Raw genomic sequence first — 113,336 nt, forward strand, 5'->3', positions numbered from 1 at the left:
TCGAGCGCGCCCTGCACCGACGGCAGCGTGTCCTGCACCTGCCAGCCGAAGAACGGCGCGCCGTCATATTCGATGGTGAGCTTGTAGCGGGGCATCAAGAAAACCGCATCGGCGGCTTGACCGGCACGCCGCGCAGGAAGTCCGCGGCCTGCATGCGGGCCTTGCCCTCGCGCTGCAGCTCGATGATGCGGATGGCGCCGTCGCCGCAGGCGACGGTGAGGAGATCGTCGAGCACCTCGCCAGGGGCGCCGGCGCCTTTCGCCAATTCGCAGCGCAGGATTTTTACGCGCGCATCGTCAAGGTCGGCCCAGGCGCCGGGGAACGGCGACAAACCGTGGATGTGGCGCAGCACCGCGCGCGCGGGCTTGCTCCAGTCGATCCGCGCCTCGGCCTTCTCGATCTTGGCGGCGTAAGTGACACCGTCCTCGCTCTGTGCCTTGAGCTGGAGGCCACCGCGTTCGAGCGCGGCCATGGCGCGCACCATCAGGTCGGCACCGAGGCGCGAGAGGCGATCGTGCAGATCGCGCGCGGTCATGCTGTCGGTGATTGCGATGCGCTCGGCCATGGCGACGTCGCCGGTATCGAGGCCGACATCCATCTTCATCACCATCACGCCGCTCTCGGCATCGCCGGCCATGATGGCGCGGTTGATCGGCGCGGCGCCGCGCCAGCGCGGCAGCAGCGAAGCGTGCAGATTGTAGCAGCCGAGTCTTGGTGCATCGAGGATCGCCTGCGGCAGGATCATGCCGTAGGCGACGACGACGGCGGCATCGGCCTCGAAGGCACGGAACTCCGCCAGCGCCTCCTCGGTCTTCAGCGTCTTCGGCGTCAGCACGGGAATGCCGAGCTTTCGCGCGGCTTCCTCGACCGGCGTCGGTTGCAATTGCAGGCCGCGCCGGCCGCCGGGCTTCGGCGCGCGGGTGTAGACCGCCGCGATGTCGTGGCCATGCGCGACCAGCTCGAGCAGCGTCGGCACGGAGAAATCGGGCGTGCCCATGAAGATGAGGCGGAGGGGCATCGACGGATACCCCTACTCCGCCGCGCGCTTGGCGGCTTTCTCGAATTTCTTCATGACGCGGTCGCGCTTGAGCTTCGACAGATAGTCGACGAACAAGACGCCGTTGAGATGGTCGATCTCGTGCTGGATACAGGTGGCGTAGAGGCCTTCGGCATCCTCCTCATGCACCTTGCCGTCGAGATCGGTGAAGCGCACGCGCACCTTCGCGGGCCGCTCGACCTCCTCGTAATATTCGGGGATCGAGAGGCAGCCTTCCTCGTACACCGACAGCTCCTCGGACGAGGCGATGATCTCGGGGTTGATGAAGACCCGCGGCAGCGGCTTGGTCTCGCCGTTCTCGTCGCGCTTGGCGAGGTCCATGGTGATGAGACGCAAGGGCTGCGCGACCTGGATCGCCGCCAGGCCAATGCCGGGCGCGTCGTACATGGTCTCGAACATGTCGTCGGCAAGCTTGCGGATCTCGGCCGTGACCTTCTCGATCGGCTTGGAGACCAGACGCAGCTGCTTGTCGGGCAGGATGATGATTTCTCTGAGGGCCATGGCCGCGATTTAAGCCGCGCGCCGGATGCGGTCAATGCGGCCAGGAACCCGTTAACCCCTCGCTAACCATAAAACTTCGCCTTTCGTTAACCATAAAAATTAGGGGGTGGTTAACCCCGATTGTTCCCTCTTCGTTCGCGAATATCGGCGAATCGCGTTAGAAGGGCCCATGAACGAGATCATTTTCATGCTGGGCGACTGGCCGGTGCGCACGATCGATGCGCTGATCGGCTTCGGTGCGCTCGTCCTCATCCTGCTGGTTGTGATTGCGGTCGTGATCGCGCGCTCGGGGCGGCGCGGCGCGGAACTCGCCATGGCGCACGCGATCCGGGCCGACGAGCTCGAGGAGCGCCTCGCCCAAGTGCTGCACGCCCAGAGTGAGGCTTCGGGCCGGGTCGATGCCATGACCCAGGCGCTGGCGGGACGTCAGGCCGAGATGGCGCGGGCGGTCAACGAGCGGCTGGATTCGGTGACGCATCGCGTCGGCCAGTCCATGGAACATTCGACCCGCAACACCATGGAGAGCCTGCGCGCGCTGCACGAGCGTCTCGGCATCATCGACAACGCGCACAAGAACCTCACCGACCTCACCACGCAGGTGACCACCTTGCGCGACGTGCTCGCCAACAAGCAGTCGCGCGGCGCGTTCGGCCAGGCGCGGATGGAGGCGATTGTCCAGGACGGTCTTCCCAAGGGATCCTACGAGTTCCAGTTCACGCTCTCGACCGGCAAGCGGCCGGACTGCGTCGTGTTCCTGCCGGACCAGCGCCCGCTCTGCATCGATGCGAAATTTCCGCTGGAGGCGATGACGGCGCTGCACGACGCCCGGACCGAGGAGGAGCGGCGCGTTGCCACGCAGCGCCTGCGCAGCGACGTCATGAAGCATGTCAGCGACATCGCCGAAAAATATCTCGTCACCGGCGAGACCCAGGAGATGGCGCTGATGTTCGTGCCGTCGGAATCGGTCTACGCCGAGATCCACGACGGCTTCGACGACGTGATCCAGAAGGCCTATCGCGCCCGCGTCGTTCTGGTGTCGCCGTCGCTCCTGATGCTCGCGATCCAGGTGATGCAGCAGATCATGAAGGACGCGCGCATGCGCGATGCCGCCGACCAGATCCGCACCGAGGTGATCAAGCTCGGCGACGATCTCGGCCGCCTGCGCGACCGCGTCCTCAAGCTGCAGAAGCATTTTTCCGACGTCAACGAGGACGTGCGCCAGGTGCTGATCTCCGCCGACAAGATCGAGAAGCGCGCAGGGCGCATTGAGGAGCTCGATTTCAGCAAGAGCGATGCGGTGGAGGGACCGCGGCTGGTGGCGACGGGGGCGGGCGAGCTGTTTCCGCGGAAGCTCCAGGCGGGGGAGTGAGATTGGCGCACACTGTCATGCCCCGCGAAGGCGGGGCATCCAGTACGCCGCGGCGTTGTGATTGAACCGAGACGCTGGTGGTTACTGGATCGTCCGCCCCAGTGCGCAATTGCGCACAAGGCGGACGATGACGGTGGTGAGATGATCACATGGGTTACTACGTCTACATTCTCGCCAGCCGAATTGGCGGCACGCTCTATATAGGCGTGACGAACGATCTCGTCCGCCGAGTGGCGCAGCACAAGTTGAAGGCCATCGAAAGCTTCACGGAGAAGTACGACGTCGCCCGACTTCTCTACTTCGAGCAATTCGATGATCCCGAGAATGCGATCAAGCGGGAGAAGCGGCTGAAGAAGTGGAACAGGGCGTGGAAGGTTCGGTTGATCGAGCAGCATAACCCAAACTGGGATGATCTCTATCCTGGTATAGCCGGACCACCATAGCGCCGTCATACCCCGCGAAGACGGGGTATCCAGTCCGCCGCAGCAGTTGTGATTGAACGAGCCGCTGGTGATTACTGGATCGTCCGCCTTCGCGGACGATGACACCGAGCGTGTTGAAAGCTCTCCCGTCTGACCAGCTACCGCGAGAGTCTTTTCCCCCAGAATCTGCTAACACCTCCCCATGACCGCACCCGACGCGACCTCCTCCGCCGTGACCGCCGCCCCTGCGCCCTCCTGGCGCGAGAGCCTTGCCGTTTACCTGCAGCCGCGGGTGCTGATCGTGCTGTTTCTCGGCTTCTCCTCCGGCCTGCCGCTGGCGCTGTCGGGATCGACGCTGCTGGTGTGGATGGCCGAGGCCGGTGTCGATCTTGGTACGATCGGGCTGTTTGCGCTGGTTGGAACGCCATACACGCTGAAGTTCCTGTGGGCTCCGCTGGTGGATGCGCTGCACGTGCCGTTCTTCACGCAGGCCTTCGGACGCCGCCGCGGCTGGCTGGTGTTTTCGCAATTGCTGCTGATCGGCGCGATTCTGCTGCTCGCGCTGACCGATCCGGCACGTTCGCCGCTGCTGGTCGCGCTTGGCGCGCTGCTGGTCGCGACGATGTCCTCGACGCAGGACATCGTGGTCGACGCGTTCCGCGTCGAGAGCCTGCCCGAAAGCGAGCAGGCCGCGGGCATGGCCGCCTATGTCGCGGCCTATCGCATCGGCATGCTGGTATCGACCGCGGGCGCCTTATTCATCGTCACCGGCTTCGAGGCAATCGTCCCTCGTGGCGCCGCCTGGATGTGGGGCTATGTGGTGATGGCGGCTCTGGTGCTGATCGGCACGGTGACGGCGCTGGCCGCCACCGAGCCCGCGCAATCGAAGCGCGCCGAGGCCGTCACGCGCGACGAGGACGCGATCACGCGGGTATTCCACGCCGCGCTGGGGGCGTTCTCAGAGTTTTTGCAGCGAAAGGAGGCATGGGCTGCGCTTGCCTTCGTCGTGCTGTTCAAATTCACCGACGCGTTTTCCGGCAACATGACCGTGCCGTTCGTGATCGACATCGGCTTCACGCGCAACGACTATGCCGTGATCGTCAAGGGCGTCGGCATCGTCGCGACCTTGGCCGGCGGCTTTGCCGGCGGCTTCGTGGCCCGGCGCTATTCGCTCGCAACCAGCCTGTGGATCGGCGGCATCGTCCAGGCGATGTCCAACCTGTCGTTCTCATGGCTGGCGCTGGTCGGCGTCAACGAATGGGCCCTGACCCTCGCGATCACCTCCGACAATTTCTGCAACGCCATCGGCACCGTGATCTTCGTCGCCTATCTCTCGGCGCTGTGCCAGAACCCGCTGCACACCGCCACCCAATATGCGCTGCTGACGGCGCTCGCCGCCGTGGGACGGACCTATTTGTCGTCGGGCGCGGGCTATCTGGCGAAGGCAACGGGCTGGCCGATGTTCTTCGCGATCTCCGTCCTCGTCGCCATCCCGAGCCTGATCCTGCTGGCGTATTTGCAGAAGCGCGGGCATTTCGAGGCGCTGGGGCCGGTGAGGGTGTGACGCTGCCGTAGGTCTCGTAGGGTGGGCAAAGGCGCAACGCGCCGTGCCCACCATCACGCTATGAATAGAAACAGGTGGTGGGCACGCTTCGCTTTGCCCACCCTACGGCACCTCACTTGCCCCCCTACTGCTTCTTGATCAGGCTCCACTTGGTGATCACGGCTTCGCTCATCTGGCCGGGATCGCTGGCGCAGGCGACCTCGTCCACCTTCACGGAGATCTCCTTGCCGACGAAGGATTTCAGCTGCGCGGCCTGCGCGTCGCTGGAGGTGACGAGCTGGAACGTCTCGGGGCCGGTTTCGAGGTTGCACAGCCCGTTCGGCGGCGGCAGGCGGCGCGGTTCCGACGTGATCTGGTAGGTCGCGACGCGCTTGCCGTTCTTGGCGTCGCGCACCTTCATCGCGTTGAGCTCGCCCGAGAGCACGTCGCCATTGTTGATCGGCTTGCCGGGCTTGGACGGCGGCGGCGCCTCGTCGCGTTGCTGCGCGGAGATGGCCGGGGTCACCAGCATCAGCATCGTCGCGACCAAAGCGAAGCGTGTGGCGAAAAGTTTCGTCATGTCGTCCGTTCCGTGGAAAGTCTGGATGGCTAGAACAGGGTGCGCTGCCGCATCGCAGCCGATAGCGTACCTTCGTCGAGATAATCAAGCTCGCCGCCGACGGGAACTCCATGGGCGAGCCGCGTCACCTTCACATTGGCGTCCTGAAGCAGGTCGGTGATGTAATGCGCCGTGGTCTGGCCGTCCACCGTCGCATTCAGCGCCAGGATGATTTCATGCACCTCCGCTGCGTGGGCACGCGCGACCAGTGCGTCGATGGTGAGGTCCTGCGGGCCGACGCCGTCGAGCGGCGACAATGTCGCGCCGAGCACATGATAGCGACCCTGGGTCGCATTGGCCCGCTCCAGCGCCCAGAGGTCGGCGACGTCGGCGACGACGACGATGATGGAGGGGTCGCGCTTCGGATCGGTACAGACCGTGCAGGGGTTTTGCGTGTCGATGTTGCCGCAGGTCTTGCAGACCTGGACCTTGTCCAGCGCCACCTGCAAGGCGCTCGACAGCGGCATCATCAGCGCTTCGCGCTTCTTGATCAGATGCAGCGCCGCGCGCCGCGCCGAGCGCGGACCGAGGCCCGGCAGCCGCGCGAGCAGCTGGACCAGCCGCTCGATCTCAGGACCTGCAACAGCGCCCATCTTATTGGCCGAACAGCCCCGGCGGCAGGCCGAGCCCGCCGGTGAGGGCCTGCATCTTCTCCTGCATGGCGGTCTCGGCCTTGCGGCGCGCATCACTGAGGGCGGTGACGAGCAGGTCTTCCAGAACCTCGCGCTCTTCGGCCTTCATCAGCGAAGGATCGATCCTGACGCCCTTGACGTCCATCTTCGCCGTCATGCGCACGGCGACGAGGCCGCCGCCGGAGATGCCCTCGACCTCGACGTTGGCGAGTTCGTCCTGCATCGCCTGCATCTTGGATTGCAGCTGCGCCGCCTGCTTCATCATGCCGAGAAAATCAGCCATGGGTGCGTGTCCTTGAAAACAAAGAATTGGCGCTAGAGATCGTCGTCGCCGTCGGAACCGTCAGGCGGATCGTCGCTGCCATAGTCGGCGTTAATATTGGCCTCCGGCGCCTCGGGGGCAAGCCTGCGGACCTCGACGACCTTGGCGCCGGGGAAACGCGACAGCACCTCCTGCACGCGCGGATCCGCTTCCGCGGTACGGGCATGCTCCTGCTTGGCCGCCTGGTTCACCGAGCGCAGCGTCGGCTGTCCCTGTTCGTTCGAGACGATCACGGTCCAGCGGCGGCCGGTCCACAGCTCGAACTTCTTCGCAAGCTCCGAGATCATGGTCTTGGAGGCGTTGGGCTCGAGCGCGACTTCGAGCCGGCCCTCCTCGAAACGCACGAGACGCATATCGCCTTCGAGTGCGCCCTTGGTCATGAGGTCGCGCTTCTGCCCGGCGAGCGCAACCAGCTGGGTGAAGCTCGTGATCCGCAGCTGGGGTGCCGCCCCTTGCGGATCCGGCGCGGGCGCCGCCATCTGCGGCCGGGCGCCACCGCCAAACGCAGTCGGAGACGGTGTCGGCAGCCGCACAGGCGCTGGCGAAATCGGCGAAGCCGAGGCAACCGGCGCGGCGGGGGCGCCGCTGCGCGCGCTACTTCCACCGCTCACGACCGGCGAGCCGCCGCCGTTCTGCTCGAGCATCTTGATCGCTTCGTCGGGCGTCGGCAGGTCGGCGACATAGGCGATGCGCACCAGAACCATTTCCGCCGCGGCCGCGGGGCGCGTTGCGGCCTGCACCTCGGTGATGCCCTTGAGCAGCATCTGCCACATCCGCGACAGCACGCGCATCGAGATCTTCGAGGCGAACTCCTTGGCGCGCACGCGCTCGGTCTCGCCATAGGCGACGTTGTCGGCAGTCGCCGGAATGACCTTCACACGGGTGACGAAATTGACGAACTCGGCGAGGTCCGAGAGCACGACGATCGGGTCGGCGCCGACATCGTACTGGTCACGGAACTCCTTGAAGGCGGCCGCGATGTCGCCGCGTGCCAGCGACTCGAAGAGGTCGATGACGCGGGTGCGGTCGGCGAGGCCCAGCATCTGCCTGACGGCATCGGCCTTCACCTGCCCCGCTGCATGCGCGATCGCCTGGTCGAGCAGCGACAGCGAGTCGCGCACGGAGCCCTCCGCGGCCCTCGCGATGATGCCGAGCGCCTCCGGCTCTATCTCGACGTTCTCCTTGGCCGCAATACTGGCGAGGTGCTTCATCAGCACGTCGGCCTCGACGCGGCGCAGGTCGAAGCGCTGGCAGCGCGACAGCACGGTGACCGGAACCTTGCGGATCTCGGTGGTCGCGAACACGAACTTGGCGTGCTCCGGCGGCTCCTCCAGCGTCTTCAGGAAGGCGTTGAACGCCGCCGTCGACAGCATGTGGACTTCGTCGATGATGTAGACCTTGTAGCGGGCGCTGGCGGGGGCATAGCGGACGCTGTCATTGATCTGGCGGACATCGTCGACGCCGGTGTGCGAGGCCGCGTCCATCTCCAGCACGTCCATGTGCCGGCTTTCCATAATCGCCTGGCAATGCACGCCCAGCGCCGGCATGTGGATGGTCGGCCCCTTCACCGATCCGTCCGGCATCTCATAGTTGAGGGCACGGGCGAGGATTCGCGCAGTGGTGGTCTTGCCGACGCCGCGGACGCCGGTGAGGATCCAGGCCTGCGGGATGCGCCCGGTCTCGAACGCGTTGGAGACGGTGCGGACCACGGCCTCCTGGCCGATCAGGTCATCGAACGAGGATGGGCGGTATTTGCGCGCCAGCACCCGGTAGGGCGCGTTGCCGGCCTGACCGGCGCTGTCGGGATTGGGAGGGGCGCCAGCGTCGGTCATCGGTCGATCCGCAATGAAATGTCTCTTGGCCGGCTTTTGCGGAAAGGAGCGCGCTGGCGGCTGGTGCCGCCGGCGCTGGTTCGCTCGGAAAAACAGGTAGGAGACTGACGAGCGACCCGATCCGGACCTCGTTAGGGCTGCTTCCTTCCGGACCTGACCCGGTTGGCGAGTGGCTCGTCCACCGCCAATCTCCCGGCCCCTATTTGGGGCCAAAGGGAGCGGAAAGCAAGCGGGTATCGGCTCTTGCCGCTTGATCCTGCCCAGCATCCGGGCAATTTCGGACCTGCCCAGCCGAGAGGCTGTGCTTTCTCTGCCGGCACCAGCTTGCTAAGAACCTTCGCGGAACTCCATCCAACCAGAAAAGCGATTGATCCCAATGGTTACACGTCGTGATGTTGCATCGATTGTCGGATTTGGCGCGGTCGCCGCAGCCACGTTGGCGGCGCCGGCCGTGGCCCAGACCGCCGATCCGAACGAATCGACCTTCGCCCGCATCCGCCGGACCAAGAAGATGCGGATCGGCGCCGTCGGCGGCGGCGCGCCCTATTACATGAAGGATCTGTCCAGCGGCCAGTGGAAGGGCTTCTACATCGACATCGCCAAGGGGCTGGCCGACGACATGGAGGCCGAGCTCGAGATCACCGAGACCACCTGGGGCAATTCGGTGCTCGACCTGCAGGCCAACAAGATCGACATCTTCTTCGGCCTCAACCCGACCCCGAAGCGCGCGCTGGTGATCGACTTCTCGGTGCCGGTCTTCAACAACGCCTTCGCGATCCTCTGCAAGAAGGATTTCAAGCCGAAGAGCTGGGCCGAATTGAACTCGCCCGACATCAAGATCGCGGTCGATCAGGGCTCCTCGCATGACCAGGTCGTCAGCCGCCTGACGCCGAAGGCGCAGATCACGCGGCTGAAGACCGCCGACGATGCCACCGCCGCGCTGCAGACCGGCCGCGTCGACGCGCAGTGCCTGATCACCATGCTGTCGCTGACCGTGCTGAAGAAGAACCCCGCGCTCGGCCAGCTCGTGCTGCCGACGCCGATCTTCGCCACCACCTCGAATGCCGGCTTCCGCCGCGAGGCGGACAAGACGTGGCGCGATTACGTCAACACCTGGATCGACTTCAACAAGGGCCTCGGCTTCATCCGCAACGCCATCATCACCAACATGGAGCTGGTCGGCGTGACGGAAGCGGACATTCCGCCGGGCGTGTCGCTGTAAGAGTAATGTTCGAGGCCGGCTCGCTCCTCACATTCCACTCCGCCCCCTCCCCCGCTTGCGGGGGAGGGTTGGGGAGAGGGTGCCTCCGCGGAGAGACTCCCCCAGAGGAAAGAGCCCTCACCCGCATCGCATCTTCGATGCGATGCGACCTCTCCCGCAAGCGGGAGAGGTGAAGAAGAGAGCACGCATGTATCAGTGGGACTTCGGCATCCTCTGGAGCTATCGCTGGCTCTTTCTCAACGGGCTCGGCGTCACTGTCGGCTTCACGATCGTCATCGTCGTGTGCGGACTGCTGTTCGGCCTGCTCGGGGCGTTCGGCAGCCTGTCGCGGATCAAGGCATTGCGGCTGACCGCGCTCGCCTTCATCGAGGCGTTCCGCTGCACGCCGATCCTGGTGCAGCTGATCTGGTTCTATTACGCGCTGCCGATCCTCGCCGGTGTCGCGATGACCCCGATCACGGCTTCGGCGCTGGCGCTCTCGCTCTATGGTGGCTCGTTCTATTCGGAGATCATCCGCGGCGGCATCGTCTCGATCGACCGCGGCCAGTCCGAGGCCGGCGCCGCGCTCGGCATGACGCCGAGCCAGACCATGCGCCGCATCGTGCTGCCGCAGGCAATCAAGCGCATGATTCCGGCGCTGATGAACCAGTCGATCATCCAGTTCAAGAACACCTCACTGGTCTCGGTGCTGGCCGTGCCTGATCTGGTCTATCAGAGCCAGGTCGCCGCCCATGACAGCTACCGGCCGCTGGAGACCTACACCGCGGTCGCGCTCGCCTATGCGGCAATCCTGATTCCGCTCACCATCCTCGTCCGCCGCGGCGAGAAGCAACTGGCGGTGAGCGAATGAGCGAGACGCCGAAAATCGAGATCCGCAGCCTTCGCAAGAGTTTTGGCAGCAACGAGGTCCTCAAGAACATCAATCTCGACGTCACTAAGGGCGGCGTGGTCGCGCTGATCGGGCCGTCGGGCTCCGGCAAATCGACCCTGCTTCGCTGCATCAATCTCCTGGTCGTGCCCGACGGCGGCAGCGTCCGCGTCGGCGACACCCGCTTTGCATTCGGCGACGGCGCCAAGCTGCCTGATGTCAAAACGCTGGCGAGATTCCGCGCCACCACCGGCATGGTGTTCCAGCACTTCAACCTGTTCCCGCACATGACGACGCTGCAGAACGTGATGGAGGGGCCTGTCACGGTGCGGCGCATGGCCAAGGCGGAGGCCGAGACGCTTGCGCGGGCCCAGCTCGCCAAGGTGGGACTTGCGGAGAAAGCGGACCAATATCCGGCGACGCTCTCCGGCGGCCAGAAGCAGCGCGTCGCGATCGCGCGGGCGCTCGCGATGGAGCCCGATGTCATGCTGTTCGACGAGGCCACCTCCGCGCTCGATCCCGAATTGGTCGGTGAGGTGCTGAACGTGATCCAGCAGCTGGCGTCCGAGGGCATGACGATGGTGATCGTGACCCACGAGATTGCGTTCGCCCGCGAGGTTGCCGGGCGTGTCGTGTTCATGCGCGACGGAATCGTGGTCGAGGAGGGTTCGGCGCGGCAGGTGATCGACAGCCCGCGGGAGGCCGCGACGCGCGCCTTCCTCAGCCATTTCCACCGCACCGGCGCGCTGCCGCCTGCCAACGCGACACCGTGATGTCAAACATCGAACGCGTCTATCTCGTCACTGGCGCCGCCAGCGGCATCGGCCGCGCCACCGCAAAGCTCCTTGCGGCGCCGGGCACTGCGCTGCTGCTCCACACGCGCGCGAACACAGAAGGCCTCGACGCGAGCGCGGCTGAGGCCGAAGCGAAAGGTGCTATCGTCGCAAAGTGTCTCGGCGATCTTGCCGAGAAAGCCGCCATTACTGATGCCGTCACCGCCGCGAATGCCGCCTTCGGCCGGCTCGATGGACTGGTTCTCGTCGGCGGCCACGCCCGTCGCGGCAGCGCCATTGGCACGCCGGCGGATGAATTCCGCAAGGCGATGGACGAATCGGCGCTGGCGTTCACGCGGCTGGTCGATGCCGCGCTGCCGGCGCTGCGCGCCGGACGCGATGCGCGCATCGTCGCGATGTCGTCCTTCGTCGCGCACGCGATCCGGCCCGAATTCGCGCCCTTTGCTGCGACCGCCGCGAGCCGTTCCGCGCTGGAAGCGCTGGTGCGGCTAGCCGCGATCGAGCTTGCGAGCGACGGCATCACTGTCAACGCGGTGTCGCCGGGCCTCATCGTCAAGGACAGACCGAGCGAGAGCCGGCTGTCGCCCGAACAGATCGCCGCAACCGAAGCGCTGATCCCGATGCGCCGCCGCGGGCGGCCGGAGGAAGTCGCCGAGATCATCGCCTTCCTGGCGTCACCGAAGGCGTCCTACGTCACCGGCCAGGTCTGGCACGTCAATGGAGGCCTGACATGACCGAAGCAACCATCGAGCGCATCAGGCTGTTCCTGATCGAAAGCCCGATCAAGATGGCGCGCCTGCAGGGCGTCGGCAACGTCAAGGGCACGGTGAAGCGCGTGCTGATCGAGCTGACGTCGAGCGATGGCGTGATCGGCTGGGGCGAGGCGGCGCCGTGGGAGGTCTTTACGGGAACGCCTGAAGCGGCGTTCTCGGCGCTCGACATTTACTTGCGCCCCATCGTGCTCGGCAAACCCGTGCGCCGCATCCGCGCGCTGATGGCCGAGCTCGACCGTACGCTGGTCGGACATGCCGAGGCCAAGGTCGCAATCGAGATGGCGTTGCTCGACATCGTCGGCAAATCTTCGGGACTGTCGGTCGCCGACCTGCTCGGCGGCCGCGTGCGTGACACCATCCCCCTCTCCTTCTCGATCGCCGATCCCGATTTCGCCGCCGATCTCGAGCGCATGCGGAAAATGGTTCCGGACGGCAATGTCATCTACAAGGTCAAGACCGGCGTGAAGCCGCATCGCGAGGACCTCGATCATCTCGAAGCGATCCGCAAGGAATTCGGCGACAAGGTCGACCTGCGCGTCGACTACAACCAGGCGCTGGCGCCGTTCGGCGCCATCAAGATCCTGCGCGACGTCGAGGAATTCGCGCCGACCTTCATCGAGCAGCCGGTGCCGCGGAAATATCTCGACGTGATGGCGCAGCTCACCGCGGCATTGGAAACGCCGGTGTTGGCCGACGAGAGCTGCTTCGACCGCCGCGACATGATGGAGGTGGTGCGGCGTGAAGCGGCCGATGCCGTCTCGATCAAGCTGATGAAGGCCGGCGGCCTGTTCGAGGCCCAGGCGATCATGGCGATCGCCGACATCGCCGGCCTGCCCGGCTATGGCGGCACGCTTTGGGAGGGCGGCATCGGGCTTGCCGCCGGCACGCAGCTGATCGCGGCTACGCCAGGCATCTCGCTCGGCTGCGAATTCTACATGCCGCATCACGTGCTGACCGAGGACGTGCTGGAGGAGCGCGTTGCGAACCGCGCCGGCCATGTCGTGGTGCCCGACGGCCCGGGCCTCGGCATTCGCGTCAGCGAAGCCTCGGTTCGCGCCAATGCACGGGTGCTGGCGGAGGCGTAGTTTCTGTCATTCCGGGGCGCGCGCAGCGCGAGCCCGGAATCCATAACCACAGGCGGGGGCTGCCGCACGAGCTGGCAACCAAGAGTCTTCGCCACGCTACTCCCTGTGGCTATGGGTCCCGGATCTGCGCTTCGCTTGTCCGGGACGACGAGCGCGTATGCGGTGACAGCGGGGCGCCATCCTTCCCCTCCGGGAATCCCTATCGTATGGTCGCACCCAACAAGCCCGTTCCCCATCGGGCCATCCGGAAACGCATATGCCCGAACCCGCCTGGTCGCTGCACTCCCGCCTGAAAGAGGACACCATCGATATCGGCGATCTGCCGCTGTCGAAGGTGCTGGTCATCAAGGACGCGCATTATCCCTGGCTGCTGCTGGTGCCGCGGCGGGTGGATGCGATCGAGATCATCGATCTCGACGAGGTGCAGCAGGCGCAGCTGATGACGGAGATCTCCCGCGTCTCGCGCGCGCTGAAGGAGATCACCAAATGCGACAAGCTCAACATCGCCGCGCTCGGCAACCTCGTGCCGCAGCTGCACGTCCACATCATCGCGCGCCGGACCAGTGACGCGGCCTGGCCGCGGCCGGTGTGGGGCGTGATGCCGCCATTGGCGCATGACGCCGCGGAGGTTCAGAATTTCATCAGCGCGCTTCGCCGCAAGATCTGGTTGGGTTGAAAGAACAATAATGTCAGCATTCGACGCATTTCCGCTTGGGCAGCCGGCCTTCGTCACCAACGTCCTCGACCGCGCCGCGCATCTGCGCCGCGACGACGAGAAGCTGTTTGTGCTGGAGCAGAAGCCGTCTTCGCGCGCCTATGTGGTGTATCGCGACTCGCTGCTGGTGAAGCGCGAGGGCGACAAGGTGCGTGCGCTGCTCGGAATCGACGAAGCGCTGAAATGCGGTGCCAATCCCGGCACGGTGTTCCTCGGGCTTCGCGACGGTGCGGCCGTGTTCGGCATGGGCCTGTCGCAGGCGGCCGCGGAGAAGCTGGTCGGCGGCGGCGACTACGCCGTCACCGAGCTGCGCGGCATGGCAATGCAGGGCGCGATCCCGCCCGAGGAGCTCTCGGCCGTGGCGATGGCGAAGTCGATGGTGGGCTGGCACCAGCGCCACGGCTATTGCGCCAATTGCGGCACGCGTACCGCGATGAAGGAAGGCGGCTGGAAGCGCGACTGTCCGAGTTGCAAGGCCGAGCATTTTCCGCGCACCGACCCGGTCGTGATCATGCTGGTCGCCTCCGGCGACAAGTGCCTGCTCGGCCGGCAGAAGCAGTTTCCACCGGGGATGTATTCGTGCCTCGCCGGCTTCGTCGAGGCCGCCGAGACCATCGAGGACGCGGTGCGCCGCGAGATCCTGGAAGAGTCCGGCATTCGCTGCACCGACGTGCAATATTACATGACCCAGCCCTGGCCCTATCCGTCGTCGCTGATGATCGGCTGCAGCGCGCGGGCCGTGAGCGAGGACATCGTGGTCGATCACGCCGAGCTCGAGGACGCGCGCTGGTTCACACGCGAGGAGGCGGCCCTGATGCTGACACGAACGCATCCCGACGGGCTGGCCGGTCCGCATCCCTTCGCGATCGCCCATCATCTGCTCGGCCGTTGGGTGCACGACAAGACCAGCGCCTGAGCCGAGGCCGACGATGGCCGGGATCGCGCCGCGCATCCTCTGCATCGGCATGCCGGTGCGCGACCTCATCCTGCGCGTCGAGGCCCTGCCCGAACGTGGCAGCAAGGCGAACGCCAGCCATCTCGCCGAGATCTGCGGCGGCAACGCGCTCAATGCCGCGATCGCGATTGCGCGGCTCGGAGGCCGCGTTGCCTTCGCGGGGCCGATGGGCGATGCGCGGGAGACCTCCAGCTATTTCATTCTCGCGCAGATGGCGCAGGAGGGCATCGATAGCACGCATATCGTCCGCATGCCGGCCCTGAGCACGCCGGTCTCGGCGATCATGATCGAGCCCTCGGGCGAGCGGACGCTCACGATCTATCGCGATCCCGCCTTGTGGACCGTGAAGCTGCCCGAGGCCGACGCGTTGCTCGCTGATTGTCAGGCGGTGCTCGTCGAAAGCCGCTGCGCGGCATTCGCGACCTCACTTGGCGCCGAGGCACGCCGGCGCGGCATTCCCGTCATCGTCGGCGTCGACCGCGCGATGGCGTTGCAGGACGATCTGCTCACGGCCTCCTCGCATCTGCTGTTCGCCAGCGCCGAGCTGCAGGAGACGGCTGGCATCGCTGACGACGGCGCGGCCTTGAAGCGCCTGGCGGAGCTGACGCCCGCCTTCCTGGCGGCCACAAGGGGCCCGCGCGGCACGATCTGGCTGAATGAGGCAGGCGCGCTGGAGGAGACACCGGCCTTCCCGGTCCAGGCGGTCGATACGCTGGGCGCCGGCGACGTCTTCCATGGCGCGTTCGCGCTCGGCCTCGCCGAGGGTAAGGACGTAAGGGGGGCGATGCGATTCGCCGCGGCCGCCGCGGCGCTGAAATGCACACGCCATGGCGGCGGTCCGGCCGCCCCGCAACGCGTTGAAGTTGAAGAGCTTTTGCGCGATCGCCGGTAGAGCGATTCCACTGTAACGCCGAGATTATAGGCTTGCCGTGGAATGATTTTCTCTATATCAGGGAAATCTGCCCCTGAAATGGAACAAAGTTCTTCAAATGACTGATGTCGCCGTCCAGATCCCTGAGACCAGCCGCCGCCTCGACGCCATCGACCGCAAGATCCTGATGGTCCTCCAGGAAGACGCCTCCCTCTCCGTCGCCGAGATCGGCGACCGGGTCGGCCTGTCCTCGACCCCCTGCTGGAAGCGCATCCAGCGCCTGGAGGCCGACGGCGTGATCATCAAGCGCGTCGCCCTCGTCGACCAGAACAAGATCGGGCTCGGCATCTCCGTGTTCGTGTCGGTCGAGAGCTCCGACCATTCGGATGCCTGGCTGAAGCGGTTCGCCGAAGCCGTCAGCGCCATGCCGGAGGTGATGGAGTTCTATCGCATGGCCGGCGACGTCGACTACATGCTGCGCGTGGTGGTCGCGGACATGCAGGCCTATGACGTGTTCTACAAGAAGCTGATCAGCGCCGTGCCGCTGAAGAACGTCACCTCGCGCTTCGCGATGGAGAAGATCAAGTCGGTCACCGCGCTGCCGATCCCGGCGGTGGTGGCGGCTTAGGTTTCACCACACGAAAGGTGTCATCGCCCGGTTTGACCGGGCGATCCAGTATTCCAGAGACGCCGGTGATAGAGCCGAGAAGCCGCGGCGTACTGGATGCCCCGGTCAAGCCAGGTCAAGCCGGGGCATGACAACGAGATTGTGGCGCGGGCTGTGTCTCCCTGACGCCCCTCAAATCTTCTGGTTGTACTCGCCGACTTCGGGATGGGTGCGCAGCACGCTGTTCACCATCTCGAACATGTCGTGCATGCGCTGCTCGGAGACCGGGCTCTCGACCACGACGACGAGCTCGGGCTTGTTGGAGGAGGCGCGCACCAGGCCCCAGCTGCCGTCCTCGACCGTGACGCGCACGCCGTTGACGGTGACGAGATCGCGGATCGCCTGGTCGCCGATCTTGGCGCCCTTCGCTTGCAAACCTTCGAAGTGCTTCACCACCTTGTCGATGACGCCGTATTTGACCTCGTCGGCGCAGTGCGGCGACATCGTCGGCGACGACCAGGTCTTCGGCAGCGCATTCTTCAAATCGGCCATCGACTTTCCGGGCGCGCGGTCGAGCATGTCGCAGATCGCGATCGCCGAGACCAGGCCGTCGTCATAGCCGCGCCCATACGGCTTGTTGAAGAAGAAATGGCCAGACTTCTCGAAACCCGCAAGCGCGCCCGTCTCGTTGGTGCGCCGCTTCATGTAGGAATGCCCGGTCTTCCAATAGGCGGTCTTGGCGCCCTGCTTCTGCAGCACGGGATCGGTGACGAACAGGCCGGTCGACTTCACGTCGACGATGAACTGGGCGTCCTTGTGGATCGCCGACATGTCGCGCGCCAGCATCACGCCGACCTTGTCGGCAAAGATCTCCTCGCCCGTATTGTCGACGACGCCGCAGCGGTCGCCGTCGCCGTCGAAACCGAGGCCGACATCGGCCTTGTGATGCAGCACTGCGTCGCGGATCGCGTGCAGCATCTCCATGTCTTCCGGGTTCGGATTGTATTTCGGGAAGGTGTGGTCGAGCTCGGTGTCGAGCGGGATCACCTCGCAGCCGATCGCCTCCAGCACCTGCGGCGCGAACGCGCCGGCGGTGCCGTTGCCGCAGGCCGCGACCACCTTGAGCTTGCGCGTCAGCTTCGGACGGGAGGTGAGATCGGCGATGTAGCGCGCCGGATAATTCTCGTGGAACTGGTAGGAGCCGCCCGCCTTGTTCTTGAACGCGGCATTGAGCACGATCTCCTTCAGCCGCGTCATCTCGTCGGGGCCGAAGGTCAGCGGGCGGTTGGCGCCCATCTTCACGCCGGTCCAGCCATTGTCGTTGTGCGAGGCCGTGACCATGGCGACGCAGGGCACGTCGAGATCGAACTGCGCGAAATAGGCCATCGGCGTCACCGCAAGGCCGATGTCGTGCACCTTGCATCCCGCCGCCATCAGGCCGGAGATCAGCGCGTATTTGATCGAGGCCGAATAGCCTCGGAAATCGTGGCCGGTGACGATTTCCTGCTTGACGCCGAGCTCGGCGATCAGCGCACCCAGCCCCATGCCGAGCCCCTGCACACCCATCAGGTTGATTTCCTTCTGGAACAACCAGCGCGCGTCGTATTCGCGAAAGCCCGTCGGCTTCACCATCGGCTCGGATTCGAAGGCGTAGGTGTTGGGCAACAATACGGATTTCGGCTTCGGGAACATTGAGTCGGTCTCGTGAAAAGGGGGCGGGATTTGCTGCAGGCTTAGCGAATGCCGGACCGCAGCGAAAGGCGGGAATGGAGGCTTATGGCCGATAATTGCGGCAGTTTGGTAACGAAGAAACGTTACCGCGAGGGCGGCCAGAGCAAGGATATCTTCTTGAAATTGACAACCGCGCGATGGCGCGACGCGCCTCTACTGCTCCAGCACCATCTGCCCGTTCGCGTACTCAAAACGCTTCAGGCGGGACAGGAAGGAGAGGCCGAGCAGATTCTCCGACAGCGCTTCGTCCGGCAGCACCATGGCATCGACGTCGCGCACGATGAGGCCGCCGACATCGAGCATGGCAATGCGGGTGCGCGCGGCCTTGATGGTGCCGTTGGCCGTGGAGACGGTGGCGTTGTACTCGCTGCGCGAAGGACGCAGGCCGAAGCGGGCGGCCGAGGTCTCGTTGAGTGCAACGACGGACGCGCCGGTATCGATCATGAAGCCGATGCGCTGGCCGTCGATCCGGCCCTCGGTCTGGAAATGACCGCGGCCGTCACGGGAGATGGCCAGGCTGCGGCCGCCGGCCGGCACGGTGGCCGCGACTGCGACCGTCGTGCGCGGCACTGACGTGGCGGAAGCCGAGCTCATCTTGTCCGCCATCTGCGCCATGAAGGTGCCGAGGCCGATCATGACGGCCGCGATGATCATAATGTTACGCATCACACCACTTCCGAGCCGAAAGCTCGATTTCACCACGCGACAAGGCCGACCGCGAGCGAAGGCACGCCGAGCTCCTGTCATTTTGACGAAAAGGATGAGCGGAGGGTTAATGCCGGTTGCGAGTTCTCACGTCCCGCGCGGCTTCGCCCGCCTGGTCGGCACTGCGCTCGCGGGATCGTCGGGCCAGGGGTGACGCGGATAGCGGCCGCGCAGGTCGGAGCGGACGGCGGCGTAGCTGCCGCGCCAGAAGCCTGGCAGATCGCGCGTCACCTGCACCGGACGCTGGGCCGGCGACAGCAATTCCAGCACCAAGGGCACCTTGCCGGCGGCGATCGAGGGATGGGTGTTGAGGCCGAACAATTCCTGCAGACGCACTGCGATGGTCGGCCCCTGCTCGGCCTCGTAGTCGATCGCAAGCACGCTTCCGGTCGGCGCCTCGAAATGGGTCGGCGCCTCGCGGTCGAGCCGCGCGCGCATCTGCCACGGCAACAGCGCCATCAGCGCATCGGACAGATCGCCGGCGGAGATGTCCTTCAATGCGACCTTGTCGTAGAGCGTCGGCACCAGCCAGTCGTCGCGCCGTGCGATCAGGCCGTCGTCCGACAAATCGGGCCAGCTGTCGCCCTCGGCCTTGCGCAGGAACATCACGCGATCACGCCACTGCTTGGCGGCCTTCGACCAGGGCAGCCGGTCGAGGCCCGCGGCGATCAGGCCATCTGCAAAGATGCGTGCGGTGTCCTCCGAGGGCGACATGGCAAGCGTCGCTTCGGACAGCGTGATCGCGTGCAGCACGCGCCTGCGCCGGGCCCGCAGCGCCATCGCGCCGCGATCGAACGAGACTTCGTCGGTGGTCTCGATATGCTCGGCGAAATGCCGCTCGATCTCGTCCTCGGTGATGTGCGCGGCGAGCAGGATGCGTCCGCTCGCCGCCGTCCCGGTCATCTCACCGATCGCGACATAGGGCACACGGGCGAGCGAGGAAGTCTGCTCGACGGACGCGCCGCGGCCGTTGGCCAGCACGAAGCTGCCATTGCCGCGATTGCGCGCGACGCGGTCCGGAAACGCGTAAGCGAGCATCAGGCCGGTCGAGAGATCCTCCTGCTGCACCACCTTCTCCGCAGCCGCGACCTGCGAGGCCCAGCGGCGGGCCAGATCGCGCGCGCTCGCCGCGCGCGGCGAGCGGTCCCGACGGAACTGGTCGCGGCGGTGCTCGAGATCGACGCTGTCGCCGCCAAGGCCGCGCTCGGTGATGATGGCCGCGATCTCGGCGGCGGCCTCGCCGCTGCCGGCGCGATGCGAATCCACGATCATGCGCGCCAGCCGCGGCGGCAGCGCCAGCGCGCGCAGGCTCTTGCCTTCCACGGTGATGCGGCCATCGCTGTCGAGCGCGTTGAGCTCGGTCAGCAGGCTCTTTGCCTCCTTCCAGGCCGGCTGCGGCGGCGGATCGAGAAACGACAATGCGGCGGGATCGCTGACGCCCCATTGCGCGAGATCGAGCACCAGCGAGGAGAGATCGGCGCTGAGGATTTCCGGCTGGGTGTAGGGCGCGAGCGAGGCGGTCTGCGGCTCGTCCCAGAGCCGGTAGCAGACACCGGCCTCGGTGCGGCCGGCGCGGCCGCGGCGCTGGTCCACCGCTGCGCGCGAGGCGCGCACGGTCTCGAGCCGAGTCAGGCCGATATCGGGCTCGTAGCGCGGAACGCGGGCGAGACCGGAGTCGACCACGATGCGCACCCCCTCGATGGTGAGCGAGGTTTCCGCGATCGAGGTCGCCAGCACCACCTTGCGCGTGCCCTTGGGCGCCGGCGCAATGGCGCGGTCCTGCACGGCGGCATCGAGCGCGCCGAACAGCGGCACGATCTCGACGGATGCGTCCTGCACGCGCTCGGATAGGAAATTCTGCGTGCGGCGGATCTCGGCGGTACCCGGCAGGAACGCCAGCACCGAGCCGCTGTCGGCACGCAGCGCGGATGCGATCGCATCCGCCATCTGCCGTTCGATCGGCGCGTCCGCCTTGCGGCCGAGATAGCGCGTCTCGACCGGAAACGCACGGCCCTCGCTTTCGACGACGGGGGCATCGCCGAGCAGCCTTGCCACCCGCGCACCGTCGAGCGTCGCCGACATTACCAGGATGCGCAGGTCTTCGCGCAAGCCGGTTTGCGCGTCACGCGCCAGCGCGAGGCCCATGTCGGCGTCGAGCGAGCGTTCATGGAATTCGTCGAACAGGACCGCGGCAACGCCGGAGAGTTCGGGATCGTCGAGGATCTGGCGGGTGAAGATGCCCTCGGTCACCACCTCGACGCGTGTGGCGCGCGAGATCTTCGAGCCGAAGCGGACACGGTAGCCGACGGTTTCGCCGGCGCGCTCGCCGAGGGATTTGGCCATGCGGTCGGCACTGGCGCGCGCGGCGATGCGGCGCGGCTCCAGCACGATGATCTTTTTGCCTTTAGCCCAGGGCGCATCGAGCAAGGCCAGCGGCACGCGTGTGGTCTTGCCGGCGCCCGGCGGCGCCACCAGCACGGCGGCGTTATTGCCCTCCAGCGTGCGCGACAAATCGTCGAGCACGGCGTCGATCGGGAGGGGCGTGTCGAAGCTGCGGGGCAAGGAAGTATCCGGTCGTCATGCCCGGCCTTGTGCCGGGCATCCACGTTCTTTCAAGCGAGAGTGAACAAGACGTGGATGGCCGGGACAAGCCCGGCCATGGCGGTTTCGTTCAACGAGAATGTGCAGCTATCAGCCCTGCACCGCCGGCCGCCCGACGCTCTCATAGGTGAAGCCGGCGGCTTCCATGTCCTCGGGGCGGTAGATGTTGCGGAGGTCGACGACGACGGGCTGCGCCATGGTCGCCTTCAGCCGGTCGAGATCGAGCGCGCGGAACTGCACCCATTCGGTGACGATGACGAGCGCGTCGGCACCTTGCGCGCAGACATAGGCGTCCTCGCAATAGGTGATATCGGGCAATTCGCCCTTGGCCTGCTCCATGCCGACGGGGTCGAACGCCTTCACCTTCGCGCCCATGTCGATCAGACCGGTCACCAGCGGGATCGACGGCGCATCGCGCATGTCGTCGGTGTCGGGCTTGAAGGTGAGGCCGAGCACCGCGATGGTCTTGCCGCGCAAATTGCCGCCGAGTGCCTGACTCACCTTGCGCGCCATCGCACGCTTGCGGTTCTCGTTCACCGCCAGCACCGATTCGACGATGCGCAAGGAGACGTCGTAGTCCTGCGCGATCTTGATCAAGGCCTTGGTGTCCTTCGGGAAGCACGAGCCGCCGAAACCGGGACCGGCATGCAGGAATTTTGTGCCGATGCGGTTGTCGAGGCCGATGCCGCGCGCGACCTCCTGCACGTTGGCGCCGGCCTTCTCGGACAGGTCGGCGATCTCGTTGATGAAGGTGATCTTGGTCGCCAGGAACGCATTCGCCGCGTATTTGATCATCTCGGCGGTGCGGCGCGCGGTGAACATCAGCGGCGCCTGGTTCAGCGACAGCGGACGGTAGATGTCGCCCATCACCTTGCGGCCGCGCTCGTCGGAGGTGCCGACCACGATGCGGTCGGGAAATTTGAAATCGCGGATCGCCGCGCCCTCGCGCAGGAATTCGGGATTGGACGCGACCACCACATCGGCCTTGGGATTGGCTTCGCGGATGATGCGCTCGACCTCGTCGCCGGTGCCGACCGGCACGGTCGATTTCGTCACCACCACGGTGAAGCCCTGCAGCGACTGCGCGATCTCTTTCGCGGCGGCGTAGACGTAAGACAGGTCGGCATGACCGTCACCACGACGCGAGGGCGTGCCGACCGCGATGAATACGGCATCGGCATCAGCAACCGGCTGCTTCAGGTCGGTGGTGAAGTCGAGCCGCTTGGCTTTCACGTTGTTCGCGACCAGCTCGTCCAGGCCAGGCTCGTAGATCGGGATCTCGCCGCGATGCAGTGCCGCGATCTTCCTCTCGTCCTTGTCGACGCAGGTGACGTCGTGGCCGAAATCCGCAAAGCAGGCGCCGGACACCAATCCCACATAGCCCGTGCCGATCATCGCAATTCGCATGAAAAATCCTGTTCCAGCTTGGTTAACGGAAGCCCAATTGGGGGCGGTTTAGCATTTTCCCGAGGTCATGGAACAGTCCGCATGCAAAAACCGGCCCGCGATTTGAACCGGTAAAGAAGTCGGAAACCACTGGGCTCCAAACTGCCCCACACCCACACAGGGACGGGCGGAACGCGCCTCGAAAAGGGACACCATGGCACGATCAGGCACAATCGCGGCGGCCAGCCCTTCCAAGGCGCCTTCGGCCGCGCGTATCGACTGGGTCGACTACGCCAAGGGCATCTGCATCGTCATGGTCGTGATGATGCATTCGGTGCTGGGGGTCGAGCTTGCCGCCGGGCAGACCGGCTTCATGCACGCCGTCGTGGCCTTCGCAAAGCCGTTCCGGATGCCGGATTTCTTCCTGATTTCGGGCTTGTTCCTGTCTCTGGTGATCGATCGGGACTGGCGAACCTATCTCGACCGCAAGGTGGTGCATTTCGCCTATTTTTATGTCGTCTGGGTGACAATCCAATTCGGCTTCAAAGCGCCGGCCTTCGCGGCCGAAACCGGCTGGCATCAGGTTGGCCTGTTGTATCTCGAATCCTTCGTCGAGCCGTTCGGCACGCTGTGGTTCATCTATCTGCTGCCGATCTTCTTCGTCGTCACGAAACTGACACGCAAGGTCCCGCCGCTCGCGCTCTGGCTGGTCGCCGCCGCGCTGGAGACCGCGCGCATCACGACCGGCTGGACCGTTATCGACGAGTTCTGCGCACGCTTCGTCTATTTCTATTCGGGCTATTTGTTCGCGCCTTACGTGTTCGCCCTGTCGGATCGCGCGCGCAACCATCCGGCGCTGGCGCTTGCAGCGCTCGCCAGCTGGGCGCTGGTCAATGCCGGCCTCGTCGCATCGGGCGCCAGCGAGTGGGCGATCGTCTCGCTCGCGCTCGGCTTCGCCGGCGCCTGCGCTATCATCGCGGCGGGCACGCTGCTCGCGCGGGCGCACTGGCTCAATTTCTTCCGCTTCTGCGGCGAGCATTCGATCGTGATCTATCTCGCCTTCTTCCTGCCGATGGCGGCGACGCGGACGCTGCTGCTGCGCACGGGTGTCATTGCCGATATCGGCACGGTGTCGCTGCTCGTCACCGTCGCCGGCGTGCTGGGTGCGCTGGCGATCTGGCAAGGCGCATTGCGGCTTAATGCGCGCTTCCTGTTCGAGCGGCCCGATGCGTTCTGGATCGCGCCAAGGAAGACGGGTGTGCGATTGCAGGCGGCCGAGTAGCCGCACCCTCGGTGTCGTCGCCCGGCTTGCCGTATTGCTAAAGCTTCGCTAGCCGAGCCCCGCTGTGGGCCCGGCGTAGCCTCGCGGAGACGGGACCGGCGACCCAGTACGCCGAGACGCCAGTCATTGAACCGAGAAGCCGCGGCGTACTGGATTCCCCGCTTTCGCGGGGAATGACAGCGGGGGATAGTCGCGCTACCAGCGCAAAAATCCCCCTTCCAAGGCTGTCAAAGCCCGCAAAAATTCATACATTGCGGCCATGCCCAAGACATCTCCGAAGACCACCGCCATAGCTGACACCAAGGCCGCGCCGAAAGCTGCCGAGACCAAGTCCGCTGCTGCCAAGCCCGCTGTTGCCAAGCCTGCTGCCAAACCGGTCGCGGCGAAGGCGGCCGGCAAGGGCGACCATGTCTTCCTGGTCGACGGTTCCTCCTACATCTTCCGCGCCTATCACGCTTTGCCGCCGCTGAACCGCAAGTCCGACGGGCTCCAGGTCAACGCCGTGCTCGGCTTCTGCAACATGCTGTGGAAGCTGCTCCGCGAGATGCCCGAGGACAACCGGCCGACGCATCTGGCGATCGTGTTCGACAAGTCGGAGATCACCTTCCGCAACAAGATCTATCCGGACTACAAGGCGCACCGTCCACCCGCCCCCGACGATCTCATTCCGCAATTTGCGCTGATCCGCGAGGCGGTGCGCGCCTTCGACCTGCCCTGCCTGGAACAGACCGGCTTCGAGGCCGACGATCTCATCGCGACCTATGTGCGACAGGCCTGCGAGCGCGGCGCCAGCGCCACCATCGTGTCCTCCGACAAGGACCTGATGCAGCTCGTCACCGATTGCGTCACCATGTACGACACCATGAAGGACCGCCGCATCGGCATATCAGAGGTGATCGAGAAGTTCGGCGTGCCGCCGAACAAGGTGGTCGAGGTGCAGGCGCTCGCGGGCGATTCCACCGACAACGTGCCAGGCGTGCCCGGCATCGGCATCAAGACCGCGGCGCAGCTGATCACCGAATATGGCGATCTCGACCAGTTGCTGTTCCGCGCGGGCGAGATCAAGCAGCCGAAGCGGCGCGAGGCGCTGCTCGAGAACGCCGAGAAGGCGCGCATCTCGCGGCAGCTCGTGCTGCTCGATGACAAGGTCGAGCTGGACGTGCCGCTGGACGACCTCGCCGTCCACGAGCCCGACGCGCGCAAGCTGGTCGCCTTCCTCAAGGCCATGGAATTCACGACGCTGACGCGGCGCGTCGCCGAATATGCGCAGATCGATCCTGCCAATGTCGATGCCGATCCCGGCTATGCCAGCGGCGCCAGCGTGTTCACGACGCTGCCGCCCTCGGACGTCGTGCCCACGCCAGGCACGGCAACCCCGGCCCAAGCCCGGCCGAACCAGCCCAACAAGTCGGCAGGCAAGGAGGACAAGGCTGCGAGCCCGAAGGGGGCGCCGATCTCGCTCGCCGCCGCACGCGAAGAGGCGCTGCGCAAGCTTCCGGTCGATCGCGGCAAATACCAGACCATCAAAACGCTGAAGGAGCTCGACGCCTTCATCGCGCGCATCCATGATGCCGGCCATGTCGCGATCGAGACGAGAGCGAATTCGATCGATCCGATGCAGGCCGATCTCTGCGGCATCGCGCTGGCGCTGGCGCCGAACGAAGCCTGCTACGTGCCGCTGGCGCACAAGCAATCCGGCGGTGGCGCCGGCCTGTTCGATGCCGGCCTCGCGCCGGACCAGGTCAAGCATGACGACGCGCTGCAAGCGCTGCGGCCGGTGCTGGAATCGGCGGGCATCCTCAAGATCGGCTTCGACCTCAAGTTCACTGCCGTGATGCTGGCGCAGCACGGCATCACCTTGCGCAACATCGACGATGCGCTCCTGATCTCCTACGTGCTCGATGCCGGCCGCGGCTCGCATGCGCTGGAGCAGCTGTCGGAGCGCTGGTTCGGTCATGCCATGCTGAAGGAAAGCGAGCTGCTCGGCAGCGGCAAGGGCAAGATCACCTTCGACCAGGTGCCGATCGACAAGGCCGCACCGCTATCGGCCGAAGGCGTCGACATCGCCTTGCGGGTCTGGCGCGTGCTGAAGCCGCGTCTCGTTTCCGAGCACATGGGTGCGGTCTACGAGACGCTGGAGCGGCCGCTGGTATCGGTGCTTGCGCGCATGGAGCGGCGCGGGATCTCGATCGACCGCCAGGTGCTGTCGCGTCTCTCCGGCGACTTCGCCCAGACCGCGGCGCGCGTCGAGGCCGAGATCCAGCAGATCGCGGGCGAGCCGGTCAATGTCGGCAGCCCCAAGCAGATCGGCGACATCCTGTTCGGCAAGATGGGATTGCCCGGCGGCACCAAGACCAAGACCGGCGCGTGGTCGACCACCGCGCAGGTGCTGGACGAGCTCGCCGAGCAGGGCCACGACTTCCCGAAGAAGATTCTGGAGTGGCGCCAGGTCTCCAAGCTGAAATCGACCTACACCGACGCGCTGCCGACCTACGTCAACCCGCAGACCCACCGCGTGCACACCACCTACGCGCTGGCTGCGACCACGACCGGGCGCCTGTCATCGAACGAGCCGAACCTGCAGAATATTCCGGTGCGCACCGAGGACGGCCGCAAGATCCGCCGCGCCTTCATCGCCACGCCCGGGCACAAGCTGGTCTCCGCCGACTATTCACAGATCGAGCTGCGACTGCTCGCCGAGATCGCCGACATTCCCGTGCTGAAGCAGGCCTTCCGCGACGGGCTCGACATTCATGCCATGACCGCATCGGAAATGTTCGGCGTTCCGATCAAGGGCATGCCGAGCGAGATCCGCCGCCGCGCGAAAGCGATCAATTTCGGCATCATCTACGGCATCTCCGCGTTCGGCCTCGCCAACCAGCTCGGCATCGCGCGCGAGGAAGCCTCCGCCTACATCAAGAAATATTTCGAACGCTTCCCCGGCATCCGCGCCTATATGGACGAGACGCGCGACTTCTGCCGCAACCACGGCTACGTCACCACGCTGTTCGGCCGCAAGTGCCACTACCCCGACATCAAGGCTTCCAACGCCTCGGTGCGCGCGTTCAACGAGCGCGCCGCGATCAACGCGCGGCTCCAGGGCACCGCCGCCGACATCATCCGCCGCGCCATGACGCGCGTCGAGGATGCGCTGGCCGAGAGGAAGCTCTCGGCACAGATGCTGCTCCAGGTGCACGACGAGTTGATCTTCGAGGTGCCGGACGACGAGGTCGAGGCCACGCTTCCCGTCGTGCAGAGGGTGATGCAGGACGCGCCGTTCCCGGCCGTGCTGCTCTCGGTGCCGCTGCATGTCGACGCACGCGCCGCGAACAATTGGGACGAGGCGCATTGATGCTGCTTTCCCCGGATGCTGCGCAGCGCGCCGCCCTTCGCGGCGTGATGCGCTGCTGATCCGGGGCCCATGCCGCGCGAACTGGATCCCGGCTCTGCGGCGCACCGTTTCACGCTGCGCCGCGTCCGGGACACGAGGCTCCGAATTGTCCTCCGAGCAATTGCGCGATGGCTCCACGATCCCGCGCATATTAGAACCTTTGCATCTCCCGCACCGGTTCACCCATGCCCCACACCTCCGCGCTGCTCGGCTTCGCCCTCGTCTGCCTCGGCCTCGTGCTCACGCCCGGACCGAACATGATCTATCTGATCTCGCGATCGATCACGCAGGGGCCCGCGGCCGGCATCGTCTCGCTCGGAGGCGTGGCGCTGGGCTTCGTATTCTACATGCTGTGCGCGGCGTTCGGCATCACGGCGCTGTTGCTCGCCATTCCGTTTGCTTATGACGCGCTGCGCTTTGCCGGCGCCGGCTACTTGCTTTGGCTCGCCTGGCAGGCGGTGAAGCCGGGCGGGCGCTCGCCGTTCCAGGTGAGGAAGCTCGCGGTCGACAGCCCGCGCAAATTGTTCGCGATGGGGTTCGTCACCAACCTGCTCAACCCGAAGATCGCGATGCTGTATCTGGCGCTGCTGCCGCAATTCATCGATCCCACAGCGGGCAGCGTGCTGACGCAGTCGGTGGTGCTGGGCGCGATCCAGATCGCGATCAGCGTCAGCGTCAACGCGATGATCGCGCTCGCGGCCGGATCGATCGCGCTGTTCCTGGCGAACCGGCCGAGCTGGATGCTGGTGCAGCGCTGGCTGATGGGCACCGTGCTGGCCGGGCTCGCGGTGCGGATGGCGGTGGAAGCGAAGAAGGTGTGAGGGCACTCTGTCATGTCCCGGCTTGACCGGGACATCCAGTACGCCGCGGCCCCTCGACGCAATCACTGCCGCCTCTGGGATACTGGATCGCCCGATCAAGTCGGGCGATGACACCGTCCGATCAATCCAGCGTCGCCTCCATGCCGCGCTTCACGCCCGGCCGGGCCATCAGGGCCTCGTACCAGCGCTGGACGTTGGGGAAGTCGGCCAGATCAACCTTGTGGCGAGGATGGCGCCAGGCCCAGCCCAGGATGGCAAAATCGGCAACCGAGAGATCGCCGGCGACGAAGTCACGCCCCTCCAGGCGGCGGTCGAGCACGCCGTAGAGCCGGCGCGTCTCGGCCATGAAGCGCTTCAAGCCGTAGGCCCGGTCCTGCTCGTTCTCGAGCGCGATGAAATGGTGCACCTGGCCGGGCATCGGCCCGAAGCCGCCCATCTGCCACATCAGCCATTCGTAGACCGGGATGCGCTGGATAAGCGATTTCGGCAGGAATTTGCCGGTCTTTTCACCGAGATAGAGCAGGATCGCACCGGATTCGAAGATGCTGACGGGCTTGCCCTCTGGCCCCTCGGGGTCGACGATCGCGGGGATCTTGTTGTTTGGGGAGAGCTTGAGGAACTCGGGCGCCATCTGCTCGCCCTTGGTGATGTTCACCGGGATCACCTTGTAGGGCAGCCTCATCTCCTCCAGCGCGACCGAAATCTTGCGGCCGTTCGGCGTGTTCCAGGTGTAGAGCTCGATGGTCATTCCGTGTCCTTCCCAAGAGGCTTGCCCCCTGAACTACTCCAGAAGGTTGCACCCTCACAACCGGCGGACCGGGATGGCCGATCCCTGTTGACGGGAGACGCCCCCTCTGGAATGTCGCGCCGGTCGCGGATAAATTCCGCCTCCTCCAAAAACGCTGTTCGAGGGACCGCCGTGTCGAAATCCGCCTCCCGCGCCCGCCTGTTCGAAATCATCCGCCGGCGCTCATTCGGCCGCGGCGAGGTGACGCTCGCGTCGGGCCGCAAGAGCGATTTCTACTTCAACCTCAAGCCGACCATGCTCGACCCCGAGGGAGCGACGCTGCTCGCCGAGCTGACTTACGAGGCGCTGAAGGACGACCAGCTCGATTTCATCGGCGGGCTCGAGATGGGCGCGGTGCCGCTCGCCGGCGCGCTGGCGCAGATCTCCTGGATCAAGGGCCATCCGATCGCGGCCTTCTTCGTCCGCAAGAAACCGAAGGAGCACGGCGCCAAGCTCGCGATCGAGGGCCTGCCCAAGGGCGAGACCTTGGCCGGCAAGCGCGTCGTGATCGTCGAGGACGTCACCACGACCGGCGGCTCGGCGATGAAGGCGGTGGAATCGGTGCGCGAGGCCGGCGCCAATGTCGTGCTGGTGCTGACCATGGTCGACCGCGAAGAGGGCGCCACCGACACGTTCGGTGCGGCCGGCCTGCCGTTCCGCTCGCTGTACAAGGCATCGGAATTTTTGAAGGGGTGAAGTGGCGGAAATTTCTCCGCCGTCATGTGTGCCCCGGAAGCCACCATCCGTCCAAGGCTGGGCCCGGCCTTAAAGAGGCCACCGCCTCGTCTTGAAACCGCCCCCGCTCAACTGCTCATTTACCATCCCGCTTTATGGTGAATCGTGTGCTGAGACCTCTCGGTCCCAGCCGGTTCAGTAGCGTCGGGTGGAGTAAGCATTGCGTACAGTCATGTCCCATGCGCGCCGGCGGCGTCGCGCGATGCTTGTGGCCGCCACGCTGGCAGCGCCGCTGCTCGCAACTCCGGCTCCGGTTTCGGCCGAAGGCCTGTTCGATTTCCTCTTCGGCGGAATGCAGCAGCAGCGGCCGCAGCGCGAGGTGCCGCAGCAGGCGAACTCCTACGTAGATCCTTTCAGCAGCCAGCAGAATGCCTCGCCGCAATATGTGCCGCCGACCCGCTCGGCCGCGGCCGGCGGCTCGGGACCTGCCTTCTGCGTGCGCAGCTGCGACGGCAAATATTTCCCGCTGATGCGCGGCCTCGTCTCGCCCGCGCAGATGTGTCAGGCATTCTGTCCTGCCACCGCGACCAAGGTCTACTTCGGCTCGTCGATCGACGGCGCCTCTTCCCAGACCGGCGAGCGTTACGCCGAAAGCGAGAATGCGTTCGCCTATCGCAAGGCGCTGCGCGCCGACTGCACCTGCAACGGCCGTGAGCCAGTCGGCCTCGCCCCGGTCGATCTTGCCCTGGATTCCTCGCTGAAAGCCGGTGACGTGATCGCCACCACCGACGGCCTCGTCGCCTATACCGGCATCCGCGTCGGCAACGACCAGGCTGCGGAATTCACCCCGGTCGCCTCCTACCCCGGCCTCACTGCCCAGGTCCGCGCGCGGCTCGGCGAGATGAAGGTGGCGCCGGTGCGGGCAGAGACGGTGTCGGCGGATGCGCCGGCGTCAAACGAGATCGTGCGCGAGGCACTGCCGGATGTGACGGTGCCGAAAACGACCGCAAAGCCGGCGAAGCGGGCGGGGTTGGATTAAGCCTCACCTGCATCTGAGCCGTCATTGCGAGGAGCCCTTGCGACGAAGCAATCCAGAATCCCTCCGCGGAAAGATTCTGGATTGCTTCGCTACGCTCGCAATGACGAAGTTTGCGGCACTACCTCCCGATGATCACCCCGATCACGTTCGGCGCCGCCAGATATTTCTCCTCGATCGCCGCGCGCGCGGCGGCGCGGTTTTCCGGCGTCAGGAGGCCGCGCTTCTCGGCCAGGATCATCCAGCAGAAACCCCACCAGTCCGTCAGCATGCCCTGATCGCCGACGAGGTCATAGCCCTGCTCGGCCGCGAAGATGCGCGCATGCGCTTCGTCCAGCGTGTCGAGAAACAGATGATCCTCGGGCGAGAACAGATCGTCGCTGACGTCGTCGATGGTGTAGCCCCAGATCGACTGACACACCGCGTTGAACTCGCGATCGAACTGGTCATCGTCGACCCTCTGGCGCCGCGCGGCCTGATGCAGACGCGACAGCGAGCGCGCGAAATCGGCGATCCGGGTGAGGGCGAACTGGTCGAAGGCAATGGTGGACATGTAGTCCTCGCGGAGTCTGACAAACGCTAGATATTGTGTCGGCTAGATGCCGAATCACAATGATATATCAAAGACTTGCTAAAGTGTTCTTAATTTGTTCCAAGTGTATGCGGAATCGAAAGGGGCCGCCCGAGGCGACCCCTTGCCGGTTGCAATCTTGTTCGGGATGAAATCCAGCCCCGGCAAGCGTACGTTAAAACCGACAACGGGCTTTGCGCGATTCCGGAAAAATACCGATCGTACTACTGTCCTAATTCGGCCGGCGCCTCAATAGCAACGCGACGCCGCAATGGCGTGGACACGGCGGTCGCCGAGGAGATGGGCGACAAAGCCGTTCTTCGGAAAGATCCTGGCGAAGGCAGCGTCGCGGATGCTGAGGCCGCCGGCATAGGCGCCGAACGCAGGCATGACCGCGCGCAACCCGTCGCTGGCGAAGCAGCGGCGCTCCATCGGGCGGCCGCGCGCCGAGACACGCGCCTTCGGATGCAGATGGCCGGCGATCTCGCCGCATGCGCCGGTCGGCTCGTGGCGGAAGGTGATCGGGCCGATCGCCACTTCATCCGCGATAGTGCCGCCGAGATCGCGCGGCAGCATGGGATCATGATTGCCCGAGATCCAGATCCAGTCGCGGCCGGTCTGGAGTGCGGCCACCGCGTCGCGGTCCTCGGCCGACAAGCGCTCATGCGCGCTGCGGTCGTGAAAACTGTCGCCGAGCGCGATGACTACTCGCGGATCATGGCGGGAGATGACAGCAGCGAGCCGGCCAAGCGTCGCGATGGTATCGTAAGGCGGCAGCAGCACGCCACGCGTGGCGAAGCTCGAACCCTTCTCCAGATGCAGGTCGGAGACGACGAGCAGGCGCTGCTCGTCCCAGAACAGCGCCCCGGAGAGATCGGCCGCGAAGGTCACATCGCTGATCGTGACTCTGGAAACGCGCATGTCCTCGACATCTCCCGAAACTAGCGCGCCTGCCGTCACGTCTTACCCGCTTCTATCCATCGCCTCTTTGACGAGCTCGTCGGCGGCTTCCGCCAAAAGCTCGTCTGCAGCTTCGCCATAAACTGACTCGCGGCCGATTTCCAGCATCACGGGCACGGCGAGCGGGGAGACGCGATCGAGTTCCCGGTGCGTGATACGGCCCTGGATGCGCATCAGCATGTCGCTGAGGCGGCGCAAATCGAGCAGGCCGGTGGCGGCATCGGCGCGCGCGGCGCGGAGCAGGACGTGATCGGCCTGGTGCTTGCGCAGCACGTCGTAGACGAGATCGGTCGAGAACAGCACCTGGCGCCGGCTCTTCTCTTCGCCGGTGTGGCGCCGCGCGATCAGGCCGGAGATGATCGCGCAATTGCGGAAGGTGCGCTTCATCAGCGCGGATTCGGCGAGCCAGGCTTCGAGATCATCGCCGAGCATGTCAGGGTCGAACAGCGCGTTGAGGTCGATCCGGCCCTGACGGATCATGAAGGAGAGATCGCCGAGCCCCCAGATCGCCACGGCATATTCATTGGCAACGAAGCCGAGCGGCCGCGCGCGGACGCGCTCCAGCCGCCGCGTCAGCAGCATGCCGAGGGTCTGATGCGCGAGACGTCCCTCGAAGGGATAGCAGACGAGATAATGCTTGTTGGCACGCGGAAAGCTCTCGACCAGCAGTTCGCGGACCGCCGGCACTCTGCTGACATCCTTCTGCAGCGACAGCCAGTCGCGCACCTGCTCCGGCAAGCCGCCCCAGGCGCGCCCGTCGTCGAGAAGGCGGCGCACGCGCTCGGCGAGATAGGTCGAGAGCGGAAACTTGCCGCCCATGTAGGACGGCACCTTGGGGTCCTTGTCGTGCGCGCGCGAGACATAGACCTGATCCTCGACCAGGGTCTCGTAGCGCGCCACCTCGCCCGAGAACACGAAGGTGTCGCCGGGCGAGAGGCCCTCGATGAAGGCTTCCTCGATCTCGCCGAGCAGCCGGCCGCCGCGCGCGATCACGCCCGTGGATCCTGTCCCGCCGCCGCGCGAGCGCACCAGCCGCACCTTCAGCATGTCGTCCTCGACGATGGTGCCGACATTCATGCGGTAGCTCTGCCGCACTTTTGGATTGGCGACGCGCCAGCGTCCCTCCTTGTCCTGCTTGATGCGGGCGAAGCGCTCATAGGTCTTCAGCGCGTAGCCGCCAGAGGCGACGAAATCGACGACATCGTCGAAATCATGCCGCGACAGGCTCGCGTAGGGCGCGGCGGTGCGGACCTCGCCATAGAGCTCGTCGCTGAAAAACGGCTCGCCGCAGGCGCAGCCGAGCACATGCTGGGCCAGCACGTCGAGGGCGCCGGTGCGCAAGGGCGGCGTGTCCTGCGCATTCTCGGCGATGGCGTCGATCGCGACGCGGCACTCCAGCACTTCGAAACGGTTGGCCGGCACCAGCACCGCGCGCGAAGCTTCGTCGAGGCGATGGTTGGCGCGGCCGATGCGCTGCATCAGGCGCGAGGAGCCTTTTGGCGCGCCGATATTGACGACGAGATCGACGTCGCCCCAGTCGACGCCGAGATCGAGCGAGGAGGTGCAGACCACGCCACGCAGCCGGCCCGCCGACATGGCGTCCTCGACCTTGCGGCGCTGGGCGACGTCGAGCGAGCCGTGATGCAGGGCGATGGCAAGACCGTCATCGTTCATGCTCCAGAGATTCTGGAACAGCATCTCGGCTTGGCTGCGGGTGTTGACGAAGACCAGCGTGGTCTTGTTGGCCTTGATCAGCTCGTAGATTTCGGGAAGCGCGTGGCGCGCGCTGTGGCCGGCCCAGGGCAGCCGCTCGCGCGTATCGAGCATCTCGACCACGGGCGGCGCGGCGCCGCCGGCGAGGACGATGTCGGCTGCGCGCTCCTTGCCCTCGGGCTGCGGCACCAGGAAGCGCGCGAGCTGCTCCGGCTCGGCCACGGTTGCCGACAGGCCGATCGCGCGCATTTGCGGGGCGAGGCGCCACAATCGCGCGAGGCCGAGCGAGAGCAGATCGCCGCGCTTGGACGTCACCAGCGCGTGCAGCTCATCGAGCACGACGCGCTTCAGGGAGGAGAACAGAAACGGCGCGTCGTCGGAGGAGAGCAGCAGCGCGAGCTGCTCAGGGGTCGTCAGCAACACATCAGGCGGATAGCGCCGCTGCCGCTGACGGCGCGAGACCGGCGTATCGCCGGTGCGGGTCTCGACCTTGATCGGCAGGCCCATCTCGGCGACGGGACGCTCGAGGTTGCGCGCGATGTCGACGGCGAGCGCCTTGAGTGGCGAGATATAGAGGGTATGCAGGCCGCCGCTGCGCTGCACGCTGCGGCCGGTGGAGACGAGGCTCTTCTTCGCGCCCGCGTCTCGCGTCACCGGCTGCGCCGACAGCTCCACCAGCGTCGGCAGAAATCCGGCCAGCGTCTTGCCGGCACCGGTCGGTGCGATCAGCAGGGCCGAGCGGTCCTCGCGCGCCTTCTCCAGCAGTGCCAATTGATGCGCGCGCGGCGACCAGCCGCGGGCTGCGAACCAGGCCTGGAAGCGATCCGGCAGCAGCGCGGCCGGCTCGGCCGATGTTTGGAGGATACGGGGCGGCACGGCATGACAGGTAAGCCGTAGGGATGGCTTCGTCGAGGGGGGCCGCCCTCCCCGCCTGCACGAGGAGGGCCCGAGGTCTCACGCCCCGGCCGGCACCTGATCGAGAAATCCGGTCACGCTCCTGATCCGGCCGTCCTTCAGCACGGCGAAATCCGTGCCCTTGATCGGGCTATCGACGCCGTCAGGACCAAGTCCCCACGAGAAGCGGATGTGGTCGCCGTAGCCATTGGGCTCGCCGATCAGCTTGAATTTGAAATCGGGAAAGCGCTGCTGCACGCCTGATATCAGCGCCTCGATGCCGTCATGGCCGTCGCCCTTCATCACGGGATCGACATAGCTCGCATCCGTCGTCCAGCTTTCGCTCAGCAGCTCGCGGCGGCGGCCAGCGGTGCGCTCGTTCCAGAGCTCGATGTAGCGGCGGGCGATGGCGGCGTGGTCAGTCATGGTGCTCTCCTTCGATGGCGCCGTGTTGTCCGGCTGACCGTGACTATCGAAGGTTCACGCGCGTTGATCGATTACCTCGGAGGTCATCAACGCGCGTGAAGTTTTCCCAAAAATTACTTCGCTGCCGTCACCATGATCTCGACGGTGTATTGCGGGGCCGCCAGCTTGGCTTCGACGGTGGCGCGCGCAGGCGTATTGCCGGGCGAGACCCAGGCGTCCCACACCGCGTTCATCTCGCCGAAGGTCTTCATGTCGGTGATGTAGATCGTGGCCGAGAGCAGCTTCGACTTGTCGGTGCCGGCCTTGGCGAGGTGGCCGTCGATCGTCTTCAGAATGTCCTGGGTCTGCTTGGTCACGCTTTCGCCGGCCGCGTTGTTGGCGACAACGCCGGCGAGATAGACGGTGTTGCCGTGCACGACGACCTGGCTCATGCGCGGGCCGGTTTCAAAACGCTGAATGCTCATTGGGGATCTCCTGACTGGAATGGCGGCCCTGTCTAGCCCAGCGATTTGCACTGTGCCAGCCCCGGTACGCATGCGTTGCCTGCCACGCATGCGTTGGCCTGCAATGCATGCGCCGTTCACGGAAACCGACTGAAGAAGGTCCAGATCGTTTCGGCACCGTCGATGTCGCCATTTTGCGATCCGAGCAGGCTCCTGGCCACCTTCGGGAAGCGGGCATCCGGAGCGAAGCCTGGCATGCGGTGGCCGCCATGGTTGATGCGATAGAGCACGACGTCGTGCCCCGCCGGACAGCGCGAGCCGATCCGCGTCACTGTGGACTGGTCTGCCGGCGCCGTATCGGGCATGTCGGACATCCCGGCGTCGTCGGTCTCGCAGCCATTCAGCCTGCGCCAGAACGCCAGCGTTTCGTCCGTCGACCAGAATCCGTCTGCGGCAAAATAGCTCGATCCGCGCCCGCCTTCATAAGGGACCAGCGGGTCGGCGGTCCCGTTCATGAGCAGCATCGGCAGCGGCCGCGACGGATGACAGGTGACGGCAGCTTCATCGGTGAGATTCATGATCACACTCGCAGCTGCCGCAAACAGATCGGCACGCGCGCAGGCCAAGGTCATCGCCATGGCGCCGCCATTGGAGACGCCGGCGACGAAGACGCGCTTTGCATCGGCCGTGCCGTCGGCCACCAGCTTCTCGACGAGCTTTGCGATGAAGGCGACGTCATCGGTGCCCGCCGGTGGTCCGCGCAGGGCAGGCCCCGCCTTCGTGCGCGCGTCCGCCCATGCGTTGTTGAGCCCGTCCGGAAACACCACGGCCAGGCCCTCGCGCCTGGCAACCTGCGGCCAGGCCGTCCGCGTCACCATGTCGGCACCGCGCTGGGTCTTGCCGTGCAGCACGACAACGAGCGGTGCGGGCCGCTTGGCCGGCAGCTGCGCGGTGTAGGAGCGCTTCACCCCGTTGACGTCGACAGCATCGGCCCATGCAGGAGTGAAGCAGCAGATCACCGCCAACCAGAACATGGCAACGTGCAAGGCGGGTCGTATCATCCAGGCCATGATCGGCATCATCAATGGCGTCTAACCGGTCCGACGCACGTAACGAAATCTCGCCGCGACCTTCGACCGCATGTATATACCGCCTGATGGCACAAATACTCTGTAGCAATCGAGCGAACTGAGATAAAGTGCAATCAATAGTTGAGACATGATTTTCACGACGGGGGGCTGAATTGCGCCACCTGGAAAACTACCTCGCCCCTTCGGAGATACTTCGTCTTTTTGAAGAAAAATTTGGGACTGGCGTCTGGCGCTGCGATGCTGAAGGCCGGATGCAGTGGTCGCGTGGCTTCTACGGCCTGCTAGGCCTCGATCCCGGTGCCGTCGCACCCAGCTATGCGGAAATCGAGAGACGAATTCATCCGGAGGATCGCCGTTCGCAGCGCGATTCAAGCGAATTCGCGTTCGAGCGATCTTTGCTCGACGGCGAGTTTCGCATCATCCGGCCGAATCGTGCACTGCGCTGGCTCCGTATCCAGTCCGAGACTTTCTTGAGCTCCGCTGGCGAGCCGGAATGCGTGGTCGGCCTCGCCATGGACATCACCGAGCAACGCAGATCGTTGCAGCCTCTCAAGACAGATGCAGGTCGCTACGCGGCGCTAAGGCAAGTTGCAGGCGGACTGCTGTGGGTCGGCAGCCAGGACGGCCGGATTACCTCGCTATTGAACGCGGAGAACAGGCCGGACGCGCACCGGTTCTTCGGCAAAGGCTGGCTCGATCTGCTTCCCGAAGAGGAGCGAGAAACCGCCTTGCGGATCTGGGCGGCGGCCGCCGAAACCGGACAGCCCTACGATGTCGAGCATCGACTGCGCCAGTCCGACGGCTCCTACCGCTGGTACCATTGCAGGGCTGTGCCGGTCCCGGACGCGGATGGCAGTATTCGGGAGTGGTTGGGAATCTCCACGGATGTGCACGAGGAGCGGCTCTCGGCGCAACAGGTCTCGACCTCGGGTTTGACGGGTGCGCAATTGCGCGCCGCCCGCGGCATGCTGAACTGGTCGGTGAAACAGCTCGCCGCACGAACCGGGATTTCGGCTGCCGTGATTCGCCGCCTTGAGGAGCAGAATGGACTCCTGCGCCTGCCCGACGAGACATTGGCAGCTCTTTGCGCCGCGCTCTCGTCTGCGGGCATCGAGTTCATTTTTGGAGCCGGAAAACCGGGTGTGAGGCCAAGATAATCGTCAAGCAGCCAATCGCGACCGCTATCGATTTTTGCGGAGAGTCGAGGTGAGATCGAGCCGCCTCTCACAAGTTTTGATGTTGCCGCAGCGCTCTGCTGATTAGAGACAAAAAATCGTGACAAGGCGTGGCCGTACGTTCCGGGAAGTCCCAAGCGGCGCTCAATTTTTGCGGGTTGAGCGACCTCGCGAACAAATTTTTCTTAATGTCGCAATAAGCATTTTTGGTCACCTTGAGCGCACACGTGAAAGTCAGAGTCGGAGGGATGTTAAAACTGGCGGTAGTAGCGGGGTAACCGGCGCTGCATTGTCGTCAGGATTGCTCAAGCGGGGCGCATCGACCTGTCCGGGAACATTGCCAGCCGGGGTGCCCAAATGCTGCCGCCACCAGAACAATGGGTATCGCACGATCTGATCATGTCAGGCGTCGTCCACGCAGCGATATTCATCCGTCGGCCAAAGCGGCCATAGCTGCGGAGTATTTGCCAATGTCTTCCTTTTTCAATTTTCGTATCGGTGGCCGATTGATCGCAGGATTTGCTGCAGTCTGCGCCATCATCGCGCTTTCCGTCGCGTACACGATGTTCGAGGTCGCTCGCATTTCAACGACGGTCGATCGCATGACGAACCTGCGCACGCCAGTCGCGTTGGCGAGCACCGAGTTGATCGGCAATCTCTATTCCACGCTCGCCGCCTTGCGCGGCTATTTGCTGAGTGGGCAACCACAAGGCAAGCTCGATCGCGCGTCGATGTGGAAGGAGATGGATAGGACAGCAGCCGCATTCGACGAGCAGGCGGCGCAGTTCACCAATCCCGAGAACAGGCAGAAGTGGGAGCAAGCCAAGCTTTTGCTCGAGGAATTTCGTGCGGCGCAGAACAAGGCCGAAGCGATCGCTTTCACTCCTGATGCCTACCCCGCGACCAAGCTCATGGTCAGCGAGGCCGGCCCGCGCGCAGACGTGATCTTCTCCGAGATCACGAGGATGATCGATCAGGAGGAGGCACAGGAAGCCACGCCGGACCGGAAGAAATTGCTCAAGGCGATGGCGGATACGCGGGGCAATTTTGCTGCTGCCACCGCCCAGATCCGGATGTATCTGCTCTCGGGCGAAGGGACCGACAAGGAAAAATTCGTCAGGCCTTGGGAGGCGTTCGAGAAAGGCTATGCCGGCGTCAACACGCGAAAGGACATGCTCATTGCCTCGCAACAGGTCTCCTTCGATAAGATCGCGAAGGCGAAAAGCGAGCTCGCGCTTCTCTATGAAAGGATCTTCGCGCTTCGCGAGTCCCCGGACTGGAATGCGCCGGTTCATCTGCTATTGACCGAAGCCGCGCCGCGCGCCGCAGGGATTCTCGATCTGCTCGACGGGCCCAAGGGCGTCGACGGCACCCGCTCGGGAGGCATCAAATCCAATCAGAAGCGGATGCTCGTCGAGGAGACGCGGACCGTGCAGGAGAGCATCTCCCTGTTGAAGCTGGTGCTGTGGACTCTGCTGGCCACGGGAGTCGGCCTCGGCGGCACAATCGCGCTGTTCACGTCCCGCTCGATCGCAACGCCGATCCGTGGGATGACCCTTGCCATGGGCAAGCTTGCCGGCGGCGATATCTCCACGACCGTTCCCTGCGCGGGCCGCACCGACGAGGTCGGCGAGATGGCCAATGCGGTCCAGGTGTTCAAGGACAACATGATCGAGGCCGATCGTCTACGTGCCGAGCAGGCTCAAATGGAGGCTCGCGCGGTTGCTCAACGCAAGGCCGACATGTACAGGCTCGCGGGTCAGTTCGAGGACGCTGTCGGCGACATCGTGAAGACGCTGTCGTCCTCATCGACCGAGCTTGAAGCCGCGGCCCGGACGCTGAGCAAGACCGCGGAGAACACCCAGGAACTCTCGAGCATCGTCTCTGCCGCCTCCGAGGAAGCGTCGACCAATGTTCAATCGGTTGCCTCCGCCACTGAAGAGATGAGCTCGTCGGTAAGCGAAATCAGCCGCCAGGTGCAGGACGCCGCCAGAATTGCCGGGGCGGCGGTGGAGCAGGCGCAGAGGACCAATGATCGGGTCAACAGGTTGTCACAGGCGGCCACTCGCATCGGCGACGTCGTCGAACTCATCAACACGATCGCGGGGCAGACCAATCTGCTCGCTCTCAACGCCACGATCGAAGCGGCGCGAGCCGGCGAAGCGGGGCGCGGCTTTGCTGTGGTTGCATCCGAGGTCAAGGCGCTGGCCGAACAGACGGCGAAGGCGACCGGAGAGATTGGTCATCAGATCGCCGACATTCAAGCCGCCACCCAGGAGTCGGTGGTCGCGATCAAGGAAATCAGCGGAACAATCGGCAGGATCTCGGAGATCTCTTCAGCGATCGCATCGGCAGTCGAAGAGCAGGGAGCTGCCACGCAGGAGATTGCCCGCAACATCCAGCAGGCGGCGCAAGGCACTGACCAGGTCGCGGCCAACATCAGCGATGTGAAGCACGGGGCAGCGGAGACCGGTTCGGCCTCGACGCAGGTGCTTGCCTCGGCGCAAATGCTGTCGAAGGACAGCACGCGCTTGCACTCCGAGGTCGAGCAGTTCCTGACCACCGTGCGCGCGGCCTGACCCGGAGACAGGTCTCCGCCGTGACCAGCAATGTCTCGGGAGCGGTCCGCAACCTTGTCCGAAATCTCGATGACAGGCCGGACGAGGCCGAGCGACTTCGAGCCCACACGGCCGAGCTGAACGAGCTGTTGTGTCTGCGGCTCGATCAGCTCTCGCTGACCGAACGCCTGTCGCAGGAGATGCTTCGCCGCGGCTGAAGCCGGTGCGCGGCCGTGCACCGGCCAGCCTCGTCAATCACCCGACCGCCTTGGCGGCGGCACGGCCTGCATTGCGGCCCGAGAACAGGCAGCCGCCCAGGAAAGTCCCCTCCAGCGATCGATAGCCATGGACGCCGCCGCCACCAAAGCCGGCGGCCTCGCCGACGGCGTAGAGGCCTGGGATGACGCGGCCCTCGTCGCCGAACACACGGGAGTCGAGATCGGTCTCGAAGCCGCCCAACGTCTTGCGGGTGAGGATGTTGAGCTTCACGGCGATCAGCGGCCCATGCGCGGGATCGAGGATGCGGTGCGGGGAAGCGGTGCGGATCAGCTTGTCGCCGATATAGCGGCGCGCATTGTGGATGTTCATGACCTGCGCGTCCTTGACGTAGGGATTGGCGATCTCGCGGTCGCGCGCCTCGATCTGCATCCTGATGTGCTCGAGCTTGAGGAGATCGCTGCCGGCGAGCTTGTTCATGGCCGCAACGAGCTCATCGAGCTTGTCGCGGACAATGAAGTCGACACCATGGCTCTTGAACGCCTCCACCGGCGCCGGCGCTCCCTTGTTGGTGGCGCGCCGAAGTGTCATACGCCAGCTCTTGCCGGTCAGATCGGGGTTCTGCTCCGAGCCCGACAGCGCAAACTCCTTCTTGATGATGCTCTGGGTCAGGATGAACCAGGAATAATCGTAGCCGGTCGACATGATGTATTTGAGCTGGCCGAGCGTGTCGGAGCCCGGGAACAGCGGCGCCGGCAGCCGCGTGCCTGTTGCGTCGAACCACATCGAGGAGGGACCGGGCAGGATGCGGATGCCGTGGCGCGGCCAGATCGGGTTCCAGTTCTGGATGCCCTCGACGTAATGCCACATGCGGTCGCGGTTGATCAGCCGCGCGCCGGCCTCTTCCGTAATGCCGATCATGCGGCCGTCGACATGCTCGGGCACGCCGGAGATCATGAATTTCGGGGGCTCGCCGAGCCGCTCCGGCCAGTTCTGCCGCACCAGCTCGTGGTTGCCGCCGATGCCGCCGGAGGCAACGATCACGGCCTGCGCCTTCAGCGCGAAGTCGCCGACCACGTTGCGCGAGGAGCTCTTGCCGCGCTCTGCATTATCAGGCGCAAGAACGACACCGCTGACGCCGTCCACCGTGCCATTGGTGATGGAGAGCGCATCGACGCGATGGCGGAATCTGAAGATCAATCGGCCAGACTTCATCGCCTCGCGCGCGCGGCGCTCGAACGGCTCGACGATCCCCGGGCCGGTGCCCCAGGTGACGTGGAAGCGCGGCACCGAATTGCCGTGTCCCATCGCGTCATAGCCGCCGCGCTCGGCCCAGCCGACCACGGGGAAGAAGCGATGGCCCATCGCACGCAGCCAGCCGCGCTTCTCGCCGGCCGCGAAGGCCACATAGGCTTCAGCCCATTGGCGCGGCCAGAAATCCTCGTCGCGGTCGAAGCCGGCGGCGCCGAGCCAGTCCTGCATGGCGAGTTCGTAGGAGTCCTTGATGCCGAGCCGGCGCTGCTCCGGCGAATCGACCAGGAACAATCCGCCGAACGACCAGAACGCCTGGCCGCCGAGCGACTGCTCGCCTTCCTGATCGACAACCATCACGCGCTTGCCCGCATCGGCGATCTCGGTGGCGGCAACGAGCCCCGACAGTCCCGCGCCGACGACGATGACGTCGGTTTCCTCAGCCATGCGCTTCCCCCTCCATGAGTTCCTCCCTGTAATTGCCCGGATTGAAGCCAGCGGTTGCAACTGAGATCAAGGGTAGGGCGCGTAAGACCTCGTTAACTTGTTCCACTTTGGGATGGAGACCGGCCGGGTGCAGCGCGGACGCAACACTGGATTTGAATTTGTTTTGGGCCAGCAGGCCTGCCTAGACAAAACCTTGGTTACGACAGACGCTAGCCGTGCATCACCACCGGACACGCAGATTCGAATTCGACTGGGGCGGGGGACAATGAAGTTTCTGACGGGGTTGCTTGCGGCGGTTCTCTTGATCGCGGGCATGGGGGCTTCTCACGCGGTGGTTCGGATCGCGGATGACCGCGGCGGCCGGATTGGAACCTACGTCGACAAATACCAGGACCTCAGGCAATCGGGCGAGACGGTCATCATCGACGGCCTCTGCGCCTCGGCCTGCACCATCGTCCTCGGCGCCATCCCGCACGACCGGATCTGCGTGACCTCGCACGCGACGCTGGGCTTCCACGCCGCCTGGGATTTCGGTGCCAACGGCCGCGCCGTCACCAATCCCGAAGCAACCCAGATGCTCTATGCGATGTATCCCTCGCAGGTGAGGCGCTGGATCGGCCAGCGGGGCGGCCTGACCCCGCGGATGCTGTTCCTGAGGGGCAAGCAGCTCGAGGCCATGTACAAGCCCTGCTACCTGGACGCGCAGGCCTCGACGAGCAGGCCGTCGCGGCGGTCGCTCCCGCAAGCGGAGCCACTCGAATCCGCTCGGGGCCAGCTGCTTCACTGACGTCCGTAGCCTGACCGCGTCCTGTGGCGCTGACGGCGGCGTCTTGCCTGCTGGCGGCGTCTTGCCTGCTGGCGGCGTCTTGCCTGCTGGCGGCGTTCTTGCCTGCTGGCGGCGCCTTGCCCGCAGGCGGCGCAAAGCCTATCTGAAAGCCAGGAACCGGGGCCTTCGTCCCGATCGTTGTCATGGCTCAACCGCTGCACCCATCACATCGGCTATCGGACAATTCGCCCACTGCCGGGCGGATGCCATCCGTGCTGCTGTGGGCTGGCGCGACAATCGGCGGTCTCGCCGTGATCGGCGCGCTGGCGCTCTGGTTCCATTATGGCAGCCAGGTGTTCTTCGAAATGATCAGGACCGGCTTCGCCGCCTGCTTCTGACCTGCGACAGGAAGTTTTCCGCCCATGAGCTCCGCCACCCGCCCGCTGGTGATCGCGACCGCCTTCGCCGCAAGCCTCGTCGTCGGGCTCCTGATCATGTTCTGGGCCATGGGCGGGGTCAGCAAGGTGGCACAGCCGGCCGCGATCGGCGGCTCGTTCCAGCTGACCGACCAGAACGGCAAGGCGGTCACCGACAAGAGCCTGAAGGGCAAGCCGACCCTGATCTTCTTTGGCTACACCCATTGCCCCGACGTCTGCCCGACCTCGCTGTTCGAGATCTCGGAAGTGCTGCGCGCGCTCGGCAAGGACGCCGACAAGGTCAATGCCATCTTCATCTCGGTCGATCCCGAGCGCGACACGCCGGCAACGATGAAGGATTACCTGTCGAGCTTCGATCCGCACCTCCAGGGCCTGTCCGGCGACCCCGCCGAGACCGCCAAGGTGATCACCTCCTACCGGGTCTATGCCAAGAAGGTCCCGACCAAGGACGGCGATTACACCATGGACCACACCGCGCTGATCTACCTGATGGACCGCGACGGCAGGTTCGTCTCGCCGTTCAATTTGAAGCGGACGCCGGAAGAGGCGGCGGTTGATTTGAAGCGCTATCTCTGAACCTCACCCTGGCCACAATCGGCGCTCGCGTTCCCGGACGGATGGTCTATAAGGCCCTCTGATCCCGACGAAATTCATTCCTTCGGCCGATGGCTCCATCGCAACAGGCGAAATCGTTCAAATCTGTCCGTGGCTTGCTAACAGGGGTGGCGGCCGGCCTTTGCCTGCTCGGCGGCCTCACCGAGGCGAGCGCGCAAGCCCCCGCCAAGCGACCGCCCGCGGCACCTCAGGCCACGCCGCAAACCGCGCCCCAAGCCGCACCACAAGCCGCCCCGCAGGCCGTGCCCGGGTTCTGGGACCCGCGCCGGCGGCCGGAGCGGCCGGACTTGTCGCGCCTGACCGTGATCCGCTTCCTGACCGAGACCGACTATCCGCCGTTCAACTTTACCGGCGCCGACGGCAATCCGGCCGGCTTCAACGTCGACTTTGCCCGCGCGCTCTGCGAGGAGATCAAGGTCACCTGCACGGTGCAGATGCGGCGTTTCGAGACGTTGGTGGATGCGCTCACCTCGAACCGGGGCGATGCCATCATCGCCTCCATGGCGGTGAGCCCGCAGCTGCGCGCGCGCGTCGACTTCACCGATCCCTATTACCGCGTGCCGGCGCGCTTCGCCTCGCGCAAGGATGCGGTGATGCCGGAGATCCGCCCCGAATATCTCGAAGGCAAGAAGGTCGGCGTCATCGCCGGCTCCGCGCACGAGGCGTATCTGAAGGCGATGTTCACCGACGCCGAGCTTCGTGCCTATTCCAGTGACGATGCGATGCGCGCAGCTTTGCGCAAGGGCGAGGTCGACTTCATTTTCGGCGACGCCATCTCGCTGGCGTTCTGGATCAACGGCACGGATTCGGCCGATTGCTGCGCCTTCTCCGGCGGTCCCTTCGTCGAAAGCCGCTTCTTCGGCGAGGGCATCGGCATCGCCGTGCGCAAGGGCAACGACGTGCTGCGCCAGGCCCTGAACTGGGCGATGTTCCGGATCTGGGAAAAAGGCCGCTATACCGATCTCTGGCTGCGCTATTTCTCGGTCAGTCCGTTCTGAGCTTCGCCCCCGCCTGCGGCAGGGGATGCGCTTCTCTCGCCATTCACCACGCCTGAAATTCCCGGTCCCGCCCGCCAGCGAATTCCGCTATTGAGGGACGCGGCAATCGTTCCGTCCTTTTCCCGCGAGCATTCCGCGTTCGTCGACCCGTCTCGCCGGTGCGCAGGTTCAATGCAGCTTTACCTTCCGATCGCCGATCTTCCGGTCAACGTCTTCCTGGTGCTCGCCATGGGCGCGGCGGTCGGCTTCGTCTCCGGCATGTTCGGCATCGGCGGCGGCTTCCTGATGACGCCGCTCCTGATCTTCATCGGCATCACGCCGGCGGTGGCGGTGGCCTCCGTGGCGAGCCACATCGCGGCCTCCTCCTTTTCCGGCGCCCTCTCCTATTGGCGGCGGCGCGCGATCGATCCGGCGCTGGCGAGCGTCTTGTTGTGCGGCGGCGTGACCGGCACGACGCTCGGCGTCTGGACCTTCACCCAGCTGCGCGCGCTCGGCCAGCTCGACCTGATGATCGCGCTCTCCTATGTCGTGCTGCTCACCACCGTCGGCAGCCTGATGTTCTCGGAAGGATTGCGCGCCTTGATGCGGACCCGGCGCGGCGCGCTGCCGCCGCGCCGCACCCATAACTGGATCCACGGCTTGCCGCTGAAGATGCGGTTCAAGCGCTCGAAGATCTATCTCTCTGTCATCCCCGTGGTGATCGTCGGCATCATGATCGGTTTCATCGGCGCCATCATGGGTATAGGCGGTGGCTTCATCCTGGTGCCGATCATGATCTATCTTTTGAGGGTGCCGACCTCGACGGTGATCGGGACCTCGATGGTCCTCACGCTCGTCACCATGCTGTTCGCGACCATGCTGCACGCGGCGACCAATCACCTGGTCGATGCCGTGCTGGCGCTGATCCTGATGGTCGGCGGCGTCACCGGCGCGCAGTTCGGCGCCCGTGCCGGCCAGAAGATCCGCGGCGAGCAGCTGCGGCTGCTGCTGGGCTTGCTCATCCTCTCGGTCGGTGTGCGCTTCGCGATCGAGCTGGTGATCCAGCCCTCCGATCTTTTCACCATCCGTGAGCTCGGAGTGAGCGGATGAAGCGCACACTTCTCGCCATCGTCCTTGTCCTGCTGCTCGGCGGCGCTGCGCGGGCCGAGCGGCTGATCGTGTCGGTCTCGAACCACCGCGTCACAGTGACGCCGAACTATTCCGGCGAGGAGCTGGTGCTGTTCGGCTCGGTGGAGAAGGATGCGACGACGCCGGCGGACCGCACGGCCTACGATCTCGTCGTCACCGTGATGGGCCCGCGCGCCGAGATGGTGACGCGGCGGAAGGAGCGCACCTTCGGCATCTGGATCAACACCGACTACCGGCAGTTCCTGCAGGTGCCGAGCTACCTCGCGCTATTCGCCAATCGCCCGTTCGACGCCATCACCTCGCCCGAGATCGCGCGGCGGCAGCAGATCGGGCTCAACAACGTGCTGCTGACCCAGCGGGTCAGCGGCGACTTTGCCGACGTGGTGCCGAACGATGCGTTCCGCTCGGCCTTCATTCGCCTGCGCACCCAGCGCGGGCTCTATCGCGAAGACGGAAGCGCGGTGACGTTCCTGACCCCGACGCTGTTTCGCACCGGCATTCCGCTGGCGGCGGAGGTGCCGATCGGCACCTATGAGGTCGAGATCAAGCTGTTCGCGAACGGTGCGTTCATCGGCAAGACCGAGACCGCGTTCGAGATCGTCAAGGTCGGCTTCGAGCAGTTCGTCGCCACCACGGCGCGGCAGAACGGCCTGATCTACGGCCTCGCCACGGTGGCGATGGCGCTGATGACGGGATGGATGGCCTCGATCGTGTTCAGGAAGGATTGAGGATCGTCGTCATTCCGGGGCGCGCGCAGCGCGAGCCCGGAATCCATCCATCCGCAGAGTTGGTGGCCCGATGGATTCCGGGCTCGACGCTTCGCGTCGCCCCGGAATGACAGTTCACGACTTCGCCTTCGCCGGCCGCGTCACCAGGTAGATGCCGAGCGCGACCGGAATGATGCCGAGCAGGTCGCGCGCCTCGATGTGCTCCCCGAGCACGAGGAACGCGAACAGCATGCCGAGCGGCGGCATCAGGAAATGATAGGCGCTCGCCGCGGTGGCGCCACACGTCTTCAAGAGATGAAACCAGAGCCAGGAGGCGAGGATCGAACCGCCGAGCACGAGGAAGGCGAAGGCGCCGATCAGGCCCGGCGTATAGTCGATCGCGCGGACATCGGCGAAAATGAGCGCGATCGGCGCGAGCGCAATGCCGGCGGCGAGATTCTGCACGCCATTGCCGATCCACAGGGACCCCTTCGGCGCCAGCAGCTTGAACAGAATGGTGCCGGCCACGATGGAGGCGAGCGAGGCCAGCGTGAAGACGAGGCCATGGAAGGAATCAGTGCCGACCGACAGACGGTGCCAGACGATGGCCGTGACACCGATGATGCCGAGCACGAGGCCGCTCGCCTTGCGCCAGGTCATGCCTTCGCCGAGCAGAAGCGCGGCGATCGCCGCGGTGAACACCGGATTGGCGGAGACGATCAGGCCACCGAGACCGGCCGATACCGATTGCAGGCCGGTATAGCCGAGCCCGAGATAGAGGGCGTTGTTGGCGATGCCCAGCACGGCGAAGATCGCGGCATCGCGCCACGACAAGGACCAGAGCTCGCCACGGATCAACGTAGCACTGAGGATCAAGATGCCCGCGAGCGAGAAGCGCGCGGCGAGCAGAATCAGCGGCGGGCAGTGCGTGACGCCGATCTTGCCGGCGACGAAGGCGTAGCTCCAGAGCAGGCAGAACAGGCCGATGACCAGTGGCAGCGTGTTGAAGCGGCTGCGGGGCACGGGAAGCGATGGTGCGAGCGACATGAGGGCATTCTCCTGACCCTCGATCTAGGAACGCCCCTTGTCATTTGGAAATTAAATGATTAACTCCACATCAGTGGATTTTCGAATGGAGGCGGCAATGCTCGATCTGGAGCTGCTGCGCAGCTTCGTCTCGGTGGTCGAGGCCGGCGGCTTCACCCGCGCCGGCGAACGCGTCCACCGCACGCAATCGACCGTCAGCCAGCAGATCAAGCGCCTGGAGGAGGAGGTCGGTCAGGTGCTGCTGCACCGCGACGGCAAGGACGTGCGCCCGACGGAGGCCGGCGAGCGGCTGCTCTCCTATGCGCGGCGGTTGCTGTCGCTCGCCGAGGAGGCGCGCGACGTGCTGCGCCAGCCGGGCGGCGAAGGCGCGATCCGGCTCGGCATCCCCGAGGACTTTGCGGCCTACCGCTTGGCAAAACTGCTGGGCGCGTTCTCGCGCTCGCATCCGGGGTTGCGGCTCGACGTGCGCGCCGACCAGAGCAAGCATCTCGCGCGCGATCTCGCGCGCGGCGAGCTCGACCTTGCGCTCTACAAGCGCGAGGCCGGGGCAAAGGACGCGATCGCGGTGTGGCCGGAGCGGGTGCACTGGGTCACCAGCAAGAGCCATCCGGTCGATGTCGACGTCCCCTCGGTGCCGCTGATCGGCTTTCCGCTCGGCTGCATCTATCGCGCCGGCGCCATCCACGCGCTGGAAAGCGCGGGCCGCGCCTGGCACACCGCCTACACCTCATCGAGCCTCGCCGGCATCCAGGCCGCGGTCGCCGCCGGCATGGGCTTAAGCATCCTGTCGGAGATGGCGATCCAGTCCGATCACCGCATGCTGACGGCAAGGGACGGCTTTGCGCCAATCAACAAGACCGAGGTCGCGCTGATGGCTTCGCCGGATGCGAGCCCGGCGACGCTGCGGCTTGCGGATCGTCTCGCTGAGTTTTGCGATGCGGTGCAGAGCAAGGCGGCTTGAGCTCGCCGGCCTCCGACGGTGCTCAATTTGCTGCGGACATCAATTTGTCACCGCACGCGCTTGCGTAGAACTTGCCCCCGCATTGGCGTTTGATCGCAGCGCAGCGGGCTGCGGGCGAGGCATTCTGCGGCACCGTGAAGCCGCAGCTGAGGCCGTTGGCGCCGCGACCGGTTTTGCCGGCGGCAAACGCCGCGCTGGTGGCGCTGATGCAGACGACGAGCAGGGCCGCAGTGGCGATTTCGATCAGCAGTCTCATTGTCGTCTCCTCCACACTGATGGCTGAATCTTTCGTAATCTAGCACCGAATCCGGCTTTCTCCGTGCTCCTCCGGGTTCCCAAGTCGGCCCGTTCCTTGCATAATTTTGCGCCAGCGCAGTGCACGGCCGGGCGACAGTTCCGGTCCAAGGGCAGGACGCGTAGATTGGTGAGAGTACTTCGACCTAGGAAGTGACGGCTTTGCAGGATTCATCGTTCCAGCCCAGTTTTCCGGCCCCCGGGCAGCCCATCGACGAACTCGCGCTGGCCGAGATCAAGGGCGCAATCCTGGCAAAGCTGCGGCTTGCCATCGGCAAGGACGCCGGCATGGCGACCAGGCACGATTGGTATCAGGCCGCGGCGCTCGCGCTGCGCGACCGCATCGTGCATCGCTGGCTCACGGCCGAGAAGCACAGCTACGACGCGGGCCGCAAGCGCGTCTATTATCTGTCGCTCGAATTCTTGATCGGCCGGCTCTTCACCGATGCGCTCAACAACATGGGCCTCCTGCAGATCTTCGAGGTCGCGCTCGGCGATCTCGGCGTCTCGCTGCCGGAGCTGCGCAAATGCGAGCCGGATGCGGCGCTCGGTAATGGCGGCCTCGGCCGGCTCGCCGCCTGCTTCATGGAGAGCATGGCGACGCTGTCGATCCCCGCGATTGGCTACGGCATCCGCTACGATTACGGACTGTTCCGCCAGATCATCAATCAAGGTTGGCAGCAGGAATATCCCGACGAATGGCTGAGCTTCGGCAACCCCTGGGAATTGCAGCGGCCCGAAGTGATCTACGACATCAATTTCGGCGGCGGCGTCGAGCATGTCGACGACAAGGGCCGCGACCGCGCGATCTGGCATCCTGCCGAGACCGTGCAGGCGATCGCCTATGACACGCCGATCGTCGGCTGGCGCGGCCAGCACGTCAACGCGCTGCGGCTGTGGTCGGCGCGCTCGCCCGATCCGCTCAAGTTAGATGCCTTCAACAAGGGCGATTACGTCAGCGCCAGCGCCGAGCAGGCGCGCGCGGAGGCGATCTGCAAATTTCTCTATCCGAACGACGAAAGTCCGGCGGGCCGCGAGCTGCGGCTGCGCCAGGAATATTTCTTCGTCTCCGCCTCGCTCCAGGACTTGGTGAAGCGGCATCTGTCGTCGGACGGCCAGCTGCGCAGCCTCTCGAACAAGGTCGCGGTGCAGCTCAACGACACCCATCCGAGCCTTGCCGTCACCGAGCTGATGCGCATCCTCGTCGACCTCCACAATTTCCGCTGGGACGAGGCCTGGAAGATCACGGTCGCCACCCTCTCTTACACCAACCACACGCTGCTGCCGGAGGCGCTGGAGACCTGGCCGGTCGAGCTGTTCGAGCGGCTGCTGCCGCGGCATCTGGAGATCATCTACCGCATCAACGTGCAGCATCTGGCGCTCGCCGAAGCGCGCTGCCCCGGCGACATCGACTTCCGCGCCTCGGTCTCGCTGATCGACGAGAAGAGCGGCCGCCGCGTGCGCATGGGCCAGCTCGCCTTCGTCGGCTCGCACCGCATCAACGGCGTCTCGGCGATGCATTCCGACCTGATGCGCGAGACCGTGTTCCACGATCTCAACCATCTCTATCCCGGCCGCATCACCAACAAGACCAACGGCATCACCTTCCGGCGCTGGCTGATGCTGGCGAACCCGAAGCTGACCGATTTGTTGCGCGAGACCTGCGGCGAGGCCGTGCTCGACGATCCGACCCAGCTCTCGCTGATCGAGGCGCGCGCCAGCGACGTCGAGTTCCAGAAGAAATTCCGCAGCGTCAAGCTCCACAACAAGGCCCAGCTCGCACGCCTGATCGGCGAACGGCTCGGCATCAGGGTCGACCCGAGCGCATTGTTCGACGTGCAGATCAAGCGCATCCACGAGTACAAGCGCCAGCTGCTCAACGTCATCGAGACGGTCGCGCTGTACCAGTCGATCAAGGACGATCCCAACGGCAATTGGGTGCCGCGGGTGAAGATCTTCGCCGGGAAGGCGGCGGCGAGCTATCGCTACGCCAAGCTGATCATCAAGCTGATCAACGACGTCGCCGACATCGTCAACAACGACCCCGCGATCGGCGGCAAGCTCAAGGTCGTGTTCCTGCCCGACTACAATGTCAGCCTCGCCGAGGTGATCATTCCCGCCGCCGATCTGTCCGAGCAGATCTCGACCGCCGGCATGGAAGCCTCCGGCACCGGCAACATGAAGCTGGCGCTGAACGGCGCCATCACCATCGGCACGCTCGACGGCGCCAATATCGAGATTCGCGACCATGTCGGCGCGGAGAACATCGCGATCTTCGGCATGGAGGCCGGCGACGTCATGATCCGCCGCAAGCAGGGGCTGGATGCCTCCGACGTGATCCGCAGGTCGCCAAAGCTGCAGCGTGCCATCAATGCGATCGGCGCCGGCGAGTTCTCGCCCGGCGACCCCGGCCGCTTCGAATCGATCGCGCATGCGCTGCGCTATCTCGACCATTACATGGTCAGCGCCGATTTCGATTCCTATTACGAGGCGCAGCGCGCGGTCGATGCGCGCTGGCAGGTGACGCCGGCCTGGACGCGCGCCTCGATCCTCAACGTGGCGCGCATGGCCTGGTTCTCCTCGGACCGCACCATCCGCGAATATGCCGAGGAGATCTGGAACGTGCCGGTCAACCCGACCACGCCGCTGCTGCCGAATTTGCGCGACGCCGCGGGCTGATTTTCCGCGGCGTGGAAGCGACGTTACCCGCGAGGTTATTGCATCCGTCGCGAGGGATGATGATATGATCGTCATCATCCCCAGGAACGGCCTCTGCGAGACAGACGCCGTCACCTCAGACACCGTCATTGCGAGCGCAGCGAAGCAATCCAGACTGGCTCCACGGAAAGACTCTGGATTGCTTCGCTGCGCTCGCAATGAGGGCCGGGAGGCATCGAGGACCAACAATGCACGCCAAGCTCCCGCATCCCTTCGACGAGGCCACGCGCATCACCGCCGGTGACAGCAGCTGGCAGGGACACACCAGCGACGATTACTGGGCCTTTGTCGGCCCGTTCGGCGGCGCCACGGCCGCGACGATTCTGCGTGCGCTGATCGACCATCCTGAACGCGCCGGCGATCCGCTCGCCGTCACCGTCAATTATTGCGCGCCGATCGCCAAGGGTCCGTTCGACCTCGACGTGCGGCTGGTCAAAGCCAACCGCTCCAGCCAGCATTGGAGCGTCGAGCTCAGCCAGGGCGGCGGCGAGGTCGCAACGCTCGCCACCGCGGTGTTCGCCGAGCGGCGCCCGTCCTGGGAGCACAGGGTGGCGCAATATCCTGAAACAAAGCCGTTCGAGGAGACGCTGCCGTTCCCAAAAATCTCGGCATCGTGGGCCAACCAATACGAATTCCGCTTCGTCGAGGGCGAGATGCGGATGGGCCCGCCGCAGGCCGAGCCCGCCAGCACCTATTCGAAAATCTGGATCAGCGACCGCACGCCGCGCAAGCTCGACATGCTGTCGCTGATGTCGATGTCGGACGCCTTCTTCGGCCGCATCTTCCACGCAAGGCGCGAGCTGGTGCCGTTCGGCACGGTGTCCCTGACGACGTATTTCCACACCGACGCCGAGGAGCTCGCGGCTGAAGACATCACGCGCGTGCTGGCGACGGCCGATTCGAAGATCATGCACAAGAGCTACGCCGACCAGAACGCCGAGCTGTGGTCGCCGAACGGCCGGCTGCTCGCTACCACGACGCAGATCGCGTATTTCAAGGCCTAGCTGCTTCCACGGACTCGTCGTTGCGAGGAGCCCGCGACAAAATTGCGGAGCAATTTTGCGCTGGCGACGAAGCAATCCAGACTGTCTCCGCGGAGGGATTTCTGGATTGCTTCGCTGCGCTCGCAATGACGGTGGAAAGATGTGGGGCAAACAAAAAGGGCGGCCTCTCGGCCGCCCTTCTGCATTAAGACAGAGCGTTTACTCCGCGGCCAGCTTCACGTCCGGCGCGGCGGCGCGCACTTCGGCATCGACCTGGGCTTCGAACTTGGCGAAGTTCTTCTGGAACATGCCGACCAGCGCGCGGGCGGTCTTGTCGAACTCGTCCTTGTCCTTCCAGGTATTGACCGGGTTGAGGATCTCGGCCGGCACGCCCGGCAGCGCGGTCGGGACCGCGAAGCCGAAATATTTGTCGGTGCGAAATTCGACGTTGCGCAGCGAGCCGTCGAGCGCGGCGGTGAGCAGCGCGCGCGTCACCTTGATCGGCATGCGCGAGCCGACACCGTACTTGCCGCCGGTCCACCCGGTGTTGACCAGCCAGCAATCGACATTGTGCTGGGCGATGAGGTCGCGCAGCATGTTGCCGTAGACGGATGGGTCGAGCGGCAGGAAGGGCGAACCGAAGCAGGTCGAGAATTCCGGCTGCGGCTCGTTGCCGAGACCGCGCTCGGTGCCGGCGACCTTGGCGGTGTAGCCGGACAGGAAGTGATACATCGCCTGCGCCGGCGAGAGCTTGGCGATCGGCGGCAGCACGCCGAAGGCGTCGGCAGCCAGCATCACCACGTTCTTCGGCTGCGGCGCGCGGCCGGTGCGCGACGCGTTCGGGATGAAGTCGAGCGGATAGGCCGAACGCGTATTCTCGGTCTTGGAGCCGTCGTCGAAATCGACGACGCGGGTGTCGTCGTCGAGCACGCAGTTCTCGAGCACCGCGCCGAAGCAAGTCGAGGCGGCATAGATCTCGGGCTCGGCTTCCTTCGAGAGTTTGATGCACTTGGCGTAGCAGCCGCCTTCGAAATTGAAGACACCGTTCGGGCCCCAGCCGTGCTCGTCGTCGCCGATCAGCGTCCGGTTGGGATCGGCCGACAGCGTCGTCTTGCCGGTGCCCGACAGGCCGAAGAAAATCGCGGTATCGCCCTTGGCGCCGACATTGGCCGAGCAGTGCATCGGCATCACGCCGCGCTCGGGCAGATAATAGTTCAGCGTCGTGAACACCGACTTCTTCATCTCGCCGGCATAATAAGACCCGCCGATCAGGACGATCTTGCGGGTGAAATCGATCGCGACGACGTTCTCCGAGCGGCAGCCGTGGCGTTTGGGATCGGCGCGGAAGCTCGGCATGTCGATGATGGTGAGCTCCGGCACGAAGGTCGACAGCTCGATCGCCTCGGGGCGGATCAGCAGCGTGCGGATGAAGAGCGAGTGCCAGGCAAGCTCGGTGAAGACGCGCGTCTTGATCCGGTAGGCCGGGTCGGCGCCGCCATAGAGGTCCTGCGCGAACAGGCGCTGGCCTTCGGCGTGCTTGAGGAAGTCCTGATAGAGCGTCTCGAACTGCTCTGCGGTGATCGACTGGTTGCCGGCCCACCACATCTTCTTGTCGGTGGCGGCGTCGCGCACCGTGAACTTGTCCTTCGGGCTGCGCCCGGTGAACTCGCCGGTGTCAGCGCAGAGTGCGCCATCGGCGGAGAGCACCGCCTCGCCCGCTGCGAGCGAGTATTGATAGAGTTGCGGCGCACCCAGGTTCCAGTGAACCTGCTTGAGATTCTTTAAGCCGAATTTGTCGGCGCCGAAGGCACCGTTGCGCACGCCCGTCTCTTGCACGAAAAAATCCTCCTAGAACTCGCGACACTCAGCGCGGCCAAGTCTGGCGCCGTCGCGACCACCGTGAATATGGGCCGTTCGGCCTCGGCTGAACGACGTAATACTGATGAACGCTGGCGTTGCCAAGCTGATCCCGCAGGATTTGGTTTATTCAAGGACCGCGCCAAACGTCGCGCATGTCAGCTCTGAATGGCTGCATCGAGAAAGTGCTGATGATCGCGCAACCAAATGCAAGTTTGCGCGTTATGCCCGGTTATTGCGACGCACAATCGCGGCGCCGACGCCCTATCTTACCTCACCCTCGCCGATCAGCGCGAACGGCCCCCACATCGCGGGATAAGCGTTGCGTGGCGACGAGGCATCATCGAGATAGGCTAACATCGCGCGGCGCAAAGCTTCGGCACGACCGAGCTTCGGTTCGTTCTTGAGCAGCTCGAAGGTCGATGTGGTCAAGCGGGTCGCAGCCTCCGAATCCACGGCCCAATGCGACACCAAGAGCGCGCGGGCGCCTGCGTAGAAGAACGAGCGCGCCAATCCCGACAACGCTTCGGCACCGGGCTTGTCGCCCGCGATGGTGTTGCAGGCGGATAGCACAACCCAATCGGCATTGAGTTTGAGCTGGGCCACTTCGCTCGCGGTGAGAAGACCATCGTCGAGCTCCGTCGGCTGGTCGGGGATGGAGAGCGCAAGCGAGGGCTCCCCCAATCCCTTGACGTCGCCGGCAACGAGGCCGTGGGTGGCAAAGTAGATGATGCCGTATTGGGCAAGCGCTGCACGCTTGAGCGTCGTTTCGCTGGCGTCGCGGCCGAGATGAATATCGCCCTCAGCCGCGCCGACGTCCCTCGCCACCGCGTTCAATTCATCGGCCGTATCGGGCAGTTGCGGCAGTGCCTGGGCCAGCCGCGCACGATCCACGCCGGCGCCGCGCCAGAAGTCGGCATAGGCGATCGTCGCAATGCTGCGTGCGGCGACCTTGCCGCTCGCGGCGCGCCGGTCGGCAGGCCCTTCGGCCCCAGGGTTGAACACTGGATCGCCGAAACCGGTCATCGGCTTGATGCTTTGATCCCTGCGGGCAAAAGCGCGCAGCGATTTCAGGCTGATCACCGACGGCAGCACCGAGACGGCCTGGCGCCGCAGCAGCCAGGCAGCACTGCGGTAGCCCTCGAGCCGGTCCGGGATCGCAGCCTGCGGCTTCTCCGTGACCAGCAGATGAAACGGCAATGCGGTCAATGCCGCCGACGGCACCACCAGCAGGTTGCGCTTGTCCTTGGTCAGCGCCTCGACCGGGCCGAGCAGCGCGACATAGAGCTCGTTGGCGAGGGCGAGGTCGAACAATCCCGATTTGCCGGAGGCATCGCGCGCCTTGCCGACATCGAGCCCCCTGCGGAAGGCGGTGACTTTCTGCGTGACCGCGTCCGCTTCGAGCGGAATCTCCTTCCACTCGACGCGCTCGCGCGTGATCGCGACGACATAGCTCCGCCTGTCGACGACGGAATAAACCACCATCGCCTCGTCGGAGGCCAGCAGCGGCTGAATGTCCTTCACGGTCAGCGGCAGCGGGTTGGAAAGCAAGGAATAGTCGGGAAACTCGACCGCGAGCGTCTTCTGCAATCCGTTGCGCGCGCTCGCGATCGCCGCGATCCGCGCGCGGCTGCGCTGCTCGGCCGCGACGTCACGCTGGGCCGATGGCTTCGACACCGCGGCGATGATCGCCTTGTCGAGCGCTTCGGACTCGGCCGCGAGATCCTGATCCTTGCGCACGAGCTCGGCGAGCCGATCGCTGCCGGCGGCGAGCCGCACCGCGAGCTTGTTCACGGCGGAAGCAGCAGAGGATTGCGAGCCGCGCTGGATCGCACCGAGCGCGTCGTCGAGCGCCTTCTCGCTCGCGAGCAGCGATTGCTGCCGTGCCGCGAACAGGATCGGCAGCACGACACGCAGCTGCGCACGGTTGGCCGCGAGCGTCTTCTGCGCCAACGGCAAGGCGTCCGCCGTCCGTGCCGTCGCCTGCAGGAAATCGGCGAGATTGCTCGTCGAGGTCGCGACGTCAGGGTGATCGGGCCCGAGCGCACGCTCGCGGATCGCCAGCGCGCGGCGATACAGCGGCTCGGCATCGGCATAACGCTGCTGGTGCTGGTAGAGCCCGGCGAGATTGTTGAGCGAGCGCGCAACGTCGGGGTGGTCCGGCCCCAGCACCTTTTCACGGATTGCGAGCGAGCGCTTGATCGGCGCTTCGGCATCGGCGTCGCGATTGAGGTCGCGCTCGACCTGTCCGATGTTGTTCAGGACGGTGGCGACCGCGGGATGCTCGGGACCTGCGGCCTTCTGATAGATCGCGAGCGCACGCCGGAACAGCGGCTCGGCATCGGCAAAGCGCTCCTGCTTCACATAGAGCGTGGCGAGATTGTTGAGGGCCCGGCCGACATCGGGATGCTCGCGCGACAGGCTCTTTTCGCTGACGGCGAGCGCGCGCTTGAACAGCGGCTCGGCTTCAGTGAAGCGGCCCTGCCGCTGATACAGCGCGGCGAGATTGGTCAGTTCGGGCGAGATCAAGGCGGTGTCGAGGCCGAGCGACTTTTCCATCAGCGCGATCGCGCGCTTGTAGACCGGCTCGGCCAGATCGTCGCGGCCCTGCCCGGCATAGACCTGGCCGAGATTGTTGAGCGCCGCAGAGAGCTCGCGCCCGTCATTGCCCTTCTCCAGGCTCGCGACCATGGCCTGCGCCAGGGGCAGCGCTTCCGCATATTTGCCGGCCTGGTTGAGCGCGTTGATTCGCGCCCCCTGTGCGGCGAGATCGCCCTTTTGGGCGAGGGCCGGGGTGGCCAGCAAGGTGGTAATGGCGAGCGCCAGACCCGCAGTCCATGCCAAACGTCGACGCGTCATGACCTCTCTCGCTGCGAACCCGAAACCGACACGGTCATGGGTCGCGGCGATCGGTAGCGGCGTTCAAGCGGTTGCGCCCTGGTCCATCCTTGTGCGCGCTTCCCCAGCGAGGCGGACCAGCATCTTGCGCAAGCCCGTGCCATCGGTCACCCGCTCCGGGAAGTCCAGCCGCAGCGCGGCTTGCCCGTCCTGCATGTCGAGGCCTTCAGGGTCACAGCCGGTGCAGCGCCAGTCGCCCTCGGCGGCGCCGAGCAGCTTCGTTGCATAGAGATTCACGGCATCGCGATGGTCGGCGTTCATGTGCTCGACGGCGCTCGCCTCCGCCGCCAGCAGGTCCTCGGCGCCGGTGAGCTCGGTCAGGAATTGCTCGGGCTTGAGGTCGACGATCCGGCCGAAGCCGGCGACCAGATGGGTTCCCGTGGGCCGGATCCGGAAGAAGGAGAAATCCTTAAAGGAAACAAAGCCTTCCGCCGAGGGATGGGCACTGAGATACCGTCGCTGGAGCAAATCCTTGTCGGAATCGGGCTCCTCGGCCCGGCCCGACAGCATGATCCGGGCGCCTTCCAGGGGATCGCCGGCCACGCGCTCGTCCAGCATCAGCGAGACCCTGCAATCCGCGAGGATGTTCCTGGTGTGCACGGCAAGGCGCGAGATCAACAGAATCGGCGAGCCGTCGGGATGACTGGCGAGATTGACCAGGGAACAATAGGGATCGCCGCTGCCGGTCATCAGCGTCGCCAAGGCCCCCTGCCGGGACCGCCTCAGCAGCGATTTGGCGAGCCTTGCGGGGTCGAAATCGGGGGTCGGTTGCATCGGCTTTCTCAGCTCAGGTGGTTGCAAGGTGGGCCTTTTTTCGGGTAAACGGGGGCCCGGTTATGGGTCGAGACGCGGCGAATCTGCCGTGTTTCGTGGAACTTGGTCACACTTCAGCCCAGCTTGCATTGCTCGGTGACAAGGTTCGAACGCCACTTCGGCACCCATGTATGCGGCGCATCACTGGATCGCTCGCCGTTTCAAGCCACGACCCAAACGGAAAGCAGAAAGCAGAGAGGCTCATGCCCACAATCGCTTTGGTCGACGACGACCGCAACATTCTCACATCCGTCTCGATCGCGCTGGAAGCCGAAGGCTACCGTATCATGACCTACACCGACGGTGCCTCCGCACTCGACGGTTTCCGGACCACCCAGCCCGATCTCGCCATCCTCGACATCAAGATGCCGCGCATGGACGGCATGGAGACGCTCCGCCGTCTCAGGCAGAAGTCCGACCTGCCGGTGATCTTCCTCACCTCCAAGGACGAGGAGATCGACGAGCTGTTCGGCCTCAAGATGGGCGCCGACGATTTCATCCGCAAACCGTTTTCGCAGCGTCTGCTGGTCGAGCGCGTCAAGGCGGTGCTGCGCCGCTCGGCGCCGAAGGACCCGACCGTCGCGCCGAAGGAGAACGACGCCAAGGCGCTCGACCGCGGCCTTCTGCGCATGGATCCGGAACGCCATACCTGCACCTGGAAGAACGAGCCGGTGACGCTCACCGTCACCGAATTCCTGATCCTGCAGGCGCTCGCGACCCGGCCCGGCGTGGTGAAGAGCCGCAACGCGCTGATGGACGCCGCCTATGACGACCAGGTCTATGTCGACGACCGCACCATCGACAGCCACATCAAGCGGCTGCGCAAGAAGTTCAAGGTGGTCGACAACGAGTTCGAGATGATCGAGACGCTCTACGGCGTCGGCTACCGTTTCAAGGAAGCCTGAGGCGCACCCTCCAGCGCGATCGAGAGCATCTCCGGTTCTCGTTCCATCGGGACGAGGATCGCTCTAGGATGCGGGGACCTTCGCACGGGCCGTCCTAACGCGGGCGTAAGCATTGCTTGACCGAACGCAGCCTGAGCCTAACCAGAGCGCCGGGGATCTCGCATCCGACGGCGTTCAGGAGCACGTTGCCGACGACAAGCCGCAAGGCTTCCGGCCGCTGAACTGGCTGAAGCGCGCCGGGCAGTTCTTCTTCGCGCTGTCCTTCTCGAGCCTCACCCGCCGCATCGTCTCGCTCAACCTCGCCGGCCTCGTCGCGCTGGTGGCGAGCATCCTGTACCTGTCGCAATTCCGTGCCGGCCTGATCGACGCGCGAGCGCAGAGCCTCCTGGTCCAGGCCGAGATCATCGCCGGCGCGATCGCGGCCTCCGCCACGGTGCAGACCAACGCCATCACCATCGATCCCGATCGGCTGCTCGACCTCAAGCCGGGCGAGACCTATGGCGGCTCGGACGAGTATTCGCCGCTGGACTTCCCGATCAATCCGGAGCGCGTCGCGCCGGTGCTGCGCACCCTGATCTCGCCAACCAAGACGCGCGCCCGCATCTACGATCCGAACGGCAGCCTTCTGCTCGACAGCCGTAACCTCGAAAACGTGCTCCGCTTTCCGCTGCCGCCGCCGGCCGAGCAACCCGGCATCATCGAGCGCGGCAAGGTCGCGGTGCGCACCTGGCTGAACCGCGGCGACCTGCCGCTCTATCGCGAGCTCGGGCCCGAGAACGGCAATGGCTATGCCGAAGTGGGCGACGCCCTGCAGGGCCAGAAGCGCTCGATGGTGCGGGTCAATGCACGCGGCGAGGTGATCGTCTCGGTCGCGGTCCCCGTGCTGCGCTCGCGCGCGATCCACGGCGCCTTGATGCTGTCGACGCAAGGCGACGACATCGACCAGATGGTCACCGCCGAGCGCCTCGCCATCCTGAAGGTCGGCGGTGTCGCCGCCGCCGTCATGATCATGCTGTCGCTATTGCTCGCGAGCACGATCGCAGGTCCCGTGCGCCGGCTCGCCGACAGCGCCGAGCGCGTCCGCCGCCGCATCAAGGCCCGCATCGAAATCCCCGATTTCACCCGCCGGCGCGACGAGATCGGCCACCTCTCCGGCGCGCTGCGCGACATGACCAGCGCGCTCTACAGCCGCATCGAGGCGATCGAGATGTTCGCCGCCGACGTTGCCCATGAATTGAAGAACCCGCTGACCTCGCTGCGCTCGGCGGTCGAGACGCTGCCGCTGGCGCGCAACGAGAACAGCCGCGCGCGCCTGATTGAGGTGATCGAGCACGACGTCAAGCGGCTCGACCGGCTGATCTCCGACATCTCCGACGCCAGCCGCCTCGATGCCGAGCTGCAGCGCCAGGATGCGATCCCGGTCGATTTGCGCCGCCTGCTGACCACGCTGGTGTCCGTCGCCAATGAAACCAAGCTCGGCCACGACGTCGCGGTCGAGACACGCTTCGAGGGCCGCAGCCCGACCGACACCTTTGCCGTGAGCGGCCACGATTCCCGGCTCGGGCAGGTCGTCTCCAACCTGCTCTCCAACGCGCAATCCTTCTCCGAACGCGGCAGCAAGGTGCGCCTCACCTGCCGGCGCGTGCGCGGCGAGATCGAGATCGTGGTCGACGACGACGGCCCCGGCATTCGCGAGGACGCGTTGGAGCGCATCTTCGAGCGCTTCTATACCGACCGTCCGCATCAGGGCTTCGGCCAGAATTCCGGCCTCGGCCTGTCGATCTCGAAGCAGATCGTCGACGCTCATGGCGGACGGATCTGGGCGGAGAACCGGCCTGGCCCGCCGGACGCCGACGGCGCTCCGACAATTGCCGGCGCGCGCTTCGTGGTGAGGCTGCCGGCGCTATGAGTGGCGGCGAGCCCAGCGTTCACGCCTCCGCCGTCAAGGTCGGGACACTTGCCGTGCTGATCCGCGGGCCCTCGGGGTCCGGCAAGTCGCGGCTTGCCTTCGATCTGATCATGGCCGGACGCTCGGGCGTTGTGGGAAGCGCCGTTCTGGTCGGCGATGACCGTGTCCATCTGGCGACACTCGGCCACGAAATTGAGGTCCGCCCCGCGCCTCGCCTGGCCGGCCTGATCGAGATCCGGGGCCTCGGAATCCGCCGCTGCGACTTCGTGGAGCATGCGACCGTCGGTCTCGTGGTCGATCTGGCCGCCGCGGACGCCGAGCGGCTGCCGCCGGCCGAAGCCCTGAAAACCAGCATTTTTGGTGTCGAAATACCGCGAATCCCCGTTGCCCGCGACTATTCGCCCCTTCCTCTGGTTGTTGCGGCCTTGACCACTACCAAGAGTTCATCTTCCGTTAACCCTTCAGGCGATTGTTTGAAGGGAAATGGTAACCATATGAACCCCACTATCGCGACCGAATAGACCGGCGCAGCTCCCCTCATACATCCGTATAGATTCAGGGAGATACGCAACATCCCCTCTTGCGCGGGGGCTCTGGATGGTCAAAGTGGCGCGTTCGTGCGGTGCACCAAAAGCGCCCGCGAGGAGTTTTCCGATGATTGGTCTAGTACTTGTGACCCACGGGCGCCTTGCCGACGAATTCAAGGCGGCGCTTGAGCATGTCATGGGTCCACAAAAGCAAATCGAAGCGATCACGATCGGCGCCGAGGATGATTCCGATCTCTGCCGAAGCGACATCATCGAGGCGGTCAACCGCGTCGATTCCGGCGACGGCGTTGCGATCCTCACCGACATGTTCGGCGGCACGCCGTCGAACCTGGCAATATCCTGCATGAGCCGGCCCAAGGTCGAAGTGCTCGCGGGCATCAACCTGCCCATGCTGGTGAAGCTCGCCAAGGTGCGCGAGGAGCGACCGCTGCCCGACGCGATCGCGATGGCGCAGGAAGCCGGCCGCAAATACGTCACCATCGCCAGCCGCGTGCTCGCAGGCAAATGAGCGACGAGGCGCCACAAGCCGCGACCGGCGTGCCTGCGGGCGCGATCTCCAAGGATCTCCTGATCATCAACAAGCGCGGCCTGCATGCGCGCGCCTCGGCGAAATTCGTCCAGGCAGTCGAGCGCTTCGACGCGCAGGTGTGGGTGACGCGCGGCGGCGAGACCGTCGGCGGCACCTCGATCATGGGCCTGATGATGCTCGCCGCGGGGCCCGGCACCACGATCACGGTGGCGGCGGCAGGGACCGACGCCGAAGCCGCGCTGGCGGCGATCACGGAGCTCGTGGAGAGCAAGTTCAACGAGGAAGGGGTCTGAGCCACGCGCTCGGCACCGTAGGGTGGGCAAAGCGAAGCGTGCCCACCACATCTCATGATCATTGAAAGTTCGTGGGCACGGCGCCTCGCGCCTTTGCCCACCCTACGGCACTACGGCAGCCCAGCTATTTCCCCGGCGGCGCGATGTAGACGTTCCAGCTCATCGATGGGCCGGCCTTGCCGCTCGTGAAGCGGCGCGTGCTCATCACCATGCGCTCGGCGTTCGGCGCAACCTCCGACACCCATTTCTCGAATCCAGGCAGGCGGCCATCGGTCGGATCGAACACGCCGATGAAGCCGTATCTCTTGACGTCGTCGAGCGACGTCAGACCCGAGCTCCACGGCTCGTTCGGCGTGAACGCTGCGGGGTGATCCGGGCTGTAGAACACCATCGGCTGGATCGACTCCATGGTGCCGGCAACGACCGCCCAGCGCGAGGCAAAGCGCATGTGCCATTCCTGAGTCAGCTTGCGCGCCAGTTCCGAGCGCGCGCCGTAGGTCGCGGTGTTGCCGGCATTGGCCTCCATCTCGCGCGCGGCGATGAGGGGCGAGGCCGCAAGCGTCGCGGCGCTGAGCACGAGCCAGATCGCTGCGATGTTGAACAGCGCGGCGCTCTGCATGCGCAGCGTCGGCATCGCGACCAGCGCGAGCGGGACCAGGAAGAACAGCGAGATGCCCCAGTCGGTCTTCATGTAGATGCTGAACACCAGCGCGCCGAGCGGCGGGCCGAAGGCGACGATGAGCTGGATGATCCAGACGTTCAGCGCCTGCGAGACGTTGACGCCTGCATTGGCGCCGCGCGACCAGGCGCGCGTGACGATGCGCAAGGGTGCTCGCAGCAGCAATTTGACCCAAGGCGGCACCAGCGCCATGGCGAGTGCCGCGAGCGCCACCGGCAAGGCCAGCAGCGCGAAATTGTGCAGCACATAACCCGCGACGAGCTGATGCACCTGGCTCTTGTCCTGCAGGCTGTAGGTGTCGCCGGCATAGGTCAGCGGCACGAAATGCGCATCCGCCAGCCAGACGATGTGCGGGATCATCGCCGCCACCATCGTGGCGATCGCGACCCACGGCGCGGGCGACGACAGGAAGCGCAACCGGTCGGGATGGATCAGCGCGGCGAGGCCGATCGCGCCGATCATGGTCAGCACCCAATATTTGGTCATCAGCGCCAACGCGCCGGCAAGCCCGAGCAGGATTCCGGATTGCCAGCTCCGCTTCTCGAATGCGCTGAGATAAGCGAGCACCAGGAGCGGGAGCGTGACGAGCTGGAGCAGGTCCGGGTTGTACTTGAAGCCCTTGAAATTGAAGATCGGATAGAGCGCGATCATCACCACGACCAGGAACGCGCGGCGCGCATCGACCACGCGCAAGGCGATCAGCCAGCAGAGCACCATGCCGACGCTCACCGTCGCCATCGCCAGCGCATAGGTCGCCCAATCCGCCGCCGGGAACGCCGTGAACCAGAGGCCGGCCACCCAGCCCGACAGCGGCGGGTGCTTGCCATAGCCCCAGAGGAATTTCTGGCCCCAGCCCCAGGCTTCTGCGACGTCCATGTGAACGTCCTGCGCCGCCTTCAGATTGATCAGGATGAAGGTCCACAGCACCGCATGCAGGATGGCGAATTGGATCACCAGCCACAGGCGCGCCTCGGGGCGGACCGCGCAGGCAACCAGGAAGGCCCGGAAGCGGTCGTAACTCAAGCGGGTCTTTGCCCGCGTTCTGGAGGAGGGAAGAGAGGTCGTGGACATGGGCCGTGCGTAGCGCGTTTTGGCCCCTCATGGAATCAGCTTGGCGTGAACAAAGGCCCTGAAAATACAGCAATATGGTTGCCGCACGGGGATGTGAGTGGTATCCCGCGCCCATGACGACCGTCCCCATTTCCAACATCCGCAATTTCTCCATCGTCGCCCATATCGACCATGGAAAATCGACGCTGGCCGACCGCCTGATCCAGATGACCGGCGGCCTTTCCGACCGCGAGATGGCGGGCAAGGAGCAGGTGCTCGATTCCATGGACATCGAGCGCGAGCGCGGCATCACCATCAAGGCGCAGACGGTGCGCCTCGCCTACCGCGCCAAGGACGGCAAGGACTACATCTTCAACCTGATGGACACGCCCGGCCACGTCGACTTCGCCTACGAGGTCTCGCGGTCGCTGGCGGCCTGCGAGGGTTCCCTGCTCGTGGTCGACGCCAGCCAGGGCGTCGAGGCGCAGACGCTCGCCAACGTCTACCAGGCGCTCGACAACAATCACGAGATCGTCCCGGTCCTGAACAAGGTCGACCTGCCCGCGGCCGAGCCCGAGAAGGTCAAGCAGCAGATCGAGGACGTCATCGGCATCGACGCCTCGGATGCGGTGATGATCTCGGCCAAGACCGGCCTCGGCGTCCCCGACGTGCTGGAAGCCATCGTCACCCGCCTGCCGCCGCCGAAGGGCGACCGCGACGCCACGCTCAAGGCGCTGCTGGTCGACAGCTGGTACGACGTCTATCTCGGCGTCGTCGTGCTGGTGCGCATCGTCGACGGCACGATGAAGAAGGGCCAGCGCGTGCGCATGATGGGCACGGGCGCGGCCTACGACGTCGAGCGGGTCGGCTTCTTCACGCCGAAGATGCAGCAGGTCGAGGAGCTCGGCCCTGGCGAGATCGGCTTCATCACCGCCGCGATCAAGGAAGTCGCCGACACCCGCGTCGGCGACACCATCACCGACGACAGGAAGCCGGTCGCCGAGATGCTGCCGGGCTTCAAGCCGGCGATCCCCGTGGTGTTCTGCGGTCTATTCCCGGTCGACGCCGACGACTTCGAGACGCTGCGCGCCGCGATGGGCAAGCTGCGCCTCAACGACGCCAGCTTCTCCTTCGAGATGGAGACGTCAGCTGCGCTTGGCTTCGGCTTCCGCTGCGGCTTCCTGGGGCTGCTCCACCTCGAGATCATCCAGGAGCGGCTGTCGCGCGAATTCGATCTCAATTTGATCGCGACCGCGCCGAGCGTCATCTACAAGATGAAGCTCACCGACGGCCAGGAGATCGAGATCCACAATCCCGTCGACATGCCGGACGTGGTGAAGATCGCCGAGATCGACGAGCCCTGGATCGAGGCGACGATCCTCACCCCCGACGAATATCTCGGTAGCGTCCTGAAGCTGTGCCAGGACCGCCGCGGCGCGCAGAAGGAGCTGACTTACGTCGGCTCCCGCGCCATGGTGAAATACGACCTGCCGCTCAACGAAGTCGTGTTCGACTTCTACGACCGCCTGAAGTCGGTCTCCAAGGGCTACGCCTCGTTCGACTATCACCTGACCGACTACAAGCCGGCCGATCTCGTCAAGATGCAGATCCTGGTCAATGCCGAGCCGGTCGATGCGCTGTCGATGCTGGTCCACCGCACCCGTGCGGAGGGGCGCGGCCGCGCCATGGTCGAGAAGATGAAGGAGCTGATCCCGCCGCACATGTTCCAGATCCCGATCCAGGCGGCGATCGGCGGCAAGGTCATCGCCCGCGAGACGGTGCGCGCGCTGCGCAAGGACGTCACCGCAAAATGCTACGGCGGCGACATCACGCGCAAGCGCAAGCTTCTGGAGAAGCAGAAGGAAGGCAAGAAGAAGATGCGGCAGTTCGGCAAGGTCGACATCCCGCAGGAAGCCTTCATCGCCGCGCTGAAGGTGGATAGCTGAGGCGACGCTCGGGACGGACCGGCGCGGTCGCCGAGGCCGGCAAACAGGCGGCAAACAAAAAGCGCGAAAACAACCCCATGCACAGTAGCCGCCCCCTTGGCGGCACTGTGCTTTTTTCGATTTTACGAAGTCGGCTTGCTCCGTCGGGCAAAACAGGGGTATGGTGGCATCATCGCAGCGGGCTGGATAAGCCAGCACGATCGTCCATCTGCATTTTTTAAAGTACCGATCATTCCATTCATGAACGGAGCTGTCATGCAGCGACGCGAATTTCTCGCACTGATCGGTTCGGCAGCGGCCTGGTCACCCCTCGCCCGCGCGCAACAGCCAAAGAAAGTCCCCCATATTGTCTTCTTGACCACCGGCTCGATCGAGCAAACCCGCACTTCGGTGGCTGCCTTTCAGCAAGGACTACGCGAACGCGGTTATATCGACGGCGAGAATATCATCGTAGAGCTTCGAGCAGCCGATTCAAAGGTCGAACAACTCCCGGCCTTGGCGAGTGACCTCGTCCGTCTCAATCCTGCTCTTATCGTTGCAGCGAATTCGCTTGCTGCGCGGGCAGTACAGCAAGCCACCAAATCGATTCCTGTTGTTGTGCCAGTTATGGGCGACCCAGTCGAAGACGGACTCGTTGCCAGCATCGCCCGACCAGGAGGTAACATCACCGGACTAACCTTCATCGGCCCGCAGCTTGTTCCCAAGCGGCTCGCGCAATTGAAGGAAGCAATGCCTATGGCGTCTCGGATAGCAGCGATTTGGCACCCGGCTGCATACGGCAAGACGACAACTCAAGGCATGATCAGCGGTGCGGAGTCAGCATCAAAAACCGTGGGCGTTCATCTGCAACTCACTGCCGTCCAAAATCCTGACGGGCTGGGCGAGGCGTTTTCCGCGCTTGCGGGCGCGCGTGCCGATGCAGTCTTCCTATTTCCCAGCCCGATGTTCTTCATTGCACGCAAGCGCATCGCCGACCTCGCCGCAGAACATGGGCTGCCGCTATTTGCCATTGGCAAGGAATTTGTTCAACTCGGTGCGCTACTGTCCTACGGAGCGGATATCATCGACTTGAACCGGCTATGCACTGATTACGTCGATAAAATCCTCAAGGGCGCCAAGCCCGGGGATCTGCCGGTCGAGCAACCAACCAAGTATGAACTATTCATCAACCTCAAGACTGCAAAGACACTCGGGATCGAAGTTCCTGCTACATTGCTGGCCCGCGCGGACGGGGTGATAGAATGATCGACTGATGGAAGTCGATGCATTCAAGCCCGCGGACGGCCGGTCTTTTCGTCCCGTTCCCGACGTGTTGACCAAGGCCGCGTGAGGTCGGTCTCGTCAAATTCGACGGCTTCGTAGGGTGGGCAAAGCGAAGCGTGCCCACCGCTTGTGTGCCGTCTTGAAGAGTGGTGGGCACGGCGCTCCGCGCCTTTGCCCACCCTACGAAAGCCGTGCTCGCGTAGGCTCACCTCACGGCGTCGTCTTCTTCGCCTCGACGTACCGCGCGAAATTGTCGAGGATCGCCTGCCAGCCGCTCCGCTGCTGCTCGACCGAGTGCGTCGTTTCGGCGTCGAAGACGACACGGACGACAACGCCGTTCGGGCCGGGCACGAACTCGACCTCGGCCTTGCGATCGCCGAAGGCATATTCGATCCGCTGGTGTTCGACGATTTTCGTGTAGGTGCCGGCGAAGTCGAAGCCCATGCTGCCGTCCTTGGCTTCCATCCGCGACGAGAAGTCGCCGCCCTCCCGCAAGTCGACCGTCGCTTTGGTCGTATGCCAGTCGTCGGACGGCGAATTCCATTTCACGATGTCGGCAGGCGTCGTATAGGCCTGCCAGACCTGATCGATGGGGGCTGCGACGTTGGTTTCGACGGTGATCCTCATGGGTATTGCTCCAGTTTGCGACCTTGACGGCTCGAATTGACGAAATCACGTCACCTGTGCCGGGTCATCTCCCGGCACGTCCGGGGCGTGTCCACCCAAGGACGATCGAGAGCCGGTCCATGCCGACATGGCCAACCGTCAATGCGCTAAAAAAAGTTAGAACCAACCAAATTGTGTGCCGCCGGGAAGATGGCAGGCACGGCGCTCGACCATCCCCCGCGCTCTTCAGATCGGCCTTGTCTTTCCTCGAATGGCCATCGCCCGTTTCAGGGCCTGCTCGGCATCGGCGTGGCGGCCTTGATGGTCGTAGAGGCTGGCGAGGTTGTCGAGGACGCCAGCAAGATCCGGATGATCGGGGCCGAAGGTTTTCTCGAAAATGGCCACCGACTGCTTGAACAGCCGCTCGGCCTCGGCGTTGCGTCCCTGACGCCCGTAGAGCGCACCGAGATTGTTCAGCGCTTGCGCGATGTCGGGATGATCAGGGCCGTACGCCTTCTCGGTCACGGCCATCGCCCGCTGCAGCAGCCGCTCTGCATCGGCATCGCGATGCTGCTGGATGTAGGTGTCGGCCAAATTGTTCATCAGCACCGTGGCTTCGGGATCGTCGGGGCCGAGCGCTTTCTGCAGCACGGCGAGGCCCCGCTCGAACAGCGGCTCGGCCTGATCGTAGCGGCCCTGGCTGCTGTAGACGGCGCCGAGATTGCACAGCGGCAACACGATCGACGGATCGTCGGCTTCGAGCACTTTCTCGTCGATGGCGATCGATCGCTTCAGGAGCGGCTCCGCTTCCGCGTAGCGTCTTTCCGCGCGATAGAGATCGCCGAGATTGTTCAGCACCATTGCGACTTCTGCGTGATCCGGACCGAGCGTCTTCTCGCGGATGGCCAGCGCGCGCTTGTACAGCGGCTCGGCAACGGCGTATTCGCCGAGATTGTGATGGATCGTGCCGAGGTCGCTCAGCGGCATCGCGACGCGCGCATCGTCAGGGCCGAACTCCCTTTCGTGAAGGGCCAGAGACTTCTGGGCCAACGGCAAGGCTTCCATGTATTTCCCGGCCCGATAAAGCTCCTTCATCTGCCGCGTCAGCGCGTCCGTCTCGTCCTCTTCGGCATGGGATGGCGCGCCGAACGGAAGGATCAAGGCAAGCGTCGTGACTGCAACACGGATCGATGCTTTCAGAGCCTTCATCGCGCCTTCCCTCGTCGCATCCTGCGCTGCTCTTCAGATCGGCCTTGTCTTGCCCCGGATGGCCATCAACCGTTTCAGGACCTGCTGGGCATCGGCATAGCGGCCTTGATACTTGTAGAGACCGGCGAGGTTATCCAGAACGCCGGCGAGATCCGGATGGTTGGGGCCGAGGGTTTTCTCGAAGGTGGCCACCGACCGCTTGAACAGCTGCTCGGCCTCCGCGTTACGGCCCTGACGCCCATAGAGTGCAGCCAGATTGTTCTGTGCCTGGCCAATGTCGGGATGATCGGGGCCGAACGCCTTCTCGGTCACCGCCATCGACCGCTTCAGCAGCCGCTCGGCATCGGCATAGCGATGCCGATTGATATAGGCGTCGGCCAAATTGTTCATCAGCACCGTCGCTTCGGGATCGTCGGGGCCAAGCGCTTTCTGCAGCACGGCAAGGCCTCGCTTGAACAGCGGTATAGCCTGATCGTACCGGCCCTGATGGCTGTAGACCGCGCCGAGATTGCTCAACGCCGGCACGATCGACGGACCACCGCTCTTCTCGTTAATGGCGATCGAGCGCTTGAGTAGCGGCTCCGCTTCCGCGTAACGCTCTTCCGCGCGATAGAGATCGCCGAGATTGTTCAGCACCATCGCGACTTCGGCATGATTCGGACCGAGTGTCTTCTCCCGGATGGCCAGCGCGCGCTTGTACAAAGGTTCGGCAACGGCGTATTGGCCGAGATTGTAATGGATCGTGCCGAGGTCGTTCAGCGGCATCGCGACGTGCGCATCATCAGGGCCGAACTCCTGCTCGCGAAGGGCCAGCGATTTCTGAGCCAATGGCAACGCTTCGACGTATTTCCCGGCCCGATAAAGTTGCTTCATCTGCAGCGTAAGAGCACCAGCCTCGTCCTGTTCGGCCTGGGATGGCGCGCCGAACGACAAGCTCAAGGCAAGCGCGGTGATTGCGACGTAAATCGATGCTTTCAGGGCCTTCATCACGCGTTCCTTCGTCGCGGGTCTCACCGACATACGCGACGTTGGTGCAGCCGGAAGGGGGAATGGTTCAAAGCCCTCGCCTGGGCTGCCCCCCGGCCAGGGGGACAGGAAAGATCGGGGTGTTGCCTCCCGCCAAGTCTCTGATCCAGGCGTGCTGCCGGCGACGCCTCGCTCGGTATCTGGCCCGTGATCCAGGTGGGACGGCTTACGAGCATTTGGAGCATGCTATAGTCTTGCTATGGCACGGCAGCTTCGAGCGAGGTCACATGCGACGGCGCACATTCATCGGGCTGATGACGGGAGCAATCGGCTGGCCGCTCATCGCACGCGCCCAGCAGTCTTCCGCAACGCCGCGCGTCGTCCAGTTTGGACCGATCGAAATTCCTGCGCAAATCGCTGCAACCAAAAGACTGCTTGCGGAGCTTGGTTACGTCGAGGGCCGGATTCGACTCGAGTTTCGTCACGCAGCCGGAGACGCCGACGCACTACCGGCGCTCGCGCAGGAGATCGTGCGGGATGGCCGGGTGGACGTGATCATCGCAATCAGCACACCTGCCGCTCTCGCGGCCTACAAGGCAACGCGGACCATTCCGATCGTGACCCTTGCTGCCGTCGATCCCGTCGCATCCGGACTGGCCGACAGCCTCGCCCGCCCCGGCCACAACGTGACCGGCATCGCGGTCTTCTCGGAGGAAACTACTGCAAAGCGGATCGAGCTCATGCGGGAGATCCTGCCCCAGGCCGTCCGCCTCGGAACTGTCACGACAAAGGTGTCGAGCGGTGCACAGAGCCTCACGCCTGTTCTGGAAGCCGGCCGCAAGCTCGGCTTTCAGGTTGAAGCCATCAACATCGATGATCCCGCAAGCATCGGGACGAGCCTGAGCCCAGACAACCTTGCCCGATTTGACGGTCTTGTTTTCGTTCCGGACGTCGTGCTCAGCGGCCACCAGGCCGAAGTCATCAGGCTGGTGAACCTGAGCAGGAAGCCTGCGATCTTTGCTTCACCCGACTGGGTCGCGAACGGCGCCTTCATGTCGTTCGGCCCCGACTTTGCAGACGCAGGGCGCCGCCTGATTGCGCAGGTTGATCGCATTCTACGGGGCGCAAAGCCGGGCGACCTGCCTTTCGAACGACCCACCAAGTTCGACCTCAGGATCAATCTCCGCATCGCCAAGGCCCTGGGTCTCGACCTGCCCGCAACCGTCGTCGCCCGCGCCGACGAAGTGATTGAGTAACCGCAGGATTCTACCCGGGCTCAACCGCCCTGCCCCTCGCCCGGTAAGCCATCATCCCTGCTGCGAAGCATCAACAAGGCAAAAAGCACGAAGAAGCCCATGAAGGTGATGCAGGCGTGATTCTGCACGCCCGATCCCTGATCGATCATTGCCCGAGCTGTTGAAGCACAGCAGACCACAACGCGAGCGGCTCCCTGAGCGCTCCGGGTTCGTTCGGTTTTTGGCGAACGGCGGTGTGCACCATGACGAGCTTGGAGGCGGGATCGACCAGGATGACCTGACCGCGGATGCCGAGCAGGGCAAATCGGCGCTGCTCGCCGGGGAGGAGCCACACCTGATAGCCATAGCCGAAATAGCGCGTGGCCACGTGCGGGGCGAGATGGCCATCCGCCGGCCGCACGGTCGTGGCATCCAGCAGCCACTGCCGAGGGATCAGTTGACGGCCTTCCCAGGCGCCGTCATGGGCGAGCAACCGGGCGAGGCGAGCATAATCGCGCAAGGTTGCGTTGAAGCAGCAAAAGGCGATCTCCTGCCCGCTGCCGTCGATCACCCAGGAGGCATCCGCCTCGGTGCCGATGGGATCCCAGATCCGGTCGTGGAGATAATCGGCAACCGGCGTGCCGGTGGCGGCGCGCAGGACCAGGCCGAGGATCTCGGTTTCAACGCTGGCATAGTGAAATTTGGTGCCCGGCGGTGCGGTTCGCGTGTTGAACTGCGCGACGATGGCGGCGGGATCTTTCGGCGCGTCGACGAACAGGGCCCGCCCAAGCCGGGCGATGTCGTCGTTCCCGTCATAGACTTCCGAGAACTCGACGCCCGACGACATGTTCAACAAGGCGCGGATGGATGTGCTGCCATATTCGGTGCCTGCAAGGCCGGGTACATAGGTCGCGACGAGGTCGTCGATCGACTTGATCCGTCCCTCCGAGACCGCGATCCCGACCAGCATGGCCACCAGCGTCTTCGCCATGGACTGCGAGACAAAGCGGTGATGGTCGGTCCGCGCATATTGATAGTGCTCGTAGAGGATGGTGTCGTCCCGGGCGATCAGAAGTCCCGTCACCGGGTTGCGCTTGAGGTAGTCCGCGATGCCAAGCTTTTCGGTACCAAAACTGTAGGTGATCGACGGCTCCGGCGCGCGCTTGAATTGCCAGGGCGCCGTCGCGCGAGCGACCCGGCGCGAGGGATAGATCTCGCCGAAATGGCTGTAGCTCCCGACGAGCTTGTTGAGCTCCGGGGCGGCGCCCCGCCTGCCGACCGGATAGCCTTCCGCCGCGCCGTACTGCTCGGCATCGGGGCCGCTATCCGAAAAGACCGGCCCCGGCTTGGCGGGCGCGCTTCGGACGTCCTGTGCGCAGGCCAGGGGCGTCCAGACCGCGGAGGCGACAATGACGGGCAAGAAAAGCCTGCGGCATCCCCGCGGCCTCCACAGCGCTCCCCAGATCATTGCACTTGCCTCCTCGCACGTTCGTGTGTGTGTGCGCTTATGAGAACAACATCGCAGGCCGGTGACGCGCGGCATGCTATCACTGCGAGCAGACGGTGTCAGCCGGTGGTGGCAACCCGCCTTGCTCTCGCCCCGCAGATAAGTCACCATCCCTCCCGCGCGCCATCAACAAGAGCAAAAGCGCTGAGGAAACGCATGAGCAAGCCGTCAAGCTTCGACTATGGCTGGGTCGTTGTCGCCGCAGGTGCGCTGATGACCTGCATCGGGTTTGGCACGATGCTGTCGCTGGCGGTGTTCTTGCAGCCGATCTCGGAGGCGATGGGCTGGTCGCGCGCCGGCGTGTCGGGGGCCGCGACGCTGGATTTCCTCTGCATGGGATTCGCCGCCTTCCTATGGGGCACGCTGTCGGACCGGTTCGGCACCCGCATCGTGGTGCTCTCGGGAAGCATTCTGTTGGGATTCGGTCTCGTCACCGCGAGCCAGGCCGCAAGCCTGTGGCAATTCCAGCTTTGCTTCGGCGTGCTGATCGGGATCGCCGTGGGCAGCTTCTACGCGCCGATGATGGCGCTCGCGAGCGCCTGGATCGAGAAGAACCGCAGCCTCGCCGTGGCGCTGGTCTCCGCCGGGATGGGCGTGTCGCCAGTGACGGTCGCGCCGGCCGCGAGCTGGCTGATCACCGCCTATGATTGGCGCACCGCGATGCTGATGATCGGCTGTGCTGCCTGGGCGCTGTTGATCCCCGCCTGTTTCCTGGTGCGTCCGGCGCCGTCAGCCGCGGGCTCCGCAATGACGGACGCGACGCCGGAGGTCGAGATGAACGCGGCGCAGGCGCTGCGCACGCCGCAATTCATCGCGCTCGCAGCGGCGCATTTCGCCTGCTGCGCGGCGCATTCCGGCCCGATCTTCCACATGGTGTCCTATGCGATGGTCTGCGGCATCGCTCCGCTCACGGCGGTGACGGTCTATAGCGTCGCCGGCGTCTCAGGCCTCGGCGGCCGCCTGCTGCTGGGCGCGCTGGCCGATCGCATCGGCGCGAAACCGGTCCTTGTCGGCGGGCTGTTCGTGCAGGCGATGTGCATCGCGACCTATCTGGCGGTGGCGCAGCTCGGCGAGTTCTATGCGTTGTCAGTCGTGTTCGGCCTCGCCTATGGCGGGGTGATGCCGCTCTATGCGGTGCTGGTCCGCGAATTTTTCGGCGCGCGCATCATGGGCACGGTGTTCGGTGCGGTCTCGGCCTTCGCCAGCCTCGGCATGGCGCTCGGGCCCTGGGCCGGCGGGATCGTGTTCGACACGTTCCAGCAATACACCTGGCTGCACGCCGGCTCCTTCGCGATCGGGCTCGCCGCGGTCGCAGTCGCACTGAACTTCCCGACCAGACGCCGGCCATCGCTCGATCTTAGCCGCGCGACGGCGTGACATCGACCTGTAGCCATTGCCGGATCTGATTGTCCCAGCCGAACGAACTGCGCCATGACGATCATTTCCCTTGAACGGGTCGCCGACATTCTTCCCGCGGATTTTCCCGCGCTGGAGGCCGACGCCAAGGCCGATGGACATGCGCACATGACCCGTCTGGCTGCGGAGTTCGCAACTGATCGCGCCATGTTTCACGCCATCTTCACCTGCCACCTGGATGGCAGATTGGCGGGCATCGGCGCGATCACCAACGAGCCTGCACCGGCGCCGGTGCCCACGTGGCGGATGCGGCGGTTTTACGTGCACCAGGACTACAGGAGACGCAAGGTCGGCAGGGCCATTGCGGACGCCTTGCTGCGAGAAGCTGCGGGGAAGGTCGCAATCGTCACCGTCCACGCTGGAAATGCCGGCGCTGTGCGGTTTTGGGAAGCAATGGGATTCACCGGGATCGACGGCCAACCCTGGTCTCACCAAGCGCATCTGCCGATCCCGGAGCCTGCCGCCGGCTCGTGAGCGGCTCTGCCAAGCCTTGCCTCGACGAGGAAGCACGACGCGCCTCGGACTGACGAGCGCGTCGCCGACCGCGGTTGCCAGGCGAGGCCGAGAGGCCGACGGAGAGAGAGCGGTGCGTTCTTACATATCGAGGAAGCGAGTGGTCACGCCACCAGCGCGGCGTCCTCATCGCTGTCGATGCCGCGCTGTGCGGCCAGCAGGCTGATGATCTCCGCATTCGGCCGGGCCTTGCTGAACAGGAAGCCCTGGCCCTCATGGCAGCCTTCGGCGCGGAGGCAGCTGAGCTCGGCTTCGGTCTCGACGCCCTCGGCGGTAATGGTGACTCCAAGGCCTTTGCCGAGGCTGACGATGGAGCGGATGATCGCCTGGGCCTCGCGGTTGGCGGCGAGATCGCGCACGAAGGACTGGTCGATCTTGATCTTGTCGAACGGGAAGCTGCGCAGATAGCTGAGGCTGGAATAGCCGGTGCCGAAATCGTCCATGGAGATGCGCACGCCGAGCGCGCGCAGCGCATGCAGTGTCGCCAGCACCTGCGCGCTCTTCTCCAGGAGCAGCGTCTCGGTGATCTCGAGCTCGAGCCGCCGCGGCGGCAGGCCGGAATGCTTCAACGCGTCGGTCACCATCGAGAGCAGGTTGCCGCTGCGGAACTGGAGCGGCGACAGGTTGACCGCGACACGGACGTCGTCGGGCCAGGACGCGGCATCGAGGCAGGCCCGGCGCAGCATCAAGCCGCCGAGCGGATTGATCAGGCCGGTGTCTTCGGCGACCGGAATGAACTCGGCCGGCGACACCATGCCGCGCTCGGCATGCGGCCAGCGCACCAGCGCCTCGAAGCCGGTGATGCGGCCGCTCGTGAGGTCGATCAGCGGCTGGTAGTACGGACGCAGCACGTCGTTCTGGATCGCGTCGCGCAGCTCGACCTCGATCTTGCGGCGGCTCTGCGCCTTCGCATCGAGTGCGGCCTCGAAGAAGGCGAAGCTGCCGCGCGCGTCCAGCTTGGCGCGCGACAGCGCCATGTCGGCGCTCTTGAGCAGCTTTTCGGAATCGTCGCCGTCGCCCGGCGCCATCGCAATGCCGATCGAGGCGCCGATCACCACGGAATGGCCGTCGAGCAGATAGGGATCGGCAATGGCCGCCAGGAGGCGCTTGGCCAGCATCACCGCGTCCTCGGGACGCGCCAGCCCGCTTTGCACGATCGCGAACTCGTCGGAATTGAGCCGCGCCAGCGCATCCTCTTCCCGCAAGGTGGAGCGCAGCCGCTTGGCGACGCCGCGCAGGAGCTTGTCGCCGACCGCGTGCCCCAGCGTGTCGTTGACCGCCTTGAAATTGTCGAGCCCCAGCATCAGCAGCGCGACCTTCTCGGCGCTGCGCCGCGTGTGCAGCAACATCTCGTCGACCTGCTGCCGCAGCAGGCTGCGATTGGGCAGGCCGGTCAGCCCGTCGTGCTGGGCCATGAAGGCGAGCCGCGCCTCGGCGCGCTTGCGCTCGGTGATGTCCATCAGCGCGAGCAGCACCGCGGGCCGCTCGGCATAGGTCAGCTCGCGGGAATAGATCGCAAGGTCGATCAGCGCGCCATCGGCCTTGACATGCTTCCAGGTACGGCCGGCCTGCTCCTCGCCGGTCTCATCGACGGTCCAGGGCGGCTCGCTGTCGAAGGCCTGCAGGGAGCGGATCTTCAATCGCTCGAACTCGGCCCGGCTATAGCCATAATGCGCGACCGCGGCATCGTTGACGCCGAGGATGCTCTCGTCGTCCAGCGCGCAGACGATCATGGGCACGGGATTGCCGTCGAACAGCAGGCGGAACGAGGCCTCGCGCTGCTTGAGCTCGGTGATGTCGACGCGCAGGCCGACGACGCCACCGTCATCGGTCAAGCGCTCGTCGATCAGGATGACGCGGCCGTCCGACAGCTTCTGCTCGTGGCGCGCGCCGGGCTTGTAGAGCTTTTGCAGGCGCTCGGCGATCCAGGCATCCTCGTTGCCGACGGCCTCGGGATAGTCGCCGCGGGCGACGCCGATGCGCAGCGTGTCTTCGAGGCGCGCGCCTTCCTCGAACAGATCGGCCGTCTTGCTGTAGATCTCGGCGTATTTCTTGTTCCAGAGGACGTAGCGGCCTTCGGCATCGAGAAACACGATGCCCTGCGGCAGGATATCGATGGCCTGGCGCAGGCGCTCATGGGATTTGCGCGCGTCCGCGATCGCGGCTTCCGCCTCGGCACGGCTGCGCAGGACTTCGTCGCGTTCGGAAAGGGTACGCGAGGCACGCGCGAAACGCGGCTTGCGCGCCTTCTGGCCGGCACGGGCAAGCACGCTTTGCTTTCGCTTTCTTGCTTTTCGAGACCCCAAACTCAACTTCACTCGTCCCAGTCGCGCCCAGCGGCCGCAAGCTTTGGGGCAAGTGTCTGAAAAAAAAGTAATCTTGCCCGGCCGCGGTCCGCACGCGGCGGCGCTTGCTGCCTGTTTGCGCGGCGCGGCGAGTGGCTGCAGGCGCCATCAGACTGAGTGCGGCGCCGCAATCAATGAGCGATCGGGCGCAAAATTGCGCGCGCGCCTGAATCCGTTCCGAAATCGTGCGCGATTGCATGCCAGGCGCAAGTATTCCCCGCGCAACGCACGAATTTTGGTCAATGCAGGATACGGTTATTGGACCGTTAAGAAACGGCGGGTCGAGACGCGATTCGGGCGAGCTGCGGTGAGCCGGCGGCGGGCTCAGCGCCTCGTTCTTAACCCTGGTGCAGCATTGGGCTATAAGAGCGTCAGCATGAGTCGCCGCGGCATCACCCTCCTCCTGCTCTCGTTCGTCTGCCTGGGCGCCGGTAGCGCGCTGGCCCAGGACAAGGGCAGCATCACCCCGAAGCCGCTGCCGCCGCTCGCCAATCCCAACGACCCCGATCTCGCCGCGAAGGAACTGTTCGCGCGCAAGCTGCTGCCGTCGAAGGGGCCGACCCATGTCATCGGCTCCTACACCAAGGGCTGCATCGGCGGCGCAGAGCAGATGCCGGTCAACGGCGATCACTGGCAGGTGATGCGGCTGTCGCGGAATCGCAGCTACGGTCATCCCGACATGATCGCGCTGATCAGGCGGCTCGCCGCCAAAGCGCACAAGGACGCAGGCTGGCCCGGCATCCTGGTCGGCGACATCGCGCAGCCGCGCGGCGGGCCGGCGCTGTCGGGCCATGCCAGCCACCAGATCGGTCTCGACGCCGACATCTGGCTGACGCCGATGCCGGACCGCCGGCTCTCGCGCGAGGAGCGCGAGGAGATGTCGGCGGTGATGATGGTGCGCCCGGACCGGCTCGACATCGACCCCAAGGTGTTCACACCAGGCCACGTGCTGGTGCTGCGCGACGCGGCGCGGGAGCCCGGCGTGCAGCGCATCTTCGTCAACGCCGCGATCAAGAAGGCATTGTGCCGCGAGGCCAAGGGCGATCGCGCCTGGCTGTCGAAGATCCGCCCCTGGTGGGGTCACGACTACCACTTCCACATTCGCATGCGCTGCCCGGCGGGGGCCGGCGAATGCGAGGGCCAGCCGTCACAGGCCGAGGACGAAGGCTGCAAGCCCGCCGATCTCGCCTACTGGTTCTCCGACGCGGTGCTGCACCCCAAGCCGCCGCCCGAGCCGCCCAAGCCGAAGCCGCCGATGACGCTCGCGCAGATGCCGGCAGCCTGTAAGGCGGTGCTGCATGCAGGCGACGCGAAGCCGTAGCGGGCCCGGCCAAACGTCGCCTTTGACCTGTTCCGCCAGCCTGTTATGCTGCGGTTTGCGACAAGCCACGGACCGTAAGTCCGCCTGGCTTTTCGGAACTGCGCTTCCGCCGGTCGCCCTTCTAATTCAATTGACGCCGTCCTTGCGTGCGCTTGCGTACGTCTCGACGTGCATGGAGCGCTCCTGATGTCCCGCCCTTCGGTGTTCTTGTCTGCCCTCATCTTGCTCGTGTCCTGCTCTTTCGCCCAAGCATCTGACAAGACCATCACCGTGTTCGCCGCCGCCTCGATGAAGAACGCGCTCGACGAGATCGACGCCGCCTACACCGCCAGGACCGGCGTCAAGTTCAGCGTCAGCTACGCCGCAAGCTCGGTGCTGGCCAAGCAGATCGAGCAGGGCGCGCCGGCCGACGTGTTCGTCTCCGCCGACACCGACTGGATGGATTACGCGATCTCCAAGAGGACCATCAGCGAGCCGTCACGCGTCAACCTGCTCGGCAACAGCATCGTGCTGATCGCGCCGAAGGATTCCAAGATCGACCGCGTGACCATCGCGCAAGGCTTCGATCTCGCCAAGCTCGCCGGCGGCGGCAGGATCGCGACCGGCGACGTCAGGTCGGTACCGGCAGGCAAATATGCCAAGGCGGCGCTGGAAAAGCTCGGGGCCTGGCAGGCCGCGGAGCCGAAATTCGCCATGGCCGAGAGCGTGCGCGCGGCGCTGACGCTGGTCGCCCGCGGCGAGGCCAATCTCGGCATCGTCTATTCCACCGACGCCATGGTCGAGCCGGGCGTGAAGATCGTCGGCACCTTTCCGGCGGATTCGCATCCTGCGATCATCTATCCGGTCGCGGCGACCAGCATCGCCAAGCCGGAGACGAACAACTATCTCGCCTTCCTGCGCTCGACGGCGGCCAAGACCATTTTGGAAAAATACGGCTTCAAGTTCCTGATCAGCCCGACGACCTGATTCTTGCAAACCTGATTTCTGCGACCCGATATGACGACTTGATGTTCGAGATCTCTGCCGCCGAATGGACGGCGATCCTGCTTTCGCTCAGGGTCGCCGTCATCGCCACGCTGGTCGCGACGCCGTTCGGCATCGCGCTGGCGTGGCTGCTCGCGCGACGCGAATTCTGGGGCAAGTCGATACTGGACGCCTTGGTGCACCTGCCGCTGGTGCTGCCGCCCGTGGTCACCGGCTATCTGCTGCTGCTCAGCTTCGGCCGCAGAGGTCTCATTGGCGGCTTTCTCGCCGACCATCTCGGCATCGTCTTCGCGTTCCGCTGGACCGGTGCTGCGCTCGCCTGCGGCGTGATGGCGTTTCCGCTTCTCGTCCGCCCGATGCGGCTGTCGATCGAGGCGATCGATCGCCGGCTCGAGCAGGCCGCCGAGACGCTCGGCGCAGCGCCGTGGAAAGTGTTCTTCACGGTGACGCTGCCGCTGGCGCTGCCGGGCGTGCTCGCCGGCATGGTGCTGGGCTTTGCCAAGGCGATCGGCGAGTTCGGCGCCACCATCACCTTCGTCTCCAACATTCCCGGCGAGACCCAGACGATTTCGTCGGCGATCTATTCGCTGATCCAGACGCCCGACGGCGATGCCGCTGCGGGAAGGCTCGTGATCGTCTCGATCGTGCTCGCGATCGGCGCGCTGATCGCGGCCGAATGGTTCGCCCGCCGCGCCACGCAGCGGCTGCACGGGAATTGACCATGCTGCGCGTCGACGTCGAAAAACAGCTCGGCGAATTCTCGCTCTCCGCATCCTTCAGCAGCGAGGGGCGCGTCATCGGGCTGTTCGGCGCCTCGGGCGCCGGCAAGAGCTCGCTGGTCAACATGATCGCCGGGCTGCTGCGGCCCGATCGCGGCACCATCGCGATCGACGGCGAGACCGTCGACGACACCGCCGCCGGCATTCACGTGCCCACTTACCGCCGCCGCATCGGCTACGTGTTCCAGGATGCGCGGCTGTTTCCGCATCTGAGCGTGGCGCAGAACCTCGACTATGGGCGGCGCATGAACGGACTTGCGCCCGATCCGGCGCAGCACAAGCGCATCATCGAGTTGCTCGACATCGGCGCGCTCAGGGATCGCCGTCCCGGGAAGCTGTCCGGCGGCGAGCGCCAGCGCGTCGCGCTCGGCCGCGCGCTGCTGTCGAAGCCGCGCCTGTTGCTGCTCGACGAGCCGCTCGGCGCGCTCGACGAGGGCCGCAAGCTCGAGATCCTGCCCTATCTCGTGCGGCTGCGCGACGAAGCCAATGTGCCCATGGTCTATGTCAGCCACGACGTCGCCGAGCTGCGCCAGCTCGCGACGCAGATCGTGATGCTGAAGCAGGGGCGGGTCACGTCATTGGGCGGGGTGAAGGTGCTGACGTGAGGGCCCGTGGCCCATCCCCGTCATTGCGAGCGTAGCGAAGCAATCCAGAGACTATCTGCGGCGGCAGTCTGGATTGCTTCGTCGCAAGAGCTCCTCGCAATGACGCGTCCTCGGCTGGCTTTGTCCTGCCCCACCTTCGTAGGGTGGGCAAAGGCGCGCTCCTCGCGCGCCGTGCCCACGTCTTGCCTGCTGGTGGGCACGGCGCAAGGGCGCCTTTGCCCACCCTACGGCAGCGTCAGACCCCCGCCACCGAGGACCACAGCTCGGCGAGTTTCTTCCGCAGCGCCTGGGTGCGTGTCGGCGGCGGCGGCGTCTCGTCATCCTCCGGCAGGCGCAGGCCGACGACGTTGACGCGGCCGCCGGAGATGCTGCGGGCGACCAGCACGATCTCGTCCAGCGCGAGCTCGGCGCCCTCCTTCGGCGCGCGATCGAGATGGACGTCGAAATAATCGGCGAGCGTGAGCTTGCTCTCGTCCTCGCTCACCTTGACGCCGTAGATCTCGGCGAGCTCGGCGAGCGTGTGCTCGCCGGAGACCATGAAGTCGCCGAGCAGATGCGGATCGGGCGCGGTGCTCGGCTGCATGTCGACGAAGAAGCGGTCGAGCGACTCGGCCTTTTCCGGCGGCGCCAGCAGATAGATGTAGTCGCCCGGCGCGATCGGGTCGGCTTCCGTCGGCGTCAGGATGTTCTCGTTGCGGATGACGAGCGTCGGCTTGGACCAGGACGGGATCAGGCCGCGGCGGAAATACAGGCTCTTGGGCCGCACCGGATAGCCGACCAGCTGCTGCTCGAGCTGGCCGGGCAGATCGAGCTCGACGCGGCGCGGGCCGCGCTCGGCGCGCGGCAGCGCCACGTGCAGCTTGCGGGCAGCCGGCGCCAGGGTCCAGCCCTGCAGCAGGAGCGAGATGATGACGACGACGAAGGCGACGTCGAAATAGAGATAGGCCTTGGACAGGCCGACCAGCATCGGGATCGAGGCCAGGAAGATCGCGACCGCGCCGCGCAGGCCGGTCCAGGCGATGAAGATCTTCTCGCGCCAGTTGAAGCGGAACGGCGACAGGCACACGAACACCGCGAGCGGCCGCGCCACCAGCATCAGGACGAGCGCGACGGCGACCGCCGGCAGCACGCTGGCCCCCAGCCGGCTCGGCGAGACCAGAAGGCCGAGCAGCACGAACATCACGATCTGAGCCAGCCAGGTCGCGGCGTCCAGGAAGGTCACCACCGAATTATGCGCGCGGGTCGGCCGGTTGCCGATGATGATGCCGGCGAGATAGACGGCGAGGAAGCCGGAGGCGTGCATGATCTGCGAGCCGCCGAAGATCACGAGCGCGCCCGTGGTCACGAAGGGCGCATGCAGGCCCTGCGGCAGGGCGACCTTGTTGAGCGCGATGACGACGAGGCGGCCGCCGAACACGCCGACGACGGCGCCCAGCGCCGCCTCCAGCACGAACTCCATCAGCACGTGGCCGGCCGAGCTCGAGCCGACCGAGATGTATTCCACCAGCATCAAAGTGAGGAAGATCGCGAAGGGATCGTTGGTGCCGGATTCCGCCTCCAGCGTCGCGCCGACGCGCGGGCGCAGGCGCAGGCCCTGGGTGTGCACCAGGAGGAACACGGCGGCCGCGTCGGTCGAGGCCACCACGGCGCCCACCAGCAGCGACTCCGCCCAGTTGAGGTCGAGCGTGTATTTGGCGAACGGCGCCGTGACCAGCGCGGTCAGCAGCACGCCGACGGTCGCGAGCACGAGGGACGGGGCGAGCACGGTGCGGATGCTGGCAAAGCGCGTGCGCAGGCCGCCGTCGAACAGGATCAGGGCGAGCGCGACGGAGCCGACCAGATAGGTGGTGCGGACGTCGTCGAACTGGAGCTGACCGGGGCCGGAATCGCCGGCGAGCATGCCGATGACCAGGAAGACGAGCAGCAAGGGCGCGCCGAAGCGCAGCGCAAGCAGGCTCGAGAGGATGCCGGCCATGACGAGGACGGCGCCGAGCAATATGGCGAGACTGACGGAGTCGAGGGAAGCCATCCACCTTCCGGGTAAAAAATCGCTGGAATTTCATCCTTATCGTCGGCGGACTCGCGCGCCAACCCATTTTCGCTCTTCGCGGCAATCTGCCCGTATTTTACGGCCTTAACGCGCATCACTTCACGGTGTATCGATGGCCCGGCCGCGCCCTGCCCTCGAATCAATTCCTGCCCGCTTGCCGACGAGACCGATGGACATGGACCTCAAAGACTTCATGGAGTTCGTGCAGACCACCGCACGCAGCGTCGGGGCGGAAATCTCCTCACCCTGGTTCTACCTGCAATTCGGCCTCATCCTGGCAGCGGCCGGCATCGCCTATGCCGCGGAGGCCGGCATTCGCAGCCGTGTCGACCTGGCCTCGCTGGCGATGCGCTGGCCGCTGCCGCTGCGACACTTCGTTCGGGTGATGGTCGCCAGCGCCTCGACGGCGGTGTTCACGCTGCTCGTGATCGTCTCGCGCGTGGTGATGTATCACGCGACCTGGCCGAGCCGCTCCTATCTCCTGATGGTCGCAGCCAAGCTGGGGTTCGCCTGGCTGGTGATCCGGCTCGTGACCTCGGTGCTGCGCAACGCCTTCATCGTCAAGCTGGTGTCGATCACGGCCTGGTTCGTCGCCGCGCTCTCCATCGTCGGCCAGCTCGATGCGACGGTCGACCTACTGGATTCCTTCGCCATCGTGCTCGGCGGCCTCAGGCTGACCCCGCTCCTGGCGCTCAAGGCCGGCGCGCTGCTGCTGATCGCGCTCTGGCTCACCAACATCGCCAGCAATTTCGCCGAGAGCCGGATCAACTCGACCACCGACCTGACGCCGTCGGTGCAGGTGCTGCTGGTCAAGATCATCCGCATCGGGCTGCTCACGGTCGCGATCGTGATCGCGCTCGGCGCGGTCGGGATCGACCTGTCGGCACTCGCGGTGTTCTCCGGCGCGGTCGGCGTCGGTATCGGTATCGGCCTGCAGAAGATCGTGGCCAACTTCATCTCGGGGATCATCCTGCTCGCCGACAAATCGGTGAAGCCGGGCGACCTCGTCACCATCGGGGACAATACCGGGCGGATCAGCGCGATGAAGACGCGCTATATTTCCGTCGCCGCCGGCGACGGCCGCGAATTCCTGGTGCCGAACGAGGATCTGGTGACGCAGAAGGTCGTCAACTGGACCTATACCGACAAGAACACGCTGGTGAAGATCGCCTTCGGCACCAATTACGACGCCGACCCGAAATTGGTCTGCAAGCTCGCCGCCGAGACCGCGGAAGCCCATCCGCGCGCGCAAAAAGGCAAGCCGCCGACCTGTCTCCTGACCGAGTTCGCGGAAGCCGGGATGAAGTTCTCGCTGACCTTCTGGATCGCCGACCCCGACGGCATGGACAAGGTCAAGAGCGACGTGATGCTGGAGCTGTGGGACGCCTTCAAGCGCGAGGGCATCCGGGTTCCCTATCCCGTCCGCGAAATCCGCATCCGCGGCGGCGCCCTGCCGGTGGAAACCGCCGTAGAAGTCCCGAATTAGGTCACTTTCGCCTCCGAGGCTGGCCCCTCGGCTTGCATGAAGCCTGCCAATCATTAAATTGGGGCCTGAAATCAAGCCTTTCCACCGACATCGAGATCAGCCCGAGAAGACCTGACACGCATGAGCTACGTCGACGCCACCGAGACCTCCCTGCGCAAGACCGGACAGATCAAGCTGCACGGGCCCGCCGCCTTTGCCGGCATGCGCAAGGCCGGCGCGCTGGTGGCCAAGTGCCTGGACGAGCTCACCGACATCGTCGGGCCCGGCGTGCCGACCTCCAGAATTGACGAATTCGTCCGCGACTTCGCCTTCGACCATGGCGCCTATCCGGCGACGCTGATGTATCGCGGCTACCGCTACTCGACCTGCACCTCGCTCAACCACGTGGTCTGCCACGGCATGCCCGGCGACCGTCCGCTGAAGGAGGGCGACATCGTCAACATCGACGTCACCTTCATCGTCGACGGCTGGTATGGCGATTCCAGCCGGATGTATGCGATCGGCCCAATCGCGCGCAAGGCCGAGCGGCTGATCGAGGTGACCTATGAAGCGATGATGCGCGGCATCGCCGCGGTGAAGCCCGGCGCCACCACCGGCGACATCGGGCATGCCATCCAGAGCTTCGTCGAGCCGCAGGGCATGAGCGTGGTGCGCGACTTCTGCGGCCATGGCCTCGGCCGCATGTTCCACGACGAGCCGAACATCATCCATATCGGCCGGCCAGGCGAAGGCGTGCAGCTCAAGCCCGGCATGTTCTTCACCATCGAGCCGATGATCAATCTCGGCAAGCCGCATGTGAAGATCCTCTCCGACGGCTGGACCGCGGTGACGCGCGACCGCTCACTGTCGGCGCAATTCGAGCACTCGGTCGGCGTCACCGCGACGGGTGTCGAGATCTTCACGCTGTCGGAGCGGCACGGCGAGAAGCAGATCGGGTGAGCTGGGGCGCTGTCGTATGACGCGCGGCCGCTCCCGCAATTGACGGTTGCAAAAACGCCGGTCCCCGGCAATGCTGGCGGCCGATGCCCGCCAAGCCGGACCACGACAAGAGCAAGCCTGACGAGACGCCGCACTATCTCGGCCATCGCGAGCGGCTGCGCGAGCGCTTCTACAGCGCGGGCGCGGATGCGCTGAGCGATTACGAATTGCTGGAGATGGCGCTGTTTGCCGCGCTGCCGCGGCGCGACACCAAGCCGCTGGCGAAAACGCTGATCAAGACCTTCGGCTCGTTCGCCGAGGTCGTGCATGCGCCGGTGGCGCGCCTGCGCGAGGTCGAGGGGGTCGGCGAGTCCGCGATCAACCAGCTCAAGCTGATTGCCGCGGCGGCGCATCGCGTCGCCAAGGGCGAGGTCAACAGCCGCAATGCGCTGTCGTCCTGGAACGAGGTGATCGCCTATTGCCGCACCAGCATGGCGTTTGCCGACAAGGAGCAATTTCGCCTGCTTTTCCTCGACAAGCGCAACCAGCTGATCGCCGACGAGGTGCAGCAGACCGGCACGGTCGACCACACTCCAGTCTATCCGCGCGAGGTGATCAAGCGCGCGCTGGAATTATCGGCGACCGCGCTAATCCTGGTGCACAACCACCCCAGCGGCGATCCCTCGCCCTCGCAGGCCGACATCCAGATGACGAAGGCGATCATCGACATCGCAAAACCGCTGGGGATTGCCGTGCATGATCACATCATCGTCGGCAAGAACGGGCATGCGAGTTTGCGCGGACTGCGGCTGATCTAGAGTCTCAAATCAGATGACAAGGGAACGATGAGCGACTGGCTGCACAATCTGCCGGTGCCCTTCATGGCGCTGGTGATCTTCGGATTCACCTATCTTCTGGCCGCGGCGATCTTCGCAGGCATCGCGCTTGTCGCAACGGAGGAGCGTGCCAAATCGCTCAAAGCGATCTCGCCGGGCATGCTGCCCGTGCTCGGCATCATCTTCGGCCTGTTCGTCGCCTTCACCGCAGCGCAGGTCTGGGGTGACAGCGATCGCGCCAGTGCCGCGGTAAGCCGCGAGGCCAGTGCGCTGCGCAGCGCCGTGCTGCTGGCTGGCGGCCTGCCGGCGGAGCAGGAGACGAAGCTGCGCGGCCTGGTGCGCGACTATGTCGGGCAGGCTGTCGCGGTGGAATGGCCGATGATGGCGCATCAGGAGGCATCGCTGAAAGTGACGCCGCCGGCGCTCGCCGATGCCCTGCAGCTCGTCATCACGATGACGCCGCAAGGCACGGGGCAGGCGAATGTGCAACGCGAGCTCATCGCCGCGCTGGAGCAGGCGCTGGATGCGCGGCGGCAGCGGATCATCGTCAGCCTCGCCGCGTTCAATCCCGTCAAATGGTGGTGCCTGTACCTCCAAGCCGCCTGCGCATTGCTGGTGATCGGCCTCGTTCATTGCGACAACCGGCTGGGATCGGCGATCGCGATGGGCCTGTTCGCGACGGGGGTGGCCACCTCCGTCCTGCTAATTGCCGCACACGACCGGCCATTCGCCGGTCAGGTCTCGATCAAGCCGGAGCCGCTGCTGCAGATCATGCCGGAGGCAGCAGCGAAGACCTAGACGGAGGCGCACTCCCTCTCCCGCTTGCCGGAGAGGGTCGGGGAGAGGATGTTTCCGCAATGGGACAATCCCCAAGAGGAAAAAGCCCTCACCCGGCGCGCGGGACGATGCTTCGCATCGCCCGGACGCGCCGACCTCTCCCGCAAGCGGGAGAGGTGAACCGAGACCGCGGCATTGATCAACCTAAAGCCATTCCGCTTGAGGCCAGATCAGAACATCTGGCTTTTGGCTGCTTTCAAGTGCTCTTCTGCGGCCGTGATGCCGGCGAATGCCTTGAGCGTCAGAGCGGTCGGTTGCGGCTTCCATTCGGCAACCATTTTCTCGGCCTTCTCGAGCTCCAGCTTGGACAACATGGAAGCCATCTCGTTGACATTCCTGGCCGGCGCCACCTTCGAGAGCTTGAAATAGGCATACGACAGCGACAGATCCCTCGGCGTGCCCTTTCCTGCAGAATATGCGCGGGACAGGCTGAAGAGGGCGCTAGGGAGGCCCTGGTCGCCTGCCAGCCTCCACCATTTCAGCGCTTCTTCTGAATTGCCTTGCCGGTCGTACATGAGAGCGACATCGTGCTGGGCACGCGCGTAACCGGCCTTGGCGGACACAAGCTTGTATTTCAATGCTTGATCCGGATCGGTTGCGACGACGCCCACGCCCTGCCCGTCATAATAACAGCCGAGCTTATAGGCGCCGAGCGGATCGTTGGCCGCGGCCGATTTTTGAAACCACTCGAATGCCTGGCTGCGATCCTGCGGTGTGCCGATGCCGTTATTGTGCATCATGCCGACATGATATTGCGCCTCCGCATCTCCGCGATTGGCCAACGCCACCATCGCATTGAAGGTGCGGGTGTCATTCGCGCTGGCGGGCATCGCGAATAGCAGAAGGCACGAAAAGGCCAGGGCAACGAATTTCATGTCAAAGCCCGATCGAGTTTGAACCATTCCGTCTTGGTCGCTCAAGACGTAGAAAAAGTTCGAAATCAGCGATCCTTGGCCCGCCCGAGCCGATCCCGTCACGGCTCCACCCAGCGCTGCACCGCCTCGGCGGTGTCGGCGGGCGTGGTGTTGAAGCAGATCGCGGCGTCGGGCGCGAGGCGATGGACGAGGTTGAGCACCTTCTCGAACAGCAACAGCCGCTCCTTCTGCTCGCGCAGGCCGGCGCCGATCACGATGCAGTCGAAGCGCTCGTCGCGCAGCGCCGCCGTGACGGCGGCCTCGGCGGTCGCATCGAGATCGATTAGACAGCTCGTGACCTCGAAACCGAGGCCGCGCAAACGGAGCAGCTGCGCCTCGATGTATCCGCGGACATGCTCGGGCGTGAGCTGCGGGAATGCGCTGTAGTCCGCATTGCCGGGTTCGATGCCGATCGCGAGGACGCGCTTGGCCATGCAGGACACTCCTTGCCGGACCGTCTCACCTTGCTAACGGAGGGATGGCCGCGCCGGTTCCCGGAGCGGTGGCGGCCTCTCCATGGTTCAACCGAGATTTCCCGCCCAAGCTGTAAGCCATTTCACATGCGCCGCGCCGATGACCTGCCAGACTTTCTGGCAGATCACGCTGGAGCCAGGCACCGATCACGACGCCGGCTCACTCTGGTTTGCACGGCAAGTCGATCATTCAATCAATTTGCGGGAGCGGAAGATGATCTCATTCGAGAGTTTCAAGAACGAATACGAGCGGAATTGGGCCGGTCTCGAAATCCGGCCGGCACGCCTTGCCGAGGCGAATGCCATCGCCCGCAAGGCGCTCAACGGCAAGGCGACCTATCAGCAGATCGAGCGGCTGACCGGCGTGCCCTGGTACTTCACCGCGCTGTGCCACTACCGTGAATCCAACTTCGATTTCGACACCTATCTGGGCAACGGCGAAACGCTTCATCGCACAACGACGATCGTTCCGAAGGGGCGCGGCCCGTTCGCCACCTTCGTGGACGGCGCCGTGGACGCGTTCAGAATCGAGAACTTCATCGGTTCGCGGGATTGGGGCATCGCGCGGATGCTGTTCCGGCTCGAAGCGTTCAACGGCTTCGGCTATCATTCCAAGGGCGTCAATTCGCCCTATCTCTATGGCGGCTCGACCCTGTACGGCCCGCCGGAAGCAAGAGCCGGAAAATTCGTCCGCGACCATGTGTTCGATCCCGGTCATGTCGATGCCCAGCTCGGCACGGCGGTGATCCTGCATGCCATGATGGCGCTGGATTCGTCGATCGCGCTCGACGACGGCCCGCAATTCGCCGGTCGCACCGAGCCCGAGGATGAGGTGGCCTCGACGGTCATTCTGATGCAGCAGGCGCTGAACAAGCTCGGCGCCAATCCGCCGCTCGCCGAGGACGGCATCAGCGGACCGAAGACCAGGGCCGCCGTCTCGCTGTTTCAGCAGCAGAACGGCCTGAGGGACACCGGGCTGCTCGACGCTGCCACGGTCGCCGCCATCACGCGCGCGATGCAGCAGCCGGGCCCGGCCGGGCAGAACGGCGACCTCTCGCAGATCCTGAAGCGGCTGGAAGATCTCACACAAGTGCTGCGACCGCCGGCAAGCGGCGGGACGCTGCCGGCGATCGTGCCGAGCAACACATTGCCTGCCACCAACGATCCCGTCAGCCTGTTCGAACGGCTGTTCTCCCTCATCAACAGGACAGCACCCATGCCCGGACCCGTCGCCCCGATGAGCCCCGCCCCCGTCGATCAGCTGAAACAGGTCGTCGATTTGCTCAGCACCCTGCTCAACAACGGCGGCGGCAAGCCGATGCTCGGCCAGGTCAATGGCGCGCTCGGCGAGACCATCGGCAAGCTGCTCGACGGCAAGAAGACCGCGCTCGGCATCGGCGGCTCGCTGATCACCGCCCTGCTCTCCTCGGTGACGGCAAGCCCGAATGCGGGAGGCCTTGCCGGGCTGCTCGGAACCATCGTGTCTGCCGTGCCCGGCCTTGGCCAGTTCGCAATGCCGATCTCGCTCGCGCTCGCCGTCTGGGGCGTGCTCGGCAAGATGGAGAAATGGGCGCAAGGCACCGCGCCGCCGCCGAAGGTGACGACGTAGGGACGCAGGGAGATCGGGCTCGGGATGCTTCTCCAGGAGAAGGTGCGCTCCCTCCCCCGCTTGCGGGGGAGGGCTGGGGAGAGGGTGTCTCCACAATCGAGAACCCCCTAGAGGAGAAAGCCCTGACCCGCGCCTTCGGCGCGACCTCTCCCGCAAGCGGGAGAGGTGACCGAGCTCGCATCGAGCAAATGCCTACTGGCGCAGCATGATCAGGGGATCGGCGGTGTCGGGGACACGGCGCCACTGGGCGTTGTCGTCGGCCTCGAACTGCCAGGCGTCGCCTGATTTCGACATCAGGATGATCTGGCCGCGCTCGAGCCGCCATTGCGTCGGGTTGAACTGCGCGATCGCGGCGTCGCATCTCGGCTTGAGGAAGACCTGGAAATTGTCCGGGCCCGCTTCGGTGTTGGTCAGCGTCAGCCCGCAGATCGGCTGGCCGTTGCCGCGCACCATCGACCAGTCGCCGATCATCTGGTCCATCGACTTCGCCATCGAGCGCGCGGCGGCGAGATCCTGCAGGATGTAGACGCCCTCGCCCTGGCGCAGGCCCTCGAAGATGCCGGCCTCGACCTCGGTGAAATCGATCACGGCTTCGCCGGTCGCATCCTGCAGGCGCACGATGTCGAGGCCCTTCACGCTCCAGGCGACGATGTCCTTGGTGAAGGGCAGCGCGGTCTTGCAGGCCGGCTCCAGCTCCAGCTTGAAGCCCTGGCCAGCGGCGTCACCCCTCAGCGTGACGACGCAGGTCTTGCTGCGCTCGGTGGTCGAGAGCTCCCACTGTCCGGGCATCTGCTTCTTCAGGCTCGTCGCATCCTGCGCACGCGCGATGCCGGTCGCGGCCACAAAGGCCGCGACGGCAAATGCGAGAAGGCGACGAGCGATCATCAGCGCCCCCCGACCGGCGTTTCCGCAACCGGCGTCAGCGGCGCCTTGCCGGCGAACCAGGACTTGAGATTGTCGACCACGAGCTGGTCCATGGCGTTGCGCGTCACCACCGAGGCCGAGCCGATATGCGGCAGCAGCACGACGTTCTGCATGGACTTGAGCTCGTCGGGCACGTTCGGCTCGGCCGCGAACACGTCGAGGCCGGCGGCGAGAATGGTGCCGGATTTCAGCGCCTGGATCAGCGCGGGCTCGTCGACCACCGAGCCGCGCGCGACGTTGACCAGCACGCCGCGCGGGCCGAGCGCCTTGAGCACCTCGGCATTGATCATCTTTTCGGTCGAGGCACCGCCCGGCACGATCACCATCAGCGTATCGACAGCTTTCGCCATCTCGATCAGATCAGGGTAGTGCTTGTAGGCGACGTCCTTGGAGGGGTTGCGCGAGTGGTAGACCACCGGCACCAGCGAGGCATCGAGCCGGCGCGCGATGGCCTGACCGATTCGGCCCATGCCGACGATGCCGACCTTGCGGTCGCGCAGCGAGCCGACGCTGAGCGGATAGTTCTGGGTCTGCCACAGCCCGGAGCGGACATAGCGGTCGGCCTTGATGAACTCGCGCAAGGTCGAGATCAGAAGGCCCATCGCAACGTCGGCGACCTCCTCGGTCAAGACGTCGGGCGTGTTGGTGACGACGATGTTGTGCTCGGCGGCATATTTGGCGTCGATGTGGTCGTAGCCGACACCGAAGCTCGCCACCATTTCCAGCTTCGGCAGCTGCGACAGCGAATTCTTGTCCGCGCGCACGGTATGGTAGGTCACCGCGACGCCGCGGATCCTGTCGCGGACCGCCGGCGTCAGGCGCTCGAGATCGCCGCGCGTCTCCGCCTTGTGCACGACGAAATGATCGGAAAAGCCGTTCTCGAGGATCGGCCGCACCGGCCCATAGATCAGAAGGTCGATCTTTTCGGACGAAATCGAACCGGCAGCCATCAGTTTTCCTTTCCAAGCGCGCTCTCATGCCAGCGCCGTAAAACGAGGTGGGAAACTAGCGCCAGCACCCCATAGATGACAATCCCGGCCAGCGACAACAGAAGCAGGCTTGCGAACATGCGGGGTATGTTCAAGCGATAGCCCGATTCGGCGATCCTGTAGGCGAGCCCGGAGCCGGCGCCGGCCGTTCCGGCCGCGATCTCGGCCACGACGGCGCCGATCAGCGACAGGCCGCCGGCGATGCGCAGGCCGCCGAGGATATAGGGCAGCGCCGCCGGCAGCTTGAGGAAACGCAGGGTTTGCGGCCTTGATGCGCCATAGAGCTGGAACAAGCCGGCCAAATTGCGGTCCACCGAGTTCAGCCCGAGCGTGGTGTTCGACAGCACCGGGAAGAATGCGACGATGAAGGCGCAGACGACCACCGCGGTCTGCTGCTCCAGATAGATCAGCAAGAGCGGCGCGATCGCGATCACAGGCGTCACCTGGAGCACGATGGCATAGGGGAACAGCGAATATTCCACCCATTTCGACTGGTTGAACAGCAGCGCCAGCGCGATGCCGCCGATGCTGGCGGCGACAAAACCTTCGAGCGTGGTTGCAAGCGTGGTCGCCAGCGATTGCGACAGCACCGCCCAGTCCTTGATCAGCGTCAGCACGATGACTGAGGGCGCCGGCAGCACGTAGGGCGGGATCTCCTTGATGCGGACCACGAGTTCCCAGGCAAGGAGGCCGGCCGCGAAGACGATGACCGGCAGCACGAAGCGCATCGCGCGTTGCGCGCCAGAGGATTTTGCCGGCACGGGAGCTTGCGCGCTCATAGCGTCGACCGCTCCGAATAGGACGGCGCCAGCGCGGCGGACACGCGTCGGCAATAGTCGGAATAGGCCGCCGAGGTGCGAAACTCCTCAGCCCGCGGCTCGACCGTCTCGATGCGGATGTCGGCCTGGATGCGGCCGGGCCGCGCCGTCATGACCACGACGCGCTGCGACAGATAGACGGATTCGAACACCGAATGGGTGACGAAGATGACGGTCTTGCGCAGGGACCGCCACAGCGCCAGCAGATCGTTGTTGAGGCGGAAGCGCGTGATCTCGTCGAGCGCGGCGAACGGCTCGTCCATGAGGAGGATATCGGGATCGGTGACGAGCGCGCGCGCCAGCGACACCCGCATCTTCATGCCGCCGGAGAGCTCGCGCGGAAAGGCATCGGCGAAATCGGCAAGGCCGACACTCGCCAGTGCCGCGTCGGCACGCGCGCGCCCTTCCGCCTTCGGCACGCCGCCGAGCTTCAGCGGCAGCCGCACGTTCTCACGGACGTTGGCCCAGGGCATCAGGGTGGGCTCCTGGAACACGAAGCCGATGCCGTGACCCGGCTGCGGCACGCCCTCGTGCCGTGCCACCCGCACCGTGCCCGACGACGGCGCGCTGAGCTCGGCGATCAGCCGCAACACCGTCGATTTGCCGCAGCCGGACGGGCCCAGCAGCGAGATGAACTCGCCCTTGCGGACCGCAAGATCGAACGGGCCGAGCGCCATCACGCCGTTGTCGTAAGTTTTGGTCACGCCGCGCAGGCTGACGGCGAGAGCGGCCAGACTGGGCTCGACGGCGGGTGGCGTTGAGCTCGCTACCATCGATCGCTGGTCTTTGTGAGGCTCGGTCGCGCCGCGTCTTTCAACTCTCCCCAACGGGGAGAGGTCGGCGCGCAGCGCCGGGTGAGGGGCCTCAGGTCCCACGAGAGAGCGTAACCCCTCACCCGCACCGCATCTGACGATGCGATGCGACCTCTCCCTTCGGGAGAGGTGGGCCCCAGCCGCACCGCCGTGCCTGATCTCAGCATCTACGGCTTGTTCGGGCGCAGCTCGACGCCGACGCCCTTGTTGACGAAGCGCAGCGTGTAGGATTTGCGGAAGTCGAGATCCGCCTTCACGACGCCGGCCTTGACCATCTTGTTGAAGAAGGAGGCATAGCGCTCGTCGCTCATCGCACCGATGCCGTTCTTCAAGCTGTCGCCGGAATCGACGATGCCGTGCTCTTTCATCTTGGCGACGGAATAGGCCAAGAGATCGTCGGTCATCTCCGGGTTGAGCTGCTTGATCAGGGCATTGCCGGCGGAATTGTCGCGGTAGATGTAATTGTACCAGCCGATCATGGAGGCATCGACGAAGCGCTGCACCAGGTCGGGCTTCTTCTCGACGATCTCACGGCGGGTTTCGATCAGGGTCGAATAGGTGTTGAAGCCGTAATCGGCGAGCAGCAGCACGTTGGGCTTGAAGCCGGCGGCCTTCTCCACCGCGAACGGCTCGGAGGTGACGTAACCCTGCATGGCGCTCTTGGGATTGGCGATGAAGGGCTGCGGATTGAAATTATAAGGGCGGACGTTCTTCTCGCTGAAGCCGTATTCGGACTTCAACCACTGGAAATAGCTGGTCATGCCTTCCTTGGAGACGAACAGCGTCAGCGGCTTGAGATCCTCGATCTTGGCGACCTTGGCGTCGGGCTGCGTCAGCATCACCTGCGGATCCTTCTGGAACACCGCGGCGATGCTGACGACGGGAACGTTGTTGGCGACCGCATCGAACGACATCAGCGTGTTCGCGGCCATGAAGAAATCGATCTTGCCGGCAATCAGCAGCATCCGGTTGTTCTCGTTGGGACCGCCGGGGACGATGGTGACGTCGAGACCGTATTTCTTGTAGGTGCCGTCGGCGACCGCCTGGAAGAAGCCGCCATGCTCGGCCTCGGCGACCCAGTTGGTGCCGAAGGTGACCTTGTCGAGCGTTTGGGCGCGCGCCGGCGCAAAGGAGGCGACAGCGGCCAACAAGCCTGCAATTAACGCTCGCCGCAGATGAAAGGGGGGCATGATGGCACTCCGTCGACTCTGGCTGATCCAATCGTCTCTGGTTCAAGTGAATGCAACGCGATAAAACCGCATGACATCAGGGGATGCGAGCCGGCCGGGCCCGCATCCCCTCATAGCGCAAATTACGTGACAAATTCGGGCAAGGAAACCTCGATGACGCCCTCCCGCGACTGGATCGACATCGACTGGGCTCATGCGAGCCCGGGCGAGGTGTCGCGCTGGATCGCGGTGCTGCCGCTGGCGGCAACCGAGCAGCACGGCCCGCATCTGCCACTGACGACGGACGTGCTGATCGCGGACGCTTATCTGGCCCGTGTGCGCGAGCTGTTGCCCGCGAGCATTGCGGCGAGCTTCCTCCCGGTCGAACGGGTCGGCATTTCCACCGAGCATATCGACTATCCGGGCACGCAGACGCTGCCGACCGAAATGGCGCTGAAGAAATGGACTGGGATCGGCGAGGAGGTTGCACGCCGCGGCGTGAAGAAGCTCGTCATCGTCACCAGCCATGGCGGCAATGGCGCGGCCATGATGCTGGTTGCGCAGGACCTTCGCGCGCATCAAAAGCTCTTCGTGGTGACGACGTCGTGGTCGCGGCTCTCGGGCGCGGACACATTGTTCCCGGCCGATGAAGTGCGCCACGGCATTCACGGCGGCGCGGTCGAGACCTCGATCATGCTGGCGCGCTATCCTGATCAGGTGCGCAAGGATGCGATCGCTGATTTTCCCGCGAGCAGCATCGCGATGGAGCAGCAATATCGCTGGCTGTCGACGCAGCGGCCGGCGCCGTTCGCCTGGCAGGCGCAGGATCTCAACGCCAGCGGCGCAGTCGGCAACGCGACGCTGGCTGAGCCAGCGAAGGGCGAGCAGTTGCTCGATCAAGGCGCACGCGCCTTTTGCGAGCTGCTGGGAGAGGTCGATAACTTCGACGTGAACAGGCTCGCCAAGGGGCCCCTCGGCTAGCCCGCATCCAACTGAAACCATTCGAGAAATGACGGGTTTCCGGCAGCGCCAGATGCGCTTTCGAACCGGACACGGCGTGCCTCCGTCCAACTGGGCACGCGGGCCACAACGGACCGCCTCAACCCGGATGGAGTTTCACATGTCGATCAAGACCAAGATTGCCGCCGCAGCTCTCGCTGCTCTCGCCGTCACCGGCAGCATCGCGTCCACCACCACCTCGGCCGAAGCCAAGCAGCCCGGCTGGGTCTGGGGTGTCGGCGCCGGCATCGCCACAGCCGCCGTCGTCGGCTCCGCGATCGCCGCCAGCAACGATCCCTATTACCACGGCTATCACCGCTGCGGCTGGGTCGCGCAGTACAACGCCTTCGGCCAGTACGTCGGCCGCGTTCGCACCTGCTACTGATCTGAGTACCTGAGGCCGATCTTCACGTGGATCCTGCGTCCGACACGGGCGCCTCATCCACCCCGTGTCGTGCCCCCGACCCCGCCCGGCTGTCCCCCCGGGCGGGGTCATCCTTTTTGAGCCCTGCGAAATTTGTTGCAGCCGCGTCACACAGCGGTGCGAACTCTCCTCTGCGGCCATGCGCATCAGTTGCTATTGCGAATTAATCGCAATAAGGTTTGCCGCAGGTTCAGGAACTTGGGACGAAGTCGGGGCAAATCGAGATCACTCGGCCGGTCGCCTCAGTCACTGAGGCTGATGACAGAATCGCCGCGACCCGGCAGGGATATTGCGGCGGGTGGGACACATTCGCGTTTGGGGGCGTGCGTTTTGGCGTGGAGATGTCACAAACACCGGTGCTTGCGAACGGCTGCGGCGATTGCCACGGGCGTTCTGGCTTTTCCGACTGCCGGCCGCGCGGCCGATCTGCCGCTGAAGGCGCCGGCCTTGAGAGCGGTCTATGACTGGACCGGCCTCTATATCGGCGCGCATGCCGGCTACGGCCACGGCTCGTCGCATTTTGCGCTGAACGACGGCACCGCACTCAGCGGCAGCGGCGTCTTCAGCGGCATGATCGGCGGCGTGCAGGCGGGCTACAATTACCGCCTCAACTCCGGCTGGCTGGTCGGCGTCGAAGGCGATTTTACGTTTCCCAACTACATCACGTCGAATTCGATCGTCTCGTTCCTGGCGACGCCCGCCAACACCGTCACGCAGCAATGGGACTACACCGCGAGCCTGCGCGGGCGCGTCGGCTACACCAGCGGTCCGTGGCTCGTCTATGCCACCGGCGGCTTTGCCTGGATGGGCGAACGCTATTTCGACGCGCCGGCTTCCGGCGCCGAAATCCCGAAAATCCTGAATACGCGGCCCGGCTGGACTGCCGGCGCCGGCGTCGAATACGGTTTCGCGCCGCATTGGAGCGCGCGGCTCGAATATCTCTACAGCCGCTTCGATAGTGCCAACGTCGCCTTCTCCACGGGCGCGCAATACACATCCTCGTCGCTCGACTTCCAGCAGGTCAGGCTCGGCCTCAACCGCAAGGTCGATTGGCCGGGCATGCCGGGCTATAACCCGAAGAGCTCCCTGATCGACACGGAATCGGATCGCTGGGAGATCCACGGCCAGAGCACCTATCTGCCGCAAGGCTATCCATCGTTCCCCGCGCTCTATACCGGACCGAACTCGCTGTCGCCGTCGCGACAGGCCAAGGCGACGTGGAGCAACAGCCTGTTCCTGAACGCGCGGCTGTGGGACGGCGGCGAGGTCTATTACAATCCCGAGCTGCTGCAGGGATTTGGGCTCAACGACACGGTCGGTGCGGCCGGCTTCCCGAACGGCGAAGCGCAGAAGTCGAACTTCCCCTACCCGCACTACAACACCTCGCGCCTGTTCGTGCGCCAGACCTTCGGCTTCGGCGGCGAGCAGGAAGAGCTGGCGAGCAGCCAGCTGCAGCTGGGACAGAAGGTCGACGTGTCGCGCCTCACCTTGCAGGCCGGCAAGTTCCCCGTGGTCGACGTGTTCGACGGCAATGCCTATGCCAAGGACACCCGCAGGGATTTCATGAACTGGTCGCTCTGGGCGCCCGGCGCCTTCGACTATTCCGCCGACAAGGTCGGTCTCACCTACGGCGTCACCGCCGAGCTCAACCAGAAGCAATGGGCGCTCCGCGGCGGCTATTTCCTGATGGTGTCGGAATCCAATTCGAATCATTTCGACACCAGGGTCGGCGAGCGCGGCCAGTACGTGCTCGAACTCGAGACGCGCTTCTCGCTGCTGGGCCAGCCCGGCAAGCTCAGGACCATCGGCTGGGTCGACAGCGCCAATATGGGCAGCTTCCGCGAGACGCTGAACAATCCCGCGCTCAATCTCGACATCGCGCAGACCCGGCGCGGACGCCTGAAGTACGGCTATGTGCTCAACCTCGAGCAGGCGATCACCGACGATGTCGGGCTGTTCGGCCGCTGGAGCTGGAACGACGGCCGGTTCGAAACGCTGGCCTTCACCGACATTCATCGCAGCCTGTCCGCGGGCTTGTCGATCAAGGGCACGAGATGGGGCCGGCCGGACGACGTGATCGGCGTCGGCGGCGCGATCAACGCGATCTCGCAGGATTATCGCGACTTCCTAGCCGCCGGCGGCCTCGGTGTCCTCGTCGGCGACGGCGCGCTGAACTACCGCAAGGAACGCATCCTCGAAACCTACTACGCCTATGCGGTGAACAAGAACATCACCCTCACCGCCGACTATCAGCTCATCGTCAACCCGGCCTACAACGCGGACCGCGGACCGGTGTCGGTGTTTTCGGGACGGCTGCACGGGGAGTTCTGAGCTGTGGCTCAGGCGAGATGAACTCAGATGGTGGCCGTTTCACCTCTCCCGCTTGCGACCCGCAAGCGGGAGAGGGAGCGCACCTCCGTTGCAGCGATCAATCCTGATATCGCGACGGCCTACGCCGCGCGGATCGCGTCGAGGAATTTTCCGACCTCGACCTTTAGCCGGCTGCTTTCGCCCGAGAGCGACCTTGCCGATGCGAGCACGTTGGAGGAGGCTGATCCGGTTTGGCTCGCGCCACGCTGCACGTCGACGATGCTGGCGGAGACCTGCTGGGTGCCGCGCGCGGCCTGCTGCACGTTGCGGGAGATCTCGCGCGTCGCAGCGCCCTGCTCTTCGACCGCCGCGGCGATTGCGGACGCGATCTCGGACATGCGGGAGATGGTATCGCCGATCGACTTGATGGCGCCGACGGAGTCTTCGGTGGCGGCCTGGATCCCTGCGATCTGCTGGCTGATCTCGCCGGTGGCCTTGGCGGTCTGCTCGGCCAGCGCCTTGACCTCGGAGGCGACGACGGCGAAGCCGCGACCGGCCTCGCCGGCGCGCGCCGCCTCGATGGTGGCATTGAGCGCCAGAAGATTGGTCTGGCCCGCGATCTGGCTGATGAGCTCGACGACGTCGCCGATCCGGCCTGCGGCCCTGGCGAGCTCGCCGACATGCTCGTTGGTCCGCCCCGCCTGCTGCACGGCCTCGCCGGCGATGCGCGCGGAGTCCTGAACCTGGCGGCTGATCTCGTCGACCGACGAGGCCATCTCCTCGGCCGCGGCGGCAACGGTCTGCACGTTGGCGGAGGCCTGCTCGGAGGCGGCAGCGACGGTCGCCGTGACCTTTTCCGATTGATCGGCCGAGCTCGTCAGCGTTCCCGCTGAGGCTTCCAGCTCGGAGGATGCCGACGAGACGGTGCTGATGACGTCGCCGATCATGGCTTCGAACTCGCGCGCGATCTGATCCATGCGCTGGCTGCGCTTCAGCTTCGCTTCCGCTTCGGTCGCGGCCGCCTCCTCGGCGGACTTCTTGGCGAGCAGCGAATCCTTGAAATGCTGGAGCGAGCCGGCGACCTGGCCGATCTCGTCGCTGCGGCCCGTCGCGGGAATCTCGACCTCGTGCTGCCCTACTGCGAGCGCTCCGATCACGTCGGCGATCCGGCCGAGCGGCGCCACCACGCGCCTGCGCAGCATGATGGTCACGCCACCGAGCGTGCCGAGCAGGGCCAGCACGGCGATTCCGGCGAGCGCGAGCATCGCCAGCGCGCCGTCGCGCGCGGCCGAGGCACGCTCGGCGGCTTCCGCCAGCGCAGCGTCGCGCACGCCGTAGAACATCTGGATGGCCGGGACGATGACCTTCGCCAGCTCGTCGGCGGTGATGCCGTACTTGCCGTCGCTCTTCGCCGCAGGCATCTCCTTCTCCACGACCGAGGCTGCTTTTCCAAAATAGGATTCCGTCGCGGCCTTCAGCGTCGTGGCGATCCGGGGCGGATTGCCGAGCTGCTCCATGCCGGCTTCGATGCGCTCACGGTCGGCTTCGACGCGTCCCTGCATGCGATCCATCAGCGCGAATTCGGCCGCCACCAGGGGGCGGCGTGCGGACAGCGCCGGCGACAATGTGGCGGCGCGGCTGCCGGCCGAAACGCGCAGGTCCTGCGCCGTTCGCGCCAGGCTCAAGAGCGCGGCGAGCGAGGAATCGGCATTGACGACCTGTCCTTCGAGCCGGTTCATGACGGGCTCGATGTTGCTGATAACCTCGGCAACGGCAGGCAGGAAGCCCTTGACCACAGCGCTGTCGCGCGCCGCGAGGGGAACGCTCATTGCGCGATCTGCCGCCGTGTAAACGTCCTTGAGCCGACGGGCAGCGCGATCCAGGGTTTCGATCATCGCGGCGCCGTCATCGACCGTCATGAGCGCGCGCCTTGCGGCCTCGAATCCGGCATCGGCCGCTTTCGCCGCCTTCCCGGCAGCTTCGGTCTGCGCCTGCGTTGCCGCGCCTTCCTGGAAGATAGGGGTGATGTAGGGCGCACGTAGGCCAGCGACGTGCTGGCTCACCGTTAGCATCGCACCGAACGCTTCCACCGTCTTGATCGCGTCGGAGCGGTTCGTGAAGATGCGCGTCTGAGGAATCAGCACCTCGGCGCCGAGAATGACTGCAAACACCGTCACCGTCAGCATCGACAGCGCGAATAGCTTCCCGATCCGCATCCTCAGATCCCCGAATATTATTTCTGCAAGAGCGAAAACTAGCCGCCGGCCACTAAGGCCTCGTTAAGCAACGATCCGTAGTTCCGCGGGGTGTCAGGTCGTCGCGGGACCCCTTAGCACGCTGTCGCGTACCGGTTCCCTTTGCCCGACCAACGCGCAGAATCGCCAGCACTTCCGCACCGAATACCTATATCAATGGCTTGCGCCGGCACCCCGGTCACACTTGCTTACCTCCGGAACGTCAATGCTCTCGCTCGAACTCGTCATCGTCGTCGTCCTGATCGTCATCAACGGCCTGCTCTCGATGTCCGAGCTGGCCGTGGTCTCGTCCCGTCCGGCACGGCTGTCGCTGCTCGCGGCCAAGGGCGTGCGCGGCGCCGAGCGGGCGCTGACGCTGGCGGCCGATCCCGGCAAGTTCCTGTCCACGGTGCAGATCGGCATCACACTGGTCGGCGTGCTCTCCGGCGCGTTCTCCGGCGCCACGCTCGGGCAGCGGCTGACGCAATGGCTGCTCGAGCTCGGTCTGTCTCCGGGCATCGCCGAGATCGTCGGCGTCGGCATCGTGGTCACGCTCATCACCTACGCCACCCTGATCGTCGGCGAGCTGGTGCCGAAGCAGGTGGCGCTGCGCGACCCCGAAAGCATCGCGGTGCGGGTCGCGCCGGCGATGCACGCGCTTGCGAAAATATCGCTGCCGCTGGTCTTTCTGCTCGACGTCTCCGGCAAGCTGATCCTCGCGCTGCTCGGCCGCGGCGGCAAGGCCGAGGAGAAGGTCTCGGAGGACGAGATCCATCACCTCGTCAGCGAGGCCGAGAGCGCCGGCGTGCTCGAGCCCGGCGAGAAGGAGATGATCGCCGGCGTGATGCGGCTCGGCGACCGGCCGGTCGGCGCGGTCATGACGCCGCGCACCGAGGTCGACGAGATCGACCTGAACGACGATCCCGCCGCCGTCCAGGAGATCATTGCCAAGAGCCCGCATTCGCGCTTTCCCGTCTCCGACGGCGACCGCGACAAGCCGATCGGCGTGCTCCAGGCCAAGGACCTGCTGGTCGCCTACATGAACGAACGTAACCCGGACTTACGCGCGCTCGTGCGCGAGGCGCCCGGCATCCCGGTGTCGGCAGATGCGCGCGACGTGCTGACCATCCTGAAAGCGGCGCCCGTTCACGTCGGGCTCGTCTACGACGAATACGGCGCATTCGAAGGCATGGTGACGGCCGCCGACATCCTCGAGTCGATCGTCGGCGCCTTTCATTCCGAGGAGGGACCGCCCGAGCCGGCCTTCATCAGGCGCGACGACGACTCGCTCTTGATCTCCGGCTGGATGCCGGTCGACGAGTTCGGCGAGCTGCTCGGCATCGAGCTGCCGCCGCATCGCTACAACACCGTGGCAGGCCTCGTGCTGCAACAGTTCAGCATGCTGCCCAATGTCGGCGACGCCTTCGATTTCGGCGGCTGGCACATCGAGGTGGTCGATCTCGACGGGCGTCGGATCGACAAGATTTTGGCCAGCCGGCTGGGCGAGCAGGCGGCGGCGTGAGCGCGCCTCACCCGAACCGCACCCCGATCCGCTTTTCCTTGCGCCAGACCACGGTGCAGCGCAGATGCCTGCCGTCGGCCTGAACGAACAGGGTGAAATGATCGGGAATGCCGACGGGACTGGTGACGTCGAGTGCGGCGCCGGTGTCGGAGAGATTGCGGACGGTGCAGTCGATCGCGCCGCCGCCGAACTCGATCGTTCCGGCCTTCAGCACGCGATGTCTGGCTTTGTCGCGTCGCTCGTCCATGGGGCGAATCTACACCCAAAGTTGAACCAGACGTTACACCCACCCTCCGCTCTCGGCAATTTGACGGCCCTGGCCTGCGGCAGCGGCGGCCGGCATCTCACAGCGCCGGCTGGAACGTCTCGGCGCGCGCCATCTGCCAGGCGTCGCGGAACCGCGGGTCTTCCGTGCCTTCGAGCAGCTCGCCCGGACGCAGCGCCGGATAGAGCTGCGCGAAGGACTTCACCTGGGTCGTCGACGTCCGTTGGCTGAAATGGATCGGCCGCAGCTGCTGCGGATGTTCGAGGCCGGCCGCGGCGATGAGCTCGGTCAGCGAATGCAGCGTGGCGTGGTGATAATTGTGCACGCGATCGATCTTGAGCGGCACGTAGAGCGCGCGCGCCCGCGTCGGGTCCTGCGTTGCCACCCCGGTCGGGCAGCGGTCGGTGTGGCAGCTCAACGACTGGATGCAGCCGAGCGAGAACATGAAACCGCGCGCCGAATTGCACCAATCGGCGCCGATCGCCATGGCGCGTGCCATGTCGAAGGCGGTGGCGATCTTGCCGGACGCGCCGATCTTGATGCGGTCGCGCGCATTGATGCCGACCAGCGCGTTGTGGACGAAATTGACGCCCTCGCGCATCGGCATGCCCAAATGATCCATGAACTCCAGCGGCGCCGCACCGGTGCCGCCCTCATTGCCGTCGACGACGATGAAGTCGGGATAGATGCCGGTCTGAAGCATCGCCTTGCAGATCGCCAGGAACTCCCAGGGATGGCCGATGCACAGCTTGAAGCCGGCCGGCTTGCCGCCTGAGAGGCGGCGCATCTCGGCGATGAACTGCATCATGCCCACAGGCGTGGAGAAGGCGCGATGCGAGGCCGGCGAGATGCAGTCCTCGCCCATCGCGACGCCGCGGATCTTGGAGATCTCCTCGGAGACCTTGGCCGCCGGCAGCACGCCGCCATGGCCGGGCTTGGCACCCTGGCTGATCTTGAGCTCGACCATTTTGATCTGGTCGTCGCCGGCGGCGCGCGCGAACGCTTCGGGATCGAAGCTGCCGTCGAGATGACGGCAACCGAAATAGCCGGAGCCGATCTCCCAGATGATGTCGCCGCCCATCTCGCGGTGATAGGGGCTGACGCCGCCCTCGCCGGTGTCGTGCGCGAAGCCGCCCTGCCTGGCACCGGCATTCAGTGCCCGCACCGCATTCGGGCTGAGCGCGCCGAAGCTCATCGCCGAGATGTTGAACACCGAGGCCGAATAGGGCCTTGCGCAATCCGGTCCACCGATCACGACACGGAATTTCTCCGTGGCATGCGCCTTCGGCGAGACCGAGTGATGCATCCACTCGTAGCCCTCGCGATAGACGTCCTCCTGGGTGCCGAACGGGCGCTTGTCGAGCTCCATCTTGGCGCGCTGATAGACCACCGCGCGGGTGTCGCGCGAGAACGGCATGCCGTCCTTCTCGCTCTCGAAGAAATATTGCCGCATCTCGGGCCGGATCTCTTCGAGCAGGAAGCGGATATGCGCGGAAATCGGATAATTGCGCAGCACCGCGTGGCTCTTCTGCAGGAGATCGCGGACGCCGAGCAGGGTCAGCGCGCCGAAGATCAGGATCGGAATCAACAGGATGTCGAAGATCTTGCGGTCGGCGATGCCGATGCCGATCAGGAGCGCGGTGACCACCGCGCAGATCGTCAGCACGATGAAGCGCGGCGAGAAGGGCAGCAGCAGGGTTTCCATGATCCCCTCCTCCGCCAGCGGCAGGCGTTTCGGGGATGCATGCGTCTTGTTGTCGTCGGCCACGTTTCCGATCCTCTCGCCAGCAGAAGGCGTCACGATACGCCCGCGCTTGTCATACGGATATGACGCCGCCCTTGTTTCAGGCTAGCGAATTCGGTCGAGACAAATCAATCAGCCGGATGGACTGGTTTTGCAGCGCAGCAGGGGGACGGGTTAGGCGGCAAGCGGCCGCAACCAAGCAGTGTCCCGGGCAAGCGCAAGCGCAGACCCGGGACCCAAAATGCAACGCCAAGCGATGCGGAGAGATGGGCCCCGGCTCTGCGGCGCAACGCCGAAGCGGCGCTGCGCTGCGTCCGGGGCACGATGGCGTGGCGCTCAGCGCTCGACGAAGGCCTTCTCGATCACGAAATGGCCGGGCTTGTTGCCGCTGCCTTCGACGAAGTCGCGGCTCTCGAACATCGCCTTCAGCTCTTCGAGCATCGCCGGGCTGCCGCACATCATGATGCGGTCGGTTGCGATGTCGAGCGGGCCTTGCCCGATGTCGTTGAAGATCTGCTCGGAGCTGATCAGATCGGTGATGCGGCCGCGATTCCGGAACGGCTCCCGGGTCACGGTCGGGTAGTAGATGAGCTTGTCCGCGAGCAGCTCGCCGAACAGCTCATCCTCGCGCAGGGTCGCAACCAGCTTCTCGCCATAGGCGAGCTCGGAGACCTGGCGGCAGCCATGCACCAGCACGATGGACTCGAACTGGTCATAGACCTCGGGGTCCTTGATCAGGCTGGCGAAGGGCGCAAGGCCGGTGCCGGTGGAGAGCAGCATCAGCCGCTTGCCGGGAAGCAAATTGTCGGTGATCAGCGTGCCGGTCGCCTTGCGGCCGACCAGGATGGTGTCGCCTTCCTTGATCTTCTGCAGGCGCGAGGTCAGCGGACCGTCCTGCACCTTGATCGAGAAGAACTCGAGCTCTTCCTCGTGGTTGGCGCTCGCCATGCTGTAGGCGCGCAGCAGCGGCCGGCCATCGACCTCGAGGCCGATCATGGCGAACTGGCCGTTCTGGAACCGGAAACCGGTATCGCGCGTGGCGCGGAAGCTGAACAGCGTGTCGGTCCAGTGGTGGACGGAAAGAACCTTCTCTCGGTAAAACGCGCTCATGATTTTCGATATTCCGAATAGCTGCGGTTTTAGGGCAAAACCGTTGCCCGGCCCTGAAACGGGGCGGTCACCATTTGCCATGGCGGAGGATTTCGGGTGTGTGATCTACGCCATTGAGACCAATAATCAACCTCGTTTCGGATGCAATTGATGCCGGTCAAACCGGCATTTGCGGCAGAACTGGTCACATCATTAAGGAATCTGCTGCCTGGCGCGCGCGGAGGATAATTTCTTTTCCCTCGCGGGCTTCATTGCAGCACTTAATTTCCGCCGCGCTCGCGGGAATTTCATTAAGAATAGCTCTGATTTTCATCCGGATTGGCGCCGGTGCCCGCATTTTTGCGGCTTTTGGCGCCAGGGACGACGAAACACCATGGCAAGCGGCGAGCGGATCTTCGTTCAGGCGATCAGGCGCTGTTGCGCGGCGCGGCGCATCGCGGTCGATGTCCGCTCCGGCGGCTGGCTCATCGCGATGCGCCGGGGGCCGCGGCGGCACTTCGCCTTCGGCTACGACATCGGCCTCAACAGCGCCATCGCCCATCGCCTTGCCAACGACAAATCAGCCACCGCCGAGGCGCTGACGCTGGCGGAGGTGCCCTGCATTCCGCATCGGCTCTTCCTCAACCCGAAGCTGGGCGTGCATGTCGCCGGCGCCGATTGGCGCGAGGGGATGCTGGCGCTGCTCGCCGAAAATCCGCAGGGCGTGGTGGTAAAGCCGAACGAGGGGACATCGGGGCGATCGGTGTTCAAGGTCACGACCGAGGCGGAGCTCGACCACGCGGCCGGCGAGGTCTTTTCGATGAGCACGGGGCTCGTGATCTCGCCCTATGTCGCGATCGAGGAGGAGGTCCGCGTGGTGCTGCTCGATGATGCGCCCCGCGTCGTCTACAGCAAGCAGCGCGGCCCGGACTGGCGGCACAATCTCGATGCCGGCGCAAAGCCGGTGCTGCTGCAGGACGGCGAGGTCCGCGCGGCCTGCGTGAAGCTCGCGATCGAAGCCGCGCGCGCCATCGGCATCGTCTTTGCCTCGATCGACGTGGTTCGTGTCGACGGCTCCTGGCGCGTGCTCGAGATCAATTCCGGCGTGATGATGGAAGCACTGGCCAAGCTGCATCCGGAACTGGTGCAGGCGACCTATGACGCGGCGCTGGACCGGGTGTTTGGGGAAAGCGACAAATACTAGCCACGGCGCAGCTGCCACCCTCCCCTGGAGGGGGAGGGTCGCTGTGCATGGAGCGAAGCGGAATGCGCAGCGGGGTGGGGTGATCCCTCCGCTCGGGCACTACCCGCGTGGAGAGATCACCCCACCCCGCTCGCGCTGCGCGCGATCGACCCTCCCCCTCCAGGGGAGGGTAAGAGAGACTGCCGCTAATTATTCGCGCTGGGGGAATCGTCCATGGCCTTGAACGCCTCTTCCAGCTGCAGCGAGATCGGCACGTTCAGGCGCTCGCCTGTGGGCAGCCTTGCGGTGAACCATTTGTTGTAGAGCGGGACGAGGTCGCGGTTGGAGCCGAGCTTGCGGAAGGCGCGCTCGACCACGGCGGCAAGTTGCGGCTCGCCCTTCCTGAACATGATGCCGTAGGGATCGTAGGACAGATAGTCGCCGGTGACGCGGAACTTGTCCTGCGCCTTGTGGCGCGCGATCAGGCCGAACAGCAGGATGTCGTCGGTCGCGAACGCGTCGGCCTTGCCGTCGGCGAGCATCTGGTACGATTGCTCGTGGTCGGGCGAGGTGACGATGTTGAGGCCGAGCGAGAACTTCTTGTCGGCCGCATGCATCGCCTGCTCGTTGGTGGTGCCCTTGGTCACCACCACGGTCTTGCCCTTGAGATCGGTGACCGAAGCGACGGTCGAGGCCTTCGGCACCATCAGCTTGGTGCCGGCGACGAACATCAGCGGCGAGAAGGCGACGCGCTTGCCACGCTCGGCATTGGCCGTGGTCGAGCCGCATTCGAGATCGATCTTGTTCTGGAGCACGGCGTCGATGCGGTCGTCCGAGGTGACCTTGACGTAGTCAATCCTGAGATTGGAATCGTCGACCTCGACGCCGATCTCCTCGACGATGGCTTCGCACAGTTCGAGGCTGTAGCCGATCGGCCGTCCCGACTGGTCGAGGAACGAGAACGGCGGTGAGCTCTCGCGGTAGCCGAGCCGCACGGTGTGGGCCGACTTGATGGCCGACAGCGTCGGGCTGAGCCCTTCGCCGGCGGTCTGGGCGAGTGCCGACGTCGCGCACGAGGAGGCCGCGAGCAACGACGCGGCGAGCAAGAGGACGCCTGAGGTCAGCGGCCTCGCCAATATCCTGCCCATGGCGCGCTCCTATCCATGGCCGGCCATCGCGGGCACCTCGCCCGGGACCATGTCGTCGGGCACGACGTCGCCGGAGCCAAGCTCGTGCTCGGGGCCGAGCTCGCCCTCCCATTTGGCCACGACCGAGGTCGCAAGCGTGTTGCCGATCACATTGGTGGCGCTGCGGCCCATGTCGAGGAAGGTGTCGATGCCCATGATCATCAAAAGGCCCGCCTCGGGAATGTTGAACTGCGCCAAGGTCGAGGCGATCACGACGAGAGAGGCGCGCGGCACGCCGGCGACGCCCTTGGAGGTGATCATGAGCGTCGCCAGCATCGCGAGCTGGGTGCCGAGCGGCATGTCGATATGATAGCTCTGCGCGATGAAGACGGCCGCGAAAGTGCAGTACATCATCGTGCCGTCGAGATTGAAGGAATAGCCGAGCGGCAGCACGAAGCTCGAGATTCGCGACGAGGCGCCGAAGCGGTTGAGAGCCTCGAGCGTCTTCGGATAGGCCGCCTCCGAGCTCGCGGTCGAGAACGCGATCATCAACGGCTCGCGGACCAGCTTCAAGAGATGGCTGTAGCGCGGCCCGATCACGATGAAGCCGACGATGACCAGGATGGCCCACAGGATCGCCAGCGAGAGATAGAAGCCGCCCATGAACACGATGAGCTTCCACAACACGGCGAGACCGTTCTTGGCCACCGTTGCGGTGATCGCGGCCCACACTGCGAGCGGCGCGAACAGCATGACGTAGGCCGTCACCTTCAGCATGATGTGGCCGACGTCGTCGATCATGGCGAGGATCGGCTTTGAACGTTCGGGCATGGAGCCCATCGCCACCGAGAAGAACACGGCGAAGATCACGATCTGCAGAATCTCGTTCTGCGCCATCGCATCCGCGATCGAGGTCGGGATCAGATGGGTGAGGAATTTCTCGATGGAGAAGGCCGAGACCGGCAGGCCGGTCGATTGACCCGCCTGCGGCAGCGTGCCGGGGAAGTTGGCGCCGGGCTGCAGCAGATTGACCATGATCAGGCCGAGCAGCAACGAGACGAAGGATGCGCTGACGAACCAGCCCATGGTCTTGGCGAAGATCCGGCCGAGCTTGGAGCCGGAGCCCATATGGGCGATGCCGCCGACCAGGGTCGCGAACACCAGGGGCGCGATGATCATCTTGATCAGGCGCAGGAACATCATGGCGATCAGGTTGATGGAGGAGGCCCAGTCGGCGCGCGTGTCCGGCAGGAAGTTGTAGATCGCCGAGCCCATGACGATGCCCAGCACCATCGCGGCCAGAATGTATTGCGTGAACCTGTTGGACATCGCTTACCCCCACGTACACCGGCGCTTCATAGTGTCGCAGATATGACAGCGACGCAACACGCTTTGCGTGCACGCGCGATGGCGCGATGTTCCCGTTGCGCAACGCCAGCGCGCGATCTAGCCTTCGTGCAGCGCACAACACATGCGGCTTGCACGTTTTCTTTGCGGCGGCTGCACCAATAATCGTCAAACAAACGAAGAGGGAAACGCCATGAGCGGCAACATCAATCGCCAGATTCTGCTGGTGGAAAAGCCCAGCGGCAAGCTCGGCCCCGAGCATTTCAAGATGATCGAGGGCGCGATGCCGGAACCGAAGGACGGCGAGGCCTTGCTGCGTGTGCGCTACATCTCGCTCGATGCGGCCAACCGCGCCTGGATGCACGGCGCGACCTATCGTTCCGCCGTCGAGGCCAACAGCGTCATGGCCGGCGGCGCCATCGCCGAGGTGGTCAGCTCGAAGGCGGCGGGACTTGCGCCCGGCGATATCGTGTTCGGCGACACCGGTTGGCAGGAATTTGCCGCCGTGCCGGCGAAGCACCTGACCAAAATGCCGAAGCTCGAGCCGATGACACATTTGCTCAGCGTGTTCGGCGTCGCCGGCCTCACCGCCTATTTCGGCCTGCTGGAGATCGGCAAGCCCAAAGAAGGGGAAACCGTCGTGGTCTCCGCGGCCGCGGGCTCGGTCGGCTCGATCGTCGGACAGATCGCCAGGATCAAGGGATGCCGCGTCGTCGGCATCGCCGGCGGCGCCGACAAGTGCAACTGGCTGACCTCCGAGCTCGGCTTCGATGCCGCCGTGGATTACAAGGACGGCGCATTGTTCAAGGCGCTGCGCGCAGCGGCGCCGAAAGGCATCGACGTCTATTTCGACAATGTCGGCGGCGACATTCTCGAAGCCTGCCTGCCCCAGATGAACAATTACGGCCGCATCGCCTGCTGTGGCGCGATCTCGCAATATGACGGCGCGCCGTCTGCACATGGGCCGCGCGGCGTGCCCGGCCTGATCGTGGTGAAGCGGCTGACCATGCAGGGCTTCATCGTGATGGACTACATGAAGGACAGCGAGCGCGCGCTCGCCGATCTCCAGGCCTGGGTGAAATCCGGCAAGCTCAAGGTACAGGAGGACATTCTCGACGGCCTCGAGAACACGCCGAAAGCGCTGATCGGATTGCTTGCAGGCGAGAACCGCGGCAAGCGCATGGTGAGACTGACGACGTAGTCGCGCCGCAATTGCGCCGGCATAATCTACTTGCGGTAGAGGCCGAAGCGGCCAAAGATGCCGCTCGCGAGCTGACCCTCGCGGCGATTGCGCTTGCATATCTTTTCAAAAATAGTCGGCATTCCCGATCGGGCAGGAATTCATGCAAATGTTCAACATGTTGAAACATGCATCGACGCGCACCGCCTTGCTGGCGACGGCGCTCTTCGCAACTGCAACAGGAGCGTTCGCGCAGACCGAGGCCCAGAAGAGTGCCGTCCGGTCCGCATGCACCTCGGATTTCATGGCGCATTGCGCGAGCGTGACGCCCGGCGGAGTGGAGGCGGTTCAATGCCTCGCCAAGAACATGTCGAGCCTGTCGTCGGGGTGCCAGGCTGCGGTTCGCGCGGTCGAGCAGGCCGCAGCGCCAAAGACCGAAGCGGCGCCCGCCAAATCTGAACCGGCCAAGTCTGAGCCCGCAAAGACGGAAGCGGCGCCCGCCGCCGAGCCCGCAGCCAAGCCGGCAGCGGCAGCCGCGCCGAAGGCAGCCGCAGCAAAGCAGCCGAGCCCTGCGCAGGTGTCCGCGATCAAGGGCGCCTGCCGCGGCGATTACCCCAAGGTCTGCGCCAGCGTGCCGCCGGGCGGCGCGCCCGCGGTCGAATGCCTGGAGAAGAACAAGGCGAAGGTGTCGGCGGGCTGCGCCAAGGCCATCAATGCGGCTTTCGGTGGCGGAGCAGCCGCGCCTGCCTCCGGTGCTGCACCGGCCGCAGAGGCCGCGCCTGCCGCGGCACCGGCCGTCATCGTGCTGCGGCCCTTGCTGCCGCGCGAAGAGCTGTTCATCGCGCGGTCGGCCTGCGGCGCCGACATCCGCACCCTCTGCGCCGGCGTGGCGCCCGGCGGCGGCCGGATCATCCAATGCATTTCCAACCGCGCGGCATCGCTCTCGCCGGCCTGCAAGGAGGTGCTCGCGCCTTTCGCCGCCAGATAAGGCGGACGCAGCACGAAAGATGAATTGCGGCGTGCGCGACCGGATGCGCGCACGCTGATACCGATACTTTCTTCAGACGCAGCTTCGATCACGACAAGCCCCGGGAGAACAACATGCGTTCATTGCTGCTCGTTGCTTCTGCGCTCTTCGCGTTCGCCGCCACCATGACCTTCGAGGCCACCGACGCCAATGCGGTGGTTTGCGCCCGCGGCGTGGTTCGCGCCGGCTGCGCCGGCCCGAATGCGGCCGTGGTCGTCCGCAAGCCCGTGCCGGTGGTCCGCTGCACCAGGGTTCTGGTGAACGGGGTCTATGTGAAGCGCTGCGTCTGACCCCCGGTGGCCAATCCGCCCCGGGTTGGCTATGATTCGCGCCTGACGGTTTCGGATCCGCAAAACGCGCGTCCGGATAACGGGCTTTGGCGTGCCACGCGCTGGCGATAATTCCGCTGGCGCTGGACGCCGGAGCCCATTAGTCTACCCCTAGATAGTAAGTATACTGTCAATTAGGGAGGCAGACGTTGCGGATCGCCGTGATTGGCGGGGGGCCCGGTGGGCTCTACTTCGCCTATCTCTGGAAGAAGCGTCACCCCGAGGATCAGGTCGACCTGTTCGAACAGAACCCGGCCGACGCGACCTGGGGCTTTGGCGTCGTGTTCTCCGACCAGGCGCTGGAGTTCCTGCGCACCGACGACCCCGAGACGGTCGATGCGATCGCCCCGCACATGGAGAGCTGGGAGAACATCACGCTGAACCTGCATGGCGACAGCGTCGCCATCGACGGCGTCGGCTTCTCCTCGATCGGCCGGCTGGAGCTGCTGAAGTTTCTGCAGCAGCGCGCGTTCGAGGTCGGCGTCACGCCGCGCTTCGACACGCAGATCCAGGCGATCGACCAGCTCAACGGCCACGATCTGATCGTCGCCGCCGACGGGTTGAACTCGCTGGTGCGCCGCGCCTATGAGGGCGATTTCGGCACCTCGCTGTCCTACTCATCCAACAAGTTCGTCTGGTACGGCACCTCGAAACGCTTCGACACGCTGTCGCAGACCTTCGTGAAGACCGAGCGCGGCGCCTTCAACGCCCATCACTACCGCTATTCGCCGACCATGAGCACCTTCCTGGTCGAATGCGATCACGCCACCTGGCAGGCCTATGGTTTCGCCTACAAGGATGTCGAGCAGTCCAAGGGCGTCTGCGAGGAGGTGTTCGCCGACACGCTCGGCGGCCATTGCCTCGTCTCCAACAAATCGGTCTGGCGCAATTTTCCCTGGGTCTGGAACGAGCACTGGTCGTTCAAGAACATGGTGCTGCTCGGCGACGCCCTGCATTCGGCGCATTTCTCGATCGGCTCGGGCACGCGGCTCGCGATCGAGGACGCCATCGCCCTCGTCAAGGCGCTGGAGTCGGATGCGCATCTTGCGACCGCGCTGCATCGCTATCAGGCCGCGCGCAAGCCCATCGTGCAGAAGCTCGTCAACGCCGCGCGCACCAGTGCGTTCTGGTACGAACATTTCGCCGAGCACATGAAGCTTCCCCTGATGGACTTCGCCTACAGCTATATCACCCGCTCCGGCCGGATCGACGATTCCCGGCTGCGTGCGATGTCGCCGGCCTTCATGACCCGCTACGAGGCGGCCAAGAACGGCGGAGACAGCGCCGAAGACAACGGCGGAGATGCGGCATGAGCCATGACATAAGTGACCAGGTGCCGGCGGACAGCGAGGGCGCGCGCGAGATCGGCTTTGCCGTTCCTGACACTTACAATGCCAGCCGCGTGCTGTTCGACAATCTCGGCAAGGGCCGCGGCGACAAGCTCGCGCTCCTGGGCCCGGCAGGCACGCGCACTTACGCCGAGCTCTGCGCGGAGGCCTGCCGCTGGGGCAACGGTCTCGCCTCGCTTGGCCTTGCGCGCGGCG

103 protein-coding genes and 1 other RNA gene (2 of these 104 cut by a window edge) are annotated in these 113,336 nt (G+C 65.1%); 58 read left to right on the forward strand and 46 right to left on the reverse strand.

Annotated features, from left to right (window positions below; genetic code table 11):
- The 3 genes in view from truA to def are tightly spaced (at most 12 nt apart) and all read right to left on the reverse strand, a layout consistent with a single transcriptional unit that may run on beyond the window.
- A protein-coding gene (gene truA, locus XI05_RS22145; RefSeq protein WP_271505551.1) for a tRNA pseudouridine(38-40) synthase TruA crosses the window boundary here: on the reverse strand, positions 1-95 show its 5' portion. 643 nt of this gene lie to the left of the window's left edge; only the first 95 of its 738 coding nucleotides appear in the window; it begins with the start codon at positions 93-95; its stop codon lies beyond the left edge, outside the window.
- Complete coding sequence (gene fmt / locus XI05_RS22150; RefSeq protein ID WP_271505553.1) at positions 95-1,018, reverse strand: methionyl-tRNA formyltransferase; 924 nt, start codon at positions 1,016-1,018, stop codon at positions 95-97. The genes truA and fmt overlap by 1 nt, the downstream gene beginning before the upstream one ends.
- A gap of 12 nt (positions 1,019-1,030) precedes the next feature.
- Entirely contained in the window at positions 1,031-1,558 is a 528-nt protein-coding gene (def, locus tag XI05_RS22155; protein WP_036041776.1) for a peptide deformylase, read from the reverse strand.
- Between the two features lie 169 nt (positions 1,559-1,727).
- Between def and XI05_RS22160 the strand changes: the two genes are divergently transcribed.
- From XI05_RS22160 to XI05_RS22170, 3 genes are all read left to right on the forward strand, one after another.
- Complete coding sequence (locus XI05_RS22160) at positions 1,728-2,927, forward strand: DNA recombination protein RmuC (RefSeq protein ID WP_271505555.1); 1,200 nt, start codon at positions 1,728-1,730, stop codon at positions 2,925-2,927.
- Positions 2,928-3,076: 149 nt separating this feature from the next.
- Positions 3,077-3,370, forward strand: a complete 294-nt coding sequence (locus XI05_RS22165; RefSeq protein WP_271505557.1) for a GIY-YIG nuclease family protein — start codon at positions 3,077-3,079, stop codon at positions 3,368-3,370.
- A 181-nt stretch (positions 3,371-3,551) separates the two neighbouring features.
- Positions 3,552-4,913, forward strand: coding sequence for an AmpG family muropeptide MFS transporter (locus XI05_RS22170; RefSeq protein WP_271505559.1), 1,362 nt, complete (start codon positions 3,552-3,554; stop codon positions 4,911-4,913).
- A 124-nt stretch (positions 4,914-5,037) separates the two neighbouring features.
- Here the strand turns inward: XI05_RS22170 and XI05_RS22175 are convergent, their stop codons facing one another.
- The 5 genes from XI05_RS22175 to ffs form a co-directional block, all read right to left on the reverse strand.
- On the reverse strand, positions 5,038-5,472 hold the full coding sequence (locus XI05_RS22175; RefSeq protein WP_271505561.1) for a hypothetical protein: 435 nt from the start codon (positions 5,470-5,472) through the stop codon (positions 5,038-5,040).
- A 29-nt stretch (positions 5,473-5,501) separates the two neighbouring features.
- The gene (recR, locus tag XI05_RS22180; protein ID WP_025032504.1) at positions 5,502-6,104 is read right to left on the reverse strand and encodes a recombination mediator RecR; all 603 of its coding nucleotides are present in this window, start codon (positions 6,102-6,104) and stop codon (positions 5,502-5,504) included.
- Between the two features lies 1 nt (position 6,105).
- On the reverse strand, positions 6,106-6,426 hold the full coding sequence (locus XI05_RS22185) for a YbaB/EbfC family nucleoid-associated protein (protein ID WP_172786703.1): 321 nt from the start codon (positions 6,424-6,426) through the stop codon (positions 6,106-6,108).
- Positions 6,427-6,458: 32 nt separating this feature from the next.
- A complete protein-coding gene (locus tag XI05_RS22190) occupies positions 6,459-8,297 on the reverse strand; it encodes a DNA polymerase III subunit gamma/tau (protein WP_271505563.1) in 1,839 nt (612 codons plus the stop codon).
- A 96-nt stretch (positions 8,298-8,393) separates the two neighbouring features.
- Positions 8,394-8,490: signal recognition particle sRNA small type (ffs, locus tag XI05_RS22195), an RNA gene on the reverse strand.
- Between the two features lie 183 nt (positions 8,491-8,673).
- Between ffs and XI05_RS22200 the strand changes: the two genes are divergently transcribed.
- The 9 genes from XI05_RS22200 (at position 8,674) to XI05_RS22240 (ending at position 16,208) form a co-directional block, all read left to right on the forward strand.
- Positions 8,674-9,519 (forward strand): transporter substrate-binding domain-containing protein, encoded by an 846-nt coding sequence (locus XI05_RS22200; RefSeq protein ID WP_271505565.1) that lies wholly within the window; start codon positions 8,674-8,676, stop codon positions 9,517-9,519.
- A 187-nt stretch (positions 9,520-9,706) separates the two neighbouring features.
- Positions 9,707-10,369, forward strand: coding sequence for an amino acid ABC transporter permease (locus XI05_RS22205; protein WP_271505567.1), 663 nt, complete (start codon positions 9,707-9,709; stop codon positions 10,367-10,369).
- Entirely contained in the window at positions 10,366-11,160 is a 795-nt protein-coding gene (locus XI05_RS22210) for an amino acid ABC transporter ATP-binding protein (RefSeq protein WP_271505569.1), read from the forward strand. The genes XI05_RS22205 and XI05_RS22210 overlap by 4 nt, the downstream gene beginning before the upstream one ends.
- On the forward strand, positions 11,160-11,915 hold the full coding sequence (locus tag XI05_RS22215; RefSeq protein WP_271505571.1) for an SDR family NAD(P)-dependent oxidoreductase: 756 nt from the start codon (positions 11,160-11,162) through the stop codon (positions 11,913-11,915). Before XI05_RS22210 ends, XI05_RS22215 begins: the two co-directional genes overlap by 1 nt.
- The gene (locus XI05_RS22220) at positions 11,912-13,039 is read left to right on the forward strand and encodes a muconate cycloisomerase family protein (RefSeq protein ID WP_271505573.1); all 1,128 of its coding nucleotides are present in this window, start codon (positions 11,912-11,914) and stop codon (positions 13,037-13,039) included. The genes XI05_RS22215 and XI05_RS22220 overlap by 4 nt, the downstream gene beginning before the upstream one ends.
- A 256-nt stretch (positions 13,040-13,295) precedes the next feature.
- The gene (locus XI05_RS22225) at positions 13,296-13,715 is read left to right on the forward strand and encodes an HIT domain-containing protein (protein WP_183246139.1); all 420 of its coding nucleotides are present in this window, start codon (positions 13,296-13,298) and stop codon (positions 13,713-13,715) included.
- A 10-nt stretch (positions 13,716-13,725) separates the two neighbouring features.
- Entirely contained in the window at positions 13,726-14,670 is a 945-nt protein-coding gene (nudC, locus tag XI05_RS22230) for an NAD(+) diphosphatase (RefSeq protein ID WP_271505575.1), read from the forward strand.
- 13 nt (positions 14,671-14,683) lie between these two features.
- Positions 14,684-15,601 (forward strand): sugar kinase, encoded by a 918-nt coding sequence (locus tag XI05_RS22235; RefSeq protein ID WP_271505577.1) that lies wholly within the window; start codon positions 14,684-14,686, stop codon positions 15,599-15,601.
- 97 nt (positions 15,602-15,698) lie between these two features.
- Positions 15,699-16,208 (forward strand): Lrp/AsnC family transcriptional regulator, encoded by a 510-nt coding sequence (locus XI05_RS22240; RefSeq protein WP_025032510.1) that lies wholly within the window; start codon positions 15,699-15,701, stop codon positions 16,206-16,208.
- A gap of 171 nt (positions 16,209-16,379) precedes the next feature.
- Here XI05_RS22240 and XI05_RS22245 read toward each other — a convergent pair whose 3' ends face one another.
- From XI05_RS22245 to XI05_RS22260, 4 genes are all read right to left on the reverse strand, one after another.
- A complete protein-coding gene (locus XI05_RS22245; RefSeq protein ID WP_271505579.1) occupies positions 16,380-17,879 on the reverse strand; it encodes a phosphomannomutase/phosphoglucomutase in 1,500 nt (499 codons plus the stop codon).
- A 192-nt stretch (positions 17,880-18,071) separates the two neighbouring features.
- Positions 18,072-18,584: a TIGR02281 family clan AA aspartic protease gene (locus XI05_RS22250; protein ID WP_271505581.1), complete on the reverse strand. Its 513-nt coding sequence runs from the start codon at positions 18,582-18,584 to the stop codon at positions 18,072-18,074.
- Between the two features lie 126 nt (positions 18,585-18,710).
- Positions 18,711-21,185 carry an ATP-dependent helicase HrpB gene (gene hrpB, locus XI05_RS22255; protein WP_271505583.1) on the reverse strand — a complete coding sequence of 825 codons (2,475 nt, stop codon included), beginning with the start codon at positions 21,183-21,185 and terminating at the stop codon, positions 18,711-18,713.
- A gap of 129 nt (positions 21,186-21,314) precedes the next feature.
- Entirely contained in the window at positions 21,315-22,631 is a 1,317-nt protein-coding gene (locus XI05_RS22260) for a UDP-glucose dehydrogenase family protein (RefSeq protein ID WP_271505585.1), read from the reverse strand.
- 193 nt (positions 22,632-22,824) lie between these two features.
- Between XI05_RS22260 and XI05_RS22265 the strand changes: the two genes are divergently transcribed.
- The 3 genes from XI05_RS22265 (at position 22,825) to XI05_RS22275 (ending at position 28,104) form a co-directional block, all read left to right on the forward strand.
- Positions 22,825-23,892, forward strand: coding sequence for an acyltransferase family protein (locus tag XI05_RS22265; protein ID WP_271505588.1), 1,068 nt, complete (start codon positions 22,825-22,827; stop codon positions 23,890-23,892).
- A gap of 259 nt (positions 23,893-24,151) precedes the next feature.
- Positions 24,152-27,244: a DNA polymerase I gene (gene polA / locus XI05_RS22270; protein WP_271505594.1), complete on the forward strand. Its 3,093-nt coding sequence runs from the start codon at positions 24,152-24,154 to the stop codon at positions 27,242-27,244.
- 224 nt (positions 27,245-27,468) lie between these two features.
- Complete coding sequence (locus XI05_RS22275) at positions 27,469-28,104, forward strand: LysE family translocator (protein ID WP_271505597.1); 636 nt, start codon at positions 27,469-27,471, stop codon at positions 28,102-28,104.
- A 121-nt stretch (positions 28,105-28,225) separates the two neighbouring features.
- On the opposite strand, the gene XI05_RS22280 is transcribed toward XI05_RS22275, so the two are convergent.
- Positions 28,226-28,852, reverse strand: a complete 627-nt coding sequence (locus XI05_RS22280) for a glutathione S-transferase family protein (protein WP_271505600.1) — start codon at positions 28,850-28,852, stop codon at positions 28,226-28,228.
- A gap of 171 nt (positions 28,853-29,023) precedes the next feature.
- Between XI05_RS22280 and pyrE the strand changes: the two genes are divergently transcribed.
- Together pyrE and XI05_RS22290 are read left to right on the forward strand one after the other, a co-directional pair.
- Positions 29,024-29,587 (forward strand): orotate phosphoribosyltransferase, encoded by a 564-nt coding sequence (pyrE, locus tag XI05_RS22285; RefSeq protein WP_036014130.1) that lies wholly within the window; start codon positions 29,024-29,026, stop codon positions 29,585-29,587.
- A gap of 241 nt (positions 29,588-29,828) precedes the next feature.
- Positions 29,829-30,605 carry a DUF2865 domain-containing protein gene (locus XI05_RS22290; protein WP_271505603.1) on the forward strand — a complete coding sequence of 259 codons (777 nt, stop codon included), beginning with the start codon at positions 29,829-29,831 and terminating at the stop codon, positions 30,603-30,605.
- A gap of 118 nt (positions 30,606-30,723) precedes the next feature.
- Here the strand turns inward: XI05_RS22290 and XI05_RS22295 are convergent, their stop codons facing one another.
- From XI05_RS22295 to XI05_RS22320, 6 genes are all read right to left on the reverse strand, one after another.
- Positions 30,724-31,155 carry a hypothetical protein gene (locus tag XI05_RS22295; protein WP_036041807.1) on the reverse strand — a complete coding sequence of 144 codons (432 nt, stop codon included), beginning with the start codon at positions 31,153-31,155 and terminating at the stop codon, positions 30,724-30,726.
- A gap of 267 nt (positions 31,156-31,422) precedes the next feature.
- Positions 31,423-32,094 (reverse strand): ligase-associated DNA damage response endonuclease PdeM, encoded by a 672-nt coding sequence (pdeM, locus tag XI05_RS22300; protein ID WP_271505606.1) that lies wholly within the window; start codon positions 32,092-32,094, stop codon positions 31,423-31,425.
- A gap of 42 nt (positions 32,095-32,136) precedes the next feature.
- Positions 32,137-34,722: a ligase-associated DNA damage response DEXH box helicase gene (locus tag XI05_RS22305; protein WP_271505609.1), complete on the reverse strand. Its 2,586-nt coding sequence runs from the start codon at positions 34,720-34,722 to the stop codon at positions 32,137-32,139.
- Positions 34,723-34,800: 78 nt separating this feature from the next.
- Complete coding sequence (locus XI05_RS22310; protein WP_271505611.1) at positions 34,801-35,166, reverse strand: nuclear transport factor 2 family protein; 366 nt, start codon at positions 35,164-35,166, stop codon at positions 34,801-34,803.
- A gap of 113 nt (positions 35,167-35,279) precedes the next feature.
- Positions 35,280-35,630 carry a RidA family protein gene (locus XI05_RS22315; RefSeq protein WP_130363611.1) on the reverse strand — a complete coding sequence of 117 codons (351 nt, stop codon included), beginning with the start codon at positions 35,628-35,630 and terminating at the stop codon, positions 35,280-35,282.
- Between the two features lie 116 nt (positions 35,631-35,746).
- Complete coding sequence (locus XI05_RS22320) at positions 35,747-36,643, reverse strand: alpha/beta hydrolase family esterase (RefSeq protein ID WP_271505914.1); 897 nt, start codon at positions 36,641-36,643, stop codon at positions 35,747-35,749.
- Between the two features lie 209 nt (positions 36,644-36,852).
- Here XI05_RS22320 and XI05_RS22325 point away from each other — a divergent pair, with 209 nt between their 5' ends.
- From XI05_RS22325 to XI05_RS22335, 3 genes are all read left to right on the forward strand, one after another.
- A complete protein-coding gene (locus XI05_RS22325; protein WP_271505614.1) occupies positions 36,853-37,857 on the forward strand; it encodes a PAS domain-containing protein in 1,005 nt (334 codons plus the stop codon).
- A gap of 488 nt (positions 37,858-38,345) precedes the next feature.
- The gene (locus tag XI05_RS22330) at positions 38,346-40,454 is read left to right on the forward strand and encodes a HAMP domain-containing methyl-accepting chemotaxis protein (protein WP_271505617.1); all 2,109 of its coding nucleotides are present in this window, start codon (positions 38,346-38,348) and stop codon (positions 40,452-40,454) included.
- A 20-nt stretch (positions 40,455-40,474) separates the two neighbouring features.
- Positions 40,475-40,651, forward strand: a complete 177-nt coding sequence (locus tag XI05_RS22335) for a hypothetical protein (RefSeq protein WP_271505620.1) — start codon at positions 40,475-40,477, stop codon at positions 40,649-40,651.
- A 37-nt stretch (positions 40,652-40,688) separates the two neighbouring features.
- On the opposite strand, the gene XI05_RS22340 is transcribed toward XI05_RS22335, so the two are convergent.
- Positions 40,689-42,347 carry an FAD-binding dehydrogenase gene (locus XI05_RS22340; protein WP_271505623.1) on the reverse strand — a complete coding sequence of 553 codons (1,659 nt, stop codon included), beginning with the start codon at positions 42,345-42,347 and terminating at the stop codon, positions 40,689-40,691.
- 265 nt (positions 42,348-42,612) lie between these two features.
- Here XI05_RS22340 and XI05_RS22345 point away from each other — a divergent pair, with 265 nt between their 5' ends.
- From XI05_RS22345 to XI05_RS22370, 6 genes are all read left to right on the forward strand, one after another.
- On the forward strand, positions 42,613-43,134 hold the full coding sequence (locus XI05_RS22345; RefSeq protein ID WP_271505624.1) for a hypothetical protein: 522 nt from the start codon (positions 42,613-42,615) through the stop codon (positions 43,132-43,134).
- A 251-nt stretch (positions 43,135-43,385) separates the two neighbouring features.
- Complete coding sequence (locus XI05_RS22350; RefSeq protein ID WP_271505625.1) at positions 43,386-43,511, forward strand: hypothetical protein; 126 nt, start codon at positions 43,386-43,388, stop codon at positions 43,509-43,511.
- A 24-nt stretch (positions 43,512-43,535) separates the two neighbouring features.
- The gene (locus XI05_RS22355) at positions 43,536-44,126 is read left to right on the forward strand and encodes an SCO family protein (RefSeq protein WP_271505628.1); all 591 of its coding nucleotides are present in this window, start codon (positions 43,536-43,538) and stop codon (positions 44,124-44,126) included.
- A gap of 89 nt (positions 44,127-44,215) precedes the next feature.
- Entirely contained in the window at positions 44,216-45,163 is a 948-nt protein-coding gene (locus XI05_RS22360; RefSeq protein WP_271505631.1) for a transporter substrate-binding domain-containing protein, read from the forward strand.
- A 171-nt stretch (positions 45,164-45,334) separates the two neighbouring features.
- Positions 45,335-46,252: a sulfite exporter TauE/SafE family protein gene (locus tag XI05_RS22365; protein WP_271505634.1), complete on the forward strand. Its 918-nt coding sequence runs from the start codon at positions 45,335-45,337 to the stop codon at positions 46,250-46,252.
- Entirely contained in the window at positions 46,249-47,019 is a 771-nt protein-coding gene (locus XI05_RS22370) for a TIGR02186 family protein (protein ID WP_271505636.1), read from the forward strand. The genes XI05_RS22365 and XI05_RS22370 overlap by 4 nt, the downstream gene beginning before the upstream one ends.
- 114 nt (positions 47,020-47,133) lie before the next feature.
- Here the strand turns inward: XI05_RS22370 and XI05_RS22375 are convergent, their stop codons facing one another.
- Positions 47,134-48,045 carry a DMT family transporter gene (locus tag XI05_RS22375; RefSeq protein ID WP_271505640.1) on the reverse strand — a complete coding sequence of 304 codons (912 nt, stop codon included), beginning with the start codon at positions 48,043-48,045 and terminating at the stop codon, positions 47,134-47,136.
- Positions 48,046-48,142: 97 nt separating this feature from the next.
- Between XI05_RS22375 and XI05_RS22380 the strand changes: the two genes are divergently transcribed.
- Complete coding sequence (locus tag XI05_RS22380) at positions 48,143-49,006, forward strand: LysR family transcriptional regulator (protein WP_271505643.1); 864 nt, start codon at positions 48,143-48,145, stop codon at positions 49,004-49,006.
- Positions 49,007-49,028: 22 nt separating this feature from the next.
- Here the strand turns inward: XI05_RS22380 and XI05_RS22385 are convergent, their stop codons facing one another.
- Complete coding sequence (locus XI05_RS22385; protein WP_271505646.1) at positions 49,029-49,262, reverse strand: hypothetical protein; 234 nt, start codon at positions 49,260-49,262, stop codon at positions 49,029-49,031.
- A 200-nt stretch (positions 49,263-49,462) separates the two neighbouring features.
- Between XI05_RS22385 and XI05_RS22390 the strand changes: the two genes are divergently transcribed.
- Together XI05_RS22390 and XI05_RS22395 are read left to right on the forward strand one after the other, a co-directional pair.
- Positions 49,463-51,979 (forward strand): glycogen/starch/alpha-glucan phosphorylase, encoded by a 2,517-nt coding sequence (locus tag XI05_RS22390; protein ID WP_271505649.1) that lies wholly within the window; start codon positions 49,463-49,465, stop codon positions 51,977-51,979.
- A 227-nt stretch (positions 51,980-52,206) separates the two neighbouring features.
- Positions 52,207-53,022: an acyl-CoA thioesterase gene (locus tag XI05_RS22395; RefSeq protein WP_271505652.1), complete on the forward strand. Its 816-nt coding sequence runs from the start codon at positions 52,207-52,209 to the stop codon at positions 53,020-53,022.
- A 198-nt stretch (positions 53,023-53,220) separates the two neighbouring features.
- On the opposite strand, the gene XI05_RS22400 is transcribed toward XI05_RS22395, so the two are convergent.
- The 3 genes from XI05_RS22400 to XI05_RS22410 form a co-directional block, all read right to left on the reverse strand.
- Positions 53,221-54,837 (reverse strand): phosphoenolpyruvate carboxykinase, encoded by a 1,617-nt coding sequence (locus XI05_RS22400; protein ID WP_271505655.1) that lies wholly within the window; start codon positions 54,835-54,837, stop codon positions 53,221-53,223.
- A gap of 285 nt (positions 54,838-55,122) precedes the next feature.
- On the reverse strand, positions 55,123-57,717 hold the full coding sequence (locus XI05_RS22405; RefSeq protein WP_271505658.1) for a CHAT domain-containing tetratricopeptide repeat protein: 2,595 nt from the start codon (positions 57,715-57,717) through the stop codon (positions 55,123-55,125).
- 63 nt (positions 57,718-57,780) lie between these two features.
- Positions 57,781-58,530 (reverse strand): HugZ family pyridoxamine 5'-phosphate oxidase, encoded by a 750-nt coding sequence (locus XI05_RS22410; RefSeq protein WP_271505661.1) that lies wholly within the window; start codon positions 58,528-58,530, stop codon positions 57,781-57,783.
- A 242-nt stretch (positions 58,531-58,772) separates the two neighbouring features.
- On the opposite strand from XI05_RS22410, the gene XI05_RS22415 reads away from it, so the two are divergent.
- From XI05_RS22415 to XI05_RS22435, 5 genes are all read left to right on the forward strand, one after another.
- Positions 58,773-59,474: a response regulator transcription factor gene (locus XI05_RS22415; RefSeq protein ID WP_008542552.1), complete on the forward strand. Its 702-nt coding sequence runs from the start codon at positions 58,773-58,775 to the stop codon at positions 59,472-59,474.
- Positions 59,475-59,586: 112 nt separating this feature from the next.
- A complete protein-coding gene (locus tag XI05_RS22420; protein WP_271505664.1) occupies positions 59,587-61,383 on the forward strand; it encodes a sensor histidine kinase in 1,797 nt (598 codons plus the stop codon).
- Positions 61,380-61,904, forward strand: coding sequence for an HPr kinase/phosphorylase (locus tag XI05_RS22425; RefSeq protein WP_271505666.1), 525 nt, complete (start codon positions 61,380-61,382; stop codon positions 61,902-61,904). The genes XI05_RS22420 and XI05_RS22425 overlap by 4 nt, the downstream gene beginning before the upstream one ends.
- Positions 61,905-62,037: 133 nt before the next feature.
- Complete coding sequence (locus XI05_RS22430; RefSeq protein WP_007597752.1) at positions 62,038-62,439, forward strand: PTS sugar transporter subunit IIA; 402 nt, start codon at positions 62,038-62,040, stop codon at positions 62,437-62,439.
- Positions 62,436-62,753, forward strand: a complete 318-nt coding sequence (locus XI05_RS22435) for an HPr family phosphocarrier protein (protein ID WP_260373912.1) — start codon at positions 62,436-62,438, stop codon at positions 62,751-62,753. Before XI05_RS22430 ends, XI05_RS22435 begins: the two co-directional genes overlap by 4 nt.
- A 124-nt stretch (positions 62,754-62,877) precedes the next feature.
- Here XI05_RS22435 and XI05_RS22440 read toward each other — a convergent pair whose 3' ends face one another.
- On the reverse strand, positions 62,878-64,503 hold the full coding sequence (locus XI05_RS22440; RefSeq protein ID WP_271505669.1) for a glycosyltransferase family 39 protein: 1,626 nt from the start codon (positions 64,501-64,503) through the stop codon (positions 62,878-62,880).
- 113 nt (positions 64,504-64,616) lie between these two features.
- Between XI05_RS22440 and lepA the strand changes: the two genes are divergently transcribed.
- Complete coding sequence (lepA, locus tag XI05_RS22445; RefSeq protein ID WP_036014191.1) at positions 64,617-66,428, forward strand: translation elongation factor 4; 1,812 nt, start codon at positions 64,617-64,619, stop codon at positions 66,426-66,428.
- Positions 66,429-66,524: 96 nt separating this feature from the next.
- Entirely contained in the window at positions 66,525-67,673 is a 1,149-nt protein-coding gene (locus tag XI05_RS22450; protein ID WP_271505672.1) for an ABC transporter substrate-binding protein, read from the forward strand.
- A gap of 228 nt (positions 67,674-67,901) precedes the next feature.
- Here XI05_RS22450 and XI05_RS22455 read toward each other — a convergent pair whose 3' ends face one another.
- The 3 genes from XI05_RS22455 to XI05_RS22465 form a co-directional block, all read right to left on the reverse strand.
- Positions 67,902-68,318, reverse strand: coding sequence for an SRPBCC family protein (locus tag XI05_RS22455; protein ID WP_271505675.1), 417 nt, complete (start codon positions 68,316-68,318; stop codon positions 67,902-67,904).
- Between the two features lie 225 nt (positions 68,319-68,543).
- A complete protein-coding gene (locus XI05_RS22460) occupies positions 68,544-69,506 on the reverse strand; it encodes a tetratricopeptide repeat protein (RefSeq protein ID WP_271505677.1) in 963 nt (320 codons plus the stop codon).
- Positions 69,507-69,539: 33 nt separating this feature from the next.
- The gene (locus XI05_RS22465; RefSeq protein ID WP_271505915.1) at positions 69,540-70,493 is read right to left on the reverse strand and encodes a tetratricopeptide repeat protein; all 954 of its coding nucleotides are present in this window, start codon (positions 70,491-70,493) and stop codon (positions 69,540-69,542) included.
- A 266-nt stretch (positions 70,494-70,759) separates the two neighbouring features.
- Here XI05_RS22465 and XI05_RS22470 point away from each other — a divergent pair, with 266 nt between their 5' ends.
- Entirely contained in the window at positions 70,760-71,728 is a 969-nt protein-coding gene (locus tag XI05_RS22470) for an ABC transporter substrate-binding protein (protein WP_271505680.1), read from the forward strand.
- Between the two features lie 20 nt (positions 71,729-71,748).
- On the opposite strand, the gene XI05_RS22475 is transcribed toward XI05_RS22470, so the two are convergent.
- Both XI05_RS22475 and XI05_RS22480 read right to left on the reverse strand, forming a co-directional pair.
- Positions 71,749-71,877: a hypothetical protein gene (locus XI05_RS22475; RefSeq protein WP_271505683.1), complete on the reverse strand. Its 129-nt coding sequence runs from the start codon at positions 71,875-71,877 to the stop codon at positions 71,749-71,751.
- Positions 71,874-73,250 (reverse strand): serine hydrolase domain-containing protein, encoded by a 1,377-nt coding sequence (locus tag XI05_RS22480; protein ID WP_271505685.1) that lies wholly within the window; start codon positions 73,248-73,250, stop codon positions 71,874-71,876. The genes XI05_RS22475 and XI05_RS22480 overlap by 4 nt, the downstream gene beginning before the upstream one ends.
- A gap of 120 nt (positions 73,251-73,370) precedes the next feature.
- Between XI05_RS22480 and XI05_RS22485 the strand changes: the two genes are divergently transcribed.
- Together XI05_RS22485 and XI05_RS22490 are read left to right on the forward strand one after the other, a co-directional pair.
- Positions 73,371-74,591 carry an MFS transporter gene (locus tag XI05_RS22485; RefSeq protein WP_271505688.1) on the forward strand — a complete coding sequence of 407 codons (1,221 nt, stop codon included), beginning with the start codon at positions 73,371-73,373 and terminating at the stop codon, positions 74,589-74,591.
- 54 nt (positions 74,592-74,645) lie between these two features.
- Positions 74,646-75,104, forward strand: coding sequence for a GNAT family N-acetyltransferase (locus XI05_RS22490; RefSeq protein WP_271505691.1), 459 nt, complete (start codon positions 74,646-74,648; stop codon positions 75,102-75,104).
- A 143-nt stretch (positions 75,105-75,247) separates the two neighbouring features.
- Here the strand turns inward: XI05_RS22490 and XI05_RS22495 are convergent, their stop codons facing one another.
- Positions 75,248-77,413, reverse strand: a complete 2,166-nt coding sequence (locus XI05_RS22495) for an EAL domain-containing protein (RefSeq protein WP_271505693.1) — start codon at positions 77,411-77,413, stop codon at positions 75,248-75,250.
- A gap of 451 nt (positions 77,414-77,864) precedes the next feature.
- Here XI05_RS22495 and mepA point away from each other — a divergent pair, with 451 nt between their 5' ends.
- The 4 genes from mepA to modC all read left to right on the forward strand — a co-directional run bounded on the left by mepA (position 77,865) and on the right by modC (position 81,177).
- Positions 77,865-78,809 (forward strand): penicillin-insensitive murein endopeptidase, encoded by a 945-nt coding sequence (mepA, locus tag XI05_RS22500; protein ID WP_260381802.1) that lies wholly within the window; start codon positions 77,865-77,867, stop codon positions 78,807-78,809.
- A gap of 186 nt (positions 78,810-78,995) precedes the next feature.
- A complete protein-coding gene (modA, locus tag XI05_RS22505; RefSeq protein WP_271505696.1) occupies positions 78,996-79,775 on the forward strand; it encodes a molybdate ABC transporter substrate-binding protein in 780 nt (259 codons plus the stop codon).
- Between the two features lie 41 nt (positions 79,776-79,816).
- A complete protein-coding gene (modB, locus tag XI05_RS22510) occupies positions 79,817-80,512 on the forward strand; it encodes a molybdate ABC transporter permease subunit (RefSeq protein WP_271505699.1) in 696 nt (231 codons plus the stop codon).
- A 2-nt stretch (positions 80,513-80,514) separates the two neighbouring features.
- Positions 80,515-81,177, forward strand: coding sequence for a molybdenum ABC transporter ATP-binding protein (gene modC / locus XI05_RS22515; RefSeq protein WP_271505701.1), 663 nt, complete (start codon positions 80,515-80,517; stop codon positions 81,175-81,177).
- A gap of 235 nt (positions 81,178-81,412) precedes the next feature.
- Here the strand turns inward: modC and XI05_RS22520 are convergent, their stop codons facing one another.
- Positions 81,413-83,206 carry a potassium/proton antiporter gene (locus XI05_RS22520; protein WP_212259422.1) on the reverse strand — a complete coding sequence of 598 codons (1,794 nt, stop codon included), beginning with the start codon at positions 83,204-83,206 and terminating at the stop codon, positions 81,413-81,415.
- A 190-nt stretch (positions 83,207-83,396) separates the two neighbouring features.
- Between XI05_RS22520 and XI05_RS22525 the strand changes: the two genes are divergently transcribed.
- From XI05_RS22525 to XI05_RS22540, 4 genes are all read left to right on the forward strand, one after another.
- Entirely contained in the window at positions 83,397-84,713 is a 1,317-nt protein-coding gene (locus tag XI05_RS22525; protein WP_271505704.1) for a mechanosensitive ion channel family protein, read from the forward strand.
- A 120-nt stretch (positions 84,714-84,833) separates the two neighbouring features.
- Entirely contained in the window at positions 84,834-85,652 is an 819-nt protein-coding gene (gene map, locus XI05_RS22530) for a type I methionyl aminopeptidase (protein WP_271505707.1), read from the forward strand.
- Positions 85,653-85,735: 83 nt separating this feature from the next.
- Positions 85,736-86,449, forward strand: coding sequence for a RadC family protein (gene radC, locus XI05_RS22535; protein WP_271505709.1), 714 nt, complete (start codon positions 85,736-85,738; stop codon positions 86,447-86,449).
- A gap of 27 nt (positions 86,450-86,476) precedes the next feature.
- Positions 86,477-87,265 (forward strand): bestrophin-like domain, encoded by a 789-nt coding sequence (locus XI05_RS22540; protein ID WP_271505712.1) that lies wholly within the window; start codon positions 86,477-86,479, stop codon positions 87,263-87,265.
- A 209-nt stretch (positions 87,266-87,474) separates the two neighbouring features.
- Here the strand turns inward: XI05_RS22540 and XI05_RS22545 are convergent, their stop codons facing one another.
- Together XI05_RS22545 and XI05_RS22550 are read right to left on the reverse strand one after the other, a co-directional pair.
- Positions 87,475-88,179 (reverse strand): tetratricopeptide repeat protein, encoded by a 705-nt coding sequence (locus XI05_RS22545; RefSeq protein ID WP_271505714.1) that lies wholly within the window; start codon positions 88,177-88,179, stop codon positions 87,475-87,477.
- A 98-nt stretch (positions 88,180-88,277) separates the two neighbouring features.
- On the reverse strand, positions 88,278-88,652 hold the full coding sequence (locus XI05_RS22550; protein WP_271505716.1) for a hypothetical protein: 375 nt from the start codon (positions 88,650-88,652) through the stop codon (positions 88,278-88,280).
- Positions 88,653-88,905: 253 nt separating this feature from the next.
- Here XI05_RS22550 and XI05_RS22555 point away from each other — a divergent pair, with 253 nt between their 5' ends.
- Entirely contained in the window at positions 88,906-90,300 is a 1,395-nt protein-coding gene (locus XI05_RS22555; RefSeq protein ID WP_271505717.1) for a peptidoglycan-binding protein, read from the forward strand.
- 192 nt (positions 90,301-90,492) lie between these two features.
- Here XI05_RS22555 and XI05_RS22560 read toward each other — a convergent pair whose 3' ends face one another.
- From XI05_RS22560 to XI05_RS22580, 5 genes are all read right to left on the reverse strand, one after another.
- Positions 90,493-91,185: an AprI/Inh family metalloprotease inhibitor gene (locus XI05_RS22560; protein ID WP_271505719.1), complete on the reverse strand. Its 693-nt coding sequence runs from the start codon at positions 91,183-91,185 to the stop codon at positions 90,493-90,495.
- Complete coding sequence (locus XI05_RS22565) at positions 91,185-92,174, reverse strand: 2-hydroxyacid dehydrogenase (protein WP_271505721.1); 990 nt, start codon at positions 92,172-92,174, stop codon at positions 91,185-91,187. The genes XI05_RS22560 and XI05_RS22565 overlap by 1 nt, the downstream gene beginning before the upstream one ends.
- Entirely contained in the window at positions 92,174-92,992 is an 819-nt protein-coding gene (locus tag XI05_RS22570; RefSeq protein WP_271505724.1) for an ABC transporter permease, read from the reverse strand. The genes XI05_RS22565 and XI05_RS22570 overlap by 1 nt, the downstream gene beginning before the upstream one ends.
- Entirely contained in the window at positions 92,989-93,804 is an 816-nt protein-coding gene (locus XI05_RS22575; protein ID WP_271505727.1) for an ABC transporter ATP-binding protein, read from the reverse strand. Before XI05_RS22575 ends, XI05_RS22570 begins: the two co-directional genes overlap by 4 nt.
- A 206-nt stretch (positions 93,805-94,010) precedes the next feature.
- The gene (locus tag XI05_RS22580; protein WP_172786632.1) at positions 94,011-95,033 is read right to left on the reverse strand and encodes an ABC transporter substrate-binding protein; all 1,023 of its coding nucleotides are present in this window, start codon (positions 95,031-95,033) and stop codon (positions 94,011-94,013) included.
- Between the two features lie 153 nt (positions 95,034-95,186).
- On the opposite strand from XI05_RS22580, the gene XI05_RS22585 reads away from it, so the two are divergent.
- The 3 genes from XI05_RS22585 to XI05_RS22595 all read left to right on the forward strand — a co-directional run bounded on the left by XI05_RS22585 (position 95,187) and on the right by XI05_RS22595 (position 98,766).
- Complete coding sequence (locus XI05_RS22585; RefSeq protein ID WP_271505729.1) at positions 95,187-95,993, forward strand: creatininase family protein; 807 nt, start codon at positions 95,187-95,189, stop codon at positions 95,991-95,993.
- Between the two features lie 139 nt (positions 95,994-96,132).
- On the forward strand, positions 96,133-96,396 hold the full coding sequence (locus tag XI05_RS22590; RefSeq protein WP_036045494.1) for a hypothetical protein: 264 nt from the start codon (positions 96,133-96,135) through the stop codon (positions 96,394-96,396).
- 399 nt (positions 96,397-96,795) lie between these two features.
- Positions 96,796-98,766, forward strand: a complete 1,971-nt coding sequence (locus XI05_RS22595) for a carbohydrate porin (protein WP_271505732.1) — start codon at positions 96,796-96,798, stop codon at positions 98,764-98,766.
- Between the two features lie 119 nt (positions 98,767-98,885).
- On the opposite strand, the gene XI05_RS22600 is transcribed toward XI05_RS22595, so the two are convergent.
- Positions 98,886-100,961, reverse strand: coding sequence for a methyl-accepting chemotaxis protein (locus tag XI05_RS22600; RefSeq protein WP_271505735.1), 2,076 nt, complete (start codon positions 100,959-100,961; stop codon positions 98,886-98,888).
- Positions 100,962-101,205: 244 nt separating this feature from the next.
- On the opposite strand from XI05_RS22600, the gene XI05_RS22605 reads away from it, so the two are divergent.
- On the forward strand, positions 101,206-102,501 hold the full coding sequence (locus XI05_RS22605; protein ID WP_271505738.1) for a hemolysin family protein: 1,296 nt from the start codon (positions 101,206-101,208) through the stop codon (positions 102,499-102,501).
- Between the two features lie 7 nt (positions 102,502-102,508).
- Here the strand turns inward: XI05_RS22605 and XI05_RS22610 are convergent, their stop codons facing one another.
- The 3 genes from XI05_RS22610 to XI05_RS22620 all read right to left on the reverse strand — a co-directional run bounded on the left by XI05_RS22610 (position 102,509) and on the right by XI05_RS22620 (position 105,620).
- Positions 102,509-102,748, reverse strand: coding sequence for a PilZ domain-containing protein (locus XI05_RS22610; protein ID WP_172786626.1), 240 nt, complete (start codon positions 102,746-102,748; stop codon positions 102,509-102,511).
- A 97-nt stretch (positions 102,749-102,845) separates the two neighbouring features.
- A complete protein-coding gene (locus XI05_RS22615; protein WP_442869307.1) occupies positions 102,846-104,534 on the reverse strand; it encodes an FMN-binding glutamate synthase family protein in 1,689 nt (562 codons plus the stop codon).
- Between the two features lie 312 nt (positions 104,535-104,846).
- Complete coding sequence (locus XI05_RS22620; protein WP_212259409.1) at positions 104,847-105,620, reverse strand: ferredoxin--NADP reductase; 774 nt, start codon at positions 105,618-105,620, stop codon at positions 104,847-104,849.
- A 373-nt stretch (positions 105,621-105,993) separates the two neighbouring features.
- Here XI05_RS22620 and XI05_RS22625 point away from each other — a divergent pair, with 373 nt between their 5' ends.
- A complete protein-coding gene (locus XI05_RS22625; protein ID WP_271505741.1) occupies positions 105,994-106,803 on the forward strand; it encodes an ATP-grasp domain-containing protein in 810 nt (269 codons plus the stop codon).
- A gap of 185 nt (positions 106,804-106,988) precedes the next feature.
- On the opposite strand, the gene XI05_RS22630 is transcribed toward XI05_RS22625, so the two are convergent.
- Positions 106,989-107,930 (reverse strand): amino acid ABC transporter substrate-binding protein, encoded by a 942-nt coding sequence (locus XI05_RS22630; protein ID WP_271505744.1) that lies wholly within the window; start codon positions 107,928-107,930, stop codon positions 106,989-106,991.
- A gap of 9 nt (positions 107,931-107,939) precedes the next feature.
- Positions 107,940-109,238: a dicarboxylate/amino acid:cation symporter gene (locus tag XI05_RS22635; protein ID WP_271505745.1), complete on the reverse strand. Its 1,299-nt coding sequence runs from the start codon at positions 109,236-109,238 to the stop codon at positions 107,940-107,942.
- A 211-nt stretch (positions 109,239-109,449) separates the two neighbouring features.
- On the opposite strand from XI05_RS22635, the gene XI05_RS22640 reads away from it, so the two are divergent.
- From XI05_RS22640 to XI05_RS22660, 5 genes are all read left to right on the forward strand, one after another.
- Positions 109,450-110,457, forward strand: coding sequence for an NADP-dependent oxidoreductase (locus tag XI05_RS22640; protein WP_271505746.1), 1,008 nt, complete (start codon positions 109,450-109,452; stop codon positions 110,455-110,457).
- Positions 110,458-110,605: 148 nt separating this feature from the next.
- A complete protein-coding gene (locus XI05_RS22645) occupies positions 110,606-111,424 on the forward strand; it encodes a hypothetical protein (protein ID WP_271505752.1) in 819 nt (272 codons plus the stop codon).
- A gap of 113 nt (positions 111,425-111,537) precedes the next feature.
- Positions 111,538-111,753: a hypothetical protein gene (locus tag XI05_RS22650; RefSeq protein WP_172786619.1), complete on the forward strand. Its 216-nt coding sequence runs from the start codon at positions 111,538-111,540 to the stop codon at positions 111,751-111,753.
- Positions 111,754-111,941: 188 nt separating this feature from the next.
- A complete protein-coding gene (locus XI05_RS22655; RefSeq protein ID WP_271505756.1) occupies positions 111,942-113,105 on the forward strand; it encodes an FAD-dependent monooxygenase in 1,164 nt (387 codons plus the stop codon).
- Positions 113,102-113,336 carry the 5' end (the start) of a benzoate-CoA ligase family protein gene (locus XI05_RS22660; protein ID WP_271505758.1) on the forward strand. 1,379 nt of this gene lie beyond the right edge of the window, so only the first 235 of its 1,614 coding nucleotides appear in the window; it begins with the start codon at positions 113,102-113,104; its stop codon lies off the right edge, out of view. The genes XI05_RS22655 and XI05_RS22660 overlap by 4 nt, the downstream gene beginning before the upstream one ends.

The sequence above is a fragment of the Bradyrhizobium sp. CCBAU 11357 genome, from assembly GCF_028128865.1.
GTDB lineage: Bacteria > Pseudomonadota > Alphaproteobacteria > Rhizobiales > Xanthobacteraceae > Bradyrhizobium.

What these genes read in the sequence shown, in the direction of transcription:
- XI05_RS22315 (WP_130363611.1), bottom strand. Translation starts at nt 35,630, where the DNA reads ATGAGCATTCAGCGTTTTGAAACCGGCCCGCGCATGAGCCAGGTCGTC.
- XI05_RS22340 (WP_271505623.1), bottom strand. Translation starts at nt 42,347, where the DNA reads ATGGCTGAGGAAACCGACGTCATCGTCGTCGGCGCGGGACTGTCGGGG.
- XI05_RS22480 (WP_271505685.1), bottom strand. Translation starts at nt 73,250, where the DNA reads ATGCCGCGCGTCACCGGCCTGCGATGTTGTTCTCATAAGCGCACACAC.
- XI05_RS22250 (WP_271505581.1), bottom strand. Translation starts at nt 18,584, where the DNA reads ATGCGTAACATTATGATCATCGCGGCCGTCATGATCGGCCTCGGCACC.
- XI05_RS22640 (WP_271505746.1), top strand. Translation starts at nt 109,450, where the DNA reads ATGAGCGGCAACATCAATCGCCAGATTCTGCTGGTGGAAAAGCCCAGC.
- XI05_RS22650 (WP_172786619.1), top strand. Translation starts at nt 111,538, where the DNA reads ATGCGTTCATTGCTGCTCGTTGCTTCTGCGCTCTTCGCGTTCGCCGCC.
- XI05_RS22620 (WP_212259409.1), bottom strand. Translation starts at nt 105,620, where the DNA reads ATGAGCGCGTTTTACCGAGAGAAGGTTCTTTCCGTCCACCACTGGACC.
- XI05_RS22460 (WP_271505677.1), bottom strand. Translation starts at nt 69,506, where the DNA reads ATGAAGGCTCTGAAAGCATCGATCCGTGTTGCAGTCACGACGCTTGCC.
- XI05_RS22625 (WP_271505741.1), top strand. Translation starts at nt 105,994, where the DNA reads ATGGCAAGCGGCGAGCGGATCTTCGTTCAGGCGATCAGGCGCTGTTGC.
- XI05_RS22310 (WP_271505611.1), bottom strand. Translation starts at nt 35,166, where the DNA reads ATGACTGACCACGCCGCCATCGCCCGCCGCTACATCGAGCTCTGGAAC.
- XI05_RS22425 (WP_271505666.1), top strand. Translation starts at nt 61,380, where the DNA reads ATGAGTGGCGGCGAGCCCAGCGTTCACGCCTCCGCCGTCAAGGTCGGG.
- XI05_RS22455 (WP_271505675.1), bottom strand. Translation starts at nt 68,318, where the DNA reads ATGAGGATCACCGTCGAAACCAACGTCGCAGCCCCCATCGATCAGGTC.
- XI05_RS22330 (WP_271505617.1), top strand. Translation starts at nt 38,346, where the DNA reads ATGTCTTCCTTTTTCAATTTTCGTATCGGTGGCCGATTGATCGCAGGA.
- lepA (WP_036014191.1), top strand. Translation starts at nt 64,617, where the DNA reads ATGACGACCGTCCCCATTTCCAACATCCGCAATTTCTCCATCGTCGCC.
- mepA (WP_260381802.1), top strand. Translation starts at nt 77,865, where the DNA reads ATGAGTCGCCGCGGCATCACCCTCCTCCTGCTCTCGTTCGTCTGCCTG.
- XI05_RS22605 (WP_271505738.1), top strand. Translation starts at nt 101,206, where the DNA reads ATGCTCTCGCTCGAACTCGTCATCGTCGTCGTCCTGATCGTCATCAAC.
- XI05_RS22220 (WP_271505573.1), top strand. Translation starts at nt 11,912, where the DNA reads ATGACCGAAGCAACCATCGAGCGCATCAGGCTGTTCCTGATCGAAAGC.
- XI05_RS22385 (WP_271505646.1), bottom strand. Translation starts at nt 49,262, where the DNA reads ATGAGACTGCTGATCGAAATCGCCACTGCGGCCCTGCTCGTCGTCTGC.
- XI05_RS22345 (WP_271505624.1), top strand. Translation starts at nt 42,613, where the DNA reads ATGAAGTTTCTGACGGGGTTGCTTGCGGCGGTTCTCTTGATCGCGGGC.
- XI05_RS22380 (WP_271505643.1), top strand. Translation starts at nt 48,143, where the DNA reads ATGCTCGATCTGGAGCTGCTGCGCAGCTTCGTCTCGGTGGTCGAGGCC.
- XI05_RS22200 (WP_271505565.1), top strand. Translation starts at nt 8,674, where the DNA reads ATGGTTACACGTCGTGATGTTGCATCGATTGTCGGATTTGGCGCGGTC.
- XI05_RS22245 (WP_271505579.1), bottom strand. Translation starts at nt 17,879, where the DNA reads ATGTTCCCGAAGCCGAAATCCGTATTGTTGCCCAACACCTACGCCTTC.
- XI05_RS22205 (WP_271505567.1), top strand. Translation starts at nt 9,707, where the DNA reads ATGTATCAGTGGGACTTCGGCATCCTCTGGAGCTATCGCTGGCTCTTT.
- XI05_RS22435 (WP_260373912.1), top strand. Translation starts at nt 62,436, where the DNA reads ATGAGCGACGAGGCGCCACAAGCCGCGACCGGCGTGCCTGCGGGCGCG.
- XI05_RS22540 (WP_271505712.1), top strand. Translation starts at nt 86,477, where the DNA reads ATGAGCGACTGGCTGCACAATCTGCCGGTGCCCTTCATGGCGCTGGTG.
- XI05_RS22610 (WP_172786626.1), bottom strand. Translation starts at nt 102,748, where the DNA reads ATGGACGAGCGACGCGACAAAGCCAGACATCGCGTGCTGAAGGCCGGA.
- modA (WP_271505696.1), top strand. Translation starts at nt 78,996, where the DNA reads ATGTCCCGCCCTTCGGTGTTCTTGTCTGCCCTCATCTTGCTCGTGTCC.
- XI05_RS22545 (WP_271505714.1), bottom strand. Translation starts at nt 88,179, where the DNA reads ATGAAATTCGTTGCCCTGGCCTTTTCGTGCCTTCTGCTATTCGCGATG.
- modB (WP_271505699.1), top strand. Translation starts at nt 79,817, where the DNA reads ATGTTCGAGATCTCTGCCGCCGAATGGACGGCGATCCTGCTTTCGCTC.
- recR (WP_025032504.1), bottom strand. Translation starts at nt 6,104, where the DNA reads ATGGGCGCTGTTGCAGGTCCTGAGATCGAGCGGCTGGTCCAGCTGCTC.
- XI05_RS22360 (WP_271505631.1), top strand. Translation starts at nt 44,216, where the DNA reads ATGGCTCCATCGCAACAGGCGAAATCGTTCAAATCTGTCCGTGGCTTG.
- modC (WP_271505701.1), top strand. Translation starts at nt 80,515, where the DNA reads ATGCTGCGCGTCGACGTCGAAAAACAGCTCGGCGAATTCTCGCTCTCC.
- XI05_RS22465 (WP_271505915.1), bottom strand. Translation starts at nt 70,493, where the DNA reads ATGAAGGCCCTGAAAGCATCGATTTACGTCGCAATCACCGCGCTTGCC.
- XI05_RS22520 (WP_212259422.1), bottom strand. Translation starts at nt 83,206, where the DNA reads ATGGCTTCCCTCGACTCCGTCAGTCTCGCCATATTGCTCGGCGCCGTC.
- XI05_RS22475 (WP_271505683.1), bottom strand. Translation starts at nt 71,877, where the DNA reads ATGATCGATCAGGGATCGGGCGTGCAGAATCACGCCTGCATCACCTTC.
- XI05_RS22160 (WP_271505555.1), top strand. Translation starts at nt 1,728, where the DNA reads ATGAACGAGATCATTTTCATGCTGGGCGACTGGCCGGTGCGCACGATC.
- XI05_RS22190 (WP_271505563.1), bottom strand. Translation starts at nt 8,297, where the DNA reads ATGACCGACGCTGGCGCCCCTCCCAATCCCGACAGCGCCGGTCAGGCC.
- radC (WP_271505709.1), top strand. Translation starts at nt 85,736, where the DNA reads ATGCCCGCCAAGCCGGACCACGACAAGAGCAAGCCTGACGAGACGCCG.
- pdeM (WP_271505606.1), bottom strand. Translation starts at nt 32,094, where the DNA reads ATGCGCGTTTCCAGAGTCACGATCAGCGATGTGACCTTCGCGGCCGAT.
- XI05_RS22280 (WP_271505600.1), bottom strand. Translation starts at nt 28,852, where the DNA reads ATGACCATCGAGCTCTACACCTGGAACACGCCGAACGGCCGCAAGATT.
- XI05_RS22490 (WP_271505691.1), top strand. Translation starts at nt 74,646, where the DNA reads ATGACGATCATTTCCCTTGAACGGGTCGCCGACATTCTTCCCGCGGAT.
- XI05_RS22410 (WP_271505661.1), bottom strand. Translation starts at nt 58,530, where the DNA reads ATGCAACCGACCCCCGATTTCGACCCCGCAAGGCTCGCCAAATCGCTG.
- XI05_RS22570 (WP_271505724.1), bottom strand. Translation starts at nt 92,992, where the DNA reads ATGAGCGCGCAAGCTCCCGTGCCGGCAAAATCCTCTGGCGCGCAACGC.
- XI05_RS22320 (WP_271505914.1), bottom strand. Translation starts at nt 36,643, where the DNA reads ATGTTCTGGTTGGCGGTGATCTGCTGCTTCACTCCTGCATGGGCCGAT.
- XI05_RS22215 (WP_271505571.1), top strand. Translation starts at nt 11,160, where the DNA reads ATGTCAAACATCGAACGCGTCTATCTCGTCACTGGCGCCGCCAGCGGC.
- XI05_RS22210 (WP_271505569.1), top strand. Translation starts at nt 10,366, where the DNA reads ATGAGCGAGACGCCGAAAATCGAGATCCGCAGCCTTCGCAAGAGTTTT.
- XI05_RS22565 (WP_271505721.1), bottom strand. Translation starts at nt 92,174, where the DNA reads ATGGCTGCCGGTTCGATTTCGTCCGAAAAGATCGACCTTCTGATCTAT.
- XI05_RS22295 (WP_036041807.1), bottom strand. Translation starts at nt 31,155, where the DNA reads ATGTCCACCATTGCCTTCGACCAGTTCGCCCTCACCCGGATCGCCGAT.
- nudC (WP_271505575.1), top strand. Translation starts at nt 13,726, where the DNA reads ATGTCAGCATTCGACGCATTTCCGCTTGGGCAGCCGGCCTTCGTCACC.
- XI05_RS22580 (WP_172786632.1), bottom strand. Translation starts at nt 95,033, where the DNA reads ATGCCCCCCTTTCATCTGCGGCGAGCGTTAATTGCAGGCTTGTTGGCC.
- XI05_RS22275 (WP_271505597.1), top strand. Translation starts at nt 27,469, where the DNA reads ATGCCCCACACCTCCGCGCTGCTCGGCTTCGCCCTCGTCTGCCTCGGC.
- XI05_RS22370 (WP_271505636.1), top strand. Translation starts at nt 46,249, where the DNA reads ATGAAGCGCACACTTCTCGCCATCGTCCTTGTCCTGCTGCTCGGCGGC.
- XI05_RS22585 (WP_271505729.1), top strand. Translation starts at nt 95,187, where the DNA reads ATGACGCCCTCCCGCGACTGGATCGACATCGACTGGGCTCATGCGAGC.
- XI05_RS22525 (WP_271505704.1), top strand. Translation starts at nt 83,397, where the DNA reads ATGGACATGGACCTCAAAGACTTCATGGAGTTCGTGCAGACCACCGCA.
- XI05_RS22575 (WP_271505727.1), bottom strand. Translation starts at nt 93,804, where the DNA reads ATGGTAGCGAGCTCAACGCCACCCGCCGTCGAGCCCAGTCTGGCCGCT.
- XI05_RS22375 (WP_271505640.1), bottom strand. Translation starts at nt 48,045, where the DNA reads ATGTCGCTCGCACCATCGCTTCCCGTGCCCCGCAGCCGCTTCAACACG.
- XI05_RS22235 (WP_271505577.1), top strand. Translation starts at nt 14,684, where the DNA reads ATGGCCGGGATCGCGCCGCGCATCCTCTGCATCGGCATGCCGGTGCGC.
- XI05_RS22405 (WP_271505658.1), bottom strand. Translation starts at nt 57,717, where the DNA reads ATGACGCGTCGACGTTTGGCATGGACTGCGGGTCTGGCGCTCGCCATT.
- XI05_RS22365 (WP_271505634.1), top strand. Translation starts at nt 45,335, where the DNA reads ATGCAGCTTTACCTTCCGATCGCCGATCTTCCGGTCAACGTCTTCCTG.
- XI05_RS22185 (WP_172786703.1), bottom strand. Translation starts at nt 6,426, where the DNA reads ATGGCTGATTTTCTCGGCATGATGAAGCAGGCGGCGCAGCTGCAATCC.
- XI05_RS22470 (WP_271505680.1), top strand. Translation starts at nt 70,760, where the DNA reads ATGCGACGGCGCACATTCATCGGGCTGATGACGGGAGCAATCGGCTGG.
- XI05_RS22600 (WP_271505735.1), bottom strand. Translation starts at nt 100,961, where the DNA reads ATGCGGATCGGGAAGCTATTCGCGCTGTCGATGCTGACGGTGACGGTG.
- XI05_RS22265 (WP_271505588.1), top strand. Translation starts at nt 22,825, where the DNA reads ATGGCACGATCAGGCACAATCGCGGCGGCCAGCCCTTCCAAGGCGCCT.
- XI05_RS22630 (WP_271505744.1), bottom strand. Translation starts at nt 107,930, where the DNA reads ATGGGCAGGATATTGGCGAGGCCGCTGACCTCAGGCGTCCTCTTGCTC.
- XI05_RS22260 (WP_271505585.1), bottom strand. Translation starts at nt 22,631, where the DNA reads ATGCGAATTGCGATGATCGGCACGGGCTATGTGGGATTGGTGTCCGGC.
- XI05_RS22485 (WP_271505688.1), top strand. Translation starts at nt 73,371, where the DNA reads ATGAGCAAGCCGTCAAGCTTCGACTATGGCTGGGTCGTTGTCGCCGCA.
- XI05_RS22240 (WP_025032510.1), top strand. Translation starts at nt 15,699, where the DNA reads ATGACTGATGTCGCCGTCCAGATCCCTGAGACCAGCCGCCGCCTCGAC.
- XI05_RS22355 (WP_271505628.1), top strand. Translation starts at nt 43,536, where the DNA reads ATGAGCTCCGCCACCCGCCCGCTGGTGATCGCGACCGCCTTCGCCGCA.
- XI05_RS22590 (WP_036045494.1), top strand. Translation starts at nt 96,133, where the DNA reads ATGTCGATCAAGACCAAGATTGCCGCCGCAGCTCTCGCTGCTCTCGCC.
- XI05_RS22645 (WP_271505752.1), top strand. Translation starts at nt 110,606, where the DNA reads ATGTTCAACATGTTGAAACATGCATCGACGCGCACCGCCTTGCTGGCG.
- polA (WP_271505594.1), top strand. Translation starts at nt 24,152, where the DNA reads ATGCCCAAGACATCTCCGAAGACCACCGCCATAGCTGACACCAAGGCC.
- XI05_RS22550 (WP_271505716.1), bottom strand. Translation starts at nt 88,652, where the DNA reads ATGGCCAAGCGCGTCCTCGCGATCGGCATCGAACCCGGCAATGCGGAC.
- XI05_RS22175 (WP_271505561.1), bottom strand. Translation starts at nt 5,472, where the DNA reads ATGACGAAACTTTTCGCCACACGCTTCGCTTTGGTCGCGACGATGCTG.
- map (WP_271505707.1), top strand. Translation starts at nt 84,834, where the DNA reads ATGAGCTACGTCGACGCCACCGAGACCTCCCTGCGCAAGACCGGACAG.
- XI05_RS22440 (WP_271505669.1), bottom strand. Translation starts at nt 64,503, where the DNA reads ATGTCCACGACCTCTCTTCCCTCCTCCAGAACGCGGGCAAAGACCCGC.
- XI05_RS22555 (WP_271505717.1), top strand. Translation starts at nt 88,906, where the DNA reads ATGATCTCATTCGAGAGTTTCAAGAACGAATACGAGCGGAATTGGGCC.
- def (WP_036041776.1), bottom strand. Translation starts at nt 1,558, where the DNA reads ATGGCCCTCAGAGAAATCATCATCCTGCCCGACAAGCAGCTGCGTCTG.
- XI05_RS22170 (WP_271505559.1), top strand. Translation starts at nt 3,552, where the DNA reads ATGACCGCACCCGACGCGACCTCCTCCGCCGTGACCGCCGCCCCTGCG.
- XI05_RS22635 (WP_271505745.1), bottom strand. Translation starts at nt 109,238, where the DNA reads ATGTCCAACAGGTTCACGCAATACATTCTGGCCGCGATGGTGCTGGGC.
- XI05_RS22290 (WP_271505603.1), top strand. Translation starts at nt 29,829, where the DNA reads ATGCTTGTGGCCGCCACGCTGGCAGCGCCGCTGCTCGCAACTCCGGCT.
- fmt (WP_271505553.1), bottom strand. Translation starts at nt 1,018, where the DNA reads ATGCCCCTCCGCCTCATCTTCATGGGCACGCCCGATTTCTCCGTGCCG.
- XI05_RS22165 (WP_271505557.1), top strand. Translation starts at nt 3,077, where the DNA reads ATGGGTTACTACGTCTACATTCTCGCCAGCCGAATTGGCGGCACGCTC.
- XI05_RS22430 (WP_007597752.1), top strand. Translation starts at nt 62,038, where the DNA reads ATGATTGGTCTAGTACTTGTGACCCACGGGCGCCTTGCCGACGAATTC.
- XI05_RS22225 (WP_183246139.1), top strand. Translation starts at nt 13,296, where the DNA reads ATGCCCGAACCCGCCTGGTCGCTGCACTCCCGCCTGAAAGAGGACACC.
- XI05_RS22395 (WP_271505652.1), top strand. Translation starts at nt 52,207, where the DNA reads ATGCACGCCAAGCTCCCGCATCCCTTCGACGAGGCCACGCGCATCACC.
- XI05_RS22560 (WP_271505719.1), bottom strand. Translation starts at nt 91,185, where the DNA reads ATGATCGCTCGTCGCCTTCTCGCATTTGCCGTCGCGGCCTTTGTGGCC.
- XI05_RS22415 (WP_008542552.1), top strand. Translation starts at nt 58,773, where the DNA reads ATGCCCACAATCGCTTTGGTCGACGACGACCGCAACATTCTCACATCC.